This is a genomic window from Sinorhizobium fredii USDA 205, from assembly GCF_001461695.1.
Lineage (GTDB): Bacteria > Pseudomonadota > Alphaproteobacteria > Rhizobiales > Rhizobiaceae > Sinorhizobium > Sinorhizobium fredii.
Genome location: NZ_AUTC01000099.1, coordinates 1 through 111,675 on the forward strand (window position 1 = coordinate 1; position 111,675 = coordinate 111,675).

At 64.1% G+C, this 111,675-nt stretch carries 108 protein-coding genes, 2 tRNA genes, 4 pseudogenes and 2 riboswitches (1 of these 116 only partly in view); of the genes and pseudogenes, 52 read left to right on the forward strand and 62 right to left on the reverse strand.

Annotation, left to right across the window (positions count from 1 at the left end; genetic code table 11):
• Positions 1-79: 79 nt before the first annotated feature.
• The gene (gene phaR / locus N181_RS10340) at positions 80-658 is read right to left on the reverse strand and encodes a polyhydroxyalkanoate synthesis repressor PhaR (RefSeq protein ID WP_014330176.1); all 579 of its coding nucleotides are present in this window, start codon (positions 656-658) and stop codon (positions 80-82) included.
• Complete coding sequence (locus N181_RS33055; protein ID WP_141322205.1) at positions 645-884, reverse strand: hypothetical protein; 240 nt, start codon at positions 882-884, stop codon at positions 645-647. Before N181_RS33055 ends, phaR begins: the two co-directional genes overlap by 14 nt.
• Here N181_RS33055 and N181_RS10345 point away from each other — a divergent pair.
• The 7 genes from N181_RS10345 (at position 883) to N181_RS10375 (ending at position 10,179) form a co-directional block, all read left to right on the forward strand.
• Positions 883-2,064 carry an acetyl-CoA C-acetyltransferase gene (locus N181_RS10345; protein WP_014330175.1) on the forward strand — a complete coding sequence of 394 codons (1,182 nt, stop codon included), beginning with the start codon at positions 883-885 and terminating at the stop codon, positions 2,062-2,064. The genes N181_RS33055 and N181_RS10345 overlap by 2 nt on opposite strands.
• A 111-nt stretch (positions 2,065-2,175) precedes the next feature.
• A complete protein-coding gene (phbB, locus tag N181_RS10350) occupies positions 2,176-2,901 on the forward strand; it encodes a beta-ketoacyl-ACP reductase (RefSeq protein ID WP_012709750.1) in 726 nt (241 codons plus the stop codon).
• Positions 2,902-3,633: 732 nt separating this feature from the next.
• Complete coding sequence (locus tag N181_RS10355) at positions 3,634-6,642, forward strand: helicase-related protein (protein WP_060563365.1); 3,009 nt, start codon at positions 3,634-3,636, stop codon at positions 6,640-6,642.
• A 7-nt stretch (positions 6,643-6,649) separates the two neighbouring features.
• Positions 6,650-7,060: an RNA-binding S4 domain-containing protein gene (locus tag N181_RS10360; RefSeq protein ID WP_014330173.1), complete on the forward strand. Its 411-nt coding sequence runs from the start codon at positions 6,650-6,652 to the stop codon at positions 7,058-7,060.
• Positions 7,061-7,476: 416 nt separating this feature from the next.
• Positions 7,477-7,815 carry a ferredoxin FdxA gene (gene fdxA, locus N181_RS10365; protein ID WP_012709747.1) on the forward strand — a complete coding sequence of 113 codons (339 nt, stop codon included), beginning with the start codon at positions 7,477-7,479 and terminating at the stop codon, positions 7,813-7,815.
• A gap of 407 nt (positions 7,816-8,222) precedes the next feature.
• The gene (locus tag N181_RS10370) at positions 8,223-8,792 is read left to right on the forward strand and encodes a CarD family transcriptional regulator (protein WP_012709746.1); all 570 of its coding nucleotides are present in this window, start codon (positions 8,223-8,225) and stop codon (positions 8,790-8,792) included.
• Between the two features lie 520 nt (positions 8,793-9,312).
• A complete protein-coding gene (locus N181_RS10375; RefSeq protein ID WP_014330172.1) occupies positions 9,313-10,179 on the forward strand; it encodes an RNA polymerase factor sigma-32 in 867 nt (288 codons plus the stop codon).
• Between the two features lie 25 nt (positions 10,180-10,204).
• Here the strand turns inward: N181_RS10375 and ampC are convergent, their stop codons facing one another.
• From ampC to thiB, 5 genes are all read right to left on the reverse strand, one after another.
• Positions 10,205-11,389 (reverse strand): class C beta-lactamase, encoded by a 1,185-nt coding sequence (gene ampC, locus N181_RS10380; protein WP_037435860.1) that lies wholly within the window; start codon positions 11,387-11,389, stop codon positions 10,205-10,207.
• A 202-nt stretch (positions 11,390-11,591) separates the two neighbouring features.
• Entirely contained in the window at positions 11,592-13,103 is a 1,512-nt protein-coding gene (locus N181_RS10385; RefSeq protein ID WP_014330170.1) for a M48 family metalloprotease, read from the reverse strand.
• A 334-nt stretch (positions 13,104-13,437) separates the two neighbouring features.
• On the reverse strand, positions 13,438-14,160 hold the full coding sequence (gene thiQ, locus N181_RS10390; protein ID WP_037393967.1) for a thiamine ABC transporter ATP-binding protein: 723 nt from the start codon (positions 14,158-14,160) through the stop codon (positions 13,438-13,440).
• Positions 14,157-15,779 carry a thiamine/thiamine pyrophosphate ABC transporter permease ThiP gene (gene thiP / locus N181_RS10395; protein ID WP_080577399.1) on the reverse strand — a complete coding sequence of 541 codons (1,623 nt, stop codon included), beginning with the start codon at positions 15,777-15,779 and terminating at the stop codon, positions 14,157-14,159. Before thiP ends, thiQ begins: the two co-directional genes overlap by 4 nt.
• A 7-nt stretch (positions 15,780-15,786) precedes the next feature.
• On the reverse strand, positions 15,787-16,815 hold the full coding sequence (gene thiB / locus N181_RS10400; protein ID WP_037393959.1) for a thiamine ABC transporter substrate binding subunit: 1,029 nt from the start codon (positions 16,813-16,815) through the stop codon (positions 15,787-15,789).
• Between the two features lie 49 nt (positions 16,816-16,864).
• Positions 16,865-16,979: riboswitch (TPP riboswitch) on the reverse strand.
• Between the two features lie 167 nt (positions 16,980-17,146).
• Here thiB and N181_RS10405 point away from each other — a divergent pair.
• From N181_RS10405 to N181_RS10425, 5 genes are all read left to right on the forward strand, one after another.
• On the forward strand, positions 17,147-17,626 hold the full coding sequence (locus tag N181_RS10405) for a GNAT family N-acetyltransferase (RefSeq protein ID WP_037393956.1): 480 nt from the start codon (positions 17,147-17,149) through the stop codon (positions 17,624-17,626).
• Between the two features lie 83 nt (positions 17,627-17,709).
• Complete coding sequence (locus N181_RS10410) at positions 17,710-18,360, forward strand: thiamine diphosphokinase (RefSeq protein ID WP_037393953.1); 651 nt, start codon at positions 17,710-17,712, stop codon at positions 18,358-18,360.
• A gap of 4 nt (positions 18,361-18,364) precedes the next feature.
• Positions 18,365-20,191: an ABC-F family ATP-binding cassette domain-containing protein gene (locus tag N181_RS10415; RefSeq protein ID WP_037393984.1), complete on the forward strand. Its 1,827-nt coding sequence runs from the start codon at positions 18,365-18,367 to the stop codon at positions 20,189-20,191.
• 248 nt (positions 20,192-20,439) lie between these two features.
• Positions 20,440-20,913: a MarR family winged helix-turn-helix transcriptional regulator gene (locus N181_RS10420; protein ID WP_037393950.1), complete on the forward strand. Its 474-nt coding sequence runs from the start codon at positions 20,440-20,442 to the stop codon at positions 20,911-20,913.
• A complete protein-coding gene (locus N181_RS10425) occupies positions 20,910-22,148 on the forward strand; it encodes a multidrug effflux MFS transporter (RefSeq protein WP_037393947.1) in 1,239 nt (412 codons plus the stop codon). Before N181_RS10420 ends, N181_RS10425 begins: the two co-directional genes overlap by 4 nt.
• Before the next feature lie 59 nt (positions 22,149-22,207).
• Here N181_RS10425 and N181_RS10430 read toward each other — a convergent pair whose 3' ends face one another.
• Positions 22,208-23,425, reverse strand: a complete 1,218-nt coding sequence (locus N181_RS10430; RefSeq protein ID WP_014330161.1) for an argininosuccinate synthase — start codon at positions 23,423-23,425, stop codon at positions 22,208-22,210.
• Positions 23,426-23,675: 250 nt separating this feature from the next.
• Here N181_RS10430 and N181_RS10435 point away from each other — a divergent pair, with 250 nt between their 5' ends.
• Positions 23,676-24,317 carry a LysE family translocator gene (locus N181_RS10435; RefSeq protein ID WP_037393944.1) on the forward strand — a complete coding sequence of 214 codons (642 nt, stop codon included), beginning with the start codon at positions 23,676-23,678 and terminating at the stop codon, positions 24,315-24,317.
• A gap of 212 nt (positions 24,318-24,529) precedes the next feature.
• Here N181_RS10435 and rlmN read toward each other — a convergent pair whose 3' ends face one another.
• The 4 genes from rlmN to N181_RS10455 all read right to left on the reverse strand — a co-directional run bounded on the left by rlmN (position 24,530) and on the right by N181_RS10455 (position 27,654).
• A complete protein-coding gene (gene rlmN / locus N181_RS10440; RefSeq protein WP_037393982.1) occupies positions 24,530-25,765 on the reverse strand; it encodes a dual-specificity RNA methyltransferase RlmN in 1,236 nt (411 codons plus the stop codon).
• Between the two features lie 233 nt (positions 25,766-25,998).
• Positions 25,999-26,502, reverse strand: a complete 504-nt coding sequence (locus N181_RS10445; protein WP_014330158.1) for an invasion associated locus B family protein — start codon at positions 26,500-26,502, stop codon at positions 25,999-26,001.
• A gap of 392 nt (positions 26,503-26,894) precedes the next feature.
• Positions 26,895-27,272, reverse strand: a complete 378-nt coding sequence (locus tag N181_RS10450; RefSeq protein ID WP_037393941.1) for a YkvA family protein — start codon at positions 27,270-27,272, stop codon at positions 26,895-26,897.
• Between the two features lie 64 nt (positions 27,273-27,336).
• Entirely contained in the window at positions 27,337-27,654 is a 318-nt protein-coding gene (locus tag N181_RS10455; protein WP_012709729.1) for a 4a-hydroxytetrahydrobiopterin dehydratase, read from the reverse strand.
• Between the two features lie 68 nt (positions 27,655-27,722).
• On the opposite strand from N181_RS10455, the gene N181_RS10460 reads away from it, so the two are divergent.
• On the forward strand, positions 27,723-28,196 hold the full coding sequence (locus tag N181_RS10460; RefSeq protein WP_037393979.1) for a low molecular weight protein-tyrosine-phosphatase: 474 nt from the start codon (positions 27,723-27,725) through the stop codon (positions 28,194-28,196).
• Here the strand turns inward: N181_RS10460 and thpR are convergent.
• On the reverse strand, positions 28,136-28,723 hold the full coding sequence (gene thpR / locus N181_RS10465; protein ID WP_037393938.1) for an RNA 2',3'-cyclic phosphodiesterase: 588 nt from the start codon (positions 28,721-28,723) through the stop codon (positions 28,136-28,138). The two genes, N181_RS10460 and thpR, sit on opposite strands and share 61 nt — an antisense overlap.
• Positions 28,724-28,837: 114 nt before the next feature.
• A complete protein-coding gene (locus N181_RS10470; RefSeq protein WP_037393935.1) occupies positions 28,838-29,479 on the reverse strand; it encodes an arylesterase in 642 nt (213 codons plus the stop codon).
• A gap of 85 nt (positions 29,480-29,564) precedes the next feature.
• Between N181_RS10470 and N181_RS10475 the strand changes: the two genes are divergently transcribed.
• From N181_RS10475 to N181_RS10490, 4 genes and pseudogenes are all read left to right on the forward strand, one after another.
• A complete protein-coding gene (locus N181_RS10475) occupies positions 29,565-30,290 on the forward strand; it encodes an ABC transporter ATP-binding protein (RefSeq protein ID WP_014330154.1) in 726 nt (241 codons plus the stop codon).
• Positions 30,287-32,841 (forward strand): annotated as a pseudogene (locus N181_RS10480) (ABC transporter permease). The gene N181_RS10475 and the pseudogene N181_RS10480 overlap by 4 nt, the downstream one beginning before the upstream one ends.
• 210 nt (positions 32,842-33,051) lie before the next feature.
• Positions 33,052-33,789, forward strand: a complete 738-nt coding sequence (locus tag N181_RS10485; protein ID WP_014330152.1) for a Bax inhibitor-1/YccA family protein — start codon at positions 33,052-33,054, stop codon at positions 33,787-33,789.
• A 115-nt stretch (positions 33,790-33,904) separates the two neighbouring features.
• Positions 33,905-34,462: a GNAT family N-acetyltransferase gene (locus N181_RS10490; RefSeq protein WP_037393929.1), complete on the forward strand. Its 558-nt coding sequence runs from the start codon at positions 33,905-33,907 to the stop codon at positions 34,460-34,462.
• A 102-nt stretch (positions 34,463-34,564) separates the two neighbouring features.
• Here N181_RS10490 and N181_RS10495 read toward each other — a convergent pair whose 3' ends face one another.
• From N181_RS10495 to acnA, 3 genes are all read right to left on the reverse strand, one after another.
• Positions 34,565-34,972: a DUF2794 domain-containing protein gene (locus N181_RS10495; protein WP_080577395.1), complete on the reverse strand. Its 408-nt coding sequence runs from the start codon at positions 34,970-34,972 to the stop codon at positions 34,565-34,567.
• A gap of 445 nt (positions 34,973-35,417) precedes the next feature.
• Complete coding sequence (locus N181_RS10500; protein WP_037393976.1) at positions 35,418-36,191, reverse strand: DUF1223 domain-containing protein; 774 nt, start codon at positions 36,189-36,191, stop codon at positions 35,418-35,420.
• Positions 36,192-36,439: 248 nt separating this feature from the next.
• On the reverse strand, positions 36,440-39,130 hold the full coding sequence (acnA, locus tag N181_RS10505; RefSeq protein ID WP_037393923.1) for an aconitate hydratase AcnA: 2,691 nt from the start codon (positions 39,128-39,130) through the stop codon (positions 36,440-36,442).
• 269 nt (positions 39,131-39,399) lie between these two features.
• On the opposite strand from acnA, the gene ccmA reads away from it, so the two are divergent.
• The 5 genes from ccmA (at position 39,400) to N181_RS10530 (ending at position 42,373) form a co-directional block, all read left to right on the forward strand.
• Positions 39,400-40,023, forward strand: coding sequence for a heme ABC exporter ATP-binding protein CcmA (gene ccmA / locus N181_RS10510; protein ID WP_037435864.1), 624 nt, complete (start codon positions 39,400-39,402; stop codon positions 40,021-40,023).
• The gene (ccmB, locus tag N181_RS10515) at positions 40,020-40,679 is read left to right on the forward strand and encodes a heme exporter protein CcmB (RefSeq protein WP_060563366.1); all 660 of its coding nucleotides are present in this window, start codon (positions 40,020-40,022) and stop codon (positions 40,677-40,679) included. The genes ccmA and ccmB overlap by 4 nt, the downstream gene beginning before the upstream one ends.
• Positions 40,680-40,821: 142 nt before the next feature.
• Positions 40,822-41,592, forward strand: coding sequence for a heme ABC transporter permease (locus tag N181_RS10520; protein ID WP_037393897.1), 771 nt, complete (start codon positions 40,822-40,824; stop codon positions 41,590-41,592).
• Positions 41,589-41,765: a heme exporter protein CcmD gene (gene ccmD / locus N181_RS10525; RefSeq protein ID WP_080577392.1), complete on the forward strand. Its 177-nt coding sequence runs from the start codon at positions 41,589-41,591 to the stop codon at positions 41,763-41,765. Before N181_RS10520 ends, ccmD begins: the two co-directional genes overlap by 4 nt.
• A complete protein-coding gene (locus tag N181_RS10530; protein ID WP_037393894.1) occupies positions 41,762-42,373 on the forward strand; it encodes a DsbE family thiol:disulfide interchange protein in 612 nt (203 codons plus the stop codon). The genes ccmD and N181_RS10530 overlap by 4 nt, the downstream gene beginning before the upstream one ends.
• 197 nt (positions 42,374-42,570) lie before the next feature.
• Here the strand turns inward: N181_RS10530 and N181_RS10535 are convergent, their stop codons facing one another.
• The 6 genes from N181_RS10535 to N181_RS10560 form a co-directional block, all read right to left on the reverse strand.
• Positions 42,571-43,161, reverse strand: a complete 591-nt coding sequence (locus tag N181_RS10535; protein ID WP_037393891.1) for a DUF2585 domain-containing protein — start codon at positions 43,159-43,161, stop codon at positions 42,571-42,573.
• Positions 43,158-43,790: a septation protein A gene (locus N181_RS10540; protein WP_014330142.1), complete on the reverse strand. Its 633-nt coding sequence runs from the start codon at positions 43,788-43,790 to the stop codon at positions 43,158-43,160. The genes N181_RS10535 and N181_RS10540 overlap by 4 nt, the downstream gene beginning before the upstream one ends.
• A gap of 222 nt (positions 43,791-44,012) precedes the next feature.
• Positions 44,013-45,809 (reverse strand): signal recognition particle-docking protein FtsY, encoded by a 1,797-nt coding sequence (ftsY, locus tag N181_RS10545; RefSeq protein ID WP_037435871.1) that lies wholly within the window; start codon positions 45,807-45,809, stop codon positions 44,013-44,015.
• Positions 45,810-45,824: 15 nt separating this feature from the next.
• Positions 45,825-47,099, reverse strand: coding sequence for a tRNA (N(6)-L-threonylcarbamoyladenosine(37)-C(2))-methylthiotransferase MtaB (gene mtaB, locus N181_RS10550; protein ID WP_037393886.1), 1,275 nt, complete (start codon positions 47,097-47,099; stop codon positions 45,825-45,827).
• Positions 47,096-48,001, reverse strand: a complete 906-nt coding sequence (dapF, locus tag N181_RS10555) for a diaminopimelate epimerase (protein ID WP_037393901.1) — start codon at positions 47,999-48,001, stop codon at positions 47,096-47,098. The genes mtaB and dapF overlap by 4 nt, the downstream gene beginning before the upstream one ends.
• 102 nt (positions 48,002-48,103) lie before the next feature.
• The gene (locus N181_RS10560) at positions 48,104-49,102 is read right to left on the reverse strand and encodes an MBL fold metallo-hydrolase (RefSeq protein WP_014330138.1); all 999 of its coding nucleotides are present in this window, start codon (positions 49,100-49,102) and stop codon (positions 48,104-48,106) included.
• Between the two features lie 129 nt (positions 49,103-49,231).
• On the opposite strand from N181_RS10560, the gene N181_RS10565 reads away from it, so the two are divergent.
• The 6 genes from N181_RS10565 (at position 49,232) to trmD (ending at position 53,729) form a co-directional block, all read left to right on the forward strand.
• Positions 49,232-49,708 (forward strand): MarR family winged helix-turn-helix transcriptional regulator, encoded by a 477-nt coding sequence (locus tag N181_RS10565; RefSeq protein ID WP_014330137.1) that lies wholly within the window; start codon positions 49,232-49,234, stop codon positions 49,706-49,708.
• Positions 49,709-49,991: 283 nt separating this feature from the next.
• Positions 49,992-51,548, forward strand: coding sequence for a signal recognition particle protein (gene ffh, locus N181_RS10570; protein WP_037393883.1), 1,557 nt, complete (start codon positions 49,992-49,994; stop codon positions 51,546-51,548).
• A gap of 12 nt (positions 51,549-51,560) precedes the next feature.
• Positions 51,561-51,896, forward strand: coding sequence for a chorismate mutase (locus N181_RS10575; protein WP_014330135.1), 336 nt, complete (start codon positions 51,561-51,563; stop codon positions 51,894-51,896).
• A gap of 37 nt (positions 51,897-51,933) precedes the next feature.
• The gene (gene rpsP, locus N181_RS10580; RefSeq protein WP_037455907.1) at positions 51,934-52,308 is read left to right on the forward strand and encodes a 30S ribosomal protein S16; all 375 of its coding nucleotides are present in this window, start codon (positions 51,934-51,936) and stop codon (positions 52,306-52,308) included.
• A 124-nt stretch (positions 52,309-52,432) separates the two neighbouring features.
• The gene (gene rimM / locus N181_RS10585; protein WP_037393867.1) at positions 52,433-52,996 is read left to right on the forward strand and encodes a ribosome maturation factor RimM; all 564 of its coding nucleotides are present in this window, start codon (positions 52,433-52,435) and stop codon (positions 52,994-52,996) included.
• A gap of 10 nt (positions 52,997-53,006) precedes the next feature.
• The gene (trmD, locus tag N181_RS10590) at positions 53,007-53,729 is read left to right on the forward strand and encodes a tRNA (guanosine(37)-N1)-methyltransferase TrmD (RefSeq protein ID WP_037393864.1); all 723 of its coding nucleotides are present in this window, start codon (positions 53,007-53,009) and stop codon (positions 53,727-53,729) included.
• On the opposite strand, the gene N181_RS10595 is transcribed toward trmD, so the two are convergent.
• The 9 genes and pseudogenes from N181_RS10595 to tsaD all read right to left on the reverse strand — a co-directional run bounded on the left by N181_RS10595 (position 53,711) and on the right by tsaD (position 60,896).
• Entirely contained in the window at positions 53,711-54,457 is a 747-nt protein-coding gene (locus N181_RS10595) for a sulfite exporter TauE/SafE family protein (RefSeq protein WP_014330132.1), read from the reverse strand. The genes trmD and N181_RS10595 overlap by 19 nt on opposite strands.
• Positions 54,458-54,708: 251 nt before the next feature.
• Positions 54,709-55,530 (reverse strand): amino acid ABC transporter permease, encoded by an 822-nt coding sequence (locus tag N181_RS10600; protein WP_014330131.1) that lies wholly within the window; start codon positions 55,528-55,530, stop codon positions 54,709-54,711.
• A gap of 21 nt (positions 55,531-55,551) precedes the next feature.
• Positions 55,552-56,361 (reverse strand): basic amino acid ABC transporter substrate-binding protein, encoded by an 810-nt coding sequence (locus N181_RS10605; RefSeq protein ID WP_014330130.1) that lies wholly within the window; start codon positions 56,359-56,361, stop codon positions 55,552-55,554.
• 127 nt (positions 56,362-56,488) lie between these two features.
• Positions 56,489-57,019, reverse strand: coding sequence for a 50S ribosomal protein L19 (gene rplS, locus N181_RS10610; RefSeq protein ID WP_014330129.1), 531 nt, complete (start codon positions 57,017-57,019; stop codon positions 56,489-56,491).
• A gap of 319 nt (positions 57,020-57,338) precedes the next feature.
• Positions 57,339-57,992 (reverse strand): annotated as a pseudogene (locus tag N181_RS10615) (class I SAM-dependent methyltransferase); the annotation flags it as partial.
• A gap of 30 nt (positions 57,993-58,022) precedes the next feature.
• Positions 58,023-58,454: an EVE domain-containing protein gene (locus N181_RS10620; protein WP_014330127.1), complete on the reverse strand. Its 432-nt coding sequence runs from the start codon at positions 58,452-58,454 to the stop codon at positions 58,023-58,025.
• 7 nt (positions 58,455-58,461) lie between these two features.
• Positions 58,462-58,755: a YciI-like protein gene (locus N181_RS10625; protein WP_014330126.1), complete on the reverse strand. Its 294-nt coding sequence runs from the start codon at positions 58,753-58,755 to the stop codon at positions 58,462-58,464.
• 34 nt (positions 58,756-58,789) lie between these two features.
• Positions 58,790-59,791, reverse strand: coding sequence for an NAD(P)H-dependent glycerol-3-phosphate dehydrogenase (locus N181_RS10630; protein ID WP_060563368.1), 1,002 nt, complete (start codon positions 59,789-59,791; stop codon positions 58,790-58,792).
• A gap of 10 nt (positions 59,792-59,801) precedes the next feature.
• The gene (gene tsaD, locus N181_RS10635; protein WP_037393860.1) at positions 59,802-60,896 is read right to left on the reverse strand and encodes a tRNA (adenosine(37)-N6)-threonylcarbamoyltransferase complex transferase subunit TsaD; all 1,095 of its coding nucleotides are present in this window, start codon (positions 60,894-60,896) and stop codon (positions 59,802-59,804) included.
• A 175-nt stretch (positions 60,897-61,071) separates the two neighbouring features.
• Between tsaD and hemC the strand changes: the two genes are divergently transcribed.
• The 6 genes and pseudogenes from hemC to N181_RS10665 all read left to right on the forward strand — a co-directional run bounded on the left by hemC (position 61,072) and on the right by N181_RS10665 (position 67,056).
• On the forward strand, positions 61,072-62,001 hold the full coding sequence (hemC, locus tag N181_RS10640) for a hydroxymethylbilane synthase (protein ID WP_037393857.1): 930 nt from the start codon (positions 61,072-61,074) through the stop codon (positions 61,999-62,001).
• A gap of 3 nt (positions 62,002-62,004) precedes the next feature.
• Positions 62,005-62,715 (forward strand): uroporphyrinogen-III synthase, encoded by a 711-nt coding sequence (locus N181_RS10645; RefSeq protein WP_037393854.1) that lies wholly within the window; start codon positions 62,005-62,007, stop codon positions 62,713-62,715.
• 162 nt (positions 62,716-62,877) lie between these two features.
• Positions 62,878-64,173, forward strand: coding sequence for a COG4223 family protein (locus N181_RS10650; RefSeq protein WP_014330121.1), 1,296 nt, complete (start codon positions 62,878-62,880; stop codon positions 64,171-64,173).
• A gap of 18 nt (positions 64,174-64,191) precedes the next feature.
• A pseudogene (locus tag N181_RS10655) lies at positions 64,192-65,816 on the forward strand (heme biosynthesis HemY N-terminal domain-containing protein).
• 32 nt (positions 65,817-65,848) lie between these two features.
• The gene (locus N181_RS10660; RefSeq protein ID WP_014330119.1) at positions 65,849-66,334 is read left to right on the forward strand and encodes a tellurite resistance TerB family protein; all 486 of its coding nucleotides are present in this window, start codon (positions 65,849-65,851) and stop codon (positions 66,332-66,334) included.
• 2 nt (positions 66,335-66,336) lie between these two features.
• Positions 66,337-67,056 (forward strand): glutamine amidotransferase, encoded by a 720-nt coding sequence (locus tag N181_RS10665; RefSeq protein WP_014330118.1) that lies wholly within the window; start codon positions 66,337-66,339, stop codon positions 67,054-67,056.
• A 150-nt stretch (positions 67,057-67,206) separates the two neighbouring features.
• Here N181_RS10665 and N181_RS10670 read toward each other — a convergent pair whose 3' ends face one another.
• The gene (locus N181_RS10670; protein ID WP_060563370.1) at positions 67,207-68,448 is read right to left on the reverse strand and encodes an MFS transporter; all 1,242 of its coding nucleotides are present in this window, start codon (positions 68,446-68,448) and stop codon (positions 67,207-67,209) included.
• Between the two features lie 128 nt (positions 68,449-68,576).
• Between N181_RS10670 and N181_RS10675 the strand changes: the two genes are divergently transcribed.
• The gene (locus tag N181_RS10675; protein WP_012709685.1) at positions 68,577-68,870 is read left to right on the forward strand and encodes a YggT family protein; all 294 of its coding nucleotides are present in this window, start codon (positions 68,577-68,579) and stop codon (positions 68,868-68,870) included.
• Between the two features lie 4 nt (positions 68,871-68,874).
• Positions 68,875-69,189: a DUF167 family protein gene (locus N181_RS10680; protein ID WP_037393837.1), complete on the forward strand. Its 315-nt coding sequence runs from the start codon at positions 68,875-68,877 to the stop codon at positions 69,187-69,189.
• Between the two features lie 4 nt (positions 69,190-69,193).
• Here N181_RS10680 and ppa read toward each other — a convergent pair whose 3' ends face one another.
• The 4 genes from ppa to N181_RS10700 all read right to left on the reverse strand — a co-directional run bounded on the left by ppa (position 69,194) and on the right by N181_RS10700 (position 74,155).
• The gene (gene ppa / locus N181_RS10685; protein ID WP_014330115.1) at positions 69,194-69,727 is read right to left on the reverse strand and encodes an inorganic diphosphatase; all 534 of its coding nucleotides are present in this window, start codon (positions 69,725-69,727) and stop codon (positions 69,194-69,196) included.
• A gap of 197 nt (positions 69,728-69,924) precedes the next feature.
• The gene (locus tag N181_RS10690) at positions 69,925-70,431 is read right to left on the reverse strand and encodes a GNAT family N-acetyltransferase (RefSeq protein ID WP_014330114.1); all 507 of its coding nucleotides are present in this window, start codon (positions 70,429-70,431) and stop codon (positions 69,925-69,927) included.
• Between the two features lie 203 nt (positions 70,432-70,634).
• A complete protein-coding gene (typA, locus tag N181_RS10695; protein ID WP_014330113.1) occupies positions 70,635-72,461 on the reverse strand; it encodes a translational GTPase TypA in 1,827 nt (608 codons plus the stop codon).
• 134 nt (positions 72,462-72,595) lie between these two features.
• Positions 72,596-74,155, reverse strand: a complete 1,560-nt coding sequence (locus N181_RS10700; RefSeq protein WP_037393834.1) for an alkaline phosphatase D family protein — start codon at positions 74,153-74,155, stop codon at positions 72,596-72,598.
• A gap of 277 nt (positions 74,156-74,432) precedes the next feature.
• Between N181_RS10700 and N181_RS10705 the strand changes: the two genes are divergently transcribed.
• The gene (locus N181_RS10705) at positions 74,433-75,740 is read left to right on the forward strand and encodes an amidase (protein WP_014330111.1); all 1,308 of its coding nucleotides are present in this window, start codon (positions 74,433-74,435) and stop codon (positions 75,738-75,740) included.
• A gap of 15 nt (positions 75,741-75,755) precedes the next feature.
• Here N181_RS10705 and N181_RS34015 read toward each other — a convergent pair whose 3' ends face one another.
• Positions 75,756-75,917, reverse strand: a complete 162-nt coding sequence (locus N181_RS34015; protein ID WP_014330110.1) for a hypothetical protein — start codon at positions 75,915-75,917, stop codon at positions 75,756-75,758.
• Between the two features lie 214 nt (positions 75,918-76,131).
• Here N181_RS34015 and N181_RS10710 point away from each other — a divergent pair, with 214 nt between their 5' ends.
• A complete protein-coding gene (locus N181_RS10710) occupies positions 76,132-76,653 on the forward strand; it encodes a hypothetical protein (protein WP_014330109.1) in 522 nt (173 codons plus the stop codon).
• A 237-nt stretch (positions 76,654-76,890) separates the two neighbouring features.
• Here the strand turns inward: N181_RS10710 and N181_RS10720 are convergent.
• Positions 76,891-76,965: transfer RNA gene (locus N181_RS10720), tRNA-Gly, on the reverse strand.
• A 245-nt stretch (positions 76,966-77,210) separates the two neighbouring features.
• Between N181_RS10720 and N181_RS10725 the strand changes: the two genes are divergently transcribed.
• The 4 genes from N181_RS10725 to N181_RS10740 all read left to right on the forward strand — a co-directional run bounded on the left by N181_RS10725 (position 77,211) and on the right by N181_RS10740 (position 79,782).
• Positions 77,211-77,720: a prolyl-tRNA synthetase associated domain-containing protein gene (locus N181_RS10725; RefSeq protein WP_014330108.1), complete on the forward strand. Its 510-nt coding sequence runs from the start codon at positions 77,211-77,213 to the stop codon at positions 77,718-77,720.
• 59 nt (positions 77,721-77,779) lie between these two features.
• Positions 77,780-78,757 (forward strand): thioredoxin, encoded by a 978-nt coding sequence (gene trxA, locus N181_RS10730; protein WP_014330107.1) that lies wholly within the window; start codon positions 77,780-77,782, stop codon positions 78,755-78,757.
• A 145-nt stretch (positions 78,758-78,902) separates the two neighbouring features.
• Positions 78,903-79,583: an LON peptidase substrate-binding domain-containing protein gene (locus N181_RS10735; protein WP_060563372.1), complete on the forward strand. Its 681-nt coding sequence runs from the start codon at positions 78,903-78,905 to the stop codon at positions 79,581-79,583.
• 10 nt (positions 79,584-79,593) lie between these two features.
• On the forward strand, positions 79,594-79,782 hold the full coding sequence (locus tag N181_RS10740) for a Trm112 family protein (RefSeq protein WP_014330105.1): 189 nt from the start codon (positions 79,594-79,596) through the stop codon (positions 79,780-79,782).
• 82 nt (positions 79,783-79,864) lie between these two features.
• On the opposite strand, the gene N181_RS10745 is transcribed toward N181_RS10740, so the two are convergent.
• A complete protein-coding gene (locus tag N181_RS10745) occupies positions 79,865-80,299 on the reverse strand; it encodes a metallopeptidase family protein (protein WP_014330104.1) in 435 nt (144 codons plus the stop codon).
• Between the two features lie 168 nt (positions 80,300-80,467).
• On the opposite strand from N181_RS10745, the gene N181_RS34745 reads away from it, so the two are divergent.
• The 5 genes from N181_RS34745 to bfr all read left to right on the forward strand — a co-directional run bounded on the left by N181_RS34745 (position 80,468) and on the right by bfr (position 87,283).
• Complete coding sequence (locus N181_RS34745; RefSeq protein ID WP_234818598.1) at positions 80,468-81,421, forward strand: ImuA family protein; 954 nt, start codon at positions 80,468-80,470, stop codon at positions 81,419-81,421.
• Positions 81,357-82,877 carry a Y-family DNA polymerase gene (locus tag N181_RS10750; RefSeq protein ID WP_272949676.1) on the forward strand — a complete coding sequence of 507 codons (1,521 nt, stop codon included), beginning with the start codon at positions 81,357-81,359 and terminating at the stop codon, positions 82,875-82,877. Before N181_RS34745 ends, N181_RS10750 begins: the two co-directional genes overlap by 65 nt.
• Complete coding sequence (locus N181_RS10755; RefSeq protein ID WP_014330102.1) at positions 82,874-86,227, forward strand: error-prone DNA polymerase; 3,354 nt, start codon at positions 82,874-82,876, stop codon at positions 86,225-86,227. The genes N181_RS10750 and N181_RS10755 overlap by 4 nt, the downstream gene beginning before the upstream one ends.
• A 293-nt stretch (positions 86,228-86,520) precedes the next feature.
• On the forward strand, positions 86,521-86,832 hold the full coding sequence (locus N181_RS10760) for a (2Fe-2S)-binding protein (protein WP_037393809.1): 312 nt from the start codon (positions 86,521-86,523) through the stop codon (positions 86,830-86,832).
• On the forward strand, positions 86,798-87,283 hold the full coding sequence (gene bfr / locus N181_RS10765; protein ID WP_014330100.1) for a bacterioferritin: 486 nt from the start codon (positions 86,798-86,800) through the stop codon (positions 87,281-87,283). The genes N181_RS10760 and bfr overlap by 35 nt, the downstream gene beginning before the upstream one ends.
• 187 nt (positions 87,284-87,470) lie before the next feature.
• Here the strand turns inward: bfr and N181_RS10770 are convergent, their stop codons facing one another.
• The 14 genes and pseudogenes from N181_RS10770 to rplU form a co-directional block, all read right to left on the reverse strand.
• Positions 87,471-87,998: an RNA pyrophosphohydrolase gene (locus tag N181_RS10770; protein WP_014330099.1), complete on the reverse strand. Its 528-nt coding sequence runs from the start codon at positions 87,996-87,998 to the stop codon at positions 87,471-87,473.
• Positions 87,999-88,051: 53 nt separating this feature from the next.
• A complete protein-coding gene (locus tag N181_RS10775; protein ID WP_014330098.1) occupies positions 88,052-89,257 on the reverse strand; it encodes a divergent polysaccharide deacetylase family protein in 1,206 nt (401 codons plus the stop codon).
• 187 nt (positions 89,258-89,444) lie between these two features.
• Entirely contained in the window at positions 89,445-90,767 is a 1,323-nt protein-coding gene (locus N181_RS10780; protein WP_014330097.1) for a S41 family peptidase, read from the reverse strand.
• Positions 90,757-92,187, reverse strand: coding sequence for a murein hydrolase activator EnvC family protein (locus N181_RS10785; protein ID WP_050984021.1), 1,431 nt, complete (start codon positions 92,185-92,187; stop codon positions 90,757-90,759). Before N181_RS10785 ends, N181_RS10780 begins: the two co-directional genes overlap by 11 nt.
• 330 nt (positions 92,188-92,517) lie before the next feature.
• On the reverse strand, positions 92,518-93,000 hold the full coding sequence (rlmH, locus tag N181_RS10790; protein ID WP_014330095.1) for a 23S rRNA (pseudouridine(1915)-N(3))-methyltransferase RlmH: 483 nt from the start codon (positions 92,998-93,000) through the stop codon (positions 92,518-92,520).
• 261 nt (positions 93,001-93,261) lie between these two features.
• Positions 93,262-93,744, reverse strand: a complete 483-nt coding sequence (gene rsfS / locus N181_RS10795) for a ribosome silencing factor (protein ID WP_014330094.1) — start codon at positions 93,742-93,744, stop codon at positions 93,262-93,264.
• Positions 93,745-93,798: 54 nt separating this feature from the next.
• Complete coding sequence (locus N181_RS10800; protein WP_037393806.1) at positions 93,799-94,407, reverse strand: nicotinate-nucleotide adenylyltransferase; 609 nt, start codon at positions 94,405-94,407, stop codon at positions 93,799-93,801.
• Positions 94,408-94,421: 14 nt separating this feature from the next.
• Entirely contained in the window at positions 94,422-95,705 is a 1,284-nt protein-coding gene (locus tag N181_RS10805) for a glutamate-5-semialdehyde dehydrogenase (protein ID WP_037393804.1), read from the reverse strand.
• Positions 95,698-96,879 (reverse strand): glutamate 5-kinase, encoded by a 1,182-nt coding sequence (gene proB / locus N181_RS10810; protein WP_014330090.1) that lies wholly within the window; start codon positions 96,877-96,879, stop codon positions 95,698-95,700. Before proB ends, N181_RS10805 begins: the two co-directional genes overlap by 8 nt.
• A gap of 1 nt (position 96,880) precedes the next feature.
• Positions 96,881-97,891 (reverse strand): GTPase ObgE, encoded by a 1,011-nt coding sequence (obgE, locus tag N181_RS10815; protein WP_037393802.1) that lies wholly within the window; start codon positions 97,889-97,891, stop codon positions 96,881-96,883.
• A gap of 175 nt (positions 97,892-98,066) precedes the next feature.
• Positions 98,067-98,650 (reverse strand): annotated as a pseudogene (locus N181_RS10820) (GNAT family N-acetyltransferase).
• Positions 98,647-99,279 carry a GNAT family N-acetyltransferase gene (locus N181_RS10825; protein WP_037393799.1) on the reverse strand — a complete coding sequence of 211 codons (633 nt, stop codon included), beginning with the start codon at positions 99,277-99,279 and terminating at the stop codon, positions 98,647-98,649. Before N181_RS10825 ends, N181_RS10820 begins: the two are co-directional and overlap by 4 nt.
• Before the next feature lie 131 nt (positions 99,280-99,410).
• On the reverse strand, positions 99,411-99,680 hold the full coding sequence (gene rpmA, locus N181_RS10830) for a 50S ribosomal protein L27 (protein WP_014330086.1): 270 nt from the start codon (positions 99,678-99,680) through the stop codon (positions 99,411-99,413).
• Positions 99,681-99,712: 32 nt separating this feature from the next.
• Positions 99,713-100,084, reverse strand: coding sequence for a 50S ribosomal protein L21 (rplU, locus tag N181_RS10835; protein WP_012709651.1), 372 nt, complete (start codon positions 100,082-100,084; stop codon positions 99,713-99,715).
• A 305-nt stretch (positions 100,085-100,389) separates the two neighbouring features.
• On the opposite strand from rplU, the gene N181_RS10840 reads away from it, so the two are divergent.
• Together N181_RS10840 and N181_RS10845 are read left to right on the forward strand one after the other, a co-directional pair.
• Positions 100,390-100,479 (forward strand) — tRNA-Ser (locus tag N181_RS10840).
• 178 nt (positions 100,480-100,657) lie between these two features.
• Positions 100,658-103,507, forward strand: a complete 2,850-nt coding sequence (locus N181_RS10845; RefSeq protein WP_234885879.1) for a phospholipase D-like domain-containing protein — start codon at positions 100,658-100,660, stop codon at positions 103,505-103,507.
• A 47-nt stretch (positions 103,508-103,554) separates the two neighbouring features.
• Here N181_RS10845 and N181_RS10850 read toward each other — a convergent pair whose 3' ends face one another.
• From N181_RS10850 to N181_RS10880, 7 genes are all read right to left on the reverse strand, one after another.
• Positions 103,555-104,571 carry an aldose epimerase family protein gene (locus tag N181_RS10850; RefSeq protein WP_014330084.1) on the reverse strand — a complete coding sequence of 339 codons (1,017 nt, stop codon included), beginning with the start codon at positions 104,569-104,571 and terminating at the stop codon, positions 103,555-103,557.
• Positions 104,572-104,652: 81 nt separating this feature from the next.
• Positions 104,653-105,837 (reverse strand): vWA domain-containing protein, encoded by a 1,185-nt coding sequence (locus N181_RS10855; RefSeq protein ID WP_037393795.1) that lies wholly within the window; start codon positions 105,835-105,837, stop codon positions 104,653-104,655.
• Positions 105,837-106,760, reverse strand: coding sequence for a homoserine O-acetyltransferase MetA (gene metA / locus N181_RS10860; protein ID WP_037393793.1), 924 nt, complete (start codon positions 106,758-106,760; stop codon positions 105,837-105,839). The genes N181_RS10855 and metA overlap by 1 nt, the downstream gene beginning before the upstream one ends.
• A 61-nt stretch (positions 106,761-106,821) precedes the next feature.
• A riboswitch (SAM riboswitch) is annotated at positions 106,822-106,899 on the reverse strand.
• A gap of 154 nt (positions 106,900-107,053) precedes the next feature.
• Complete coding sequence (locus tag N181_RS10865) at positions 107,054-107,893, reverse strand: AAA family ATPase (RefSeq protein WP_014330081.1); 840 nt, start codon at positions 107,891-107,893, stop codon at positions 107,054-107,056.
• A 71-nt stretch (positions 107,894-107,964) separates the two neighbouring features.
• Entirely contained in the window at positions 107,965-108,345 is a 381-nt protein-coding gene (locus tag N181_RS10870; protein ID WP_037393790.1) for a RidA family protein, read from the reverse strand.
• An 11-nt stretch (positions 108,346-108,356) separates the two neighbouring features.
• The gene (gene leuD, locus N181_RS10875; RefSeq protein ID WP_014330079.1) at positions 108,357-108,962 is read right to left on the reverse strand and encodes a 3-isopropylmalate dehydratase small subunit; all 606 of its coding nucleotides are present in this window, start codon (positions 108,960-108,962) and stop codon (positions 108,357-108,359) included.
• 204 nt (positions 108,963-109,166) lie between these two features.
• The gene (locus N181_RS10880; RefSeq protein ID WP_014330078.1) at positions 109,167-109,409 is read right to left on the reverse strand and encodes a hypothetical protein; all 243 of its coding nucleotides are present in this window, start codon (positions 109,407-109,409) and stop codon (positions 109,167-109,169) included.
• A gap of 101 nt (positions 109,410-109,510) precedes the next feature.
• Between N181_RS10880 and N181_RS10885 the strand changes: the two genes are divergently transcribed.
• Both N181_RS10885 and N181_RS10890 read left to right on the forward strand, forming a co-directional pair.
• Positions 109,511-110,416, forward strand: coding sequence for an HpcH/HpaI aldolase/citrate lyase family protein (locus N181_RS10885; protein ID WP_037393785.1), 906 nt, complete (start codon positions 109,511-109,513; stop codon positions 110,414-110,416).
• Positions 110,413-110,619 carry a DUF1737 domain-containing protein gene (locus N181_RS10890; protein WP_037393782.1) on the forward strand — a complete coding sequence of 69 codons (207 nt, stop codon included), beginning with the start codon at positions 110,413-110,415 and terminating at the stop codon, positions 110,617-110,619. Before N181_RS10885 ends, N181_RS10890 begins: the two co-directional genes overlap by 4 nt.
• A 187-nt stretch (positions 110,620-110,806) precedes the next feature.
• On the opposite strand, the gene N181_RS10895 is transcribed toward N181_RS10890, so the two are convergent.
• Positions 110,807-111,675 carry the 3' portion of a ubiquinone biosynthesis hydroxylase gene (locus N181_RS10895; RefSeq protein ID WP_037393779.1) on the reverse strand. It continues 346 nt past the right edge of the window, so the window shows 869 of its 1,215 coding nt (coding positions 347-1,215); its start codon lies beyond the right edge, outside the window; its stop codon occupies positions 110,807-110,809.

The window sequence follows — 111,675 nt, forward strand, 5'->3', positions numbered from 1 at the left end:
CCAGATGGCTTTCGTCTATGGCTGAACTTTCCCCGGACAGCCCTGCCCTTGTGGGGAGGGGTTGGGGAGGGGAATTTTGCTAGCCGAGATTGTCGAGCTTAGTCTGGAGCGCGCGTAGCTGCTCCTTGAGCTCGTCGATGTCCTTCGCTTCGGCCTTCTTGGTCTCCTTGGCCGGAGGAGCGGCCATGAAGGGCGAGAACATCTGCATGGCCTGATGGAACAGCTCGGTGTTGCGCTTGACCTGCTCCTCGACCAGTTGCAACGGTACCTGCAGGTTCTTGCCGAGCGGCGTGTCGCCGAAGGCCTTGTTGATCTGTTCGCGCATCTGCACCTGCTGCTCGGTGAAGGCCTGCATCGAATGTTCGAGGTAGCTCGGCACGACCATCTGCATCTGGTCGCCGTAGAAGGAGATCAGCTGGCGCAGGAAGGAAATCGGCAGGAGCGTGTTGCCGGTCTTTGATTCCTGTTCGAAGATGATCTGCGTCAGCACGGAATGGGTGATGTCTTCGCCCGACTTGGCATCCTGCACGATGAAGTCCTCGCCCCTCTTCACCATCACGGCCAGATCGTCGAGGGTCACATAGGTGCTCGTGCCGGTATTGTAGAGCCGCCGATTTGCGTATTTTTTGATAACGATCTGGCCTTCATGCTTCGCCATCAGGGTCTCCTCTTACCCATCGTCCCGTCTTTATTGTGTTTTTTAAGAGTATCCGCAAAAGAGCACCGCTGACAATCTCTTTGTGCGTTGCGGCGACGCAGGTGCAAAACGTGATGAACGGCGCCCCGTGAAGCTTTTGTTGCAGGGCATCAAAGGCGTTTGACTTGCGCTCTTGGCTTTGCCAGTCTGCTTCTCCAGGCAAAGGAAACAAGAGGAAACGTCCCATGAGCAATCCCTCCATCGTGATCGCCAGCGCCGCTCGTACCGCCGTCGGGTCCTTCAACGGCGCCTTCGGCAACACAGCCGCTCATGAACTGGGTGCAACGGTCATCAAGGCGGTCCTCGAACGGGCCGGTGTCGATGCGGCAGAGGTCGACGAGGTGATCCTCGGCCAGGTGCTGCCGGCCGGCGAAGGGCAGAACCCGGCCCGCCAGGCGGCGATCAAGGCCGGCGTCCCGCAGGAAAAGACCGCCTGGGGCATGAACCAGCTCTGCGGCTCGGGCTTGCGCGCCGTCGCCCTCGGCATGCAGCAGATCGCCACCGGCGATGCGAACATCATCGTCGCCGGCGGCATGGAGTCGATGTCGATGGCGCCGCATTGCGCGCATCTGCGCGGCGGCGTGAAGATGGGCGACTACAAGATGATCGACACGATGATCAAGGACGGCCTGACCGACGCCTTCTACGGCTACCACATGGGCACCACCGCCGAGAACGTCGCGCGCAAGTGGCAGCTGACCCGCGAGGAGCAGGACGAGTTCGCGCTCCGCTCGCAGAACAAGGCGGAAGCGGCGCAGAAGGCCGGCCGCTTCGCCGACGAGATCGTCCCGTTCATCGTCAAGACCCGCAAGGGCGACGTCACCGTCGACCAGGACGAATATATTCGTCACGGCGCCACGCTCGATTCGCTCGCCAAGCTCAGGCCGGCCTTCGACAAGGAGGGCACGGTGACGGCCGGCAATGCCTCCGGGCTCAATGACGGCGGCGCCGCGACGCTGTTGATGACCGAGGCCGAGGCCGCCCGGCGCGGCATCCAGCCGCTCGCCCGCATCGTCTCCTGGGCGACGGCCGGCGTCGACCCGCAGATCATGGGCACCGGGCCGATTCCCGCTTCCCGCAAGGCGCTCGAGAAGGCCGGCTGGTCGATCGGCGACGTCGAACTCGTCGAGGCCAACGAGGCCTTCGCGGCGCAGGCCTGCGCGGTCAACAAGGATCTCGGCTGGGATCCGTCGATCGTCAACGTCAACGGCGGCGCGATCGCCATCGGCCATCCGATCGGCGCTTCCGGCGCCCGCGTCCTCAACACGCTGCTTTTCGAGATGAAGCGGCGCGGCGTCTCCAAGGGCCTTGCAACGCTGTGCATCGGCGGCGGCATGGGCGTCGCCATGTGCGTCGAGCGCCTGTAACCGGTCAGCGGCATGCAAGGGCTTCCGCCCTATCGATCGAGCGCGCGTGGCCCGGGATTCCGGGCCGCGGAAGGACAGTTTTGACAGATTTAACCCAAATGGGAGGCGAACATGAGCAGGGTAGCATTGGTTACGGGTGGGTCCCGCGGTATCGGCGCTGCGATTTCGGTGGCGCTGAAGGCGGCTGGCTACAAGGTGGCCGCGAACTATGCCGGCAATGACGAGAAGGCCCAGGCCTTCAAGCAGGAAACCGGCATCCCGGTCTACAAATGGGATGTCTCCAGCTATCAGGCCTGCGTCGACGGCATCGCCAAGGTCGAGGCGGATCTCGGGCCGGTCGACATTCTCGTCAACAATGCCGGCATCACCCGCGACGCGATGTTCCACAAGATGACGCCGGAACAGTGGGGCGAGGTCATCAACACCAACCTCACCGGCCTCTTCAACATGACGCATCCGGTCTGGTCGGGCATGCGCGACCGCGGCTTCGGCCGCGTCATCAACATCTCGTCGATCAACGGCCAGAAGGGCCAGATGGGCCAGGCCAACTATTCCGCCGCCAAGGCCGGCGATCTCGGCTTCACCAAGGCGCTGGCGCAGGAAGGCGCGGCCAAGGGCGTCACCGTCAATGCGATATGCCCCGGCTATATCGGCACGGAGATGGTGCGGGCGGTGCCAGAAAAGGTCCTGAACGAAAGGATCATCCCGCAGATCCCCGTCGGCCGCCTCGGCGAGCCGGAGGAAATCGCCCGCTGCGTCGTGTTCCTGGCCTCGGACGAGTCCGGCTTCATCACCGGGTCGACGATCTCGGCCAATGGCGGGCAGTATTTCGCCTGACATTCTCGATCGTTCGGTCGCTGCGCGGCGCTCTTCGGGGCGCCGCTTTTCATTTTGCGCTGTCGGATTCCCTGCATCAACCAAGCACGTGACCACTATATGTTGTAGCAGGCAGAAGCAGAGATCACGCGCTCCGCGAGTCCGACCGGAGTCGCCTCGATTCATCCGCGCCCGGGAAATGGCGATTCGTATTCCCGGAATCGGAGTGCCGAAAAACGAATCTTGGTCAAAATTTTCCAGCCATTCCAGACTCTTGGATTCGGAATCCTTTGCGCTGATTCCGTCGTCGGCGGCCGCCATGCGCGCCCTCATTCATGGCGCGGGGCATGGGGCGACGGAAGATTCAGCATCTGGTGCGAGTCCAGTGGTTGAAAGCTATATATAGTCGTGAACATACAGTGAATCGACGCGAGTCAGCGATTCGTCTCCGATTCGTTCCACCGCTGTTCCAGAAGGCAAAGTCTGGAGGTGAAGTGAGCCCCAAGATATGGCCGGTGGCAGCCCTGATCTCTTTAATTGCTCGCGCCCTCTTGCGTTCGGGCCTCCGCATGGGCATCTGTTCCGCGCCGAGGTGCGTCAGCGCTCCGGCTCCTACTGCATGTTTCCTTAAATCGGAGCCGATTTCAGGATAAAAGCATGCAGCAATCAAAGTGCTGCAGCGACCTTTGTGCGCCTGAAAAACGCGCGGCGCTGTAAAGACTGCCCGGGATCGATGACGTGTCCTTTCAATCCATGATCCTGAGCGGCCGCGGGGTGACCGCGGTGCTCGGACCCACCAATACCGGCAAGACGCATTATGCCATCGAGCGCATGGTCGCGCATGACAGCGGCGTCATCGGGCTGCCGCTGAGATTGCTTGCTCGCGAGGTCTATACGCGTCTCGTCGAGAAGGTCGGGCACCACAATGTCGCGCTGATCACCGGCGAGGAGAAGATCACGCCGCACCGCGCCCGCTACTCGGTCTGCACGGTGGAGGCGATGCCGCGCGAGACGACGGCTTCCTTCGTCGCGATCGACGAGGTGCAGCTCGCAGGTGATCTCGAGCGCGGCCATATCTTCACCGACAGGCTCTTGCATCTGCGCGGCAGGGGAGAGACGCTGCTGCTCGGCGCCGCGACCATGCGTCCGATCCTCGAGCACCTCTTGCCCGGTATCACCGCGGTCGAACGGCCGCGCATGTCGCAGCTTCTCTATGCGGGCTCGAAGAAGATCACCCGGCTGCCGCATCGCTCGGCGATCGTCGCCTTCTCGGCCGACGAGGTCTATGCCATCGCCGAGCTCATCCGGCGGCAACGCGGCGGTGCCGCGGTCGTGCTCGGGGCGCTTTCGCCGCGCACCCGCAATGCCCAGGTGGCGCTCTATCAGGAAGGCGACGTCGACTATCTGGTGGCGACCGACGCGATCGGCATGGGACTCAATCTCGACGTCGATCACGTCGCCTTCGCCCAGGACCGCAAGTTCGACGGCTACCAGTACCGCAATCTCAATCCGGCTGAGCTTGCCCAGGTCGCCGGACGTGCCGGCCGGCATATCCGCGACGGCACGTTCGGCGTCACCGGTCGCGTCGATCCCTTCGAGGACGAGCTCGTGCACCGGATCGAGTCGCATGAGTTCGATCCGGTCCGGGTGCTGCAATGGCGCTCCAAGGCTTTCGACTATTCCTCGCTGAAGGCGCTGAAGCACAGCCTCGAGGCGGCACCTGCGGTGTCCGGCCTGACGCGCGCCCTTCCGGCCGTCGACCAGCAGGCGCTGGAGCATCTGGCGCGCTATCCGGAGGTCGTGGACGTGGCCACGACTTCGGAACGCGTCGAGAAGCTCTGGGAAGCCTGCGCGCTGCCCGACTACCGTCGCATCACGCCGGCGCAGCACGCCGACCTGATTGCGAGCATCTATGCCGATCTCGTTCGCCAGGGTACGGTCAACGAGGACTTCATGGCCGAGCAGGTCCGCCGCGCCGATCATACGGATGGCGAGATTGACACACTTTCGGCGCGAATTGCGCAGATCAGGACCTGGACCTATGTGTCCAACCGGCCCGGATGGCTTGCCGATCCGACACACTGGCAAGAAAAGACGCGGGAAATCGAAGATCGATTGTCCGACGCGTTACATGAAAGGTTGACGAAACGCTTCGTTGACCGCAGGACATCTGTGCTCATGAAGCGCCTGAGAGAGAATGCGATGCTGGAAGCAGAAATCAGTGTGAATGGTGATGTCTTCGTCGAAGGGCACCACGTGGGTCAGCTAACCGGTTTCCGGTTCACGCTTGTCGCCGGCAGCGAGGGAACGGACGCGAAGGCCGTTCAGGGTGCCGCCCAGAAGGCGCTTGCGCTGGAATTCGAGGCGCGCGCCGCCCGTCTGCATGCGGCCGGCAACAACGACCTGGCGCTTTCGTCGGACGGTCTCGTGCGCTGGCTCGGCGATCCCGTGGCGCGGCTTGCGGCGAGTGATCATGTCATGCGCCCCCGCGTCATCCTGCTGGCCGACGAACAGCTCACGGCCAATGCCCGCGACCATGTCGTCGCGCGGATCGAGCGCTACGTGAACCATCACATCAGCACGGTGCTGAAACCGCTCGACGATATTTCGCGCGCCGAGGATCTCGAGGGCCTGGCCAAGGGACTGGCCTTCCAGCTCGTCGAGAATCTCGGCGTGCTCTTCCGTCGCGACGTCGCCGACGAGGTGAAGTCGCTCGACCAGGAAAGCCGCGCGTCGATCCGCAAGTATGGCGTTCGTTTCGGCGCCTACCACATCTTCCTCCCGGCCCTCTTGAAGCCGGCGCCGGCGGAACTGATTACGCTTCTCTGGGCGCTGAAGAACGACGGCCTGGACAAGCCCGGCTACGGCGAACTCATCCCGATGCTTGCCGCCGGCCGGACCTCGGTCGTCACCGACCCGTCCTTCGAGCGGACCTTCTACAAGCTCGCCGGATTCCGCTATCTCGGCAAGAGGGCGGTGCGGATCGACATCCTGGAACGGCTCGCGGACCTGATCCGCCCGCTCCTCCAATGGAAGCCCGGCACGACCCAGCGACCCGAGGGTGCCTATGACGGCCGTCGCTTCACGGCGACGACGTCGATGCTGTCGATCCTCGGCGCGACGCCGGACGACATGGAGGAGATCCTGAAGGGCCTCGGCTATCGCGCCGACAGCGTGACCGCGGAGGAAGCGGCGGCCTTCCTTGCGAAGCAGGACGGCACGCCGGCCGAGGCGAGTGCAGCGCCGGAAGCGCCTGCCGAGCACGTCGAGGCGGATGCGGATGACGCGGCGGAGCCTTCCGATGCGGATGCGGCACCGGTGGAAACGGCTTCGGCAGAAGCCGACCCGGCAGAGGCTGCTTCGACGGAAGCCGCGCCGGCTGAGGCGAGTGGCGAGGAGGCTCCCGCAGCGGCGCAGCCCGAAGAGCCAGCCGAGCCGAAGCCCGTGCTCCTGTGGCGTCCCGGCACCCGCCAGGACAACCAGCGCGGCGGACGCCATCAGCAGGGCGACCAGCGCCGCGGCGGACAGCGGCACGGCCAGGGGGAAGCCAGGGAGGGCGGCCGCAAGGGGGGCGGCGCCCCGGGGCGCGCCAAGCCTCAGGATGGCAAGCCGGGCGGTCAGCGCAAGGAGCGTCAGGACCGTCACGAGCGCCACGATCGGGCCGTCAAGTTCGACAATCGCCCGCCGCGCAAGGAGAAGCCGATCGATCCGGATTCGCCCTTCGCGAAGCTCGCCGCGCTCAAGGAGCAACTGAAGAAGTAGGCGGACCATGGAGAAACAGCCACCGTCCTCGCCCGCGGCACGCCAGCGGCTCGACAAGTGGCTGTTCTTCGCCCGACTGATCAAGTCACGTTCGCTCGCCCAGAAGGCGATCGAGGCGGGCCATGTGGCGGTCAACGGAGCCCGGGCGACGCAGTCGTCCACGCCGGTCAAGGCGGGCGACACGCTGGAGCTTTCGCTCGAGCGCCGCGACCTCGTTGTGCGGGTCTTGCTGCCCGGAGCCCGGCGCGGCCCCTATGAAGAGGCACGGCTGCTTTACGAGGACCTGACGCCGGAAGCACCCGCCGAGCGTCGCACGCCTTTCGAACAGGCAACCCGCGAGCGCGGCGCGGGACGGCCGACGAAGCGGGAGCGGCGCGAGACCGAGCGCCTCAGGCCTGGCTTCGAAGATAACGACTAGGGCCTTGTTCAAGTGCGATCGGCGTGCTCATTGCGAGCCGTCGTGGGTGTTGGAAACGGGGTGTCCGGCAATTTTGGATGCTTCGATCCGATCCCGTGGCGATGCTGGAAAACTCTGCCCTTTTCGCGACAAATCGCGCGTGGATTATTCTTGCAAAGGCCGCCCAAAGCCTTTACGTCACAAGCCACGTTGCGGCGCAGTGTGCCTGTTCAGGCGCACGAAGGTCGCTGCAACAATTTAACTGCTGCATGGGTTTTTCCTTAAAGCGGTGCCTATCCAAGGAACCATGCAGAAGGTGGCAGTCGTGGTTTGCTTCGGGCAGCTATGCGCGCCGGGCATTCCTAGCATGCGCGGACGATCGAGCATCACCGTGATTTGCCGTCTGCCGTCAAACGTGAGCTTGGCTGGAGTACCTCATGACGTATGTCGTGACCGACAATTGCATTCGCTGCAAGTACACGGACTGTGTGGAAGTCTGCCCGGTGGATTGCTTCTACGAAGGCGAGAATTTCCTCGTCATCCATCCGGATGAGTGCATCGATTGCGGCGTGTGCGAACCGGAATGTCCTGCCGGGGCGATCAAGCCGGATACCGAGCCGGGTCTCGATATGTGGTTGAAGTTGAACGCTGATTTTGCGACCCAGTGGCCGAATATCACCGTCAAGCGGGACCCACTGCCGGAGGCCAAGGAGATGGATGGAGTCGAAGGGAAGTACGAGCAGTATTTCTCCGAGAAGCCTGGACAGGGCGACTGAAGCCTCGGTCGCTCGGTTCGCCGCGGCTGACGCAAGTCAGAAAAAGCGTCAGGCGGGAAATCTGGGGAAATCCCGCCAGTGCCTCGCAGGTGCGAGCATGGTGGCTTGATCGTTGCCATGCAGCAAATTATTGATTTCCGCTCTTTTTTGTGTTACGTTTCATACACTGATCCACAGAGGGTGCCTTTGCGCGCCCGAAAACCAGCACGAAAGCAAATCGATTTCCACGGCGCGGCACTTTCAAAATAGGCAACGTTCCGTTGCTCGTGACTGCGACGCAGGACGCCATTTGCATTTCGTTGGACGGAGCAGGATTGACCCCACCCGGCGGTATCCCCGTCTATCCGGGCCTCACGACCCGGCCCGGCCGATTGAGGCCGGTGCGCACTAGGGAGTGTTTGAAACGAATGACGACCCAGCAGAAAAAATCTTCAACGCGCCAAGGCTTCAAGACCGGTGAATCGATCGTTTATCCGGCTCATGGCGTTGGTCAGATCGTGGCGATTGAGGAGCAGGAAGTCGCCGGCATGAAGCTCGAGCTTTTTGTCATCGATTTCGACAAGGACAAGATGCGTCTCAAAGTGCCGGTGGCCAAGGCCGTCAGCATCGGCATGCGCAAGCTGTCCGAAACCGATTTCGTCGATCGCGCATTGAAGGTTGTGCAGGGCAAGGCACGCGTGAAGCGGACCATGTGGTCGCGTCGCGCCCAGGAATATGATGCCAAGATCAACTCCGGCGATCTCATTTCCATCGCGGAAGTGGTGCGCGACCTCTATCGCGCTGAAAATCAGCCGGAACAGTCCTATTCCGAGCGCCAGCTCTATGAAGCCGCTCTCGACCGCATGGCGCGCGAAATCGCTGCCGTGAACAAGATGTCGGAAACGGAAGCCGTGCGCCTCGTCGAAGCCAATCTGAACAAGGGGCCGAAGCGCGGCAAGGCCATCGAAGAAGACGATACGCAGGACGAAGCCGCCTAACGTCGGCTGGCGGCGCGCTCGCGACGCGAGGCAACGTCCGCACATTCACCATTTGAAGAAGGCCCGGTCTTGACGCCGGGCCTTTTTTTCTTGGCGGCGCACGCCAGCGCCGTGCGTCTTTTTCAGACGCACGAAGGTCGCTGTAGCGCTTTGAATAGCTGCATGTTTTGTCCCTAAATCGACTAGGATTTAGGACACATGCAGTAGACGCGTTTCGCCGCCGCCGGATCAGGACCGCGCCGGTGGCATCGCACGCGGCCTGCAATCTAAAATCGTCATCACCGAAGGGAACTTTTCGACCCCGCGCACGTTTCTCGTTCACGGGGGCAGGCTTGCGCCTGTTTTCCCGCGCGATCTTGGTGCTGTGAGTCCTCACCGTCTCAGGTTCGTATTCTTCGATTTAGGGCACTGCATGCGTTCGTCAAGCAGTGCCGGCCGCCCTCCAACCGATCGCTGCGACACGCGCTCGGCTCTTCAAGATCAACATTGTGGCGTTCAGCGCCAGCCAGGGAGCAGATCGATGAAGACCCTCACAGCAGACAGGCGTTTGATCAAGATCGCGATGGATGCCCCCTATCTCGAGCGCGACGAGGAGCATGCGCTGGCCGAGGCCTGGCGGAACAACCACGACCAGGAAGCCCGCAACAAGATCGCCATGTCGCATATGCGGTTGGTGATCGCGATGGCGGCCAAGTTCCGCAGTTTCGGCCTGCCGATGGGCGATCTCGTCCAGGAGGGGCATATCGGGCTGCTGGAAGCGGCGGCGCGCTTCGAGCCGAGCCGCGAGGTCCGCTTTTCGACCTACGCGACCTGGTGGATCCGTGCATCGATGCAGGACTTCGTGCTGCGCAACTGGTCGATCGTGCGGGGCGGCACCAGTTCGGCGCAAAAGGCGCTGTTCTTCAATTTGCGCCGGTTGCGGGCGCGCCTCGCCCAGGGCGATCGGCAACTTACATCGCTGGCGATGCATGAGGAAATTGCCGCCGCCCTCGGCGTCAGTCTCGCCGATGTGCAGACCATGGATGCCCGCCTTTCCGGCAACGATGCGTCCTTGCAGGCGCCGGTCGGCCATGGCGATTCCGACGGCGGTGCGCGGCTCGATTTTCTCCCCAGCGATGCGCCGCTTCCCGACGAGCAGGTGAGCGACATGATCGACGGAGAGCGGGCCCGCCGCTGGCTGCAGGTGGCCCTGACGCAGCTCACGGAGCGGGAGATGAAGATCATACGGGCGCGCCGCCTGTCGGAGGACGGCGCCACCCTCGAGGAGCTCGGCCTGGCGCTCGGTATCTCGAAGGAGCGGGTTCGGCAGATCGAAACGCGGGCGCTCGAGAAGCTGCGGACGGCGCTGGCATCAAAGGCGCCGGCATTGACTGCCGCCATGCATTGAATCGACCGCTCCCATTTCCGACGCGTTACGGGGCGCTCGCCGCTGCGCGTTGGAGCTCGGTCAGGATCTGGTAGGCGGCCTTCACCCGGGCCGGGATGGGATAGTTCCTGTTGGCGAGGATGACGATGCCAATGTGCTCGGCTGGAACAAAGGCGGCATAGGCGCCGAACCCGTTCGTCGAACCGGTCTTGTTGATCAGCGCATCGTCCCGCGGCGGCAGTGGCGGATCAAGTCTTGTCACCCTGTTCGGCTTGAAGCTGACCTCGGGCGAATTTCCCCCCAGCAATTGCTTGAGATCGACCGGATAGGGATACATCTCCCATCCGAGGCCCTGCGTCATATCGCCGACCTTGAAGTAACCGGTGTGCGTTGCGGCGATGGCGCGCTGGAGCGTGTCGTCCAGCGCCACGCCGTCTATGTTTGCCTCGACAAAACGGATCAGATCGGCGGCAGTCGTCTTCACGCCATAGGCCTCCGAATCGAGCACGCCGGGGTTTACGCGGACCGGTTTGCCGGCTTTCGAGTATCCGTGGGCGTAGTCGCCCATGCGTTGCTCGGGAACGCTGATATGGGTCCGCGCCAGGCCAAGTCCCGGGAAGAGCGTCTTCTCCATCAGATCGTCGAACGGCTCCGCCATGCGCTTGGCGGCGAGGTAGCCGAACAGTCCGATGCTGGGGTTCGAATAGAGCCGATGGGTGCCCGGGGCGTAGCTCGGCCGCCAGCCCTTGAAATAGGCGATCATCTCGTTCTGGTCGGTGACGGAAGCCGGAAACTGCAAAGGCAGGCCGCCTGCCGTATAGGTGGCGAGATCGAGGAGACTGATCCCGTCGAAGCTGGTGCCGGCGAGCGCCGGCATATGCTGGCTGGCCATATCGGAGAGAGACAAGTCCCCACGCGCTTGCGCATAGGACGCGAGGGTCGCCGTGAAGGTCTTGCTGATCGAGCCGATCTCGAAAAGCGTCTCATCGCCGACCTTCTGTCCGCTTTCCTTCGAGGCGACGCCATAGTTGAAGACGTATCGTCGCCCCTCAACCGCGACTGCGACAGCCATGCCGGGGACGTCGTACTGCTTCATGAGCGGGCGGATCGCCTCGTCAACGACGCGTTCGATATGTTCTGGGCTATCGCTGGCGATGGCCTGGCTCGAGGCGCCGCAGAACAGAGAGGCGGCTGCGAGAGCTCCAAGCGTTTGAAGGCGAATATTTCTCATGACTGGATCATCCCCTCGCGTAACCGTGTCTACAGCATCTTTCTTCGAATCGAAGCCGATATAAGGAAAAACATGCGGCAATTCGAAGTGCGAGATTTTGTCCCTCTGAAAAAGACGCACGGCGCTGCAGCAAGACGGCCGGTGAGACGCGTTGCATGGAGGACGAGGAAGAGCGCCGGCCGATCCGATGGAGGCGGATCACCTATTCGGAGATGATCTTCACCTTGTCACCCGGCCTGACGGTGGAGGTGACCTGCATCGCGTTGATGAGCCGGAAGAGGTCGAGCTTCCGGTCCGTTCCCATCATGCGTGCCGCCAGAGTGGCGCTCGTGTCGCCCGACCGTACCGTGACCACACGGATGCGCAGCGGCTTCAAGGCCTGGACCTCGGTCGGCGACATGCGACGGAAGGAACTGCGCAGCTGGCTCGCCGTCGCTTCGAGCGCCGTCGACCCCTTGGGAACGGCGGTCAGGAACCGGTAGATGCGGTCGCCCATGCGGATGACGGTGACGTCGAAATCCCAACGATCGGCTGAGGCCCGCGCCGTCGCGGCTTCCAGGCCGTTGACGGCAACCGGCCGAATTGTGTCCGGCTGCAGACCGGTCACCCAGCCGCTGGCGATGTAGTCGGTTAGATTGCGGCGCCCATTGTCGGCGACGCCGTCGAAGCGGATGGCGACTTCGCCCGGCCCCGTGGCGAGCACGGCTTCCGCCTTGTTGTCGATCTGGAAGCCCTGGGGCACGTCGAAGCGTATGCCGAGCTGGCCGTGCAGGAAGGTCTGGCCGCGGACATAGCCTTCTTCCGGGCTGTCGCCATAGAGCAGCCCGTCGATGCCGGCGAGATAATAATCGCGGCCGCGGTCGCCGCTCGTTCCTTCGGGGCCGAAGGCGCGGGCATGGCGGCGGGCGAGTTCGACGCGCTGCGGCGCGTTGGGGTGGCTCGAAAGGAAGTCGAGGCTCTGGTCTGCTTCGGGGTCGACGGCGCTGAAACGGCTATAGGCAGCCATGGAATCGAGGAAGCGTGCGGCGGCATAGGGATCGTAGCCGGCTTCGCCGAGCATGCGGACGCCGATCACGTCGGCCTGCAGTTCCTGGTTGCGCGAAAAGGCGGCCAGCCGCAGCTTGCCGCGGGCGAGCGCCTGCTTGCCGGCAAGGTTGGAGGACAGCACCTCGGAGACGACGCGGCTGGCGATCACCTCGGCCTCCTCGCGCTGCTGGCGCTGGATGCCGTGATTGGCGGTCACATGGGCCATTTCGTGCGAAAGCACGGCGGCCACTTCCGAGGCGTCGTTGGCCAGCGCCAGCAGGCCGCGCGTGACGTAGAGGTAGCCGCCCGGCAGCGCAAAGGCGTTGATCGCCGGGGAATTGAGGATGGTGATGCGGTAGGACTGCTGCGGATTCTCCGAGACCGCCGTCAGCGCGCCGGTGATGCGGGCGACGAGCCGTTCCGTCCTGGCGTCCTTGTATTCGCCGCCGTAGCTCGCGACGATGCGCGGATGCTCGCGCGCGCCGAGCTGGGCGCGCGGATCGTTCTTCTGCACCTCCTCGACGATCTGCGGATTGGACGAGGGGGAGACGGCGGGCTCGTAGGTCTGCTCGATGATCGACTGGCAGGCGGAAAGAAGGCTCAACGAAGACAGCGCAACCACAGCGCGCGCCGCGATGCCGCCCCGCCGCGTCGGAAACCAGCCTTTCGTGACTGTCTGCCTTGCCATTCCTCAGCCCGTTCCATCCGCCGATGCGCCCTGCGCAAACAGTCGCCAGCGTCGAAAAATCCTACTTTTTCAGCCGCATAAGGGCTCCGGCGCAGGTTTTTCAGCCATAACCATGCTGTATCGATTTAAGCGCCGCCTGCCTAGCTGATCCCAGTAGAAATAGTTGCCCCGTGGTAACACAGCAACGGATGCGCGAGTAACGCGCCCATCCGGCCGGACGTTCCGCGCGTCGCACAGCGGGGCGGTCAAATTGTGGCGAACCGCCCATTGTCCAAAAATACTGCCGGCCTGCCCCGATCGATTGCCACCACCGGCTCGAAGGACGCTCATTGTCTCACCTGATCTCCTCGTTGCCGAGAAACCGGTTGACCGCATCAAGATCGCGCCGCGCAAGAAAGCGATCCAGGGCGTCATGGGCGACGATACGCCCCTGATCGAGGAAAAGCACGCTGTCGGCGAGACGCCTCACGTCATCGGGATGATGCGTGATCAGCAGGATGGTGTTGCCTTCCTCGGCGTGGAGGTCGCTGAGCAGCGCGCGCATCTCGGCGCGCATGCCCGGATCGAGGGCAGCGAAGGGCTCGTCGAGCAGCAACAGCGGACGGTGCCGCACGAGGGTGCGGGCAAGCGCCACCCGCTGGCGCTCGCCGCCGGAAAGCCTCGGCGGCAAGCGCTTGCCAAAACCGGCGAGCCCGACCCGCGCCAGCGCTTCCTCGATCCTTTCCCGATCGGACGGGGCGAGGCTGAGTGACGGGCTGATTCCGAGGCCGACATTGGTCGCGACATCGAGATGGGCGAAGAGGTTGTTTTCCTGGAAAATGACGGACACCGGCCGATCGGCCGGCATGCGCCCGGCCATGTCTTCGCCGAGGACCTCCACTTTGCCCGCCTCGGGTGTCTCGAAACCGGCGATGACGTTGAAAAGCGTCGATTTTCCCGAGCCGGAGGGGCCAATGACGGCGACGATCTGGCCGGCCGGAACGGCGCAATCGAACGTCAGCGCGTTGGTTTCGAAGCGCACCTTGACGTCCTTGAGCGACAGGGCGACTGAACTCATGCGCGTCGTCCTTCCGCTTTCTCTCCCGCGGTGCCGAGCATGGTCAGGACGAGGCAGATGAGCCCCAGCAGCAGGGCAAGCCCGGCCGCATCCGCGGTGCGATAGCTGCCCATCCGGCTATAGAGCAGCCAGGGCAGGGTCGCGAGATCCTGCGAGCCGAAGAGGGCGACGGCGCCGAGATCGCCGAGCGACAGCGCCAGCGCGAAGGAGAACGCCATCAACAGCGGTTTGCGCAGCCCCGGCCAATCGATCCATCGCAAGCGATGGAAGCCGCCGACGCCGAGACTGGCGGCGAGGCGCCCGGTGCGCGCTGCATGGGTTGCCATGGCCGGGGCAAGGACGCGGTGGACGAAAGGCAGAGCCATCAGAGCATTGATGGCGATGACGACGAATGGGGCGAAGCGGGCGACGTCGCCGAAGGGCCGCAACAGCAGGAACCAGCCGGCGCCGAGCACGACCGGCGGGGCGAGCAGGATGAAGGAGGTGCTGGCGCCGATCGCGCCGGCGAACAGGCGGTCCGGCATTCCGCGCCGCCGCCGGGCGAGCAGCAGGCGTTGCGTACGGATCATCAGCGCGGCCATGGCAACCGAGATGATCGCGGAGGGGAGGGCAATGGCGATGCTGGAGGCGAGCGCCCGATGGACCGCCGGTTCGCCGACGAGGCGGGCGAGATCCGCCTGCATTCCGGACACGGCGATGGCGGCGAAGGGCAGGCCGACGAAGAGGAGTGCAAGGACAAGCCAAGCGCCATCCACAAGGCGCGACACGCTGCTGAGGCCATCGAAACGTCGGGTCGCTCTGCCGCTCGTCGCGCCTTCCTCCGGGGGCGGGGCGAGATATTTGAGCGCGAGAAGCAGCGTGCCGGTCAGCACGACCTGGAGGCTGGAAAGGGCGATTGCCCTGGGCGGGTCGAAATCGAAGCGCAGCGCCTGGTAGATCGCCACCTCGATCGTGCTCGCCGCCGGGCCGCCGCCAAGCGTCAGCACCAGCGTGAAACTGGTGGCACAGAGCATGAAGACGAGGCCGGCAATGCCCGGCAGCAGCCCCCTGATCGCCGGCCATTCGACGAAGCGGAAGATCGCCAGCGAGCCCATGCCGAGATTGGCGGAGCTGCGCCAATATTCCGGCGGAATGCGCTCGAGGCCGGCAAGCATCAACCGCGCCGCAAGAGGCATGTTGAAGAAGACATGGGCAACCAGGATGCCGAACAGACCGTAGATACTGATCGGCTGCTGCAGGCCCAAGGCGGCGAGCCCCTTGTTCAAAAGGCCTTGGCGACCCCAGACCTCGATCAGGCCGAGCGCGGCGACAAGAGCCGGCAGGCCGAGCGGCAGGGCCATCAGCCGCAACATCCAGATCCGGCCGGGGAAGGATGCCTGGCGCGCCAGCGCGCGTGACACGGGTATGGAGAAGAGGATCGACAGGACTGTCGAGAGGCTTGCCTGCAGCAGCGTGAAGCGGGTGACGCGCCAGATATAGTCGTCGAACAGGCCGTTGGCGCCGCCCTCGCCGGACTGGGCGAGCAGCGCGGCGGCTGCCAGGCCGACGAAAAGCAGGATGCCGCCGAGGCAGGCAGCCGCGGCGGCGATCGTCATCCTGTTTTCGCGAGACGCGAACAAGCTTGCCTCAGTTCTTGCTCATCGCCGCCAGCCATTCGTCGATCCAGGCCTTGCGGTTGGCGGCAACCTCGTCGGACGGCATGAGGAAGGTCTTTTCCGGATTGACGAGCTTGCCGAAGGCGTCGGGCAGCGGCTCCTTGGTGGCGCCGACCGGCATCATCCAGTTGGTGGTGGGGATGATCGACTGGAATTCCGGGCCGGTCATGAAGGCGAGGAACGTGCGGGCGAGTTCTGGCTCCTTGGCGTTCTTCGTCAGGCCCGCCACTTCGATCTGGATGTAGTGGCCTTCGGCAAAGGGCGCCGCCTGGTAACGGTCGGTTCCTTCCGCCACCATATGATAGGCGGGCGAGGTGGTATAGGAGAGCACCATCGGCGCCTCGCCCTTGGTGAACAGGCCATAGGCTTCCGACCAGCCGGGGGTTACCGTCAGCACGCGCTCCTTGAGCTTGGCCCAGGCCTCGCCGGCCTTGTCGCCATAGACCGATTTCACCCAGAGAAGCAGCCCAAGGCCGGGCGTCGAGGTGCGCGGGTCCTCGATGACGATCTTCTGCGCAGGATCGCCCTCGACCAGCTCCTTGAGGCTCTTCGGCGGGTTCTTCAGGGTTTCGGTGTCGTAGATCACGGCGAAATGGCCATAGTCATAGGGAAGGAAGGTGTCGTCGGAAAAGTCGCCGGGGACCTTCACGTCCTTGGCATCAACGCCATGCGGGGCAAAATAACCGGTGGCCTTGGCTTCCGCGACGAGGTTGGTATCGAGGCCGAGGACGATGTCGGCTTTCGACCCCTCGCCTTCGAGCTTCAGGCGTGTCAGCAGCTCGACGCCGTCGGCAACGCCGACATAGTTGACCTTGCAGTCGCAGGTCTTCTCGAAGGCTTCGGCGACCTTGGCGCCCGGACCCCATTCGGTGATGAAGCTCTCATAGGTGTAGATCGTCAGCGTCTTGTCGGCGGCGACGGCGTTCGCCGAAAATGCGGACGCAGCCAGCGTTGCGATGGCGAGCCGGCTAAGGATCTTGCGATGGCGTGAATTGGACATGATGGGCACCTCTCCCTGTTGTTGCTGTTGCATGGGAAAAGCGCGTATCGGTCCGATCGCTTCTAATCCCTCCGCCGGTACGATCCGGATCAGGTTCCGCGGGTTGGCTCGAAGCCTCTCAGCCGTCGGACCGCAAGCGGCCTCAGGCACCCCGTTAGAGCAGCCAAGATTTAGCTTCCGGCGGCAGCCAAGGCAAGCGGAGTTTCGGCCAATGCATTGGCCCGCGGCGCCGCCTGCGCTATCAAGAGTTTCCGAAGAGCCGGAACGGTTGCCGGGGCTTCCCAGATCAAACCACGACAGCGGCTTTTTGTTCGCCAAGCGAGGTCATTTCATGCCGGACATGCTCGTTCGTCTCTATGCCCTGCCCGAAGGCCGCGCCTCCCGACCTGGCCCCGACGTTACCATCCGGCGCGCCCTGGCGGCCGAACGCAGGACCGTCGTCGCCTGGATCGAGGAAAGGTTCGGCGCCCTCTGGGCCGGCGAAGCGGAAGCGGCCTTTTCCTCGACGCCGACGCGGATCCATATCGCGCTATGCAAGGGAGAACTTGCCGGCTTTGCCTGCCACGACGTGACGGCGCTTGGCTTCTTCGGCCCGACGGGTGTCGACGAAGTGATGCGCGGCCGCGGCATCGGCGAGGCTCTGCTTTTCGAAAGCCTGTTCGCCATGCGCGCCGCCGGCTATGCCTATGCGATCATCGGCGGCGTCGGCCCGGCTGAATTCTATGCGCGGGCCGTCGGGGCGGTGGAGATCCCGGATTCGACGCCCGGTATCTATGCGGACATGTTGTCGCCGGACGAAACTGCAAGCTGATCCAGGCGTCGCCTTGGCCAAAAGGGCAGAAAAGGCGTTCTGCCCTTTTCCTTGCGAGCCGCTTTGCGCTATGGGCTTCTGCCATGACGGGATCGACCTACACCATTCTTCTCGGCGGCGCGCTCACCCTCACGGAGCGGCTGGCGGCGCAGCTTACCGGCAGCCGGTTCATCGCGGCCGACGGCGGCATGCGGCATGCGAAGACGTTGGGCGTCGTGCCCGATCTCTGGGTCGGCGATTTCGACTCGACCGACGAAGCGCTGCTGGCGGCGTTCGCCCACGTCCCGCGGGAAAATTATCCGGCCGCCAAGAACGCCACCGATGGCGAGCTTGCCGTCGAGGCGGCGCTTGCACGCGGCGCGACCGCGTTGATCTTCGCCGGTGCGCTCGGCGGGACCCGCAGCGACCATGCCTTCCTGCATCTCCTGCGGCTCGCGGCGCTCGCGGAAGAGGGGCATGCCGCGTTCATGACCTCCGGCGAGGAGGAAGCCTATGCGCTGATGCCGGGCGCCCATGAGATCGACCTGCCGAAGGGCAGTCTGTTCTCGATCCTCGGCTTCACCGACCTTTCCGGCCTGTCGATCGAAAACGCCCGCTACCCGCTCGACGACTTCGCGTTGCCTTTCGGCTCCTCCCGGACGATTTCCAATGTCGCGGAAGGTCCGGTTCGCCTTTCCCTGAAATCCGGCCGGGCAGTGGTTCTCGCCCGGCCCTATGATCTTTCCGGAGCCTGACGCCTTGGCGCCCCCCATCCTGAAGCTTGACGACATCTTCCTGACCTTCGGCGGTACGCCGCTTCTGGCCGGCGCCAATCTGCAGGTCGAGCCCGGCGACCGCATCTGCCTTGTCGGCCGCAACGGCTCGGGCAAGTCGACGCTGATGAAGATCGCCGCGGGCCTTGCCGAGCCGCAGTCCGGCGAGATCTTCCGGCACCCCTCGGTGACCATCCGCTATTTGCACCAGGCCCCGGATTTCGACGGGTACGACACGGTGCAGGCCTATGCCGAGGCAGGCCTCGGCCCCGGCGACGATCACTACCGCGTCACCTACCTGCTGCAGCATCTGGGTCTGACCGGCGAGGAGGATCCGATGCGGCTTTCCGGCGGCGAGGCGCGGCGCGCCGCACTCGCCCGCGTGATGGCGCCGGAGCCGGATATCCTGCTTCTCGACGAGCCGACCAACCATCTCGACCTGCCGACGATCGAATGGCTGGAAGACGAGCTGACCCGCAGTCGCTCCGCCCTCGTGCTGATCTCTCACGACCGGCGCTTTCTCGAGAAGGTCTCGACCGCCACGGTCTGGCTCGATCGCGGCCAGTCGCGCCGGCTCGAGCGGGGCTTCGCCCATTTCGAGGCCTGGCGCGACGAGGTGCTGGAGGCGGAGGAACTCGAACAGCACAAGCTCGGCAAGGCGATCGAGCGCGAGGAGCACTGGCTGCGCTACGGCGTCACGGCGCGGCGCAAGCGCAACATGCGCCGCCTCGGCGAGCTGCAGGACATGCGGGTGCGTTATCGCGGCCACAAGGGTCCGCAGGGGACGATCCAGGCAACGGTGGCCGACGCCAGGGAATCCGGCAAGCTGGTCATCGAGGCCGAAAAGGTCACTAAGGCCTATGGCGAGCGGACGATCGTCGCGCCCTTCTCTATCCGCGTCCATCGCGGCGACCGGATCGGCCTCGTCGGGCCGAACGGCGCCGGCAAGACGACGCTGCTCAAGCTGCTGACCGGCCAGCTCGAGCCGGATTCGGGGACGGTGAAGCTCGGCACAAACCTGGAGATGGCGACGCTCGACCAGAAGCGCGAGGATCTGAACCTCGACGAGACGCTCGCACATTATCTCACCGACGGGCGCGGCGAGACGCTGCTCGTCAATGGCGAACAGCGCCACGTCACCGGCTACATGAAGGAATTCCTCTTCCAGCCGGAGCAGGCCCGCACGCCGATCAGCGAACTTTCCGGCGGCGAGCGGGCCCGGCTGATCCTTGCCCGCATCCTGGCGCGCTCCACCAACCTCCTGATCCTCGACGAGCCGACCAACGATCTCGACATCGAGACGCTCGACCTGCTGCAGGAGATCGTCGCCGGCTTTGCCGGAACGGTCATCCTCGTCAGCCATGACCGCGATTTCCTCGACCGCACCGTGACCTCGACCATCGCGCCGGCCAATCCGGAGGCTCCCGATGGCCGCTGGATCGAATATGCGGGCGGCTATTCCGACATGATGGCGCAGCGCCGTGGGGCGATCGAGGAGCGACGCAAGGCTGAAAAGTCCGAGCGGGCCAAGGCGAACGATGCGCCCGGCGAAGCAGCCGAGCCGCAGAAGGCCAAGGCCAAGCTCTCCTTCAAGCAGAAATTTGCGCTCGAAAACCTGCCGAAGGAGATCGCCAAGGCCGAGGCCGAGATCGCCAAGCGTGAAGAGAAGATGCACGATCCGGCGCTCTTTGCCCGCGATCCCAATGCTTTCGCCAAACTCGCTACGGAGCTCGAAAAGCTGAAAGAGGGACTGGCCCGCATGGAGGAGGAGTGGCTGGAGCTCGAAATGCTGCGCGAGGAGCTCGAGGGCTGAGGCCGACGACTGGTTGTTAAATACCCCTCCCCACAACGGGGAGGGGCTCGGAGCCCGTTGCGATCGCCTGCCGTCATGGGAAATAATCCGAGCTCGCAGAACCGTTCGAATGGAGTGAGCCGGAGCGGCATCGCAAGTCCCTCCCCTTGTGGGGAGGGGTTGGGGAGGGGAATGGCGCGATGGGCAGCATTGAACGGACCAGGAAAATATGATAAGGAAACCTTATTATATTCCTGGAACAACCCCCGATGCCCATAAAACTCGAATCCGACACGATCGGATTGCTGCTCACCGATGTCTCGCGCCTCCTGCGCGGTGCCTTTGACCGCAAGGTCAATGCGATGGCGCTCGGAATCACACCGGGCGAGGCACGCGCCCTGATGCAGGTCGCCATGACCGAGGGCATCAAGCAGGCGGAGATCGCCACCCGCATGGGGATCGAGCCGATGACGCTTTCGGCCTATCTCGATCGCCTCGAGGCGCTCGGGCTCGTCGCGCGTCTGCCCGACCCGGTCGACCGACGCGCCAAGAATGTCGTGATTACCGACAAGGCCGATCCGCTGCTCTCCGAACTGATGGCCGGCTTACGCGGCATGATGAACGCCTATACGGAAGGCCTGGGCGACGAGGGCAGGGAGCTGCTGCGCGCCAATCTTCGCATCCTGCGCGACAATCTTCGCCGCCTCGATCCATGTCTCGCCGGCAAGGAGAAAGCAGAATGACACTGCGGATGAGCGAACGGCGCACGAGCATCATCGGCGCCTTCCTGGTGGCGCTCGGCCCCGTCTCCATGGCGCTCTATACGCCGGCGATGCCGGAACTCGTCCGCGCCTTTGCCTCCAGCGAAGCGGCGATCAAGATGACGCTGTCGCTCTATTTCGGCGGCTTCGCCTTCGCCCAGCTCGTCTCCGGCACGCTCTCCGATGTGATCGGCCGGCGACCGGCGACGCTGATCTTCATGGCGATCTATCTCGCCGGCAGCCTGATGGCGGCTTTTGCGCCCTCGATCGCCGTGCTGCTTGCCGGCCGGCTCGTGCAGGGGATCGGCGCCTCCGTCGGCATGACCGTCGCCCGCGCCATCGTCCGCGACCAGTTCACCGGGACGACGGCGGCCCGGATCATGAACATGATCGGCATGATGCTGGCGCTCGGCCCGGCCGTCTCGCCGACGCTCGGCGGCCTCGCACTCGGCCTTTTCGGCTGGCAGTCGATCTTCTTCCTGATGGTCGGCTTCGCGGCTATGGCCTGTTTCACCGTGCAGTTCTTCATGGCCGAGACGGTGACGCCGGATCGCAGCAAGGGGCATTTGCGGCCGATCCTCGCTGCCTATCGCGAGCTGCTGACGGACAGCCGCTTCGTATCGACAACGCTGGTGATCGCCGGGGCGGTCGGCGCCCTCTATGCCTGGGCGACAATGCTGCCCTTCGTGCTGATCAGCGAGGTTGGCCTGACGCCAACGGAGTTCGGCGTCGGCATGCTGATGCAGTCGGGCCTGTTCTTTTCTGGCACGGTGACCGTGCGGCTGCTGATGCGGCGCTTTACGCCGCAGGCGCTGGTACCCGCCGGACTCACTTTCATCGGCATGGCAAGTCTCATTCTTGCCTTCACCATGCATGCCCTTGAGCCGAGCTTTCTCGCGGTGATGATCCCGATCGGCCTCTACGCTTTCGGCATCGCCTTCGTCATGCCCTATATGATGACGGCGGCGATGGCGCCCTTCCCGCATATCGCCGGCACCGCATCGGCGATGATGGGCTTCATCCAGATGGGCTCCGGCCTCCTCGGCGGCGCGCTGGCCGCGCTCGTCGGCGCCCCGGCTCTGGCGCTCGGAACGATCATCCCGGGCTTCGGCCTGATCTCCATAGCAAGCTATTTCTGGTACCGTCGAACCGTTCGCCTGCGCCCCTTGACGGTGCCGGCCTCCGCCGAGGAGCCGCTGCGCGAAGCGGCGGAATAGCCGCAACAAAAAACCGCGGCAGATTGCTCCGCCGCGGCTTCTGTTCGAACAGGCGACTTTTAGCGGTTGCGCGCGGCGAGCGTGCGCAGGCGCAGCGCATTGAGCTTGATGAAGCCGGCGGCATCCTTCTGGTCGTAGGCGCCCTGGTCGTCCTCGAAGGTGACCAGCTTGTCCGAATAGAGCGACTTGTCGCTCTCGCGGCCGATGACCATGACGTTGCCCTTGTAGAGCTTCAGCGTCACTTCGCCTTCGACATGCTCCTGGCTCTTGTCGATCGCCGCCTGCAGCATCTCGCGCTCCGGCGAGAACCAGAAGCCGTAATAGATGAGCTCCGCATAGCGCGGCATGAGCTCGTCCTTGAGGTGCGCAGCGCCGCGGTCAAGGGTGATGCTCTCGATCGCCCGGTGGGCGGCCAGCAGGATCGTGCCGCCGGGGGTCTCGTAGACGCCGCGCGACTTCATGCCGACGAAACGGTTCTCGACCAGGTCGAGGCGGCCGATGCCGTTGTCGCGGCCGTAGTCGTTGAGCTTGGCAAGCAGCGTCGCCGGCGAAAGGCGCACGCCGTTGATCGACACCGCATCGCCGCGCTCGAAGCCGACCTTGATGACGGTCGCCTGATCGGGGGCCGCTTCCGGCGAAATGGTGCGCATGTGCACGTATTCCGGCGCTTCCTGGGCCGGGTCCTCCAGAACCTTGCCTTCCGATGAGGAGTGCAGCAGGTTGGCGTCGACCGAGAAGGGCGCCTCGCCCTTCTTGTCCTTGGCGACCGGGATCTGGTGCTTCTCGGCGAATTCGAGCAGGTCGGTGCGGCTCTTGAACGACCAGTCGCGCCAGGGGGCGATGATCTTGATGTCGGGGTTGAGCGCGTAAGCCGAGAGCTCGAAGCGAACCTGGTCGTTGCCCTTGCCGGTCGCGCCATGGGCGATCGCGTCGGCGCCGGTCTTCCGGGCGATGTCGATCAGGTGCTTGGAGATCAGCGGGCGGGCGATCGAGGTGCCGAGCAGGTAGACGCCTTCATAGACCGCATTGGCGCGGAACATCGGGAAGACGAAGTCACGCACGAACTCCTCGCGGACGTCCTCGATATAGATCTCCTTGATGCCGAGCATCTCGGCCTTCTTGCGGGCGGGCTCCAGTTCCTCGCCCTGGCCGAGATCGGCGGTGAAGGTCACCACTTCGGCGCCCAGTTCCGTCTGCAGCCATTTCAGGATGATCGAGGTGTCGAGACCGCCGGAATAGGCGAGAACGACCTTCTTCACGTCTTTGTGCGATGCCATGGTGTCTGTCCGTGCTTTTCGGGGGCGGCGATGCCGCCGTGCAAAATCTGCGGCACTTTAGCCAGAACTCGAAGCGATACAAGCGGAACTAAGCCGGGATAGGCGAATCCGCTGGCAAAAGCGTGTGCCCAGCGGTATCAGCAAGGATCACCGACCAAAGCGCGTCGCGCGCTTTCGGTCCCTATTTTTATGCATGTCGTCATCCCAAGACCGCTGCACACTTTGGGCGACATGCATCGGGGAATGCGCCATGGACTTCGTGCCCAGCCTGCCGACACTCTTCGCCTTTGCCGCCGCAAGCCTGCTTCTGGCCGCGACACCGGGGCCGGACATGACGCTCTCGATCAGCCGGGCGCTGGCGCAGGGCAAGAAGGCCGCACTCTTCGTGGTCGTCGGCACCGGGCTCGGCATCGTCGTCCATACGCTGCTCGTCGCCTTCGGCATCTCGGCGCTGATCACCGCTTCGCCGACCGCCTTCCTGGTCCTGAAGACCGGTGGTGCCGCCTATCTGCTGTGGCTGGCGATCCAGGCGATCCGCTACGGGTCGAGCCTGTCGGTGACGAAGGTCACCGAGGCGAAGGGCACGGCACTGTCGAACATCGCCACCGGCTTCTCGGTGAACATCCTCAACCCGAAGGTGGTGATCTTCTTCATGACCTTCCTGCCGCAATTCGTCAGCGCCGACGATCCGGCGGTGACCGGCAAGCTCCTGTTCCTCGGCTTCTTCTTCATCGCAATCGGCATGCCGGTCAACGCGCTGGTGGTGCTCGCCGCCGACTGGCTGGCGGCATGGCTGCAGCGCAACAGGCGGGTGATGCGGGCGATCGACTACAGCTTCGCCGGCGTGTTTTCGGTGTTTGCGGTGAAGATTTTCCTGACGCAGGCGCGGTAGCGCAAGTCCGGGCGGCGTTTGCCCCTCATCTGCCTGCCGGCATTTTCTCCCCGCTTGCGGGGAGAAGAGACAAGTGGGACGCCCACCGTTCTCTCATCTTTACGGCAGGCTGTACTTTGGGACGCATATTGGAGCGCTGTCATTGCAGCATACCCCTTCTCTCCCCTTGCGGGGAGAAGGTCGCGGCAGCGGGATGAGCGGCAAAGTCCCCTTCAATCCTCGCCGTGATTGGCGATCATCATTGCCTCGAAGGCGAGGCGGTCGACCTTGCGCATGCGCTCCGATTCCGACTTCAGCTGGCCGCAGGCGGCCAGGATGTCGCGGCCGCGCGGCGTGCGGATCGGCGAGGCATAGCCAGCCTGGTTGATGAAATCGGCGAAGGCCTCGATCTGCTCCCAGTCCGAGCACTGGTAGTTGGTGCCCGGCCAGGGATTGAAGGGGATGAGGTTGATCTTCGCCGGAATGCCCTTCAGGAGCTTCACCAATTCCTTGGCGTCTTGCAGGCTGTCGTTGACGTCCTTCAGCATCACATATTCGAAGGTGATGCGGCGCGCATTGGAAAGCCCCGGATAGGCGCGGCAGGCCTCCATCAGCTCCTTCAGCGGGTATTTCTTGTTGATCGGCACGAGCATGTCGCGCAGCTCGTCATTCACGGCATGCAGCGAGATCGCCAGCATGACGCCGATCTCCTCGCCGGTGCGATAGATCTCCGGGACGATCCCCGAGGTCGAGAGCGTGATGCGCCGCTTCGACAGCGACAGGCCGTCGCCGTCCGAGGCGATCAGGAGCGCCGTCTTGACGTTCTCGAAATTGTAGAGCGGCTCGCCCATGCCCATCATGACGATGTTGGTGATCTTGCGGCCCTCGGCCGGCACGATCGCGCCTTGCGGCGTATCGCGCTCCGGGAAGTCGCCGAGCCGGTCGCGCGCGAGCAGAAGCTGCGAGAGGATTTCCTCGGCCGTCAGGTTGCGCACCAGCTTCTGCGTGCCGGTGTGACAGAAGGAACAGGTGAGCGTGCAGCCGACCTGGCTCGAGATGCAGAGCGTGCCGCGGCCTTCCTCGGGAATATAGACGGTCTCGATCTCCACCGGCCGGCCGGCGCCGCGCGGCGGGAAGCGCAGCAGCCACTTGCGCGTGCCGTCGCCCGAAACCTGCTCCTCGACGATTTCCGGCCGGGCGACAGTGAAATGCTCCTTGAGCATCTCGCGCATGTCCTTGGAGACATTCGACATCTGGTCGAAATCCGAGACGCCGCGCACATAGAGCCAGTGCCAGAGCTGGCTGACGCGCATCTTCACCTGCCGCTCCGGCACGCCTTTTTCGACCAAGAGCTTGGCCATGTCCTCGCGCAAGAGGCCGATCAGCGACGGCTTTTCCGTCTGCGGTTGGAGCCGCGCCTGCGGTGCCTTGACGATCTCCGCCCTGTTCAAGATCTCAGTGGCTGGCATGCTCATGGTCCTGTCATGGAGCGGGGGCTGTCCGGAGTGCGTCTCCGGATCATCTTCCGATGCTCGAATTGAAATACGGCGAGCCTCGGTGCACGCTCGAAGGGGGCGCAGGGCTCTGAATTTGCCGGCGCTTTAGCATTCTTTCGGCTGCGAGTCACCATGAGCGCTTCACCGGAATGCAAAAAGGCCGGCGTAGAGGCCGGCCTTTGCGATCAACAACGCGCTGCCGCGGCTTACTTGCAGGCCTCGATCTGTTTCAAGGCAGCGGAGATGCCGGAGAGCGAATAGGAGTAGGACGTTGCCGTGCCCTTGCGGGACTTGGCGTTGACCGACATGTCCTTGCCCGATTTCATCGCCGCGACCAGCGCCGGCTCTTCCGCGGCGTTTTCCACCCAGGCGGAATTGCCCTTGGTGAACATGACGAAGGTACGTCCGTCGATGACGACGTTGACCTTCGAATTGTCCTGCAGCGCATAGCCCATCATCGCCTGCGGCTCATAGCTGATGTTCTGTCCTGGGCGCTGCGAGACGAGGAAGAAGATATCGCCGTGGTCGACACCGGCTGGGCTCTTCTCCTTCGGGATCGACAGAACATAGCAGACCTTGCCGCCGCCGGACTGGTAGGCGTAGGCGCCCCAGGCATTGAACTGCTGGAGCCGGGTCGGCGATTGCGCGGAAGCCACGCCGGCTGCCGCCATTACGAGTGCGATTGCAGTTGCGATCTTTCTAGCAAACATGAGTTCCTGCCGATTTCCTAGCTTGCGGTCGCCCGTACCAGGCTTACACGGGCAACGCATAGTCACGATTTGAATTCATTTTGACTTAATTCAGGTTACCAAACCGTCAACGACCGCCGCAATCGTCCCTGCTTTCGCCCCGCCGAGGCAGCCGCAGACGACCTGTGCCGTTCTCTCGGGCGTGCGGTTTCCCGTGTGCGGATCTGCCGAACGTCGGTGTACTGGAATGCTGCGGCCGGTGGTTTTCCTGTCTCAAATCTTGTCGGACGCGCCGTTCTGCTGCCGTCTTTGCCCACAGCCGTCACGTTTCCGGAATCTATGTCACAAAGAATTGGGCAAGAGTTTGTCGTTGCGGGCGACAATGCGGCGACCTCGACACGGGGCGGCGGCCGCTATTCGTCGGACCGGTCGCCGATGGTCTCGTCGGCCTTGCGATAGTGCGTCTCCTTGATCTGACCGCTGATCGCCGCAAAGGCCGCAGTCAGCACGGCGACGTCGTCAGAGAAGCCGACGGCGGCGAGCACGTCGGGCACGAAATCGAGCGGCAGGACGAAATAGGCGAGTGCGGCGAGCAATATGCCGCGGGTGCGCGTCGGCGTCTGCGGATCCACCGCGCAATAATAGGCGGCGACGAGGTCGCGGCTGAAGGGGATCTGGCGCACGGCCCGGCGGAAGGTCGGCCAGAAGCCGCGGCGCACCTTGCGTTCACGGCGCTCCTGCTCGGATTCCTCGCCGGGAAGAAGAATCTCACCGATCTTGATATCGTCCATCGCGTCCGTTCCGCCTTTCGCCGAAGCTCGATATGGGATGGGCGGGGCGCTATTTCAAATGGCGCTATTTCAAATGATCCGGCATCCGGCCGGCGGCCGCCTGATCCATTTTCGCTGCCAGCTTGAAGTCGAGCTCCGTCAGCCCGCTGGCGTCGTGCGTCGAAAGCGTGACATCCACCTTGTTGTAGACATTGAACCATTCCGGGTGATGGTTGAGCTTCTCCGCCGCAAGGGCGCATTGCGTCATGAAGCTGAAGGCTTCGGCAAAATTCCGGAAGCGAAACGCCTTCCAGATCGAGGCGCCGTCCTCGGCGAGAACCCAGCCTTCCATCCTGTGCAGCTGTTCGGCGATGGCTTCGGCATCGAGCTTTTCGGGCCGCATGGTGTTTTCTCCCTGCCAATTTCAGTCTAACCATGCCGCGGTGGCTTCCCTGAACGCCTATGGATAACATGAAACCCGTCAGAATTCTCTTCGTTTGTCTCGGCAATATCTGCCGGTCGCCTCTGGCCGAGGGGGTGATGCGCGAGCTGGCGAGCCGCGCCGGTTGTGGCGATGTGGTCTCGGTCGATTCCGTCGGGATCGGCGCATGGCATATCGGCCATCCGCCCGACCGGCGCTCGATCGCGGTCGCCAAGGCCCACGGCATCGACATCACGGATCAGCGCGGTCGGCAGATCGACGCGGCCGATTTTGTCGCCTTCGACCTGATCCTCTGCATGGACCGCCACAACACCAGCGAGCTGTTGAGGCTCGCCTCGCCGGAGACGGCACATAAGGTGCATCTGTTCATGAAATTCGCAGCGGGCCGGAACGATGACGTTCCGGACCCCTACTACGAGACGGCGGATGCCTTCGAGGCGCTTTACCAGACGTTGGAAGCCGGCTGTTCCTCGCTGCTCGCGAAGCTCGAACGCCCTTCGTGAAGCGGGAACACCTCTTCCGTCAGATAGGGCCCGCCGCCGACCGAGTCGCGTGAAGACAGCAGGACGAAGCGCGGAACGATAAAGGGCGCGGTCATGAAGTTGCCGCGCCCTGATAGATATTCGACGACATCGTCGACACGTGAGGCGCGTAGTCGCGCCAACGTCACGTGCGGCGTGAACTTGCGCGGGTCCGGCGGCAGGCCGAGACGCTGGCAGATGCGTTCTATTTCCGCCTGCAGCGCGAACATGTCCGGGTTGTTGCTGACACCGGCCCAGACCGAATGCGGCTTCTTCGAGCCGAAGGCGCCGGTGCCGGTCAGTTGAAGCTGGAATTCGGGCCGTTCGATGCGATCGAGCCCGTCGATGATTTCATTGGCGGTGCGCCAGTCGACGTCGCCGATGAAACGCAGGGTGATGTGGTAGTTCTCCACATCGATCCATCGAGCTCCGGGAAGACCTCCGCGCAGCAGTGAAAGGCTCATTGCTGCATTACGCGGAATTTCGAGGGCGGTGAATAGTCTCGGCATGGCGAGCTCCCCGAATCTCTTGCAGATGTCTTAGCGAATCACGCATCGACTCTGCACGCAACTATTATTTGACGGGTTCAGATATTAACGTCCGCTTAATTTGTGGATGTTGTGTCACTCTCCTTTCTGAAGCGACCCGACGAATTGCTCGGCGGTCGGAAGAAAGCGCTCCACCATTATGGCAATTCCATCGCCGTTCGGATGCATGCCGTCTTCGAGTTGCAGCCCCGACTTGGTCACGACGCCGTCGAGGAAGAAAGGGTAGAAGACGAGGTTGTGTTGCCTCGCAAGGTCGGAGTAAATCGAATTGAAGCGCGCGCCGTAGTCGGCACCCATGTTCGGCGGCGCCATCATGCCGGCGAGCAGAACGGCGATACCGCGCTCCTTGAGCCGCAGGATCATCGCTTCCAGGTTCTTGGCTGTTTCCTCGGGCGGGATGCCGCGCAGCGCGTCATTGGCGCCGAGCTCCAGGATCACGCCCTTCGTGCCGTCCGGTACCGACCAGTCTATGCGGGCGAGACCGCCCGACGTCGTATCGCCCGAAACCCCCGCATTGGCGATCGTGATATCGAGGCCCTTGTTCTTGAGCGCCTTTTCGAGCCGGGCGGGAAAGGCATGCTCCGGCGGAAGCTGGTAGCCGGCCATCAGGCTGTCGCCGAAGCCGACAAGACTCAGAGTCTCGGCGCGGGCCGTCGCCGATAACGCGATTGTCATTGCCAGGCAGAAGAAAAAGGGCAGAAAATCTTTCAATCGCATAAGTTCGTTCCTAGGTTTCTGGACCTAAAACTTCGTTGGGCAATCTTTTCGTCATTCCATCCATCCTCATATAGGGTCGTTTCGCTTGGCAAGAACCATCATCGAACTGAAAAATGCGGACCTGACCCTCGGAGAGGCGGCAGCCTCGGTGCATGTGCTGAAGGGCGTGAGCCTGACCGTCAATGCCGGCGAATCCGTCGGCATCGTCGGGCCGTCCGGTTCGGGGAAGTCGACGCTGCTGATGGTCATGGCCGGCCTGGAGCAGCTCGACGGCGGCGAGATCGTCATCGACGGCACGGCACTCCACCGCATGAGCGAGGACGAGATCGCCGATTTCCGCGGCCGCAATATCGGCATCGTCTTCCAGTCCTTTCATCTGATCCCCAACATGACGGCGCTTGAAAACGTCGCGGTGCCGCTGGAGCTTGCCAATGTCCGCGACGCCTTCGACATCGCCCGCCGGGAGCTTGTCGCCGTCGGGCTCGGTGAACGGCTGACGCACTATCCGGGGCAGCTTTCCGGTGGCGAGCAGCAGCGCGTCGCGATCGCCAGGGCGCTGGCGCCGTCGCCGAAACTCTTGATCGCCGACGAGCCGACGGGCAATCTCGACGCCGAGACCGGCCGGCAGATCGCCGATCTGCTCTTTGCCGAGCAGCGCGAGCGCGGCATGACGCTCATTCTCGTCACCCACGATGCGGCACTCGCCGGGCGCTGCTCGCGGCAGGTGCGGGTCCGTTCGGGCGAGATCGTCTCCGGCGCCGAGGCCGCGCCGCTGGCCGAACCGGCGCGCTCCGAGGCCGCATCTGCATGAGCGCGGCGACAGCGATCCGCAGCCTTCGGCCGTTCCTCGCCCTTCGCCTGGCGCTGCGGGAGATGCGCGGCGGCCTCAAGGGCTTCTATATCTTTCTCGCCTGCATCGCGCTCGGCACGGCGGCGATCGCCGGCGTCAATTCGCTGTCGCAGTCGATCAGCGCGACGATCGCCTCGCGGGGGCAGGAGATCCTTGCCGGCGACATCCGCTTCGAGCTCAACAACCGCGTCGCGACGCCCGAGGAGCGCGCCTTCCTCGACGGGCTTGGCGATGTTTCGGCGTCCGCCGGGCTGCGCTCCATGGCGCGCCTTCCGGACGGATCGAACCAGGCACTGGTGGAACTGAAGGCGGTCGACAGCGCCTATCCGCTCTATGGCGTGCTCGAAAGCGAGCCCGTAAGGCCGCTCTCCGACCTGTTGTCGAAACAGGGTGATGTGTATGGTGCCGTTGCCGCACCGTTGCTCCTCGAGCGGCTCGGCATTGCTCCAGGCACCGAGGTCCTCGTCGGCAACGCGCGGATCCGCATCAATGCCACGCTCATCCGCGAGTCCGATACGCTCTCCGACGGTTTCGGCTTCGCGCCGCGGCTGATGGTGTCGGCCGAGGCGCTCGCCACTTCCGGCCTTGTGCAGACCGGCAGCCTCGTCGAACACAGCTACAAGATCAGGCTCGCCGACCCGTCGCGCGTTGCTTCGATCCGGACGGAAGCGCAGTCCCGTTTCCCGGCGGCCGGCTGGTCGATCCGCACCAGCAGCAATGCCGCCCCGTCGCTCAACGCCAACATCACCCGCTTCTCGCAGTTCCTGACGCTCGTCGGGCTGACGGCGCTGATCGTCGGCGGCGTCGGCGTCGGCAATGCGGTGCGGTCCTATCTCGACGGCAAGCGCGGCGTCATCGCCACCTTCAAGTGCCTCGGCGCGCCCGCCTCGCTGGTGGCGACGATCTACCTCGCGCAGATCCTGATGATCGCGTCGATCGGCATCGCCATAGGCCTCGTCATCGGCGCCTTGATCCCATTCGTAGCGGCCCAGTTCCTGGCCGATGTGCTGCCGGTTTCGACGTCCTTCGAGCTCTATCCCTCGGCACTCGGCCTTGCGGCGCTCTTCGGTTTCCTGACGGCGCTTGCCTTTGCGGTGCTGCCGCTCGGCCGGGCCCGCCGGGTCCCGGCCACGGCGCTTTTCCGCCAGCAGGGTTTCGAGCCAAGCGATTTTCCCGCCTGGCCTTATCTCGCGGGCGCGCTCATCTGCCTGGCAGCGCTCGCCGGTCTCGCCGTCTGGACGGCCTATGACCGCTATATATCGCTGATCTTCCTCGGCGCGATCGCCTTCGCCTTCATCGTCCTGCGCGCCGTGGCATTCCTGATCGGCTGGCTGGCGCGGCGAAGCCCGCGCGTCCACTCGCCGGCCCTCCGACTGGCGATCGGCAATATCCACCGCCCGGGTGCCCTGACGCCGTCGGTCGTCCTGTCGCTCGGGCTGGGCCTGGCGCTTCTGGTCACGCTGGCGCTGATCGACGGCAATCTGCGGCGCGAACTGACCGGCAACATGTCGGAGCGCGCGCCCAATTTCTTCTTCGTCGATATCCAGGGTCACGAGATCGATGGCTTCCGGTCGCTGCTCGGCGACGCCATGCCGAAGGGCAAGATCATCGAGGTGCCGATGCTGCGCGGCAGGATCGTCGCCCTCAACGGCGAGGATGTGAACAGCCGCACCGTGCCGCCCGGCGGGCAATGGGTGCTGCGCGGCGACCGCGGCATCACCTATGCGAAGAACAAGCCGGAGAATTCGACCCTCACCGAGGGCGCCTGGTGGCCGGCGGATTACAGCGGCGAGCTGCTGGTCTCCTTCTCGGCGGAGGAAGCCGGCGAACTTGGCCTGAAGATCGGCGACACGGTCACGGTCAACGTGCTCGGCCGCAACATCACCGCCCGGATCGCCAATTTCCGCAATGTCGAATGGGAATCGCTGTCGATCAATTTCGTCATGGTCTTCTCGCCGAACAGCTTCGCCGGAGCGCCGCATGCCTGGCTGGCTACGATCATCGATCCGAATGCGACGGCCGCCGAGGAGGCGGCGGTGCTGAAATCCATCACCAATGCCTATCCGACGATCACCAGCGTCCGCGTCAAGGACGCGCTCGATATCGTCAACACGCTGCTCGGCCAGCTCGCGACGGCCATCCGCGCCGCCGCCGCCGTGGCGCTCGTCGCATCGGTGCTGGTTCTCGCCGGGGCGCTCGCTGCCGGGAACCGGGCGCGCATCCACGACGCGGTGGTGCTGAAGACCCTCGGCGCGACGCGGGGAACGCTGATCCGCGCCTTCAGCTACGAATACTTCATTCTCGGCCTGGCCACCGCCGTTTTCGCGCTGCTGGCCGGCGGTGTTGCCGCCTGGTTCGTGGTCAGCCGGATCATGACGCTGCCCTCGAACTTCCTGCCGGACGTCGCCGTCGCGACGGTCGCCGTCGCCCCGTCGTGACGGTCGGTATCGGTCTTGCCGGAACCTGGCGCATCCTCGGGCAGAAGGCCGCTCCGGTCCTGCGCGAGCTGTAGCGGCGCGATTAACCGTAAATCACCCTTGTTTGATCGCTCAAACGCCCGGCTTTGCGCGATTCCGGCCCCGTCAGGTCTTGTGCGGCGCGGTTTTCATCATCATATTTGTCCACAGGCATGCTGGAGCCCCGCAGCGGCGCCTGGGCGTGAGCTGATACAGACACTTGCCGCCCGACACCGTAGTTCCAACCGGGGCTTAAAGAGGAAACAATGGCTGATCTGAGAAACTACCAAACCCGAATGTCGCCCGCCGGCGCTCAGGCGGGTGCCGTGATCGATGAAGGCCTTCGCGCTTACATGCTGAAGGTCTACAACCTTATGGCCCTCGGCCTGGCGATTACCGGCGTGGCAGCTTACGGAACCTATGCGCTTGCCGCCTCCAATCCGGCATTCGCCCAGCTCATCTACGCCTCGCCGCTGAAGTGGGTCGTGATGCTGGCACCTCTGGCGCTGGTCTTCTTCATGAGCTTCCGCATCAACTCCATGAGCGTTTCCGCCGCCCAGACGACGTTCTGGATCTACGCCGCGCTGATGGGCCTTTCGTTGTCCTCGATCTTCCTGGTCTTCACCGGGCAGAGCATCGTGCAGACGTTCTTCGTGACGGCCGCCTCGTTCGGGGCGCTCTCGCTTTACGGCTACACGACGAAAAAGGATCTGTCGGGCTTCGGCACGTTCCTGATCATGGGCCTGTTCGGCCTGATCATCGCGTCGATCGTCAATATCTTCCTTGCCTCGTCGGCGCTCGGCTTCGCGATCTCCGTCATCGGTGTTCTGGTCTTCGCCGGTCTGACCGCCTACGACACGCAGAAGATCAAGGAAATGTACTTTGAAGCCGATGATGTCGCGGTTGCCGGTCGAAAGGCCATCATGGGCGCGCTGACGCTCTACCTCGACTTCATCAACCTGTTCATGTTCATGCTGCAGTTCCTGGGCAACAAGAACGAGTAGTCGGGACCGAATTGACGAAGAAGGCGGCTCCGGCCGCCTTTTTTGTTGTGGCGAATCTTGATCGATCGCGTCGCTTCATGCGAAGGCTGTGGTAATCGCAACGACGAAACCCGCCATGACTTTCACGCTTCGCGACGCCGTCGCCGCCGACCTTGCCGCAATCACCGAGATCTATCGCGAATCCGTCCTGAACGGCGTGGCGACCTATGAGGTGACGCCGCCTTCCGAGGCGGAGATGGCGCTGCGCTTTTCGACCATCACCGGCAACGGCTATCCCTATGTCGCCGCCGTGGATGAGCGAGGCATCGTGCTCGGCTACGCCTATGCCTCCGCATTCCGCACCCGGGCCGCCTATCGCTTCCTGGTGGAGGATTCGATCTATCTGGCGCCGGAAGCGCGCGGCCAAGGCATCGGCAGGGCGCTGCTCGAGGAACTGGTCAGGCGATGCACGGCACTCGGTTTCCGCCAGATGGTGGCGGTGATCGGCGGCGCCCATCCCGCCTCGATAGCCGTTCATCGGGCGGTCGGGTTCGAATACCAGGGAACGATGAGGGCGACCGGCTACAAGCACGGGCGCTGGCTTGACACGGCGATCATGCAGCTTCCGCTCGGCGAGGGAACGGCCAGCCTGCCCGCCGAGGGCGCCTATCCGGATACGCTCTATCGCAGTTGAGCGGATGGTCCGGTCCGCTGCTCCTCATCCGCCTGCCGGCGCCTTCCCCCTCTCCTCGAGTTTAACCCGAGGAGAGGGGCAATTTTCGAGGCAGATCGTTGGTCACGTTTCGACGAGCTTCAGCACCTTGTCGAAGACCTTGAGGACCTGTGTCAGCTCGTGGCCGCGCTTCAAGATCGTGCCCTGGGCGTTCAGCACGCTGTAGGCGCCCTGCTTGGCGGCAAGCTTCGGGTTCTTCTCGATCCGGTAGAGCGGGACCTCCCCGGCGCGCTTGAACACCGAAAAAACGGCGCGATCCTTCAAATGGTCGATCGCATAGTCGCGCCATTCGCCTTCGCCGACCATGCGGCCGTAGAGCCTCAGAATCATGTCCAGTTCGCGCCGTTGGAAGGTTATCGGCGGTGGGTTCTTGGCTTGCTTGTATTCGTGAAAATCGACGACCACATTCGTGGTCTGGCCCTGATGATGCGCTTCGCCCTCCGGCAAATCCGATTGATCAGTCATCGGCATTTCGGCCTTCTGATGTGACAGGACGATGACAGTGTGCCTGACGAGAGACGAAAAGCAAGCCGGAAGCTGTTGGTAAGGCGGGCAATTCTTGCCCTTGCCGCAATTCAGTCAAATCGCCGCCCCAATTGATCGCAAAACTCCGACCCGCTGCCGGACAGAGTCGTTGCCACCGTATGTCCGGACAGGTTGTCATGCTGCGGGAGGTTTCCGAACGCGGACATGGCCGGTTCGGTCCGGTAACTTCGAACCCTCAGCCCCAGCCCCTCGATGCTGCCGGGCCGAACCATCCCTCTACAGCGCCGCGCGTCCGATCGGACGTGCCAAGGTCGCTGTAGCACCTTGAAATGCTGCATGATTTTGTCCTTAAATCGATTACGATTTAAGGAATCATGCAGTAGCCAGTAGTCGGCTGCAATTCCGAATCAAAGCGCCGTCGTCGGAGCGCCTAGAGCTTGCCTTGCGGGCCGGCGAGCAGGGTTGCGGCGCCGATGATCGGGCCCGGTGTTTCCGCATCCTTCATCGATTGCAACAGGATGGCGCAGCCGCTGTTGCCGCGCCCCTCGATCAGCACCGAGGCGGGCAGCGTGAATTGGGCGGGCTTGCCGTCCCACATGCCGATAGTCTGAATATCCTTGACCGCGTGCCAGTAGGCGATCTCTTTGCCCTTGTTTTCACCTCTTTCGACTTTGACTTCCCGGGCCCGGTCGAAATAGACGACGACGACATTCGCCTTGCCCTCGCCGGCGCCGACCTTGATGGAGATTTCCTCGCCGCCCATCGAGGCATCGACCGGCACGGCGAGTCCGCCGCCGCTGGCGCTCATCGTCGTCAGGCGGGTCTTGATCGCCTGCAGGTCGGAGCCGTTCGTGTGGTCACGGCCGTTCAGGACCACCTGGGGCGTGTAGACGCCGCTTCGGCCAAGCATCCGGGCATAGGCATATTGCCGCTCGGTGTTCTCCTTGGTCGCCAGCGTGTCGGTCCAGCCGAGATAGTTCCAGTAATCGACGTGATAGGCGAGCGCCACGACGTCGCCCTCATCGATGAGCTTTTTCAATGCGGCGTCGGCCGGCGGACAGGACGAACAGCCCTGGCTGGTGAAGAGCTCGACGACACCCTTGAACGCCTTGCCGTTGTCTGCCGCCGCCGTGCCGCCGACGGCACCGAGAAGCCCTATCGTCAGGGCCAGGCGGCGGATCATCGGCGTCGAGGCGAAAGTCATGGCTTCCCTTGCGTTTGTCGGGCGGGCGTCTTTCATCAGGGGAGTACATTACATACGACGGCCGGGTTTCAACAGAAAGTCACGTTGGAGTGACCTGCCGTTCCGTTGGGGAAAACGGCGAGGACGCCCGGGCAGCGGCGGACAGCAAAAGGCCGGGGCATCGGCTGATGCCCCGGCCAGATACCAGATCGAGTGATGCGCGAACTGCGACGGATAGCCTTTTTTCCCGCTGCAGTCAGGCGACCGGATCAGGCCGCGAGGTCGCGCAGAACCGTCTGCAGGATGCCGCCATTGTTGACGTAGGTCACCTCGTCCAGCGTGTCGATGCGGCAGATGAGCGGCACTTCCTTCACCGAACCGTCGCCATAGGTGATCCTGGCGACGCGTTTTTCGCGCGGCTGGACGTTGGCGAGACCGTCGATCGTCACGACCTCGTCGCCCTTCAAGCCGAGCGATTCCCAGGTCATGCCCTCTTCGAAGACGAAGGGGATGACGCCCATGCCGACAAGGTTCGAGCGGTGAATGCGCTCGAAGGACTGGGCGATGACCGCCTTGACGCCGAGCAGGTTGGTGCCCTTGGCCGCCCAGTCGCGCGACGAACCGTTGCCGTATTCGACGCCGGCGAAGATGACCAGCGGAACGCCCTCTTCCTTGTACGTCATGGCCGCATCGTAGATCGAGATCTCTTCCTTGGACGGATAGTGGATGGTGTAGCCACCTTCCTTGCCGTTCGGGCCGAGCATGTGGTTGCGGATGCGGATATTGGCGAAAGTGCCGCGCATCATCACTTCATGGTTGCCGCGGCGGGTGCCGTACTGGTTGAAGTCGGCAACCGTCACGCCATGGCCGAGCAGGTAGGAGCCTGCCGGCGACGCGGCCTTGATCGAACCGGCCGGAGAAATATGGTCGGTGGTGATCTTGTCGCCGAAGAGGCCGAGGACGCGGGCGCCCTTGATGTCGGAAATCCCGGCGCCCTTCTTGCCCATGCCGACGAAATAGGGTGGGTTCTGGACATAGGTGGAGGCTTCGTCCCAGGCATAGGTCTGCCCGGCCGGAACCTGGACCGCCTGCCAGTTTTCGTCGCCCTTGAAGACGTCCGCATATTTGGACGCGTAGAGCTCGCGGGTCACATACTTGAAGATGAACTCCTGGATCTCCTGCGAGGTCGGCCAGATGTCCTTCAGGTAGACGGGCTTGCCATCCTTGTCGTCGCCGATCGGCTCCTTGGTCAGATCCTTCTGGACCGTGCCGGCGAGCGCATAGGCGACGACGAGCGGCGGCGAGGCGAGGTAGTTCGCCTGGACGTCCGGCGAGATGCGGCCTTCGAAGTTGCGGTTGCCGGAGAGAACGCCGGCGGCGATCAGGCCCTTGTCGTTGATCGCCTTCGAGATCGGCGCCGGCAGCGGGCCGGAGTTGCCGATGCAGGTGGTGCAGCCGAAGCCGACGAGGTTGAAGCCGAGGGCGTCGAGATCGGTCTGCAGGCCGGACTTGGCCAGATATTCACCGACGACCTGCGATCCCGGCGCCAGCGAGGTCTTGACCCAGGGCTTGGTCTTCAGGCCCTTGGCGACGGCGTTGCGGGCCAGCAAACCGGCGGCGATCAGCACCGACGGGTTCGAGGTGTTGGTGCAGGAGGTGATCGCGGCGATCGCGACGTCACCATGGCCAAGGTCGAAATCCGTGCCTTCGACGGCATAGCGGTTCGCAAGCTGGCCGGGCTTCTTGTAGTCGTTTTCGAGTGCGGTGGCGAAGCCCGAGGCGATGTTTTCCAGCGAGATGCGGCCTTCCGGACGCTTCGGGCCGGCCATCGACGGCACGACATCGCCGAGGTCGAGTTCCAGCGTGTCGGTGAAGACGAGCTCGGAGCCGTCGCCGTCGCGCCACATGCCCTGTGCCTTCGAATAGGCCTCGACCAGCGCGATGCGCTGTTCTTCACGGCCCGACATCGTCAGGTAGTTGATCGTTTCGGCATCGACCGGGAAGAAGCCGCAGGTCGCGCCGTATTCCGGACCCATGTTGCCGATCGTGGCGCGGTCGGCGAGCGTCATGTTGTCGAGGCCCGGGCCGAAGAATTCGACGAACTTCGAGACGACGCCCTTCTTGCGCAGCATCTGCACGACGGTCAGCACCAGGTCGGTCGCGGTGACGCCTTCCTTCAGCTTGCCCGTCAGCTTGAAGCCGATGACTTCCGGCAGGAGCATCGAGACCGGCTGGCCGAGCATGGCGGCTTCGGCTTCGATGCCGCCGACGCCCCAGCCCAGCACGCCGAGGCCGTTGATCATCGTGGTGTGGCTGTCGGTGCCGACGCAGGTATCCGGGTAGGCGGTGATTTCGCCGTTCTCTTCGCGGGTCCAGACCGTCTGGCCGAGATATTCCAGATTGACCTGGTGACAGATGCCGGTGCCGGGCGGCACGACGCGGAAGTTCTTGAAGGCCTGCTGGCCCCATTTCAGGAAGCGGTAGCGCTCACCGTTGCGCTGGTACTCAAGTTCGACGTTGCGGGCAAAGGCCTGCGGCGTGCCGAATTCGTCGACGATCACCGAGTGGTCGATGACGAGATCGACGGGCACGAGCGGATTGATCTTTTCCGGGTCGCCGCCGAGCGACACCATGGCGTCGCGCATCGCGGCGAGGTCGACGACGGCCGGAACGCCGGTGAAGTCCTGCATCAGCACGCGGGCCGGACGGTAGGCGATTTCGTTTTCCGCAGTGCCCTTGTCGCTGAGCCATGCGGCGACGTTTTCGATGTCCTTCTTGGTGACCGAGCGGTCATCCTCGTTGCGCAGGAGGTTTTCCAGCAGCACCTTCATCGAATAGGGAAGCTTCGACACACCGGCGAGGCCGTTCGCTTCCGCTTTCGGCAGGCTGTAATAGACATAATCCACGCCATTGACCGTGAGCGTGGAGCGACAATTGAAGCTGTCTAGGGACTTGGACACTGGAAATACCCCGTTCCGTCTGATCGCCAAAAACTGACGTACGAACGCCCGAGCGCCTGTGAGGCGCGAAATGGGATGCGGGTGCGGCCATTTCCGCTGTCCGTACGTGGAATGTCATTCCAGGTTCGGCGCTTGGATGAAATTCACGCCGACCGCTGGCGTGTTGGCCGCCTTATAGATAATTTCTTGAAATCGTGCCAGACCAACCAAGGGTCAATCGGAACTTTTTTTGCTCTGCAGAAGAGAACATCAGGGAAAGCTTAAAATTGATGCGCCTGCTGGTAGAGAGTTTGAGCGCGAGGCGCGGCGAAGACTTGATTTTCCACGATATTTCCTTTGTTCTTGCAACCGGCGAAGCACTGGTTGTGACCGGTCCGAACGGCTCGGGAAAGTCGACTCTGCTGCGCGTTCTGGCCGGCCTTCTTCAGGCCGAATCGGGGCGGGTATCGCTCAAGGACGGGCCTTCCGGCGTCGAGCACCCGCGCGAGCTCAGCCACTATCTCGGCCACCGCAATGCGATGAAGCGCGAGTTGACCGTCGCGGAAAATCTTTCTTTCTGGCGACGCTTCCTCGGCAATTCGCCGGGCGGCTCCGGCATCGATCTTGCAGCGGCCGCCGCGGCCGTCGGCCTTGCCGGCATCATCCATCTGCCCTTCGGCTATCTTTCCGCCGGGCAACAGCGGCGCATGGCCATGGCGAAGCTGCTCGTCGCCTATCGGCCGATATGGATTCTCGACGAGCCGACGGCCGCGCTCGATGCCGGGGCGGACAGGCTCTTTGCCGGGCTGGTCGCAGGCCACCTCGAGCGCGGCGGCATGGTCATCGCCGCCACCCACCAGTCGCTGGGGATCGGCCAGGCGAAGACGTTGCAGATGACGGGGTTCGCGCATTGATCGCTCTCTTCTTCCGTGACCTGAAGCTTTCGGTGCGGGCCGGCGGCGGCGCGATGATCGGCGTGCTCTTCTTCATGACGGTCGTCTCGGTGATCCCCTTCGGCGTCGGGCCGGATCTCAATCTGCTCGCCCGGATCGGCGCGGCGATCCTCTGGATCGGCGCGCTGCTCGCTTCGCTGCTCGGCCTCGACCGGCTTTTCCAGGGGGAGCGCGAAGACGGCTCGCTCGATCTCATGCTGATGCACGAGACGCCGCTCGTTCTCACCGTCTTCGTCAAATGCGCCGCCCATTGGGCGGCCACCGGCCTGCCGCTGGTGGTCGCCTCGCCGTTTCTCGGCCTCTTCATGAACATGGACGAGCTTGCCATCGGCGCGACCATGCTCACGCTCCTTGCCGGGACGCCGGCGATCACCTTCATCGGGGCGGTCGGCGCGGCCGTTGCCGTGGCCCTGCCGCGCGGCGGGCTGCTGGTCTCGATCCTCGTACTGCCGCTCGCCATCCCGGTGCTGATCTTCGGGGTCAGTGCGGTCTATGCGGCGATCGAAGATCCCGCCCCCTTCCTGCCGCCTTTCATGATATTGATGGCGATAACCCTGTTCTTCGCGGTGATCGGACCAGTGGCGGCGGCCGCCGCTCTCAGGCATTCGGCCGACTGAAGGCTGCTGCGCTCCGACGGGACAGACGGCAGCCTTCACGTCCTTGTTTTGTGCATGCCGTGTCTCAAAACCGCTATATTGACGCAATCGTGATTGACCAGGGTCAATTGCGGAAGGAGGTCTTCCGCGTTAAAGAGCCGTCATGAACGAAATCAGCCTGGCCATCCGCAAATTCAGCGATCTCGCCAACCCGACCCGGTTCCTGGCGCTGGCCGATCGCGTCTTGCCGTGGTTTGCCGCTCTGACCGTGCTGTTCTTCGCCGCCGGCCTCTGGCTCTCCTTCACCACCGAGGGCGACTACCAGCAGGGCGAGACGGTGCGCATCATGTATGTGCATGTGCCATCCGCGTGGCTCTCGATGATGTGCTACACGGTGATGGCGATCTCGGCGCTCGGCACGCTGGTCTGGCGCCATCCGCTCGCCGACGTCTCGGCCAGGGCGGCGGCGCCGATTGGCGCCTCCTTCACCTTCCTGGCGCTCGTCACCGGCTCGCTCTGGGGCAAACCGATGTGGGGAACCTGGTGGGTATGGGATGCGCGGCTGACCTCCGTCTTCGTGCTCTTCCTCATGTATCTCGGGCTGATGGCGTTGAACCGCGCCATGGACGATCCGGCCCGTTCGGCCCGCGTCTCGGCGGTGCTGGTGCTGGTCGGCTTCGTCAATATCCCGATCATCAAATTCTCGGTCGAATGGTGGAACACGCTGCACCAGCCGGCCAGCGTCATGCGCCTCGACGGTCCGACCATCGATCCGGAGTTCCTGTGGCCGCTCATCGTCATGGCGGTCGGCTTCACGCTCCTGTTCTTCACGCTGCACATCGCGGCGATGCGCAACGAGATCTGGCGCCGCCGGGTGACGTCGCTGAGGCGGCAGGCGGCCCGCAATGCCGGACGGGAGAGCTTGGCGCCATGATGAGCCATGCAGCCTATGTGATTGCCAGCTATGTCGTCGCCTTCGCGGTCGCTGTGGGGCTCGTCCTCTGGGTCGTCGGCGATGGCCGCGCCCGGCAGCGCGAATTGAAGGCGCTCGAAGCCGCCGGCATTCGCCGTCGTTCGGCGGAAGCGCCGGGCGGAGAAGCCCAATGACGAGCACCCAGGCGCCGCAGCCGGACGAACGCAGGCCCGGGGCTTTGGGCTATCTGCTGGCGGCCCTGCCGCTTTTGATCTTCGTGGCCCTTGCACTGATCTTCTGGAGCCAGTTGAACTCCGGCCGGGACATCAGCGAGATCCCCTCGGCGCTGATCGGCACCAAGGCACCGCAACTCGATCTGCCGCCGCTCGAGGGCGCCACGACGCCCGCCGGCGAGCCGATGCCGGCGCTCGCCGATGCAGCCGTCAAGGGCAAGCTGACGCTCGTCAATGTCTGGGCCTCCTGGTGCGTGCCCTGCCGGCAGGAACATCCGATCATCCTCGAACTCTCCAAGGACCCGCGCCTCACTGTCGTCGGCATCAACTACAAGGATCGCAACGACAACGCGCTCCGGTTCCTCGGCGAGCTTGGAAATCCTTTCTCGGCGATCGGCACCGATCCGAACGGCAAGGCAGCGATCGACTGGGGCGTGTATGGGATTCCCGAGTCGTTTCTGGTCGGCGCGGATGGCACGATCCTCTATAAGCGCGCCGGTCCTTTCGATGAAAGAACCTTGAAGGACGGGCTGCTGCCAGCGATCGAGAAGGCGCTAGCGGGGTCGTAAGCGGCATTTGCCCCTCATCCGGCCTGCCGGCCACCTTCTCCCCGCAGGCGGGGAGAAGGGGACGTGTGGCGCCCCCTCAAGCGACCTCGCCGGCCCTTCTCGCGTTGCGAGGGGCGAGCGGGTGCGGCAGGTCCCTTCGCCCCGCTTGCGGGGAGAAGGTCGCGGCAGCGGGATGAGGGGGAAATCCGCGGAAGACTTTAAAGCCCCGCCTGCCACGCCTTGACCGCATCGAGCGGCCAGACGAGCATCAGCACGTTGAGCGTCAGATTGTCGCGGATCAGCCAGCCTGTGAAGAGCTCGAGCACGATGGCGATCGTGACCGTCACCGCCACCGGCAGCCGCGACGCCAGCAGGAAGCCGGCCGCCATGGCGAGCGTGTCCATGGTGGAATTCAGGATGCTGTCGCCGAAATAGTCGAGCGAGATCGTCGCCGAGCGATAGCGGTTGATCACCATCGGGGTGTTCTCGGCAATCTCCCAGGCGGACTCGATCACGGTCGCCAGAAGCAGGCGGGCGCTCAGCGGCTTGCCGCGCAGCAGCAGATAGCCGAGACCGTAGAAGAGAAAGCCGTGGATGATGTGCGACGGCGTATACCAGTCGGAGATGTGCTGCGAGTTGCCGCTCGAATTGACGACGCCCTCCCAGAGCTTCACGTAGCCGCATTCGCAGATCCACAGCCGCCCCATCAGGTGCTGCGTGAGGATCTGGATGGCGACGACGCCGAGGCAGGCGATCAGCCAGATCCAGGCGCGCTGTCTGTTATCCTCGGTACCGGCGGCGATCGTCACTCGGCACCTTCCTGTTCCAGCGAGTGCTTCATGATCAGGGGCATCTGGGCGAGGGTGAAAAGAATGGTGATCGGCATCGTGCCCCAGACCTTGAAGGCGACCCAGAAATCGGTCGAGAAGGAGCGCCAGACGATCTCGTTCAGGACCGCGAGGAACAGGAAGAACACCCCCCAGCGGATCGTCAGCTTGCGCCAGCCATCGTCGTCCAGCTTGAAGGCGGCATGGAAGACATAGCCGAGCAGCGACTTGCCGAACAGCAGCCCGCCGAGCAGGATCGCGCCGAAGAGCGTGTTGACGATGGTCGGCTTCATCTTGATGAAGGTGTCGTTCTGCAGCCAGAGCGTCAGCGCGCCGAAGACGAAGACCACGATGCCCGAGATGAGCGGCATCATCGGCAGGGTGCGCGTCATGATCCAGGAGACGATGAGCGCAGCGGCCGTCGCCACCATGAACAGGCCGGTGGCGATGAAGATCGGTCCGCCAAGCTCGGCAAGCACGGGAAAGCGGCTTGCCAGCCAGTCGCCGCGCGAATTGGCGAAAAAGAAGACCATGAGCGGCCCGAGCTCCAGCACGAGCTTCAGGAGAGGGCTTACCTCTGTCTTCGGCTTGGTGGCCTCGATTGTCGACATGTGCGGATCCTGTTCTCTCATATCGCCTTGCTGGAGCGGGACGCGGGCGGAAAACCGCTTCACACTTTTCCTCGTCCCGCTCTCTGGCTGCTCATAACACCAGCATTGCGGCAAAACCATATCACTACAGCGCCGCGCGTCTTAATGAGACGCGCAAAGGTCGCTGTAGCAGCTTAAATTGCGCAAGCAGCCGCTTCCGGCTACAAGCTTCCCGTCCCTTGATCAGGCCGCGCCGACCCCGGCGATCGCCTCGGCAAAATCCTTAGCCTCGAAGGGTTCGAGATCGTCGATCCCCTCGCCGACGCCGATGAAATAGACCGGCAGCTTGTGCTTGGCGGAGATTGCCACCAGGATGCCGCCGCGCGCCGTGCCGTCGAGCTTGGTCATGATCAGGCCGCTGACTCCCGCGACATTGCGGAAGATCTCCACCTGCTGAAGGGCATTCTGCCCGGTCGTCGCATCAAGCGTCTGCAGGACCGTATGCGGCGCATCCGGGTCGAGCTTGCCGAGGACGCGGACGATCTTTTCGAGCTCGGCCATCAGCTCGGCCTTGTTCTGAAGCCGCCCGGCCGTGTCGATGATCAGCACGTCCGACTTCTTCTCGCGCGCAAGCTGGAACGCCTCATAGGCAAGGCCGGCCGCGTCGGCGCCGAGCTTCGAGGCGACGATGTCGGACTTCGTCCGCTCGGCCCAGATCTTCAGCTGCTCGATCGCCGCGGCGCGGAACGTGTCGCCCGCCGCCACCATGACTTTCAGACCCGCGCCGGAAAGTTTTGCCGCGAGCTTGCCGATCGTCGTCGTCTTGCCGGTGCCGTTGACGCCGACGACGAGGATCACATGCGGCTTGTGGCTGAGATCGAGCTCGAGCGGCTTGGCGACCGGCGCCAGCACCTTGGTGATCTCGCCGGCCATGATGCGCGAGACGTCTTCGCCGGTCACATCCTTGCCGTAACGCTCCGAGGCGAGCGTGTCGGTGATGCGCATCGCCGTCTCGACCCCGAGGTCGGCCTGGATCAGCAGGTCTTCGAGATCCTGCAGCGTCGCCTCGTCGAGCTTGCGCTTGGTGAACAGGCTGGCGATCTGGCCGGTCAGTTGCGAGGAGGTGCGGGCAAGGCCGCGACGCAGCCGCTGGTACCAGGAAAGCTTCGGCTGCGAGGCGGGGGCGGTCTCCTTTGGACGCTTGTCCGAGGCGGCGAAGCCCTTGGGGAGGGCGGGGGCAGCGGCGAGACCTTCAGGCGGCTCTACCCCCTCTGCCCTGGCGGGCATCTCCCCCACAAGGGGGGAGAGGGGTGGGGCGCTCTCCTTGCCCGTCTCGATGCTTTCTACAGCGGCGATGTCGGAGCCTGCTTCGGGGTCTTCACGCGTGATTTCAGTCTCTGGCGCAGTTGTCTCCGGAGCGTCTTCCTTGGTCACCTCGGGCGTATCGGTGCGATCGTCCGTGTCCGTTTCTGCCTCCGCGGCGGCTCTGTTATCCGCGGTGGTCGCCCCAGTCTCCATCTGTTCTCCCCCCTTGTGGGGGAGATGTCCCGAAGGGACAGAGGGGGGTGTCGCGGGCTCAGTCTCGTCGTCAAACGCCGCCGCATGATCGGAAGGGGCCTCACCCCCCTCTGCCCTGCCGGGCATCTCCCTCACAAGGGGGGAGATCGCAGGTGGCGCGCTTTCGTCCTCCGCTGGAACGGTCTCATCTACGGCAGGACCAGCGCTCTCCGGGCTTTCTTCGCTTGCAATTTCAGGCGTTGGCGTGGCTGGCTCAGGGGGAATAGCAAGACCCTGAGCGCCGGGTCTGGCCTCCTCCGTCGCGGCCCTGTCCTCGTTCGAGGCCGCGCGGTCATCCTCGGCGGGTGCCGCGCCCACCCCCTCTCCCCCCTCGTGGGGGAGATGTCCCGCAGGGACAGAGGGGGTTTTCGCGGTCTCATCGGCAACCGGCGTTTCCGCCACCACCTCCGGCGGCGGCACGGGTTTCTCTTCGACGGTGTCCTTGCCGAAGGAGAAGATCTTCTTGATGAAACCAATCGCCATGGGGAATGTCCGGTATCAGGCCGCAGCCATCTGTTGTCTGTGCATCGTCAGATGCTTGCCGTTGTGGCCGGTGATCGTGACCGTAACGAGCGAGCGCGGCGCAAGGCCGGCCGCATCGACGAGTGTGAAGTTTTCCGTGTGCGCCAGGCCGTTCATCTCGACAAGGATCGTCTGCTCGCTGCCGACCATGCGGTCGAGATGGGCGGCGTGAAGCGCGGCGCCTTTGGCGCGCAGTCGCGCGGCTCGCTCCTTGACGAGCGCCCGGTCGAGCTGCGGCATGCGGGCCGCCGGCGTGCCGGGGCGCGGACTATAGGGAAAGACGTGCAGATGGGCGATGCCGCAATCCTCGGCAAGCCGCGCGGCGTTCTCGAACATCTCTTCCGTTTCCGTCGGAAAGCCGGCGATCATGTCGGCGCCGAAGCTGATCTCGGGTCGCAGGCTGCGCACCTCGTCGCAGAAGGCGCGGGCGTCGGCGCTCGAATGGCGACGCTTCATCCGCTTCAGCATCAGGTCGTCGCCATGCTGCAGCGACAGATGCAGATGCGGCATGAAGCGCGGCTCGTCGGCGATCAGGTCGAGGAGATGCCGGTCCGCCTCGATGCTGTCGATCGACGAAAGGCGCAGGCGCAGGATGTCCGGAACCTGCTTCAGAAGGGTCCTGGCGAGAAGCCCGAGCGTCGGGGCTCCGGCCAGGTCGGCGCCGTAGCTTGTCGCATCGACGCCGGTCAGGACGATCTCGCGATAGCCGCTTTCAGTGAGCCGGCGTGCCTGGTCGACGACGGCGCCCATCGGCACGGAGCGGGAATTGCCGCGGCCATAGGGAATGATGCAGAAGGTGCAGCGATGGTCGCAGCCGTTCTGCACCTGGATGAAGGCGCGCACGTGCCCGTCGATGTGCTTGATCATCTGCGGCGCGGTGGCGCGCACGCTCATGATGTCGTTGACGCGCAGCTTCTCCTCGGCCGAGACGCCGAAGTCCGGCAGCGACCGATAGGAGGCGCTTTTCAGCTTCTCCTCGTTGCCAAGGACCGCGTCAACCTCGGCCATTTCGGCGAAAGTTTCCTTCTCGGTCTGGGCGGCGCAGCCGGTGACGATGATGCGGGCATGCGGATTGTCGCGCCGCGCGCGGCGGATCGCCTGGCGCGCCTGGCGCACGGCCTCGGCAGTGACGGCACAGGTGTTGACGAGGATGGCGTTGTTCAGCCCCGCCTTCTCGGCCTCCGCCCGCATCACTTCCGATTCATAAGTGTTGAGGCGGCAGCCGAAGGTGATGACCTCGACGCCGCTCAAAGCGCCCGCGCTCCGCTTTCGCCGGCGGTGACCTCGTCGCGTTGAAACGTGCCGGTGGCGGGATCGACGGTGCCCGACCATTCCCATTGCGCCGGTCCCGTCATGATGACGTGGTTGTCCCGTTCCCGCCATTCGATCGAGAGCGGCCCGCCCGGGACGTTGACGGTGACAGTGCGATCCGTCTGACCCGTCCGGACACCACTGACGGCGGCGGCACAGGCGGCCGAACCGCAGGCCAGCGTCAGCCCCGCGCCGCGCTCCCAGGTCCTCAGGTCCATCTCGTGGCGGGAGCGGACGCGGGCGATCGAAATGTTGGCGCGCTCGGGGAAGATCGGGTGGTTTTCGAGGAGTGGCCCGAAGCGATCGAGCTCGTGGCTCCACACGTCGTTCTCCACCCAGAAGATCGCATGCGGATTGCCCATCGAGGCAACCGAAGGCGAATGCAGCACCGGGTCGTCGATCGGACCGATCTGCAACTCGATGCGGCGCGTATCGTGGAATTCCTCGGCGAGCGGGATTTCGTTCCAATCGAAGCGCGGCAGCCCCATGTCGACCGAAATGGTGCCGTCGTCGTGCTCCTTGGCTTCGAGCAGGCCGGCGACCGTATGGAAGAGAAAGGTCTTTTTGCCGGTCTCCGCGGCAAGCGCCTGGACGACGCAGCGCGTGCCGTTGCCGCAGGCCTGGGCCATCGAGCCGTCGGAGTTGACGATGTCGATCCAGGCATCGGTGCCGGAGGCCTGCGGATCGTGGATCGCCATGATCTGGTCGAACTCGGTCGCCGGATCGGCATTGAGCGCGATCGCCGCTTCGGGCGTGACACGATCCTTCCGGCCGCGCATGTCGACGACCAGGATCTTGTTTCCAAGCCCGTTCATCCTGGCAAATTGCACGTGGTCGGTCATGTCGCGATTGTCCAAACCCGGCCCCCGAGCCGGGAGGCACCTTTCATTCGGGCTGTATATGGCGGAAAAGCCCGGAAATTACCAGTGCCGGTGTCGTTCCGCTCAGGAGGGGACGTCGAATACCTCGCCCGGCCGCAGCGGCCGGAATCGCTTTCGTTCGATGCCTGCCTCGTCCAATGCGGCCTCCAAGGCTCTAAGCGGCTCCTCAATGCCCTCGTCGGTCAGGCGGAAGGTTCCCCAATGGTGCCCCGCCACATGGTCGGCGCCGCAGGCGATCATGCCCATCACTGCCTCTTCTGGATTTTGGTGCTGGCTTTCCATGAACCAGCGCGGCTCGTAGCAGCCGAAGGGCAGGTTGGCGAGGCGGAAGGGGCCGTGCTTGTCGCGGGCGGCGCGATAGTTGATGCCGCCGTGGAAGCCGGTGTCGCCGATATGATAGATCCTGCCGGCCGGCGTCTCGATGACGAAGGCCGCCCAGAGCGCCATGCGACGGTCTCGCGTGCCCCGGGCCGACCAATGGTGACAGGGCTCCGCATGGATGACGATCCCGTCGCCCAATTCGATTCGATCGCCCCAATCGACCACGGATATCTCTGCGTTCGCTGCGGCGCGGCGGATGATCGTGTCGTTGCCGAGCGGCGTCACGACATGCGGCGCATGTTCGGCATTGAGCGTGCTCAGCGTGTCGAGATCGAGATGGTCGTAGTGATTATGGGTGACGAGCACGACGTCGATTGGCGGCAGGTCGTCCATGTGGATACCGGGTGCGTTGCGGCGTTGCGGTCCGGCGAAGGCGAAGGGACTCGCCCGGTGCGACCAGACCGGGTCCGTGAGGATGTTGATGCCCGCCACCTGAATCAGAAGCGTTGCGTGACCGACCATGGTCACCCGCAGACGGTCTCCGTCGACGCTGAGTTCAGGCCGTACCTCGAGGAAGGGGCTGTCGTAGCGCCCGGGCCATCGCACGCGTTTGCCGCCGAACTGCCAGCGCAGCAGGTGCGCGAGGCCGCGCGGTGCCATGCCGCCGGGATTGAAAAAGCGAACGCCGTCGAAATGGTCCGAAACGGGTCCGTTGTAATAGCGGTTGCCGCCTTTGCTCATCGTCGCCCCAAGCCGTCGAACGCCTCTCTTGTGCGAGAAAGATAGGCACTGCCACGCCCGATCACAGGGTCAGGTCGATATCGGTTAAGAATTTCTTGAGAATGGCAACTCGATTGCTATCATGCCCGGATGCTGGTCCGATTCGACAAACAGGAGCGCCTCTACAAGGCAATCAAGCTCGTCCGTCCGGTGCATCTCAACGTCAGCAGGACGATCGAGAAGATGCTCGAGGGCGCCGGGATCACCATTGCCGAGCGCGCCGTGCTGGAACTCATCTGCGAGGCGCCGTTGACGGTGCCGGAGGCCGCCAGGCGGCTGTCGATGAAGCGCCAGTTCGTGCAGCGCATCGCCGCCGGCCTGATCGGCAAGGGCTTGATCGAGAAAAAGCCCAATCCGGAGCACCGGCGGGCCTATTTCTGCGCGCCGAGCCCAGCCGGCCGGGATCTCTTCGATGCCGTCCATCGGCGCGAACTCGAAATGCTGCATGCGGTGCTCGGCGATATCAACCAGACCGAGGTGGTCGTGGCGCTGCGAGTCTTGGCGCGGATCGATACCGCCTTCGCGGTGCTTGCCCGGCAGGCGGGCGAGGCGCAGGATGGCCCGTGACGCGGGTCGCCAAGGCTCCTAAGCCGGGCCATTGCCCCAGGTGCTGCCTCCTAACTTGACTTTTCGGTCGCTTTCCTGTTTATCGCGGCAAATTCCTTCGCAAGTGATGACTTCGAAGCCGCCGACCAGGCCCCGCAAAGGTATAAAGAGAGCCCGGAGGTCAACACCCGACAGCGCGTTGCGCCCTCGGGTGGTTTTTGGCTTTGCGCCTTGTTTTCCGCGCGAAGGAACCCACGTTTCCGGCTGAGCCATTGGCGCAACCGGAAACCAGAAGGAAGAGCGAATGTTCGAGAGCCTCCAGGACCGTCTTGGTTCCATATTGAATGGACTGACCGGCCGCGGCGCCCTGTCGGAAGCTGACGTTTCCGCGGCGCTTCGGGAGGTCCGCCGTGCGCTGCTCGAAGCCGACGTCGCGCTCGACGTCGTGCGCTCCTTCACCGAAAAGGTTCGCGAGAAGGCGGTCGGCGCCGAAATCCTGAAATCGATCAAGCCCGGCCAGATGGTCGTCAAGATCGTCCACGACGAGCTTATCGCCATGCTCGGCTCCGAGGGCGTGACGATCGATCTCAATGCCCCGGCTCCCGTCGTCGTGATGATGGTCGGCCTGCAGGGCTCGGGCAAGACGACGACCACCGGCAAGATCGCCAAGCGGCTGACGACCAGGGACAAGAAAAAGGTCCTGATGGCCTCGCTCGACACACGTCGGCCGGCCGCGCAGGAGCAATTGCGCCAGCTTGGCGTCCAGACCGGTGTCGACACTCTGCCGATCATCGCCGGCCAGTCGCCGACCGACATTGCCGCGCGCGCCGTGCAGGCGGCGAAGCTCGGCGGCCATGACGTCGTCATCCTCGACACCGCCGGCCGCACCCATATCGACGAGCCGCTGATGATCGAGATGGCGGAGATCAAGCGGAAGTCCAATCCGCACGAGATCCTGCTCGTCGCCGATGCGCTGACCGGCCAGGACGCCGTCAACCTCGCCCGCAGCTTCGACGATCGCGTCGGCATTACCGGTCTGGTGCTGACCCGCATGGACGGCGACGGCCGTGGCGGTGCGGCGCTGTCGATGCGCGCCGTTACCGGCAAGCCGATCAAGCTGATCGGCGTCGGCGAAAAGATGGACGAGCTCGAGGAGTTCCATCCGCGCCGCGTCGCCGACCGCATCCTCGGCATGGGCGATATCATCTCGCTGGTCGAGAAGGCGGCGGAGAACATCGACGCCGAAAAGGCGGCCGCCATGGCCGCCAAGATGGCGAAGGGCAAGTTCGACCTGAACGACCTCGCCGACCAGTTGGGCCAGATGCAGAAGATGGGCGGCATGGGCGGCATCATGGGACTGATGCCGGGCATGGCCGGCATGAAGGACAAGATGGCCGCCGCCGGCCTCGACGACAGGCTGTTCAAGCGGCAGCTCGCCATCATCTCGTCGATGACCAAGGCGGAGCGCGCCAATCCGGATCTGCTCAAGCATTCGCGCAAGAAGCGCATCGCCAGCGGCTCCGGCACCGACGCGGCCGACATCAACAAGCTGCTGAAGATGCACCGCCAGATGGCCGACATGATGAAGATGATGGGCGGCAAGGGCAAAGGCGGCATGATGAAGCAGATGATGGGCGGCCTGGCCAACAAGATGGGCCTCGGGGGAATGGGCGGCGGCATGCCGGACTTGTCGAAGATGGACCCGAAACAGCTCGAAGCGCTGCAGAAGCAGGCGGAAGCCGCCGGTCTCGGCAAGCCGGGCGGCCTTCCGGGCCTCGGCGGTGGCGGTTTGCCTGGAGGCGGTCTGCCCGGCCTCGGTGGCGGTTTCCCGGGCCTTCCCGGCCTCCCCAAGAAGAAGTGAGGATCGCGACGAATGCTTGATCCCGAGATCAAAGAAGAATTGGCGGGCTATCGGCAGTCGATCGACAACATCGATGCCGCGCTCGTCCACATGCTGGCCGAACGGTTCCGCTGCACCCAGGCGGTCGGCGTTCTCAAAGCCAAGCACAAGCTGCCGCCGGCCGATCCGGCGCGCGAAGAATACCAGATCGAACGCCTTCGCCACCTGGCCAAGGATGCCAATCTGGATCCGGATTTCGCCGAGAAGTTCCTGAACTTCATCATCAAGGAAGTCATCCGGCATCATGAAGCCATCGCCGCCGATCGCTCGCAGCCCGCGGGCAGCGCCGGCACCACCCGTTCCGCTTGAACGAAGCGGTCAAGAAAGCCTGCAAGGAGTAACTGAAATGGCACTGAAAATTCGTCTCGCCCGTGGCGGTTCCAAGAAGCGTCCCTACTACCAGATCGTCGTTGCCGATGCGCGCAGCCCGCGTGACGGCCGCTTCCTCGAGAAGATCGGTTCCTGGAACCCGATGCTCGGCAAGGACGACGAGAAGCGCATCGAGCTGAATGCCGAGCGCGTCAGCCACTGGATCGCCCAGGGCGCCCAGCCGACCGACCGCGTCCTGCGCTTCCTCGACCAGGCCGGCCTTGCCAAGCGCCCGGCTCGCAGCAACCCGACCAAGGCACAGCCCGGCAAGAAGGCACAGGAACGTGCCGCTGAAGCCAAGCAGAAGGCTGAAGACGCAGCCGCTGCCGCGGCGGAAACTGCCGCGGAATAAGAACCGTCAAAACGGTGTGGCAAACGGGTGGCATTTTCATGCCGCCCGTTTTGCTTTATGTGCACCTTCAAAGAATTGGAGCAGGATCGGGCGCGCGGAAGCACCCGCTCAGCTGGATGCCGAAATGACGAAGCTCGAAAACCCTATCCTGATGGCGACGATCGGCGCGGCGCAAGGCCTGCGCGGCGAAGTGCGGGTAAAATCCTTTACGGACGATCCGACAGCGCTCGGCGATTACGGCAATCTGCACAGCGACGACGGCCGCGTCTTCGAGGTGCTGGAAATCCGTGAGGCGAAGAACGTCGTCATCGTCCGTTTTCGCGGCATCAACGACCGCACGGCGGCCGAAGCGCTGAACGGCCTCGAGCTGTTCATCGAGCGCGACAACCTCCCCGACGACGATCTCGACGAGGAGGAATTCTTCTATGCGGATCTCGAAGGCCTCGAAGCGGTCGACGGCACGGGCAAGAGCTACGGCTCAGTGACGGGCGTGTTCGACTTCGGCGCGGGGGATCTCCTCGAGCTGAAGGGGCCTGGCCGCCGGCCGGTGCTGATCCCGTTCACCGAATGGTCGGTGCTGGAAATCGATCTCGAGGCCGGCAAGCTGCTGGTCGATCCGGTCGCCGCAGGCCTCGTCGACGACAAGGACGAGAGCCTGGACAAGCAATTCCCGACGAAGCGCAAGTGAGCCGCAGGCGATGCCCTTTCGCGCGACGGTCCTGACGCTTTACCCGGAGATGTTCCCGGGCCATCTCGGCGTGTCGCTGGCCGGCAAGGCGCTGGAGCGCGGCCAATGGTCGATCGAGGCCGTGCAGATCCGCGATTTCGCCGAGGACAAGCACCGCACCGTCGACGATACGCCGGCCGGCGGCGGTGCCGGCATGGTGCTGAAGCCGGATGTGCTCGCCCGTGCTATCGACCACGTCTCGGCAAATGAGGACCGGCCCCGCCTGCTGATGAGCCCGCGCGGCCGGCCGCTGACGCAGGCCCGCGTGCGCGAGCTCGCCGCCGGCCCCGGCATCGTCATCGTCTGCGGGCGCTTCGAAGGCGTCGACCAGCGGGTGATCGACACACGTAATCTCGAAGAGGTCTCGATCGGCGACTACATCCTTTCCGGCGGCGAGCCGGCGGCGCTCGTCGTGCTCGACGCGATTGTCCGTATCCTGCCGGGTGTGATGGGCAACGAATTGTCCGGCCTGCACGAGAGCTTCGAGGGCGGGCTGCTCGAACACCCGCATTACACGCGGCCGCAGCTCTTCGAGGGCCAAGAGATCCCGGCGGTATTGACCTCCGGCAATCACGGTGCCGTCGCCAAATGGCGCGAGGCCGAAGCGCGGCGGCTGACGGCGGAGCGCCGCCCCGATCTGCTGGAGCATAATCAGGATTTGAAGCGTGATCCGGCTCAGCCGGTGAAGAAGTAATAGGCGGCGAGCAGCAGGCCGACGGCGACGACGATCGAGCGAATGACCGCCTGCGGAACGCGTCGCGCGGCCCAGACGCCGCAATAGCCGCCAAGTGCCGCACCCGGCACCATGATCGTCGCATGCAGCCAGGAAACGACGCCGCCCGCCGCGAAGACGAGAATGGCGATCAGCGCGATGACGATCGAGATGAAGTTCTTCAGCGCATTCAAGCGGTGGTAGCTGCCGCCGGTCGCAAGCCCGAGCACCGCCAGCATCATGATGCCCATGCCGGCGCCGAAGAAGCCGCCGTAGACGGAGGTCGCCATCTGGCTCGCGGCGCCGAGCGGGCCGATCCGGTGCTCGTCGCTGCGAGCCTTCGGCTTCAGGAGAGGGCCCGCGGCGAAGATCGCCGTCGCGGCGATCAGCAGCCAGGGCACCATGGCGCGGAACGACGGGTTGGAGAGCGAAAGCAGGAGAAGCGCGCCCGCGAGCCCGCCGATCGCCGATATGACGCCGAGGAGGATGGCGTTCCTGCGGTCGGCGCGGATCTCCTTGGCATAGGCGAGCGCCGAGGTGATGTAGCCGGGAAACTGGACGATCGAGGACGTGGCGTTGGCGACGATCGGCGGCACGCCGCCAAGCGTCATCGCCCCGAAGGTGAGAAACGTGCCGCCGCCGGCAATGGCATTGACGGCGCCGGACAGGAATCCCGCAACAAAAAGCAACAACGCCTGGAAAATAGTCATGGCCGTCCTCGTATCCGCGTGGCTTCGGGATAACGGCTGGAGCAATCGTCCGCAAGCCCGCGGCAGGTTGGACCCCTCCCAACCTCTTCCCGCTACAGCGCCGCGCGTCTTATCAGACGCGCAAAGGACGCTGTAGCACTTTGAATTGCTGCATGTTTTTGTCCCTAAATCGGCTACGATTTAGGGAAACATGCAGTAGCCGCCACAAGGCGAAGGGGTTGGGGAGGGGGTTTACGAGGGGAATACGGAATCTACCGCCTCTCAGCCCTTCTCAGCCGCCGCTCGAGTCCCCGGAGCGCCAGCGACAGGCCGATCGTCAGGATCAGATAGACATAGGCGACGATCGAATAGGTCTCGAAGAAGCGAAACGAGCCGGAGGCGTAGACCTTGCCCATCTGCGTGATATCGGCGACGCCGAGCACCGAGACGAGCGAGGAATCCTTGACCATCGCCACGAAGTCGTTGCCGAGCGGCGGCAGGATGACGCGGATCGCCTGCGGAAAAACGACGAGGCGAAAGCGCTGGTAGCGCGTCAGCCCCAGCGCCTTGGCGGCCTCCACCTGCCCCTTGTCTACCGACTGGATGCCGGCGCGGAACACCTCGGCGATGAAGGCGGAATATCCGATCATCAGGGCAATGATCGCCCGCCACATCAGCGAGATGTCACGCACGACGAGCGGCTCCATAAAGCCCCAGGTAATCAGCGGCGTCGCCAGGAAGTTCACGGTCACGACCAGCGCCGGCGCACCGACGAAGGCAATGTAGAAGAGCAGCACGAGGATCGGCACGCCGCGGATGACCTCGGTGTAGAAGCGCGCCACCTGGCGCAGTGCCGCGCGCTCCGAAAGCGCCATCAGCGCGACGCCAAGGCCGAGCACGGTGGCCAGCGCGAAGCCGACCAGCGTCACGAAGACGGTGACGCCGAGGCCCTTGAGGACAACGGTGAAGACCTGGGTGAAGATTTCGTTGGTGACGATGACCGCGGCGAGCGCCACGGCGATGACGAGAAGGGCGACCAGCCACCAGGGATAGTCGCCCTTCTCGGAAGTGTCGGATGATTGCACCGGCGCCATTGTAGGGTCAGGACCTGGCGATCAGCCGCCCATCTTGTAGTCGAGGAACCATTTCTTGTTGAGCGCGTCGAAGGTGCCGTCGTCCTTCAGCGCCTTGATGGCGGCGTTGACCGGCGCCACGAGGTCGGATCCCTTCGGGAAGATGAAGCCGAAGTCCTCGGTGCCGAGCGGCTCGCCGACGACCTTGAGCTTGCCTTCGGAGGCATCGACATAGCCCTTGGCGGCGACGCTGTCGGTCAGCACCAGATCGACGTCGCCGGCCTTCAGCGCCTGCACCGTGGCTCCGAAGGTCTCGAACAGCTTGATGCGCGGGTTCTGCTCGTTGCCGTCGAGGATTTCGTAGACTGCCGTGTAGAAGGGCGAGGTGCCGGGCTGAGCGCCGACAAGCCCGTCTTCGACCGCCGCGAAGCTCTTGGCATCCTTGAAACGCGTCTCGTCGGCCCGCACCAGCATGAACTGCTGCGAGCGCATATAGGGATCGGAGAAGTCGACCTTCTCCTTGCGGTCATCCTTGATCGTGATGCCGGTCATGCCGATCTGATACTGTCCATCGGAAACCGACTGGATCATCGCATCCCAGCTGGTGTTCTGGTACTCCACCTGGAAGTTCAGCCGCTTGGCGATCTCGTTCATCGCGTCATATTCCCAGCCAACCGCCTGACCGGACTTCGGGTCGACGAACTGCAGCGGCGGATAGGCATTCTCGGTGACGACGACCACCGTCTTGCCGCCGAGGTCCGGCAGGTCGCTCGCGGCTGCGGGCGCGGAAAATGCGAAGGGAACAGCGAGGGCAGCGGCGATGCCCGCGAGCACGTGGCGGCGGATTGTCATTGGAGGAGCTCCCGAAAATAGTGGCGACCGAAAATGTCACGAATTTCGTCGGGAAGACAAGCAGATAGTACTAAAAAAGAAAGGCGGCCAAGAGGCCGCCTTTCCGTAAATCCGAGGATTTGAAATCTTATTCCGCGGCGGCTTCCGCTGCCTTTGCTTCGGCGGCTGCCTTTTCGGCGGCCTCGGCGGCTGCCTTCTCGGCGGCGAGTGCCTGGGCGGCGGCAATCTTCTCAGCCTCGATGCGTGCCTTCTCCTCGGCAACGGCCTGGCGCTCGGCTTCGTTCAGCTTGCGGGCGCGCGTGCCGGTGTTCTCGACGATACGAGCCGACTTGCCGCGACGGTCGCGCAGGTAGTAGAGCTTGGCGCGACGAACCTTACCACGGCGAACCACTTCGACGCTTTCGACGAGCGGCGAGTAAACCGGGAATACGCGCTCGACGCCTTCGCCGTAGGAGATCTTGCGGACGGTGAAGCTCTCGTTGAGGCCGCCGCCGGAACGGGCGATGCAGACGCCTTCGTAAGCCTGGACGCGGGTACGGCTGCCTTCGACAACGCGGACGTTGACGCGGACGGTGTCGCCGGCGGAGAAATTGGGAAGGGTGCGCTTGGCGGCGATCTTGGCGGCCTGTTCGGCTTCCAGCTGCTCAATGATGTTCATCGGTTTAACCTTTGCTTTCTTCTGAAACAGCCAGAGCGCTCTCGGCCGGCCCGTCGGTTTCCTTCGGGCCTTGCCTTTCCAGGCAGGAGCGGTTTCACCATTCTTTGTTGGTGGTCGACGGGCAACAACCCGAACCGGGGCGGCACATACACCAAACGAGGCGGCTTGTCATCCCCGATCGCGGTTTTTCTCGACCGATCACCCGCGCCGGCGGACATTCCATTCGGAATCTCAGAATTCGCGGAACGGTATGGCGGGAGCGCGAGCGCCTTTTCAGACTCCCAAGTGCCCCTCGAATAGAAGCCCTATCTATCCAACCGCCATCACCGGCCCCGAACCGCCAGACGGTCGTCCGCTTCACTTCGCTGTCCTCAAGCGCCCTTGTGACCGGGACCTCATAGGTCGCAAGCGCCGTCAGCCGCTGGCGCGGGCAATAGGCCCGCCCCGGATCGCCGACGAGCACCGAGGCGTCGGCACGCGCGAGCGCGTCGAACCATGGCTGAAGCAGATCGGCAAAGCCCTTGTCATAGAAGACGTCACCGGCGAGATAGACGTCGGCGGCGCGCTCGCGGCCGATGATGTCCTCGCCGAGGAAGCCGACCGGAACGTCATTCAGTTCCGCATTGAGGCGCACGGCAGTTTCGGCCCACGGATCGATATCCACGGCGAGAACCTCTGCAGCGCCGGCCAGCATGGCGGCAATGGCGACGAGACCGGAGCCGGAGGCGAAATCGACGACGCGGCGGCCACGCACTGTTTCCGGATGATCGAGAACATAGCGGGCGAGGCCCTGACCGCCGGCCCAGGCGAAGGCCCAGAAGGGCGGCGGCAGGCCGATCGCCTCCAGTTCCTCCTCGGTCTTCAGCCACAGATCATGCGCCTCGCTCGCCAAGTACAGCCGGACTTCCGGCACGTGTGGCGGCGAGAGGATGCCGGTATTGGCGCGGATGAAGCTTTCCGGATCGGTTTTCAAGACTGGAGGCTCAGGGCGTGATCCGAAAGGTTACTTCGGCGGATTGTCGAGCCCGCCCATGCGGCAGACCTCGATCCACTCCTCCTCGGTCACCGGCTGGACCGAAAGGCGCATCGAGGTCACCAGCGACATCTTGGCGAGCTTGGGGTTTTCCTTGATCTCCTTCAGGGAGACCGGGCGCGGCATGTCCGTGACGGCGCGGATATCGACGCAGTCCCAGCGGGCGTCACCCTCGGCCGTCGAATCCGGATGCGACAGGGCGCAGACCTCGGTGATGCCGACGATGTCCAGGCCTTCGTTGGAATGGTAGAAGAAGCCCTTGTCGCCGATCTTCATCGCCCGCATGTTGTTGCGGGCGAGATAGTTGCGCACGCCGGTCCATTCGGTGCCCTTGGCGCCGGCGTCCTTCTGCATCTGCCAGGACCATTTATTCGGTTCGGATTTGTAGAGCCAGTGCGCCATCGCCCCCTCACGCCTCCGGATTGTTGAAGACCCAGTTGTAGGCCTTGATCTCGACATTGGCGAACAGGCCCGCCTTTGCATAGGGGTCGGCTTCGGCGATCGCCTTCGCATCGTCGATCGTCTCGGCCTTGACGATCACCAGGCTGCCGGTCGGCTTGCCGTCATCGCCGAGAAAGGGACCGGCAATCTTCAGGATGCCGTTGGCGTTGAGGTCGTTGAGATAGGCGAGGTGGTCGGGCCGCGTATCGAGCCGGAGCTGCAGGGCGCCCGGCTTGTCCGTGCAGATGAGTGCGAAGAGCATGGTTCCTCCTGAAGAATTTATTGCTGGGTGGCGATCATTCCTGGGTGATCGGCCGCGACATCAGCTGTTCGAGAGCGGTGCGGACGTCGAGCTTGCCGTCGATGATGGCGGCGACGGCCTCGGTGATCGGCATCTCGATGCCGAGATCCCCGGCCACCCGCGCCGCCACCGACGCGGCGAAGGCGCCTTCGACAAGCTCGCCGCCGCGCCCGTCGGCGCGGCCGTTCTTTCCAAGCGCAATGCCGAAGCGCAGGTTGCGAGACTGGTGGCTGGTCGCCGTCAGCACTAGGTCGCCGAGCCCCGACAGGCCGCGCACCGTATCGGCTTCGCCGCCTCTCGCGGCGATGAAACGCGACATTTCCGCAAGCCCGCGCGAGATCAGCGCTGCACGGGCCGAGTCGCCGAGACCCGCGCCTTCAACGATGCCGCAGGCGATCGCCAGCACATTCTTCAGTGCGCCGCCGAGCTGAACGCCGATGCGGTCAGTCGACGGGTAGAGGCGGAAGGTCGGTCCGGAGAGCGCCTCGGCCAGTTGCGTTGCAACGGCCATGTCGGGCGCGGCGACGACCATCGCGGTCGGCAGGCCCTTGGCGATGTCGGCGGCAAAACCAGGTCCGGAGAGAACGCCGATCCGGTGGCCAGGCAATTCCTCCCCAAGCAGTTCGGTCAGGAGCCGGCCGGTCGATTGTTCCATCCCCTTGGCGCAGGTGACGATCGTCGCATCGGCGCCGATCGCTGCGCCGTATTGCTGCGCCGCCGCCCGGTGCTCCTGCGACGGCATGGCGAAAAGCACGATATCGGCTCCGCCGAGCGCGGCGGGCTCGGAGGAAAAGGCAAGACCGGCCGGAAGCGCGATGCCGGGCAAGGCCCTTTCGTTGCGGCCGGTCAGGCGGCATTCTGCCGCCACTTCCTCGCGCCGCGACAGCAGCGTCACATTCGCACTGGCACTTGCCGCCGCCACCGCCGCAAGCGCCGTTCCGAAGGCGCCCGCACCGACGACGACGATCTTGGGGGCGATCGTTGGATTATCACTCATCTTCTGTCCGTCATGCCTTGGCGCCGCGCTTGCCGGAGCCGATCAATGCCTGTGCCCGGGTGTCGAGCGGCCAGCGGGAACGCGGTGGGACATCGAGCCCGTCGGCCGGCAGGCCTGCCGCCAGCCGTTCGGCGCCTGCCCAGGCGATCATTGCCGCATTGTCGGTGCAAAGCTCAAGCGGCGGTGCAATGAACCGGAAACCGTGCGCGTCGCAGAGCGCCTGCAGCGTCGCCCGCAGCGTCTGGTTGGCGGCTACGCCTCCGGCAACGACAAGCGCCGGCTGATCGACCGACGCATAGTCCGCCTTGAACCGCTTCAGCCCGCGGCCGACGCGATCCTTCAGCGTCCGCGCGATGGCGCGCTGGAACGAGGCGCAGATGTCGGCGATATCCTGTTCCTTGACCGGTTCCAGCGATTGCGCCGCCTGCCGCACCGCCGTCTTCAGCCCGGAGAAGGAGAAGTCGAGCCGGGCATCGCCGACGAGCGGCCGCGGGAAGTCGAAGCGTTCGGGATTGCCCGTTCGGGCCGCTCGCTCCACGGCCGGACCGCCCGGATAGGGCAGGCCGAGCAACTTCGCCGTCTTGTCGAAGGCCTCGCCGAGCGCGTCGTCGATCGTCGTGCCCCAGCGCTCGTAGTCGCCGACGCCCTTGACCAGGATCAGCTGCGTGTGGCCGCCCGAGACGAGCAGCATCAGATAGGGAAAGGAGAGCCCGTCGGTCAGCCGCGCCGTCAGCGCATGGCCTTCGAGATGGTTGACCGCATAGAGCGGCTTGCCGGTCGCCCGGGCGATCGCCTTGCCGGTCATCAGGCCGACGATCAGTCCGCCGATCAGCCCGGGACCGCTCGTCGCGGCGATCGCGTCGATCTCCTCAAGCGTGACACCGGCGCGCAGCAGCGCTTCCTCGATCAGCGTATCGAGCGCCTCGACATGGGCGCGCGCGGCAATCTCGGGCACGACGCCGCCGTAGGCGCTGTGCTCTTCGAGCTGGCTCAGTACCACGTCGCCGAGGATCCGACCGGCCCCTTCTTCATCGCGCAGCACGACGGAAGCCGCGGTTTCATCGCAGCTTGTCTCAATGCCGAGGATGCGCAAAGGCGGGGACATGACGTGGTATACTCAAAGATTGCGGACACCCAGAAAGCTGGGTACACGGAACTTGTACAGCGCCGCGCGTCTCTCAGACGCACAAAGGACGCTGTAACGCTTTGAAGTGCTGCATGGTTTTTCCTTAAACCCGTTCCGATTTAAGGAACCATGCAGTAACAACGGATGGTCAAGGATGCAAACAAAACCTTTCCGCATCGGCACGCGCGGCAGCCCGCTGGCGCTCGCCCAGGCCCATGAGACGCGCGACCGCCTGGCCGCCGCCCATGGGCTGTCGCCGGAAATGTTCGAGGTCGTCGTGCTCTCGACGAAGGGCGACCGGATCACCGACCGGCCGCTCGCGGAGATCGGCGGCAAGGGCCTGTTCACCGAAGAGCTCGAGCAGCAGCTTCTTTCGGGCGGCCTCGACTTCGCCGTCCACTCTTCGAAGGACATGCCGACCAAGCTGCCCGACGGCCTGTTTCTCTCCGCCTTCCTGCCGCGCGAGGACATTCGCGACGCCTTCGTCGGCCGCACCGCACCGAGGCTCGTCGAACTGCCAGAGGGCGCCACCGTCGGCTCGTCGTCGCTGCGGCGCCAGGCGCTGATCCGCCGGCTGAGGCCCGACATCAACGTCATCACCTATCGCGGCCAGGTCGAAACACGGCTGCGCAAGCTCGCCGAAGGCCAAGTCGACGGCACGCTGCTTGCCTTTGCCGGGCTGAAACGGCTCGGCATGACCGACGTGCCGACCGAACTGCTCGACCCCAAGGAATTTCCGCCGGCGCCGGCCCAGGGTGCGATCTGCATCGAAAGCCGCGTCGGCGACGAACGCGTCAACGCACTGCTCGCCGCCATCGACGACCCGCGCACCCATGAGGCGGTCGCCTGCGAGCGCGGCTTCCTGGCAACGCTCGACGGCTCCTGCCGCACGCCGATTGCCGGCTATGCCCAGTCGGACGGCACGCATATCCGCTTCTCGGGGATGATCCTGACGCCCGACGGCACCACCTCGCATCGTGTCGAAATCGACGGCAAGGCGGCGGATGCGACGGAGCTTGGGCGCAGGGCCGGTGAGGAGATCCGCGTCAAGGCCGGACCGGGGTTCTTTTCGAGCTGGACCTGAGCGATGCACGTGCTCGTCACCCGCCCGCAACCGGCAGCCGACAGAACGGCGCTGAAGCTTGAAGCGATGGGGCACCAGCCGGTCGTCCTGCCTTTGATGCAGGCGCAGCATTTTGTCGCCGCAGTGCGCGCCGGCTTCGAGCGGCCTCATGACGCGATTGCCGTGACCAGCGCCGAGGCCGTCCGTGTTCTGGCCGGGCTCGGTCCCGATCTTCAGGCGCATCTCGCGACACCGCTTTTCGCCGTCGGCGCTGCGACGGCGCGCGTCGCCGCCGATCTCGGCTTCAAGGATATCCGCGTCGGGGCCGGAACGGGCGAAGCGCTTGCGGAGACAGTTGCGGGCTTCCTCGAACCGGAGACGGGATCACTGCTTTATTTCGCCGGCTTACCGCGCGCCGACGGTTTCGAGCACGCGCTCCGTGAGCGGGCGATCGATCACGTCACCGTCGAGTGCTACCGGATGGTCGCGATCGACCACGCGCCGGAAACGCTGCCCGCTCTCGTTCAGTCCGGCCCGTTCGACGCGGTGCTGCTCTATTCGCGCGAGACGGCTCGGCGTCTTGTCGCGCTCATCGGCGAAAGCGGCCTTGATTGCGCCGGCTTTTCCGCACGTTACCTTTGCCTGAGCGCGTCCGTCAAAGACGTGCTGCCCACCAGCGCTGCAGCCGACGTTGCAGCGGCACCCGACGAGGATCGCCTGTTGGGCCTCCTTTGAGACGGGATCAGCAAAGACGACGCCGATTTTCCGCTGACGTCCGGGGCATCGGCGAGGTCATCTAAGGCAAATGCCTCAAAAACGAGGTGCAGGGACTTTCCCTGTCGAGCTTCCCTGACTAGGTTTGGCTTTAAGAGCCCGACGAACGTTAAAGAGGTCAACATGGTATCGGAAAAGCGGCCGCGCCGCTCGCAACCGGAAAAGGAACCGCTGACGATCGACCTCGAGGCGGAAAGAACCGTCACCGAAGAGGCGGAGGCGATCGCCAGTCAGGAGCCGGTGACCGATGAGCCGGCGGAGATTTCAGCGACAGCAGTGCCGGACACCACGGACGCGGTCGCGAGCGACGCCGAAATGGATGGCGCCAAGCCGGACACGGCCGACAAGGACGGCGGCGAGAAAGCGGAGACGGAAGACGAGCGCGCCGACGCCGCCGCCGCCGCTTTCGACGAGGAGCCTCCACATCTGGGCAACGCGACACCCGAGCCCAAGGCTAAGAAGGCGACGAGCGCCGGGGCACTTGCCGCCGGCATCCTCGGCGGTCTCATCGCGCTTCTCGGCGCCGGCGTGCTGCAATATGCCGGCTACGTCCCGGCACCCGGGCCGGATCGCGCCAACGGATCGGTCGAACAGAACCTGGCGAGCGAAATCGAGGCGATCAAGGCCGAGCTTCAATCGCGCCCGACTGGCCCGGCAGCGGCGGTCGATATCGCTCCGTTGGAAGGCCGCCTTGCCGCACTGGAACAGGCGGCACAAGCGCCCGCTGGTGCGAACGCACCCGACGTCACGGCCCTCCAGGCCGAGGTCGCCAACCTGACCAAGGAAATTGCGGCATTGAAAACCGACCTCGCCGATGCCCGGCAGTCGGCGGATGCGGCCAAGGCCGAGCTTGCCGGCCGTATCGACCAGGCAGAGCAGAAGCTCAACGAGCCGGTCAACGACATCGAAATGGCCAAGGCCGTCGCCGTAACCGCATTGAAGACCGCAATCGATCGCGGCGGACCGTTCCTCGCCGAACTCGATGCGCTGCGCAGCATCGCCCCCGAGGACGCGGCGGTGAAGGAACTGGCCGAGGACGCTAAAACCGGCGTCGCGACGCGTACGGATCTGCGCAGCGCATTTCCGGCCACCGCCACGGCGATGCTGGACGCCCTTAATCAACCCGACCCGAATGAGGGCATCTTCGCCCGGCTCTATTCGAGCGCCATGTCCGGTATTCGCGTCCGCCCGGTCGGCAGTGTCGAGGGCGACACGCCGGAGGCGATGGTCGCCCGCATCGAGGACAAGCTCAACAACGGCGACCTCAAGGGCGCTTCGCTCGAATGGGAAAGCCTTCCCGACGTGGCAAAGGCCGCCGGCCAGGATTTCAAGGCGAAGCTCGACCGGCGCCTGCGCGTCGAGACCGCCATCGACGCGGCCGTGGCGGCGACCATGACGCGAAGCGGCACGCAAGGCTAAGAAAAGGAAGAAGACGACATGGTCCGGATACTGTTCTTCATCCTGCTCGTTCTCGCGCTCGCGCTCGGCTTTGCCTGGCTTGCGGATCGACCGGGAGAGCTGTCGCTGATCTGGCAGGGCCAGCTGATCGAGATGAGCCTGATGCGCGCCGCCACGATCCTGATTTCGCTCGTCGCCGCGATCCTGATCGTCGTCTGGCTGATCCGCACGCTCTGGCTGTCGCCGCACACCGTGACGCGCTACTTCCGCGCCCGCAAGCGCGACCGCGGCTATCAGGCGCTCTCGACCGGCCTGATCGCTGCCGGGGCCGGCGACGCAGTGCAGGCGCGCAAGATGGCGGCCCGGACCCGCGGCCTCATCAGCGCCGATCAGGAACCGCTCATCCATCTGCTCGAGGCCCAGACGGCGCTGATCGAAGGCAAGTATGACGACGCGCGCAAGAAATTCGAGGTGATGGCGGATGACCCGGAGACCCGCGAGCTCGGCTTGCGCGGGCTCTATCTCGAAGCCAAGCGGCTGGGCGCCAACGAGGCCGCCCGTCAATATGCCGAACGCGCTGCCGAAAAGGCGCCGCACCTGTCCTGGGCAACCTTGGCGACCCTCGACCAGCGCAGCCAGGCGGGTCAATGGGACGAAGCGATCCGTCTTCTCGACCAGAGCCGCACCGCCAACGTTCTCGACAAGAAGGAAGCGAACCGGAAGAAGGCCGTGCTGCTGACCGCCCGGGCGACGGGCAAGCTGGAGGCCGATCCGAAAGCCGCCCGGGATGACGCGCTCGCCGCCTTGAAGCTCGACGATCGGTTGGTGCCGGCAGCCCTCGCCGCCGCCAAGGCGCTGTTTCGCGAGGACAACCTGCGCAAGGGCGCTTCGATTCTCGAAAAGATGTGGAAGCACGATCCCCACCCGGAACTGGCTCGGCTCTATGTCCGCGCCCGCGGCGGCGATTCCGCCGTCGACCGACTGAAGCGCGCCAAGAGGCTCGAAACGCTGCGCGGCAACAATGCCGTCAGCTTGGCAACCGTCGCCGAGGCAGCGCTCGAGGCGCGCGAGTTGGCACTCGCCCGAACCAAGGCGGAAGCCGCCGCGCGGCTGGCGCCGAGCGAGAGCATCTTCCTGCTCATCGCCGACATCGAGGAGGCCGATACCGGCGACGAGGGCCGCATCCGCCATTGGATGGCGCAGGCGCTCAGAAGCCCGCGCGATCCGGCCTGGACGGCCGATGGCGTCACCTCGCCAACCTGGCTGCCGGTGTCGCCGGTCAGCGGCAGGCTCGATGCCTTCGAATGGAAGGAGCCACCCTCGCCGCTTGCCGGCGCTACCGAAGAGGGTCGCGTCAGTGTCGACGGGCGATCCGCAGCCTGCCGCCGGTCGCGCCGGAGCAGCAGGTGTTGGTCCGGGAAGCGCCAGTGACGCCCAGAGCCGAAGAAAGCCGGCCCGTGCTGGAAGCGGAACGCCCAATCCCGACACCCACTCCGATAACCGTGCCGGAGCGGAAGGAAAGCGCCGCCCCGCCGCCCAAGAGCGAGGAGACCGTCGCAGAGGAAGAAGAGGCAGCGCCCTTCTTCGGGCGGCCACCGGACGATCCGGGTGTTCGCGACCGGGCGGTTGAGGACGGCAACAAGGCCAGCTTCCGGCTGTTCTGAATTCTGGTTTCACGGGGCTGTGGGCACAAGGCATGTTTGAACGGTTTCGAACGTTTCTCGAAGAACTGAAAGGTCCGGCGGCGCGGATCGACAAGGACGATCCGCGCATCGCCGTCATCGGGCTCTGCTTCCAGGTCATGGAGGCGGATGGCGCCATCCGTAGCTCGGAACGCCGCAAGATGCGCAAGCTCATCAAGGAGCACTACAAGCTCGACGATGCCGCCCTCAATGCGCTGGTCGCGGCCGGCGAAACCGCCGAGAGCGAGGCGATCGATTTCTATCGCTTCACCGCCGAGATCAAGCGCCGCCTCTCCGAAGAGCAGCGCGTCGAACTCGTCGGCATGCTGTGGGACATCGTCTATGCCGACGGCGCGCGCAGCGAAATGGAAGATCACGCAATCTGGCGGATTGCCGATCTCCTCGGCGTATCCGGACGCGACCGGGTCTTGAAACGACGGGAGGCAGCCGCCAAGATCGACATGGTTGAGGAGGAGAACGAGGCACAACAGGAAGGCTGACGATGCCGCCAGACGCCCGCGACGCCAAGAGACCGATCCTTATCGTCCTCCACCAGGAGCGGTCGAGCGCTGGTCGCGTCGGCCATATTCTCGAGCAGAAGGGCTTTTCACTCGATATCCGCCGCCCGGCGCTCGGCGACGAGTTGCCGTCGACGCTCGAGGGCCATTCGGGAACGATCGTCTTCGGCGGGCCGATGAGCGCCAACGACGAGGAGGAATTCGTCCGTCGCGAGATCGATTGGCTGTCAGTGCCGCTTCTCGAAAACAAGCCATATCTCGGCATCTGCCTCGGGGCCCAGATGCTCGCCCGCAATCTCGGCGGCAAGGTCGCCCCCCACCACGAGGGCATGACCGAAATCGGCTGGTACCCGCTTGAGGCCACCGAAGCCGGCAAGGCGCTGCTCGACTGGCCGGCTATGGTCTACCACTTCCACCGCGAAGGCTTCGATCTTCCGAAAGGCGCCGAGCTGCTGGCGACCGGCGACACCTATCCGAACCAGGCCTTCCGCTATGGCGAGAACGCCTGGGGCATCCAGTTTCACGGCGAACTGACGCGGGCGATGATGCATCGCTGGGTGGTGCACGGCGCCCACCGCTTCGTGCTGCCCGGCGCCCAGCTGGGCAAGGCGCATCTCGAGGGCCGGATGGTTCACGATCACCCGCTGCGGACCTGGATGGAGAGTTTTCTCGAACTGATCTTCTTGCGCGGCGGAGCGGCATGAACGTGAAAATGCCCCTCACCCTAACCCTCTCCCCGTTTTGACGGGGAGAGGGGACTGAGAGCGGCGCGGCATCGCCCCTTCTCCCCGTCAGAACGGGGAGAAGGTCGCGGCAGCGGGATGAGGGGCAATCTCTTCTCTATCCCGCCAAAATCACGCCGCCCGCTTCCCTTCCGGCACATCCAGTCTGTCGATCCGCCGCAATTGCGGAAAACCCGCCGCCCAGAGCAGCGATACCAGCAGCGTGCCGAGCCCGCCGAAGACGACGGCGAAGACGGCGCCGAAGCCGGATGCCATCGTGCCGGCGCGAAACTCGCCGAGCTCGTTGGAGGCGCCGACAAACACCGCGTTGACGGCATTCACCCGGCCGCGCAGCTCGTCCGGCGTCCAGAGCGCGATCAGGCTCTCGCGCACATAGACCGAGATCATGTCCGCCGCCCCCATGACGACGAGCGCCGCGATCGAAACCCAGGTGGTCGTCGAGATGCCAAAGACGATCGTCGCGAGACCGAACAGCGCGACGCCGATGAACATGTAGAGGCCTGCGCGGTTGCGGATCGGGTGGGCGGCGAGCCAGACGGCCATGCCGACGGCGCCGACACCCGGCGCGGCGCGCAACAGGCCCAGTCCCCACGGGCCGAGCACCAGTATGTCGCGCGCAAAGACCGGCATCAACGCAACCGCGCCGCCGAGCAGCACCGCGAAAAGGTCGAGCGAGATTGCCCCGACCTTCTCGGCCTTGATGTAGCGGAAACCGGCGGTGATTGTATGCCAGCTCTGCGCCGAGGCGGGCGAGCGCTGGGCAGGTTTCGGCACGGCGAGCACCATCAGTGCCGCTGCGGCGAAGAAACAGAGGCTCACCGTATAGGGCACCATCGGGCCGAAGCCGTAGATCAGCCCGCCCACCACCGGCCCGACGATCGTCGCCGTCTGCCAGGAGCTCGAGTTCCAGGCGATCGCATTCGGCAGATCCTCGGCCGGTACCAGATTGGGCGCCAGCGATTGCGCGGCCGGCGTCAGAAAGGCCCGCTCGATGCCGAAGACGACGAGGATGGCGTAGACCGGCCAGGGCGCGAACAAGCCGGTCACGGTGAGGATCAGCAGTGCCGCGGCGCAGAGCGTGCCGACGAGCATGCACACCCCCATGATGACGCGGCGGTTATAGCGATCCGCCACGCTGCCGGTGACGAGGATGAGGACAAGCGACGGCAGGAACTGGAAAAGGCCGATCAGGCCGAGTGCGAAAGGATCCCGCGTCAGGTCGTAGATCTGCCAGCCGACCGAGACCGACAGGATCTGCACGGCGAAATAGGCGAGGAAGCGCGAGAAGAAATAACGCCGATAACCCACATGCCGAAAAGCGGCAAAGCGATGTGCATTGTGGACGGCCGGCATGGCGGAAGCACTCTCCAAGGTAATAGCGGCCCCGCATCGTTAAACATGATGGCGCGGCGGTGAGCGTCGTACTTGCTCGTTTGGTTCGCAATGTCTACATGTCTGGCGACAAAGATTTGGAGACGGGCATGATTGCTGTCATCGGTACCTTGAATTTCATCATCAACATCGCGTGGTTCCTGATCATCGCGTCGGCGATCTTCTCCTGGCTCTATGCCTTCAACGTGATCAACGTGAACAACCAGGCGATCAACATGATCGGACGCTCGCTCTACCAGTTGACCGAGCCGCTCTACCGGCCGATTCGCCGTTTCCTGCCCGACATGGGCGGCGTCGATCTTTCGCCGCTGGTCGTCCTGGTGATCCTCTATTTCATCCAGCTCTTCCTGAACACGACGATCGCGCCGGCGCTGATCCGCTGAGGTCGTGCGCGCCGCGCTGACCAGCTTCGGCGACCACGCGCGCCTGACGGTGCGGCTGACGCCGAACGGCGGCCGTGACGCGATCGACGGTTTCGAAACCGCGGCGGACGGAGAAGAGCACCTGAAGGTCAGAGTGCGCGCCGTGCCGGAAAAGGGCAAAGCGAACGAGGCTTTGATCGCCCTCCTCGCCAAAGCGCTCGGCCTTGCAAGGAACCGTATAACCCTCGTTTCCGGCGATACGCAGCGCAAAAAAATCCTCCGGATCGACGCCGATCCGGAGGCTGTTCACAAGCGCCTCAGCGAACTCGTCGCCAAGTAGCTAGTTACTTCTTCGCCTTGGCGCGTTCGACCGCTTCGCGGATCAGCTGCTTGGCGACGCTCGCATCTTTCCAGCCGAAGATCTTCACCCATTTGCCGGGCTCCAGATCCTTGTAGTGCTCGAAGAAATGCTCGATCTGCTTCAAGGTGATTTCCGGCAGGTCGGTGTAATCGTGAACCTTGTCGTAGCGCTGGGTGAGGTGAGCCGACGGGACCGCAATGATCTTCTCGTCGTGGCCGGAGTTATCTTCCATCATCATCACGCCGATCGGGCGGACGTTGATGACGCAGCCCGGCACCAGCGGCCGGGTATTGCAGATCAGCACGTCGATCGGATCGCCGTCATCGGAAAGCGTGTGCGGGACGAAGCCGTAATTGCCCGGATAGGTCATCGGCGTGTAGAGGAAGCGGTCGACCACCAGCGTGCCGGCTTCCTTGTCCATCTCGTACTTGATCGGATGCCCGCCGACCGGGACTTCCACAATCACATTGACGTCTTCCGGTGGGTTTTTTCCGATGGAAATCGCGTCGATCCGCATGAGCACCTCCAGGGCCGTTGAAAAGTCGCCCGTCGGATAAAGGGAAACATGCCGCGATGCAACATGACTTTCGTCCGGTGGGCCGAAATGCTGTAGGCAGGCGGCACGGCCAAATATGGGCAGACCGGATTTTTGTCCCGGAGAAAGGCAATGGGTCTATTGTCGCCCGCCTTTGCCAATGACGAAGCGAGGAGCGCCTATTTCCAGACGAGGCCAACCTTCTTCAGGTATTTTTCGCCGAAATCTTCCATGCCCTCGGCAACGTCGCGCCCACCGGCCGACAGGAAGAAATTATAGGCGAGCTCGCTGTCTTCGAGGCACCAGACGACCATTCCCTCGCAGCCGAGCGATTTCAGCAGGCTTTTCGCCTCGCCGAACAGGATGCGCCCGAGACCGAGGCCCTGATATTCCGGGCGAAGATAGATCTCGTAGATCTCGCCTTCCTGCGGCAGCGCCCGCGCGCGGCTCAAGCCCAGCGTCGCATAGCCGGCTATCGTTCCCGCCACGTCGACGACAAGCAAGGTCGCCGGCCCGCGCGTCGCCTTCCTCCACCAGGTCTCGTCGCGTCGGTTGACCATCCGGACCAAGGGGCGGTGCGGAATGAGACCGCCATAGGCCTGCAGCCAGGAAATGCGGTGCACATCGGCAATCGCCGCCGCCTCATGCGGCTCTCCGGGCCTGACCTCGATCGAAACAGTCTTCATGACCTGACTCTAAACACACGACACGGCGAACCGGAATCCCGCCAGAGTGCCGCGCCACGTTAACCCACAGGCAACTTTAACGGCGCCTGTTCGAAGGTTAACGTGTTTTTAACTTTATCCGCAAGCCGCCCGCGAAAGGCACACACAGCAAAAAACCCCGGATCGCTCCGGGGTTCTCATGCATCTGTCGATTTTCTCGAAATTTATGCGGCGCCGGCGGTGCGGGACTTTTCGAAGCGCTTGCGCTCATTCGGATCGAGATACATCTTGCGGAGCCGGATCGATTTCGGCGTGACTTCTACAAGCTCGTCGTCCTGGATCCAGGAGAGCGCCCGCTCGAGTGTCATTTTGATCGGCGGCGTCAGGCGAACGGCTTCGTCCTTGCCGGCGGCACGCATGTTGGTGAGTTTCTTGCCCTTCAGAACGTTGACTTCCAGGTCGTTGTCACGGGTGTGAATGCCAATGATCATCCCGGCATAGACCTTTTCGCCCGCCTCGATGATCATCGGGCCGCGATCCTCAAGATTGAACATGGCGTAAGCCACGGATTCGCCGGCATCGTTGGAGAGCAGAACGCCGTTGACGCGGCCGCCGATCTCGCCCTTGTAGGGCTGATAGTCGTGGAACAGTCGGTTCATGATCGCCGTGCCGCGCGTGTCGGTCAGAAGCTCCGACTGGTAGCCGATGAGGCCGCGGGTCGGCGCGAAGAAGACGAGGCGGACGCGATTGCCGCCGGAGGGACGCAGCTCGACCATCTCGGCCTTGCGCTCCGACATCTTCTGCACGACGACGCCGGAATGCTCGTCATCGACGTCGATGACGACTTCCTCGATCGGCTCCAGAAGCTGGCCGTTCTCGTCCTTGTGCATGACGACGCGCGGACGGGAAACGGCAAGCTCGAAGCCCTCGCGGCGCATCGTTTCGATCAGGACGGCGAGCTGCAATTCACCGCGACCGGAGACGAAGAAGGAGTCCTTCTCGGACGATTCCTCGATCTTCAGCGCAACGTTGCCTTCGGCTTCCTTGAACAGGCGGTCACGGATGACGCGCGAGGTCACCTTGTCGCCCTCGGTGCCGGCAAGCGGCGAATCGTTGACGATGAAGGACATGGTGACGGTCGGCGGATCGATCGGCTGGGCTGTCAGTGCCTCGGCCACCGAAGGATCACAGAAGGTGTCGGCGACGGTGCCCTTGGTGAGCCCGGCGATTGCGACGATGTCGCCGGCATGGGCCTCCTCGATCGGCTGACGCTCGATGCCGCGGAAGGCAAGGATCTTCGAAATGCGGCCGGATTCCAGCAGTTTGCCATCCTGCCCCAGTACCTTCACGGCCTGGTTCGGCTTGACGGAACCGGAGTGGATGCGGCCGGTGATGATGCGACCGAGGAAGGGATTTGCCTCAAGGATCGTACCGATCATCCGGAACGGACCCTCGGCCACCGTCGGCTCGGGAACGTGGTTCAGAACCAGATCGAGCAGCGGTCCCATTCCCTGGTCCTTCGGACCTTCGGGATTGACGTTCATCCAGCCGTCACGACCCGAACCGTAGAGGATCGGGAAGTCGAGCTGCTCGTCGGTCGCGTCCAGCGCGGCAAAGAGGTCGAAGACTTCGTTGATGACCTCCTCGTGGCGGCCGTCCGGCCGATCGATCTTGTTGATCGCGACGATCGGCCTCAGGCCGACCTTCAGCGCCTTGCCGACCACGAACTTGGTCTGCGGCATCGGGCCCTCGGAGGCATCGACCAGCACGATCGCGCCGTCCACCATCGACAGGATGCGTTCGACCTCGCCGCCGAAATCGGCGTGGCCGGGGGTGTCGACGATATTGATGCGCGTCCCCTTCCACTCGACCGAGGTCGCCTTGGCGAGAATGGTGATGCCGCGTTCCTTTTCCAGATCGTTGGAATCCATGACGCGTTCGGCAACGCGCTGGTTTTCGCGGAACGAGCCCGACTGCTTCAGAAGTTCGTCAACGAGCGTGGTCTTCCCATGGTCGACGTGCGCGATGATCGCGATGTTACGAATGCTCATTTTTTGTCTCGGAAAGCTCTGGGCACGCGCGACAGGGCGGGTACCGCTTTTCAGTTGCCGCGCTCATACAGGTTTTTTTGCGATTGCGAAAGGGGGCCGGCGTGCACAGCAGGGCTGCATGGGACGCTGCGATCTCAAACGACCGCTGCCGGATCGAGCGTCACCCGCCAAAGCTCCTTGTCCTGCCGGTCCATGAGCCGCACGGTCATCTGCCGCGTCTGGCCGCTGATATCGACGATACCGAAGAATTGCAGCCCCGCCGAGGGCGGCAGGTTGCTGTCGATGCCGCCGCCCGACGCCTTGATGAAACGCACCTCCGGGCCGAAGGTCATATCGAGTTCCTTCGGGCCATAGGTCCCGGAATGCAGCGGACCGGAGACGAATTCCCAGAAGGGCAGGAAATCCTTGAAGGCGGCGCGCGACGGGTCGTAGTGATGCGCGGCCGTATAGTGCACGTCCGCCGTCAGCCAGACGATGTTGTCGATCGCATTGTCGCGGATGAAGCGCAGGAGATCGGCAAATTCCGTCTCGCGGCCCTGTGGAGCGCCATTGTCGCCATTGGCGATCGCGTCCGCTCCGCGCTTCTTCGAATAATCGTCCCAGACGACGAGGCCGACCGGCATGTCGCAGGCGATCACCTTCCAGGTGGCGCGCGAGGCGGCGAGTTCGCGTTTCAGCCAGTCCGCCTGCCGCCAGCCGAAGAGCCCGGCCTCGCCGCCCTGGTTCGGGCCGCGATAGGAACGCAGGTCGACGAAGAACACGTCGAGCAGCGGTCCATAGGCGATCTTGCGGAAGATCCGCCCCGGCTGGGTCGGCAGCGTGCGGATCGGCGTCATCTCGTGGAAGGCACGCGCCGCACGGGATGCGTAGACCGCCACGTCCTTCTCCGGATAGCGCGAATCGTCGCGAAGGTCGGTGGAGGCCGACCAGTTGTTCAAGACTTCATGATCGTCCCATTGATAGAAGGTCGGGCAGACGGCGTTCAAGCCCCGCACATGCTCATCGAGGAGATTGTATTTCCACTGGCCGCGATATTCCTCGAGCGTGCGGGCGACGTCGCGCTTTTCCGGCGTCACGATCCAGTTCTTCCACATGCCGCCGTCACGAAGCTTGATCTCGTCGGGGATCGGATTGTCGGCATAGATCGTGTCGCCGGAGTGAATGAAGAAGTCCGGCTCGTGCTGGCGCATGGTCGAATAGGTTTTCATGCCGACCTCGTCGATGCCCCAGCCCTGGCCGGCCGTGTCGCCGGACCAGACGAAGCGCACCGACCGGCGGCGCAAGGGCGCGGTGCGAAAACGCCCGACGATCGGCTCCGAGACGCGATTGGCGTCGTAAAGATCGGTCGCGGTGAAGCGGTAGAAGATGTCCTGGTCCGGCAGCAGGTTGTCGAGGCTGCATTTGACCGCGCAATCGGTCTGCGGCGTCACGTCGATGTCGGCAAGCCGGACGGCGTTCGAGAAACTCTCGGTGGTCGAATATTCGACCGCAACGCGGGCCGGACGATCCACGCGCGTCCAGATCATCCCCGATTGCGGATCGACATCGCCGGACTGCACCCCGTGCAGGAATTCCGGCCGACCGTAGCCGCGCGCATAGAAAGGTGTCGCAAGGCCGGAAGAAGCCATGAGACCGGCGCCGCCGGCGGAGAAGAGGAAGGAACGCCTGGTGAGCGTGCTTCGAATGTCAGCCAAATTCCGCCTCCGGTGCCGGCTTCGCGAATCATCGTTCTCGCGAGCGGACCTTTGGCGAACCGCATGTCAGCGGCGTTACAATCGGATGAAACTATTTGAACGGATTGGCGACAGTTCTGTGAAACGCTGTGCAGCGAGCAACGTCATCCCCGGCCCGCGAGCCGGACGAGGACAAATGCGCTCGGTGCGCGCTGATTTCGAGGAAGTCAGCCCTATCTGTATCAATCGTGCGGTCCTATAGAAATGCCGACCGCCGCAGTTAACGAGGTCCTTCGCCTTGGTCCGATCGAACACTCCCTCTCGCGACCGGCTCGAAACCATTCTCGCGCGCCTGGAGCGGCGGCGCGGCGACGAGCGCGTCTTCATGAAGCTCTATGCCGAATCCGCCCGCGCCGAAGCGGCAGCGGCCGACCGCAGGCGGCAGGAAGGAAAGAGTCTCGGCCCGCTCGACGGCCTCATCGTCTCGATCAAGGACCTGTTCGACGTCGCCGGAGAGCCGACCCTTGCCGGCTCGATCCTCCGCCGCACGGCGCCGCCGGCGTCGGCCGATGCCACGGTCGTGCGGCGCTTGCGCGCCGCCGGCGCCGTCATCATCGGCAAGACCCACATGACGGAATTTGCCTTCACCGCCGTCGGCCTCAATCCGCATTACCCGGTGCCCGGCAACGCTGTCGATCCGATGCTCGTTCCTGGCGGTTCCTCCTCGGGGGCGGGAGTCTCGGTGGCGGAAGGCACCAGCGAGATCGCCATCGGCTCCGATACCGGCGGCTCGGTGCGGATCCCGGCCGCGCTGCATGGCCTCGTCGGCTTCAAGCCGACCGCCCGCCGCGTGCCGCTCGACGGCGCCTTCCCCCTCTCACCCAGCCTCGATTCGATCGGCCCGCTTGCCCTCAGCGTCGCCGATTGCGCGGCGGCCGATGCGATCATGGCCGGTGAGACGCCGGAGCCGCTGACGCCGCTGCCGGTCGGCGGCCTGACGCTCGGCATTCCGAAAGGCATTCTGCTCAAAGAGCTCGCCCCGGACATCGCCAAAGCCTTTGAGGCAAGCCTGCAAAGGCTGTCGCGTGCCGGCGCAAGCCTCGCCGAATTTGAGATTGACGATCTTCTCGCGCGCTTTGCCGAAGCAACCGCAATCGGCTCCCTCGCCAGTCTCGAAGCAAGCCGCATCCATGCGGACTGGCTGGTGGACGACACGGCGCCGGTCGACCCCCGCGTCAAATCCCCGCTCCGCCGCCGCCTCGCCGTCCCCGACGCCGCGCTCGAAACCCTGCTGCAGACCCGGCGGGCGCTTGCCCGCGCCATGGACGAGCGCCTGGCGCGCTTCGACCTCGTCCTCCTGCCGACAACACCGATTCCCGCCGTTCGCATTGCCTCCGTGGAACAGGACAAACAGCAGTATCGTCGTGTCGAAGACCTGCTGTTGCGCAACACTGAGGTTGCCAACCAGTTCGACCTGACGGCAATCACCCTGCCGATGCCCGGGACCGCCTTGCCGGCAGGCTTGATGCTGATGGGACGGAACGGCGCCGACAGGGCGCTGTTGCGGGTGGCCGCTTCCGTCGAGTGTCTGTTGCAGAACGGTTAGCGTCCACCGCCGGCGTCAATGCATCGTTTGCGACGCCCAATCCTCGCCGAGGATCCGAAAGGCATCTTCGAGGGCGGCGACCAGAAGATCGGTGAGTTCGTCGCCGTCATTGTCCATCAGGTAGAGGCCCAGCCGCGCCTCCTGCGGGTCGCTATGGTGCTCAACAGTGTCAGACATTCATCGTCCTTCCTTCGCCACGTTACATTCCGGCTGTTGGCGTGATGATAGGAAGGCCGGCTTGTGCCGAGCTGACATGCGCGAGCCCGCCACCCACGGGGTCTCTTGCAATCGCGGCAGCCGGGCCATTCAAAGGGCGTGGTTGGCGCTCATATTTTTTCTCGCCCTCGCGGTTCACGCAGGATAGAGGACCACGGAAGTCGAGAGGTTGATGATGTCGAAGAAGACGCGGCGCGATGACGTCCAGCTGCAGCGGCTGAGGACCGAGTTTCCGGATATCTACCGCGCCTTACTCGCCGGTGAGATCGCCTCGGCGCGCAAAGCCTGCGCCGCCGCCGGCATCAAGCCGGAGCGCAGCCGCCTCGATAAGCTCAAGAACTCCTGGGCGAAAGCCACGGATGCCGAGCGCGACGCCTTCCTGAGTTGGCTTGCTGCGAGGGGCGCAAGGCGGTCCAGCCCGACGCTCGCCTCTTCACCCTCCCTGGCCCCGTCGCCTTCCAGTCCAAGGCAGGCCGAAACGCCGATCGCGAGCGGCCGCTACCTGCTCCCTTCCACCATCGCCGAGATCGAGGTGATCATGGCCCAGCGCCGACTGACGCCTCAGGATGTGATGCACGAGATGGGATTTGCGGCCGAGGACCGCGCGCTTGCCGGCGCGCTGGCCCGTGGCGCCAGCCTCCGGTTGTCGGTGATTGCCGCCCTGGAGGGATGGCTGCGCATCAACGCACAGCGCTGAGCCGACCGATGCCTTCGGACATCGGCGCGACTTGTTGACTTGGACTTTGATGCCATGGCCCTGGCGAAGACTTCGCCGGGAGCGCCGGACAAGGCGCTGGATGCCGCTGCGTCGCTCGCGGACATACAAACCTTCGGCCGCTCGATCCTTCGGAGTCAAACCTGCCGCTCCGCATTTCAACAGAACCGGAAAACACAAAAGCCCCGGAAAACCGAGGCTTCGAAGGTCTTGGAAGAATGGAGCGGGTGAAGCGATTCGAACGCTCGACCCCAACCTTGGCAAGGTTGTGCTCTACCCCTGAGCTACACCCGCTCATCAGACCCAGGCCCGGGGTAATCTGTGGACCGTGGGTTGTCGCCCCGTCTTGCGGCGACCGGCGCTATATGGCCTAACGATTTTTCAAATGCAACAGGGAAATGATGCGGAAGGCAAGAATTTTTTCGGGCTAATCCCAAAACGCCGCGATCCCGGTCGTTGGCCGCCGCCCCTGAGATTGCGCAAGCCGGTCCTTCCTCGTAAAGCAAGCTGACACCCCAGACGGCAGAAGGACAAGACGCATGAGCGAGGCACAGCCGAAGACCGCGGAAGATCTGTTCCGCTTTCTCGACGAGCTCGGTATCGAACACCAGACGAAGCGGCATCAGCCGGTGTTCACCGTCGCCGAATCGGTGGCGCTGCGCGACGAAATTCCTGGCGGACATACAAAAAACCTGTTCCTGAAGGACAAAAAGGACAATTATTTCCTCCTGACCGTCGAGGAGCATGCGACGGTGGACCTGAAGATCATTCATCAGACCATCGGCGCGGCAAGCAAGGTCTCCTTCGGCAAACCGGAGAAGCTGATGGAATATCTGGGCGTGATCCCCGGCGCCGTGACCGCTTTCGGCGCGATCAACGACACCTCGGGCAAGGTGAAGTTCATTCTCGACGAGGGGCTGATGGAATTCGACACGATCAACTGCCATCCGCTGTCGAACGACCAGACCACCTCGATCGCCGCCAAGGATATGCTGCGTTTCATGGAGGCGACCGGACACGAGCCGCTTGTCTTGAAAGTGACGGCCTGACATACGATCTTTGGCGCGGAAAGCATCAAGTCGGGCGACAAGCCCGCGAGGAGAGAAGAATGGGCGGTAGCGATAATCCCTATGCAGGTTCCTTCGGCAACCAGATGACGGCCTCGGCCTCGTTCGGCGGGCAGCCGGCACCGGATGCCGCCGCCGCCGGCGACCTGATCAAGGAGACGACGACCGCCACCTTCGCGCGCGACGTGCTCGAGGCCTCGCGCCAGCAGCCGGTGCTGGTCGATTTCTGGGCGCCCTGGTGCGGCCCGTGCAAACAGCTGACGCCTGTCATCGAGAAGGTGGTCAAGGAGGCCGCCGGCCGCGTCAGGCTCGTCAAGATGAATATCGACGATCATCCCTCGATCGCCGGCCAGCTCGGCATCCAGTCGATCCCGGCGGTCATCGCCTTCGTCGGCGGGCGTCCGGTCGACGGCTTCATGGGCGCCATCCCCGAGAGCCAGATCAAGCAGTTCATCGACCGGATTGCCGGCCCGGCCGTCGACGATGCCAAGGCCGAGGTCGAGGCCGTGCTTGCCGACGCCAAGGCGCTCTTCGAAGCCGGCGATGCTCAGAATGCCGCGGGCCTCTACGGTGCCGTGCTGCAGGCGGAGCCGGAAAATGCCGAGGCGGTTGCCGGCATGGTCGAATGCATGATCGCGCTCGGCCAGCTTGCCGAGGCGCGCCAGGCTCTGTCGCAACTGCCGGAAGAGCTCGGCAAGGCTGCGGCCATCGGCGCCGTTTCCAAGAAGCTCGACCAGATCGAAGAGGCACGCAAGCTCGGCGATCCGGTGCAGCTGGAGCATCAGCTGGCGCTCAACCCCGACGATCACGCGGCGCGGCTGAAGCTTGCCAAGATCCGCAATGTCGAAGGCGACAGGACCGGCGCCGCCGACCATCTGTTGCTGATCATGAAGCGCGACCGCAGCTTCGAGGACGACGCGGCGCGACGCGAACTCCTGTCGTTCTTCGAGGTCTGGGGGCCGAAGGATCCGGCGACGATTGCCGCCCGGCGCAAGCTTTCCGCACTTCTCTTCTCCTGACCGGTTGGCGGCAGGCAAGCGGAACCGCTTTTTGCGTCTCCGATCGCAGCTTTCTCCTTGAGATTTTCGAGGGATGCACCATCTCTTGAGCGTGCGGCCGGCCTTCATGCGGCGGGAACGCCGCGATCTGCAGGGGCAATCGGAAATGCATGTCGGAAATGCGCGTTATCTCAGTGCGAAGGATTTGCCGGGGATACTTCCGGTCTTCCCGCTGACGGGCGCGCTGCTGCTTCCCGGTGCACAACTTCCGCTCAATATCTTCGAGCCGCGCTACCTCGCGATGTTCGACGACGCGCTCTCCGGCGATCGGCTGATCGGCATCGTTCAACCTTCCTTCGCCGAGGGACGCAGCGATATCGATTCCGCGCCGGTGCCGGCGCTATGCCAGGTCGGCTGCATCGGTCGCATCACCTCCTTCGCCGAGACCGGCGACGGCCGCTATATCACCTCGCTCACCGGCGTCTGCCGCTACAGGCTCTTTGCCGAAATTTCCGGGGTGCGCGGCTATCGCCGTTTCCGCATCGGCCCCTTCGCAGCCGATCTCGAGGGCCCGGACGACGAAGCCCTCGTCGACCGCGAGGCGCTGCTCGCCGCCTTCCGCGCCTATCTCGACGCCAACAAGCTGGAAGCGGACTGGGAAAGCGTCGAACGGGCAAGCAATCGCACGCTCGTCAATTCGATGGCGATGATGTCGCCCTACGGGCCGGCGGAGAAGCAGGCGCTCCTCGAGGCGCCCGATCTCAGGACGCGTGCCGAAACGCTGATCGCGATCACCGAGATCGTGCTCGCCCGCAGTTTCGGCGATCTCGACAACATTCTGCAGTGAAGGCGAAGCCATGGACGCGAATGCCAGCCGGGTCGACCCGAAACTCCTCGAACTGCTCGTCTGCCCGCTGACGAAGGGTCGGCTGCGCTACGATGCCGAGGCCCACGAACTGGTCTCGGAAAGGGCGCGCCTTGCCTATCCGATCCGCGACGGCGTGCCGATCATGCTGGTCTCGGAGGCGCGCAAGATCGAGGATTAGCACGCAATTTTGCCTCACCCTGACCCGTCCCCGCTTGCGGGGAGAAGGGGGCCGGCAGGCCGGATGAGGGGCAAATCCTTGCTTAGCCGCCGACGTGCTCGACGCTGGCCTCGATCCGTTCCATGTCGTCGTCGGAAAGGCCGAAATGGTGGCCGATCTCGTGGATCAGCACATGGGTGATGATGTCGCCCAGGGTCTCCTCGTTTTCCGCCCAGTAGTCGAGGATCGGGCGGCGGTAGAGGGTGATCCGGTTGGGGAACTGGCCGGTCTCCATGGTGAAGCGTTCGCCGATGCCGCGGCCTTCGAACAGGCCGAGCAGGTCGAAAGGCGTCTCGAGCGCCATGTCTTCGAAGACGTCGTCGCTTGGAAAATCGGCAACTTCGATGATGAGGTCCGTCGTCAGCTTGCGGAATTCTTGCGGCAGGTGGCTAAAGGCTTCAAACGCAAGCTGTTCGAATGTGGTAAGCGTCGGTGCGTGGCGTTCCCGCCAATCCTCGGTCTGGTCAATGCGGGCCATAGGCACTCCTTGTTGCCCTCATATAGCGATTTCGCGTTTGTTTTTCGAGTGTTGAAATTCCCTCGGACAGGAGTGAGGAATAAATTCTTATCCTTTGCTGTTGACTCTTTCCCCAAGCTCTGGAATCCATAAGAACATAACATGAACATTTGATGGGAGCTGACCGTCATGGCCGAGAACGCCGTGCAACGGCAAACCATTCTTTCCCTTCGTGACACCATAGCACGGATTGAAAATTGCAGCTTGCCTGGAATTGTGCGGGCCGCCAAGGCGGCCGATGTCGCCGGCTTTCGGCGCGGCAGGGAAGGGAGCGTGCCTCGCAAGGTCCTGCCTTTCGGGATTGCGGCCCTTGACGATGTCCTCAAGGGCGGGCTGCCGCTCGAAGGCCTGATGGAAATCCGCAATGCCGAAACCCGCGATGCGGGTGCGGCCGCCGGCTTCGTGGCGGCGCTTGCGGTGCTTTATCAGCAAGTGAGGAAGGAGAAAGGCCATCTCGCTCCGGTGCTGTGGATCAGCCAGGCGCTCGCCTCGCGCGAGGCGGGGCAGCTCTATGCGCCCGGCCTCAAGTCCTACGGGCTAGATCCGGAGCGCTTCCTCTTCGTCTCAGTGCGCACCGTCAAGGATGCGCTGTGGATCGCCGAGACGGCGCTTTCGGTGCCGGTCTTCGCCGCGGTCGTTCTGGAAATCCGCGGCAATCCCGCCTGTCTCGCCTTGAGCGAAAGCCGGCGCCTCAATGTCCGGGCCCGGGCCGGCGGCGTGCCTGTGCTTCTCTTTCGCCAGGCGGGCGAGGAGGAGGCGAGCAGCGCCTTCTTCCGGTTCCAGATCAAGCCGGCGCCGGCCGGCGAACGCCCTCTTCCCGATGGTTCGGCGCTTTGCGGCAGCATCGACCATCCCGCCTTTCACCTCCTTGTCGAAAAAAGCAGGGCTTACGGCTCTACCGACATCTTTCTGGAATGGAACGCCCATGACCGCCGCTTCTACCCCCTCGACGAGCGCCGCAGCGCCGCTCTTCAGGCCAACGGACAGCCAGAGAATCCTGTCGATCCACTTTCCGCACCTGCCGGCCGACCGCGTCGCGCGCAGCCGCTGGGGCGCCTCCTGGCTTTCGCGCGGGCGTCCTGACCATCCGCCGGTGGTTTTTGTCGCCAAGATCGACAATGCCATGCGCCTCGTCGCGCTCGATACGCTGGCCGAGCGCATCGGCCTGAAGCGCGGCCAGGGGGCGGCGGAGGCCCGCGCCATGTGCCCGGCGCTCGACGTGATCGCCGCCGATCCGGCGGCCGACCAGACCTTTCTGGAAGGGCTCGCCGACTGGTGCGACCGCTACACGCCGCTCGTCGCGCTCGACGGAAAGGACGGCCTGTTCCTCGACATCACCGGCTGCGCCCATCTGCATGGCGGCGAGAAGGCGCTTATCAGCGACCTCCTGTCCCGGCTTTTCTCGCTCGGCGTCGAGGCGCGGGCTACCGTCTCCTCCTCTGCCGGTCTATCCTGGGCCGCCACCCGTTACGGCAATGTCGCCGTCATCGAACCGGGAGAGGCCGGCCGGGTTCTGGCACCCATGCCGGTCGCTGCGCTGCGCCTGCCGGCGGAAACCGCCACAGCACTCGAACGCGTCGGGCTGAAACAGATCGGCGATCTTCTCGAAGCGCCGCGCGCACCGCTCGCCCGCCGCTTCGGTTCCCTCCTTCTCCTCAGGCTCGACCAGGCGAGAGGCGAGGCGGACGAACCTCTATCGCCGCGCCTGCCGGTGCCGAGCTTTTGCGCCGAGCGCCGGCTCGCCGAGCCGCTGATGGACGAGGAATACATTCTCGAACTGACGCGGCACCTTGCCAAGGACGTCCGCGCCTCGCTGGAGCGGCATGGCGAAGGCGGGCGGCTGTTCGAGCTCCTGCTGTTTCGCGTCGACGGCCGGGTGTTCCGCGTCCGGGCGCATGCGGCCATGCCGTTGAACGATGCCGACCGCATCGCGGCGCTCTTTCGCGAACGGCTGCAGGCCGTCCATGACGATCTCGATGCCGGATACGGTTTCGAAATCCTCAGGCTGGCCGTTTTGCGCAGCGAAAGGCTTGATCCGGCGCAGCAGGATTTTTCCGGAGTCCCCGAGGAAAGTCAGCCGCTTGCCGCCTTCATCGACAAGGTCGCAGCCCGTTTCGGCCCCGATTGCCTGACGCAGGCGAGCCTTGCCGAAAGCCACCTGCCGGAACGGGCAGGCGGCTTTGCCGCCGTCAGGGATGTCGCGGCGGTGATGGGGTCGCCTGCCTCTGAAAACAAGCTTTTTCCTGAAAACCGCCCGCTTCGGATTTTCACCCATCCCGAACTGGTGGAGGCGACGGCCGAGGTGCCGGACGGCGCGCCGCGCAGCTTCAACTGGCGCAGGACCCAGTATCGCGTCGCCCGCGCCGAGGGGCCGGAGCGGATCGCCGCCGAATGGTGGATCGACGGGGAGGGGCATCCGACCCGTGACTATTTCCGGATCGAGGATCAGGAGGGCCGCCGCTTCTGGCTGTTCCGCGAAGGCCTTTACGGAAGGGAGGTGGCCGCGGCCCGCTGGTTCATGCACGGAGTTTTCGCATGAGCGGGGAACCGGTCTTCTACGAGCTTGGGGCGCGCACGAATTTCTCCTTCCTCGAGGGGGCGGCGCCGGCCGAGGAGATGATCGTCTTTGCCAGGAAGGTCGGGCTTTCGGGCCTTGGCGTCGCCGACCGCAACAGCGTGGCCGGCGTCGTGCGCGCCCATGCCAAGGCGAAAGTGGAGGGTTACCCCTTCCAGCCGGGAGCCCGCCTGGTCTTTGCCGACGGCACGCCGGATATTCTCGCCTATCCCAGGAACAGGCGGGGCTGGGGGCATCTTTGCCGCCTGCTCAGCGCCGGCAACCTGCGCTCGAAGAAGGGCGACTGCACGCTTTATCTTGCCGATCTCCTCGAATGGCAGGAGGATCTGCTCCTGATCGTCATGCCGGGCGAAGGCCGGCCGCAGCCGGAAACCTTGGACACGCTCCTCAGAAAATTGCAGGAGCATGCCGGCGACCGGCTCTATCTCGGCCTGGCGCCGCATTATGACGGTTTCGACCGGCATGACTTCGCCGTGCTCGCCGCAGTCGCCAGAAGCCTGGATGTCCGGCTTCTGGCCACCAATGACGCGCTCTATCACGATCCGCACTACAGGCCGCTTGCGGATGTCGTCACCGCCATTCGCGAGCATGTGACGATCGCCAGCGCCGGCTTCCTCCTCCAGAAAAATGCCGAAAGGCACCTGAAGGGGCCGAAGGAGATGGCACGGCGCTTCCGCGACTATCCCGAAGCGATCGTCAATGCGGGAAAATTCTTCAAGCGGCTTTCCTTCAGCCTCGACGAACTCAGCCACCAATATCCGGACGAGAATGCCGAGGGCGAGACGCCGGCCGAAAGCTTGCGGCGGCTCGTCGCCGAAGGCGCGCTCGAGCGTTACCCTTCCGGGGTGCCGGAAAAGGTCCAGCGGCAGATCGAATACGAGCTCGAACTCATCCACGACAAGAAATACGAACCCTATTTCCTGACCGTCCACAAGCTGGTGAAATTTGCCCGCAGCGTGAACATTCTCTGCCAGGGACGGGGGTCTGCGGCCAATTCCTCGGTCTGCTTCTGTCTCCGCATCACCGATGTCGATCCGCAGAAGTTCACGCTACTGTTCGACCGCTTCCTGTCGCGCGATCGCGACGAGCCGCCCGATATCGATGTCGACTTCGAGCACGAGCGGCGCGAAGAGGTCATCCAATATATCTACAGGACCTATGGCAGGGAGCATGCCGGGCTCACCGCCGCGGTGATCAGCTATCGTTCGCGCTCGGCCGGACGCGAGGTCGCCAAGGCCTTCGGTCTGTCGGAGGATGTCCAGTCGGCTCTCGTCAGTTCGGTCTGGGGCTGGGGAACCTCGCCCTTCACCGAGGAGCAGGCGAAGGGGGCGGGCCTCGACATGGCGGATCCGCTGACCAGGCGCGTCCTTGCCTATGCCAGCCTGCTCATGAACTTCCCGCGGCATCTCTCTCAGCATGTCGGCGGCTTCGTCATCACCCGCGACAGGCTCGACGAGGTCGTGCCGATCATGAATACGGCCATGCCCGACCGCTACATGATCGAATGGGACAAGGACGATCTCGACCAGTTGAAGATCCTCAAGGTCGACGTGCTGGCCCTCGGCATGCTGACCTGCCTCGCCAGGGCCTTCAGGTTTCTGGAAGCCCATTACGGCAAGCCGAAAACGCTCGCCGAACTCTACGAGGACCAGCAGGCGGCCGTTTACGACATGATCTGCCGCGCCGATACGGTCGGGGTGTTCCAGATCGAAAGCCGTGCCCAGATGAGCATGCTGCCGCGCCTACGCCCACGCGAAATGTACGATCTGGTGATCGAGGTGGCGATCGTCCGTCCGGGGCCGATCCAGGGCAACATGGTGCATCCCTATCTGAAGCGACGCGAGGCGCAGCGTCGGGGAGAGGCGGTCGACTATCCGAGCCAGGAGTTGAAGGCGGTGCTGGAAAGGACGCTCGGCGTGCCGCTGTTTCAGGAACAGGCGATGCAGATCGCCATCACCGCCGCCGGCTTTTCGCCGAGCGAGGCCGATCGCCTGCGCCGCGCCATGGCGACCTTCAAGCGGACCGGCACGATCCATACGTTCGAACGCAAGATGATCGATGGCATGGTCAGGAACGGCTATGACAGGGAATTCGCCGAACGCTGCTTCAACCAGATCAAGGGTTTCGGCGAATATGGCTTTCCCGAAAGCCATGCCGCCTCCTTCGCCTCGCTCGTCTATGCCTCGTCCTGGTTCAAGGCCTACTATCCGGACATCTTCTGCGCCGCGCTTCTGAATTCACAGCCGATGGGCTTCTATGCGCCCGCCCAGCTCGTGCGCGATGCCCGCGAACACGGGGTCAGGATGCTGCCGGTCGACGTCAACCATTCGGACTGGGATGCCCTGCTCGAAGGCGAGGCGATGTTCCGTAAGGAGGCGATCGATTCGCGCCATGGCGACATGCGCAATGTCATCCGCTCCGAAAAGGCGGTGCGGCTCGGCTTCCGGCTGGTCAAGGGCCTCAAGCAAACGGATATGGAGGCGCTGGTTGCGCGCCGCGGCGAGGGATACTGCTCCGTCCACGATCTCTGGGTCCGCTCCGGCCTGAGCCGGGCGGTGCTGGAGCGACTTGCGGATGCGGACGCCTTCCGCTCGATCGGGTTCGATAGGCGAAGAGCCCTTTGGGCGGTGAAGGCACTCAACGAGCAATCGGCGGTCGAGCGCCTGCCGCTTTTCGACGGGGCGGGTTCCACGGACCTGCAGGTCGAAGCCGCCGTCACCCTGCCGGACATGCCCGCGGGCGAGCATGTCATCCATGACTATCGCTATCTGACGCTTTCCCTGAAAGCCCATCCGGTTTCCTTCATGCGCGAGGATTTCGCGCGCATGGGTATTCTTTCCAGCCGTGACCTAGCGAAGACCCCGGCCGGCAGGCGGGTGACGGTGGCGGGCCTTGTGCTCGTTCGCCAGCGGCCGGGTTCCGCCAACGGCGTCATCTTCATGACGATCGAGGACGAAACCGGCGTCGCCAACATCATCGTCTGGGAAAAGACGTTCCAGAAATATCGGCCCCAGGTGATGGGATCCCGGCTCATAAAGGTGCGCGGCCGCTTACAGAGCGAAAGCGGCGTCATCCATGTGGTCGCCGAATATATGGAAGACATGACGCCGATGCTCGGCCTCCTGCGCAAGGAGGCACGGCGGTTCGGAGCCAATGATCGGGCCGATGAGGCGCTCCGCCCGACGGCGGATGCCCGCGACAAGAAAGCGCTCCGGCAATTGCGCCCGACGCCGCCTGCACAGCGGGGACCGGAAGCTTCCGAGGCGGGAAGCGAGGTGGCCGAGGTCATGCCGAAGGGGCGCAATTTCCATTGAGGCCCGCTCAGACCGCCGCCGACGATCGTTGCATCGTCGGTTTGCCCAGGTTTTCGCCTCCGGACATGCCTGTGTAAAAATGTCGCAGGACGTCCTCCCCGCTTTGCAAGTCCTGAGAGAAAAATCGTCGTCTTAGAATCACCTAATCTGATGAAAACACGAAATTTTTCCTCAAGATTAGAACGACTCTAATATACTCCTCAACTTTATGGAGAGGAGTTTTTTGTTGACGGCAAATGTCCTCTTTTGCTTTATCGCAAAATCAGGATGTTGCGTTTGACAGGCAAGACGAAATGCTGGTTTGCAGCTGCAATTTCATCAGTGAAAAAGAAATCGAGGACACCATCATCGGCCTCCTCGATGAGGACTGTTGGCAGTTGATCGTGCCGGCAAAAGTCTATCACGCGATGGAAAAGCGCGGCCGCTGCTGCGGCTGTTTCCCCAATGTCGTCGACATCATCATCCGCACCACCGAGCAATATCACGCCCGTCGCGACTCGACGGAAGCCGAGATATTTGATTTCATGACCCGCCTAAAACAATTTCACGAAGAAAACCGGAGGGCGGATCTTGAAAGGCGACGCAAAGGTCATAGAGCAGCTTAACGAAGCGCTCTTTCTCGAACTCGGTGCCGTAAACCAGTACTGGGTGCATTACCGCCTTCTCGAAGACTGGGGCTACACGCTTCTCGCAAAGAAGGAGCGTGCCGAATCCATCGAGGAAATGCACCACGCCGACAAACTCATCGCACGCATCATCTTCCTCGAAGGCCATCCGAACCTTCAGACGGTCGCCCCGCTGCGCATCGGTCAGAATGTCAAGGAAGTGCTGAAGGCCGACCTTGCAGGCGAATACGACGCCCGCACGGCCTACAAGAATTCCCGCGACATCTGTCACGCGGCCGGCGACTATGTCTCGATGAAACTCTTCGAGGAACTGCTCGCCGACGAGGAGGGCCACATCGACTTCCTCGAGTCGCAGCTGCAGCTGCTTGACACGATCGGCGAGGAAAAATACGGGCAGCTCAACGCCGCCCCGGCCAACGAAGCCGAGTAGTACCGATTCGATCTCGATCAAGTGCCGCGCGTCTCGCACCGCGGCACTTTCTCGTGGGTAGGAACGGACCGCTACAGCGCCGCGCGTCCAATCGGACGCGCTGAGGTCGCTGTAGGCGGCGCGGCATACCCCTTCGCCCGCTTGCGGAAAGAAGGTGCCGGCATGCGGATGAGCAAAGATTTCCTCTTTACCCCGCCAGATGCGCAAATGCGGCGACGACCTCTTCATAGGTCTTGCGCTTGAACGGTACGATCAGCTTCGGCAGCTCCTGCATGGGCTTCCATTCCCAGGCGTCGAATTCGGGGTCGTGGCCGCCCGGCGGCGGGTTGATGGCGATTTCGCTTTCGTCGCCCTCGAAGCGGAAGGCGTACCAGCGCTGCGTCTGGCCGCGATACTTGCCCTTCAGGCCGATGCCGATCAGGTGCTCCGGCAGGTCGTAATTGATCCAGCCGGGCGCCTCGGCAAGCAGCGAGACGCTGCGCATGCCGGTTTCCTCGTAGAGTTCGCGATAGGCAGCTTCGAGCGGATCTTCGCCCTCGTCGATGCCGCCCTGCGGCATCTGCCAGAGTTGCGGCGAGCCGTCATATTCCGAGTTGCCGACGGCGAGCCGATGTCCGGCCCAGACGAGGCCCTGATGATTGAGGACCATGACGCCGACGCACGGCCGATAGGGCAGGTCCTCCGCCTTCAAAACCTTGCGCTTGTCCTTACCCATGTCGCCATTCCCTTGCATGTGCTACCAGTTATTCAGCCGATTGCCTGCTTAGATCAGTTTTGTTGCGGATCGTTGACGAGGGCCGAAATACCGACGAATTCGATGCCGCGCCCGCCCGCCTCCTCCATCCATCCGGCGATTGTCGCCACGCTTTCGTCGAAGGCGGAAGCGACGCCGATCGCCGTGCCGTTGCGCCGTGCGACGCGTTCGAGCTCGTCGAGCTTGCGCAGGATCGCATTGCGGCTGAGTTCGCTGTCGAGGACCAGATCGGCGAAGCCGTGCGGCACGCCGACGGCACCGGAAAGCGTTCCGGAAAGCGATTGCGCCGAGGTGCCGTCGTCGAGAAAAAGCAATCCGCGCTTGCCGAGGTCGCGCATCACCGGCTCGAGCGCATCCGCGTCGGAGAGAAACCGTCCGCCGAGATAGTTCATGATGCCGGTGTAGTTGGTGATCTGGCCCATGCTGCGGTGCAACTCGGCAAGGTTCTTGGTGGCGCCGCGGGAAAGGAGAAGAGCGTGCGGACCCGGGTCGTTGTCCGGGTAGTCGAAGGGCTCCATCGGAATCTGCAACAGCAACTCGTGGCCGTCGCGCCGCGCATCCTGCATCCAGCGCTGCAGGCTGTTGCCGGCAGCGGCGAAGGCGAGCGTCACCTCCGGCGGCAGGTCGTGGATGGCGCGCTGCGTTCCCGTCTGGCTGAGGCCGAGGCCGCCGACGACCAGGCCGATGCGCGTGCCGCGCGCGCCTGACCAGGGACGGGCATATTGGTCCATCGGTCGCAATCCGTCCGGACCGACGATCGGCAACCGGCCTTGCGGCGTGTCCTCGATGAGGTCCTCGTTCGGAAGCGCCGCCATGCGCGGATCCTGGCCGCGCATCGGACCGGCACTGATCAGCGCCGGGCCGTCGCCGTCGCGCGACCTCGGCGTGTATTTCGTAACCGTCGCGCCGTCGTCCGTCAGGATTTCCTCGACATGGGCTCCCGAGCGGGCTCCGCTCTGGCGAAGCGAGCCGGCTGCTCCTCCGGGCTTGACGGAAGGCGCGGTTACCTCGGCGGCCGCCTTGATCGCTTCAGCGCTTGTGGCCGGGTCGGAAGTGCGAAGCAGAGGATCGGGCCGGAAAGCGGCCCAGCCGGAGAGCCCGGCGACGGCAAGCGTGAAGATGCCAAGAAACGCATAGCCGAACATCCGGCGCGGATCGCGCTTGCGCGTCGGCCTCTTCTTCGGGCCTTGGCCAAGGGGAGCATTGAGATCAGTTCCCAAACGGAGCCTCGACCTTAGGAAGTTGCCGGTGAGGAGTGTGCCGCCCGTGAAGAATCATCGGCAGTCGGCTGCATCGCCGATGCATAATATAAAGGCGCCGGGTTGAACAGCCCGGCGCCTTAGTGTCTCGCTTCGAATGGCCGAGTGGCGCTGGATCCGACCGATCCACAAGCCAGCTACAGTAGGCTCACTTCTTGAGTTCGGCCTGATCGGGATTGGCCGGGAAGGCCGGATCCGTCTTCTTGCCGCGCAAGAGGTCGAGCGCGTAGTTGAGCTGAATGTCGTCCTTGGCTTCCGGCGGCACGTAGGCGACAGAGCCGGAGCCCTCGTCGTTCTCGCTCTGGCCCTTGATGTGGCCGCGCAGATCGGACTCGCCCTGAGCCTCGACCTTGCCGAGGAGTTCCGGCGGCAGCGGCTGCTCGACCTTGATGTCCGGCGTGATGCCCGTGCCCTGGATCGACTTGCCCGACGGCGTGTAGTAGAGCGCCGTCGTCAGGCGCAATGCGCCGGCGTCGCCGAGCGGAATGATCGTCTGAACCGAGCCCTTGCCGAAGGAGCGCGTGCCGAGCACGGTGGCGCGTTTCATATCCTGGAGCGCGCCCGCGACAATCTCCGATGCCGACGCCGAGCCGCCGTTGACGAGCACGACGACGGGCTTGCCGTCCGTCAGGTCACCCGGCGTCGCATTGAAACGGCGCGTCTCGTCCGGGTTGCGGCCGCGGGTCGAGACGACCTCGCCGCGCTCCATGAAGGCATCCGAAACATTGATGGCCTGGTCGAGCAGGCCGCCCGGATTGAGGCGCAGGTCGAGGACATAGCCCTTGAGCTTGTCCGCCGGGACGTCCGCCTTGACCTTCTCGATGCCCTTCTTCAGGTCGTCGAAGGTCTTCTCGGTGAAGGAGATCACCCGGAGATAGCCGACATCGCCTTCGACGCGGTACTTGACGGCGCGCACGGCGATCACGTCACGAACGATCGTCAGCTCGATCGGCTTTTCCGCACCCTTGCGCAGGATGGTGAGCTTGATCGGCGTGCCGACGGCACCGCGCATCTTCTCGACGGCTTCCTCGAGCTTCAGGCCGCGGACGTCCTGGCCGTCGATCTTCGAGATCAGGTCGCCGGCAAGCACGCCGGCGCGGGCGGCAGGAGTGTCGTCGATCGGGCTTGTCACCTTGACCAGGTCTTCTTCCATCGTCACCTCGATGCCGAGGCCGCCGAATTCGCCGCGCGTCTGGGTCCGCATATCCTCGGCATCGGCCGAGTTCATGTAGCTAGAATGCGGGTCGAGGGAGGAGAGCATGCCATTGATGGCATTCTCGATGAGCTTGTCGTCCTGCGGCGGCGTCACGTATTGCGCGCGCACACGCTCGAACACATCGCCGAAAATCGCCAGCTCGCGGTACGTGGACGAATTGGCCGCCACGGCCGGGATCGTTGCCGAATAGACGACGCCCATCGCCGTCGCCCCCATCAGCGCCCCGACCAGAACAAGTGAAGCTCTACGTATCATTTCGCGCCTTTCCAACCTCTGTTGCGGTCCACCACGGTCGGGAATCAACCGGCTTTCCGTCTTTTCGGAATTCAATGTAAATCGTTGGCCTGTCCGTTTCCAGCGTCAAGGCCGTCGCACTCGCCACTCTTTTTGCACCCATCGTCGCGATCGGCTCGCCTGCCACGACGAATTGCCCGGGGCGGACGCCCACACCTTCCATTCCGGCCAGCACGATATGGTAGCCGTCGCCGGGATTGAGGATGATCATCTGGCCGTAACTGCGGAAGCTGCCGGCATAGACGATCCAGCCGTCCGCCGGCGTAGTCACCAGCGCGCCTGCATTGGTTTCCAGCATGATCCCCTGCAGCGAGTGCCCGGTGCCGTCCGCGTCGCCGAATTGCCGCAGGATCGAGCCTGCGGCCGGATAGCTGAGCCTCTGTTGCAATTCCGAAAACACGTATGCGGGCGCAATGCGGTTTTTGTCGGGCACCGCGCTCTTGGCCAATTCCCGTGCCGCCTCGCGCTCGGCTTCGTTCATCCGCAGCCGTTCCTCCTCCTGGGCGCGCGCCGCCGCGGCCGCCTCTCGCACCGAGGATATCTCGTTTTCGATCGAGGAGATCAGCCCCTCGAGATTGGTCGCCTGCAGGGCGAGTTCCTCTGCCTTGCGCTGTTCGGAGGCGAGTTCCATCGCGTTCCGCTGCCGCAGCTTGTCCTTCTCGGCGGCGAGCATCGACATGCGCCGCTCTTCCTCGAGATTGGCGGTCATCGTCGCCGTCAGATCGTCCCGCTGCCTGGCGATGCCGGCGCGGATGTCGGCAAGCGCCTTGAGGTCGGCAACGAGACTGTCGGTCTGCTCGCGTATCTCCGGAACGACCGCACCGAGCAGGATGGCGCTGCGGACCGAACCAAGTGCGTCTTCCGGCGTCACCAGGATCGCCGGCGGCGGGTTGCGGCCCATGCGCTGCAGTGCAGCGAGCACTTCGGCAAGCACGCCGCGCCGGGCCCGGAGCGAACGCTTGACCACGTCCTCCTTGGCGCGCAACTCGTTGAGCTTCGTCTCTCCCTCGGAAATCTGTCGCTCGAGCTCCTGGCGCTTCGCGGCCGAATCGACGATCGCCGAGCGCAGCGCCGCATTGCTCTTGTCGATCTCGGCAATCGTCTGCTCGAGAGCCCCGGCGCGCTCGCGCGAAAGGCTGATCGTCTTCGACAGCGCGTCCAGTTCGCTGCGCGTGCTGTCACGTCTCGAGGCGAGGCCGGCAGCGGGATCCGGGGGGCCCTGCTTCGCGTCGGCCGGGGCGGAAGCGTCCACGGCGGAATCCTGCGCAACGGCCGCTCCGCAAATCGGCAGAAGAACGGCGGCGATCGCCGCAAGCCGACCGATCTGCGCCACATCAAATCTCGTCCGGGCCACCTCGGCTCTGTTCCTGGCGCGCGTCATCCTGTCTCGTGGGGCTAGTGAATAAATCAGGAGACCCTAATCCGATTTGGCGGAGGCCACCAATACATATTCTTGTTATCGCCCGGCAAGGGTTCAGGGAGGCGCTGCCCTTCGTCGAATCGTCGCCGATCCAAAACCATGCGATGAAGGACAAGTAGCCATGGAGTGCCCCTCATCCCGCTGCCGCGACCTTCTCCCCGCAGCGCGGGGAGAAGGGACAAGCCGCGCCTGCAATTCCCAACGAGCCGGCGAGCGGGGCGGGGCGCCGCCGCGAATCCCCTTCGCCCCGCTCGCGGGGAGAAGGTGGCCGGCAGGCCGGATGAGGGGCGACTATGCTCGGTGATAGGGGTGGCCGGCGAGAATGGTCACGGCACGATAGAGCTGTTCGGCGATGAGGATGCGCACGAGCTGATGCGGCCAGGTCATCTTGCCGAGGCACAGAACCGCATCGGCGCGGGCATGAAGGGCCGGATCAAGCCCGTCGGCACCGCCGATGGCGATCATCAGATCGCGCTTGCCGCCGTCCCGGAAGGTGCCGAGCAGCGTGGCGAAACTTTCCGAATCGAGCGCCTTGCCGCGTTCGTCGAGCAACAGGAGCAGGCTGCCGTCGGCAAGCGCCTTGTCGAGCTGGGTCGCTTCGTCGCGCTTGCGCGTCTCCGCATTCGCAGCGCGGCTCTCGTTGATTTCGACGACGCGCGCCAGCTCCAGGCCGACGGCCGGCCCCGCCTTGGCGAACCGATCGAGATAACGGGCCGCCAAGTCCTTTTCCGGCCCCGCCTTCAGGCGGCCGACTGCGAAAAGTCCGATACGCATTGACCCGCTCCGTCCCCACCGGCATCCGATCGACGACTGCGTACTTCCTTAGACCATCGCCGGGCTTAAGGACAAGACACGCAGCAATTCAAAGTGCTACAGCGGTCTTTGTGCGTCTGAAGGACGCACGGCGCTGTAGGTTTCGATCGGCAAAAACCCTCTTGCTGCCATCCACCCGATCGGGTGATGACAGCCCTATCTCAAATCGGCACCGGTTGTCGCTCCGTCCTGAGGCTATGGGTCAGGGACGGGCGGCGCGTCTCAGTGCAGGGTGCTGTCCTCGATCTCCGGAGCCGCCCACATCTTTTCGATGTTGTAGAACTCCCGGATCTCGGGCCGGAAGATGTGAACGATCACATCGCCGGTGTCGATCAGCACCCAGTCGCCACCCTCGAGACCCTCGACGCGGGGATTGCCAAGGCCCTCGTCCTTCAGGTCCGTCACCAGGTGGTCGGCAATGGCCATCACATGCCTGTTCGAACGCCCGGAGACGACGACCATGAAGTCTCCCAGCGCCGACTTTCCGGCAATGTTGATGCTGATAATGTCTTCTGCCTTTGAGTCCTCTAGGCTTTCGAGGACCAGCTTAAGCGCACGGACAGCGGCTTCGTCGCTCGATCCCGTGCTGCGCGGGAATGCGGAGACCGCATATCCCTTGGCGTGTGCTGTTGTCAGGGTCTTTCCTTTCCGAATGAACAGAACAAGCACTTCCGGTTCGTGATCTGAGGTCGAACCGTGTGTCAAATGTAGGCACCAAACCGGTGCGGTTTCAAGACGCGAGAAATAAATGACGGGAATTCACCCGGATTTGGCGGAACGAAGCGCCGTCGAACTCAAGGACGAGCGGGGGCCGTGGATGAAGGTCCAGGCCGGCGCCCTTCGAAACGCCAGCGTCGGCGCGTCGTCCTCGTCGATTCGCGCATGGTGGAAAGTCATCGCCATGCGCGACGACAGATAGGCGAGCGTCGCGCCCGGCCGGTCGATCACCGCGATCGGGAAGGTGCCGACGATCCGGCGCCAGTTCTGCCAGCGGTGGAAGCTGCGGAGATTGTCCGCCCCCATGACCCAGACGAAGCGGACGCCGCGATTGCGCCGCCGGACGAATTCCAAGGTGCGCGCCGTATAGCTCTGGCCGAGCGCCTCTTCGAAGGCGGTGACCTTGATGCGCGGGTTGCGGGCGATCTTCTCGCTCATTGCGATGCGCTCGGCGAGCGGTGCGAGATTGTTGTGGTCCTTCAGCGGATTGCCGGGCGTCACCATCCACCAGAGCTGGTCGAGCCCGAGCTTCTGCAGCGCCGTCTCGGCGACCAGCACATGGCCGGCATGGGGCGGGTTGAAGGACCCGCCGAACAGGCCGACCGCCATGCCGCCTTCGACATGCGGCATGCGCAGATATCTTGGCTTCACATCGGCAGGGGTCGTCAGGGCCGCACCTGTCCCGTGCCGCGCACGCGATATTTGAACGAGGTGAGCTGTTCGACGCCAACGGGGCCGCGGGCATGCATCTTGCCCGTGGCAATGCCGATCTCGCCCCCCATGCCGAACTCGCCGCCATCGGCAAATTGCGTCGAGGCGTTGTGCAGGAGGATCGCCGAGTCGATTTCCGTGAAGAAGCGCTCGACGACGGCCGGATCCTCGGCAATCACCGCCTCGGTATGGGCCGAGGACCACGTGTTGATGTGCTCGATGGCGCCGGAAATGCCATCGACGAGCTTTGCCGAGATGATCGCGTCCAGATATTCGGTTGCCCAGTCTTCGTCGCCCGCCACTTTCAGGCCGGGAAGCAGGCCTTGCAACTCTTCCGAGACGCGTACTTCGCAGCCGGCGTCGAGGAGCCCCCGGAGCAGCGGTCTTGCCAACCGGTCGGTGGCGTTGCTGTCGATCAACAGGGTTTCGGCGGCGCCGCAAATGCCGGTGCGGCGCATCTTGGCATTGACGACGATTCTTGCCGCCATGTCGAGATCGGCCGACGCGTCGACATAGACATGGCAGAGGCCCTCGAGATGCGCGAAAACCGGTACGCGGGCCTCGTTCTGGACGCGGGCGACGAGGCTCTTTCCGCCGCGCGGCACGATCACGTCGATCGCGCCATTGAGGCCCGAAAGCATGGCGCCGACGGCCGCGCGGTCGGCGACCGGAACCATCTGGATCGCATCCTCAGGCAGGCCCGCCGCCTTCAGCCCCTCGACGAGGCAGGCATGGATCGCCCGTGACGAATGGAAGCTGTCGGAGCCGCCGCGCAGGATCACGGCATTGCCGGCCTTGAGGCAAAGCGCGCCGGCATCGGCCGTGACATTGGGGCGGCTCTCATAGATCACCCCGATGACGCCGAGCGGCGTTCGGACCCGCTCGATATGCAGCCCGTTCGGCCGGTCCCATTCGGCGATGATATCGCCGACCGGATCCTTGAACGCGGCGATCGCCCGGATGCCGTCGGCCATGTCGCGGATACGGCCTTCCGTCAGCGTCAGCCGGTCGATGAAGGCCTTGGCGACGCCACTTTCCCGCGCGTTTTCGAGATCGACCGCGTTGGCGGCGAGGATCTCGCCGCTCTTCGCGATGATCGCCTCCGCCATGGCGACAAGCGCCGCATGTTTGCGCTCGGCGCTGGCAATGGCGAGCGGCCGGGCCGCTGCCTTGGCACGCCGGCCGATCTCCAACATGATTGCGTCGACGTCTGCGCCGTTCCTGGCCGCCTCAAGCATGGAGCTTGCCCCTCTTCTCATTCCCTCCCTCCTCGGACCGCGCGCCGGAGGGAGCCGTCATGACCATATCGTCGCGGTGCACCATGGCGGTGCGGCCGGCATAGCCGAGGATCGCAGCGATCTCGGCCGATTTCTTGCCGGCGATCTGGCGCGCGTCGTCGGCGTCATAGCCGGCAAGGCCGCGGGCGATCTCGCGGCCGGAATGGTTAAGGATCGCAATGGTGTCGCCGCGGCTGAACGTTCCCGACACCTGCCGGACACCGGCCGGCAGCAGGCTCTTGCCGGAACGCAGTGCCGTCTCCGCCCCGGCGTCGATCGTCAACGAACCGGCCGGCAGGAGCTGCCCGGCGATCCAGGTCTTGCGGGCCGTCACCGGCGAACCGGAAGGCGCGAACCAGGAGGAGCGGGCGCCGGCCTCGATCGCCTTCAGCGGGTGCTCCGGCTTCCCGGAGGCGATGATCATCGCGCAGCCGGCGGTGGTGGCGATCTTGCCGGCATCGATCTTGGTGCGCATGCCGCCGCGCGACAGCTCGGAGGCCGCGCCGCCTGCCATCGCCTCGATCTCCGGGGTGATCTCGGCAATCGACTCGAGGAAGCGGGCCTCCGGATCGAGATGCGGCGGAGCCGTATAGAGGCCGTCGATATCGGACAGCAGGACGAGCAGGTCGGCGCCGACCATCGTCGCGACCCGGGCGGCTAGCCGGTCGTTGTCGCCGTAGCGGATCTCGGTGGTGGCGACCGTGTCGTTCTCGTTGATGATCGGCACGGAGCCGAGCTTCAGCAACTGGTTGATCGTGGCGCGCGCATTCAAGTAGCGGCGGCGCTCCTCCGTATCGCCGAGCGTCAACAGGATCTGCCCGGCGATGATCTGATCGGTCGAAAGGCTTTCCGACCAGGCGCGCGCCAGGGCGATCTGGCCGACGGCGGCCGCCGCCTGGCTTTCCTCGAGCTTTAGGGCGCCGGCCGGCAGGTTCAGCACGGTGCGGCCGAGCGCGATGGCACCCGAGGAGACGACCAGCACCTCGACGCCCTTCGCCTTCAGCGCGGCGATATCGGCGCACATGGCGTCGAGCCAGCTCTTCTTCAGCCCGCTCTTGCGGTCGACGAGGAGCGCCGAGCCGATCTTGATGACGATCCGACGGTATTTTTCGAGCGGTCTGCGGGTCGCGGCCATCTCAAACCTGCTCCTCGCCGGCCTTCGCCGCGGAAATGACGTCGCGCAACGCCCTCAGCGCCTCGGTCATGCCCCGGTTGGTGACGGCCGAGATGAGCAGCGGCGGCGCGCCGCAGGCCTTGGCGAGCGCCTTGGATTTCGCCTTGAGTTCCTCGTCGTCAAGCACGTCGATCTGGGCCAGCGCGACGATCTGCGGCTTGTCTTCGAGCCCGCCGCCATAGGCATCGAGCTCGTGCCGCACCGTCGTATAGGCCTTGGCGACATCCTCCTCCTGCGCCGAAACCAGATGCAGAAGCACGCGGGTGCGCTCGACATGGCCGAGGAAACGGTCGCCGATGCCGACGCCTTCATGGGCGCCCTCGATCAGCCCCGGGATGTCGGCGATGATGAATTCCTGCCCGTCGATGGTGGCAACGCCGAGATTGGGATGGAGCGTCGTGAAGGGGTAGTTGGCGATCTTCGGCCGGGCGCGGGTGCAGGCGGCGAGAAACGTCGACTTGCCGGCATTCGGCAGGCCGACGAGGCCGGCATCGGCGATCAGCTTCAATCTCAGCCAGATGGTCTTTTCCTCGCCTTCGAGGCCGGGATTGGCCCAGTTCGGCGCCTGGTTTGTCGAGGACTTGAAATGCGCATTGCCGAAGCCGCCATTGCCGCCGGCGGCGAGCCGATAGCGCTGGCCTTCCGCGACCATGTCGACGATCAGCGTCTCGTTGTCCTCTTCGAAGATCTGCGTGCCGACCGGCACCTTCAGCGTCACGTCGGCGCCCTTCGCGCCGGTGCGGTTGCGGCCCATGCCGTGGATGCCGGTCTTGCCCTTGAAGTGCTGCTGGAAGCGAAAGTCGATCAGGGTATTGAGGCCGTTGACCGCCTCCACCCAGACATCGCCGCCGCGGCCGCCGTCGCCGCCATCTGGCCCGCCGAACTCGATGAATTTCTCGCGGTGGAAGGAGACGGCGCCCGCGCCGCCATCCCCGGACCGGATATAGACTTTTGCTTCATCGAGGAATTTCATGGGCTGGCCATTTCTTGTTCGGCTTAATTGAAGTTGGAGCGGGATGCTGGCGGAAAACCGCGCACCCACTGCTCGCCCTAGCACTCGCCGCCATCGATATAGGCGGTTCCGGCACAGGTCAAAGACTATCGCAAAAGAAACCCGCCGAGACACGTCCCGGCGGGTTTCGATCTCTTTAGGCCGGCCGGCGCAGGTCCTCGGCCGTCAGGCGCGTTTCGATATGCGCCACCATGGCGTTGCGGGCGAACGCATAGATCTGGCTGCAGCCGGTGATCTTGAAGCCAAGCTTCTCCTGCACCTTGAGCGAGGCCGGGTTGTCCGCGAAGACCCCGGAACGCAGCACGGCGTCCGGCATCCGCCGGAAGAACCGGTCGACGGCGGCATGGCCGCCTCGCTTGCCAGCCCCTTGCCCCAGTAGAAGCGGTTCAGCCAGTAGCCGACATGCCACTCGCCGCGCAGGAACTCGATGCCGACGCAGCCGATATGGACGTCGTCTCCCATGGTGACGGCCAGCGTCCAGTCGGGCAGGACGTTCGCGGCCTGGCGGTTCAGCCAGTCGAGCGCGTCCTGCTGGTGATAGGGCGCCGGCACGCGCGCCAACATACGCGCCACCCGGAAATCGGCGAGCGATTCGGCGATCGCCCCAGCATCCGACAGCCGATGCGGGCGCAGCCTCAGCCGCTTCGCTTCGATGACCGGGCAGGGGCCGGGATCGGGGCGGGCGACGATCCGCGCCCGTTCGGTGACGAGCGCGTTCATCGCATGCCTCCCCAGCTCTTGAGCGAAACCCAGGTCTTGCGGTCGAGCCTGTACCATTCGACGGCGACGGTGCCGCCGAGCGCCAGGCTGTCGACCATGCCGGAGCCCTGGAACTGAAAGCCGCACTTCTGGACGACCCGGCGCGAGGCCATGTTCATGACCCGGCAGCGCGCATCGATCTGGTCGATGTCGCGGGTGCGGAAGGCCATGTCGGTCAGCGCCTGCACCGCTTCGGTGGCATAGCCCTGGTTCCAGTAAGGCTCGCCCAGCCAGTAGCCGAGCTCGACCGTCCTGCCGTCGGCATGCGGCTCGATCCCGCAGCAGCCGAGGAATGCGCCATTGTCCGCTTTGGTGATCGCGTAGACGCACTTGCCAATCGTGCCGGCTTTTGTGCGTCGCACGAAATCGGCCGCATCCACCGTGGTGTACGGGTGCGGCATGCGCGAGACCATGGTGGCGATATTGGCGTTGTTGGCAAGATGGGCAAGGGCGTCGATATCGTCTTCGTGGGGCGTGCGCAAAACGAGCCGGGGCGATAACAATATCGGGCAGTCGGTCCTTGACCGTTGAGGCCTCAGCCTTTGTTCGGGAGACCGGGATTGGTCTTCCCTGACGAGCTCGGTTTGCATGGTTCTTCCTCCAGACATGCGAAAAGGGGAGTTGGGTATTGCCCCATCTCCCCTTTGAAGTCTGGCTTCGGAACCTTGCGGGTGCGTCAGCCGGGTCGATGAGACGCCGGCTGTTTTAGAGCGCTACCGGCTTATTCCGCTGCTTCGGCTTTCGGCATTACAGACACGTAGACTCGGCCGTTGGCCTTCGTACGGAAGTCCACGTTGCCGGCCGCAAGCGCAAAAATCGTATGGTCCTTGCCGAGGCCGACATTGGCGCCGGCATGCCACTTGGTGCCGCGCTGGCGCACGATGATGTTGCCTGCAATGACGGCTTCGCCGCCGAACTTCTTCACGCCAAGGCGCTTGGACTCAGAATCGCGACCGTTGCGCGACGAACCGCCAGCTTTTTTGTGTGCCATTGGTGTTCTCCTTTAAACCTTCGATCCCGGACTCAGTTTGCAGCTTCAGCGGCGGCTTCGGTCTTCTTCGAAGCCTTCTTCGCCTTGCCGCCGGCGGCAGCGATGTCCAGGATGCGGACGACCGTCTGATGCTGGCGATGGCCGCGCGAACGCTTGGAGTTCTGGCGGCGGCGCTTCTTGAAGGCGATGACCTTCTTGGCGCGGCCCTGGTCCACAACTTCGGCGCTGACGACGGCACCTTCGACAAACGGAGCACCGATGGTTGCATCGGCGCCGACGCCGACCATCAGGATCTCGGTGAATTCGATCTTGTCGCCTGCAACGCCTTCCAGCTTTTCGATGGTGATGACGTCGTCGGCTGCCACGCGGTACTGCTTACCGCCGGTCTTGATGACTGCGAACATATTTTATCCTTTCATGTTCGGTCCGGCTCTTTGCCTGGAAAAGCAAGGCCGTCTTTTTGTCAGTCGTTCATATTGAGCGGAGCGCCGCAGGGAAACCCTCGACCTCCACCAGTGAACGGGCACAAACCATGACCCGGCGCGGTGCGGGCAGGCCACACCACTTCATGGCGCGGATTAAGGGAGTCGCCCTTCCTTGTCAAGGCGAAAGGCACTGAGTTGAAGATATTCTTCCTTCTGCCCCCTTGTCAGCGGCGGAAACTGTCGCTATGAACCGGCCGCGCTCAGATAGCGCCAACCGGCCCCGCGGAGAGGTGGCAGAGTGGTTGAATGCACCGCACTCGAAATGCGGCATGGGTGCAAGCCCATCGGGGGTTCGAATCCCCCCCTCTCCGCCATCTTCGTCAGAAATTCAAAGCATTATCACGGACCCGGCTCGTGCTCGCAGTCGGGTGTTTTGCCGGAGGACGGCTCAAATCGCGCGTCTTGCCTCTGACGCACCTACCGAGCCGCCCCGAATCGGTAGTGTCGCGTCACTATTCTTTCGCAAAAGTTGCACAATAATGATAGTTGGACATGTCGGCCCCGGGGGACGAAATGGCGATCAGCGATTCAACGCGAGTGAGTGCCGTTGCTCAGCAGATCAAAGAGGCGAGCAATCCTGATGTTCAGGCGGACATCGAGGCGCTGCTGAAGCAACCCAGGGAGCGGCCTGCCTGGCTCCGGGAGGCACAGCAGGCGATGAAGCGACGCCTGCGCAACGAGCCTGCAATAGAAGCCGGCATCAGACCCGCGGCAGTCGACGAGGGCGCGGCGCCATCGGACGAAGTCGGCGTGCGCGAGACTATCGTCTTCGCGGTCGGCACCCCCGTCTATGTCGTTCGCGATGGCCGTATCGACCTCGACAGCGCGCGTGCCGAGGCGAAGGGGTGGCGCAAACTCCTTGCCCAGCACGACGCCTCCATGGCCAATGTCCTGATGTCCGTCGGCCGGATCGATGTCGACAATTTCGTCGACGACAGCCCCTATGTCGGCACGGCTTGGGTCATCGACGACGGCCTCGTCGTCACAAACCGCCATGTCGCCAATCTGTTTGCCGAGGCAAGCGGCGTCGGCTTCAAATTCCGCCTCGGATTCGATGCGCGAACACCAATCGGGGTCAAGGTCGACTTTCTCGAGGAACTCGGCAATGACAGGTCTGCAGAAGTCCGCGTCGAACGGATCGTCTGGGTGGCGCCGGAGACCGGACCCGATGTCGCTTTCTTGAAGCTTGCGCCAGCATCGACGCTGGTCGGGCGAAAGGCATTGGTTCGCGCCACCGAGACGCCGCGGCCGAAATTGCCGGTGGCTGTCATCGGCTATCCGGCACGCGACAGCCGGTTCTCCGATCGGGCGCTCGCCGAGAAGATCTTCGGTGGCGTCTTCGACAAGAAAAGGGTCGCTGTCGGCCAGATCCTCGGCGCGGGTGCCGACGAAATCACCCATGGATGCTCGACGCTCGGCGGTAATTCCGGCTCGCCGGTGATCGACATCGGAAGCGGCGAGGTGGTGGGTCTGCACTATCGCGGCATCGAATTCGTCGAGAACGACGCCGTTTCCGTGCCGATGTTGAACCGCTGTCTCGAACGGGCGCGCGCGATACAGGGGGTGGGAGGGCTAGCCGTGTCGAAGGATGAGAGCCAAGACGCGCGTGGGCGCGACGGCGTCGTTCAGGTCGGATCAACACCGGGGAGTGTAACCTTCACGATACCGCTCAGAATCACGGTGGAACTCGGCGGTATAGCTGCCTCGCCGTTCACCGCGGCAGCTTTGCCGACGATTGCGAGTGGCGCACTGCCCGCATCCGAGGTCGGAGGCCCCGTCGACAAGCAAAGGCTGGCGCAGGCCGTCGTCAACGCCCGCGCCCTTCTGGCGAACCGCGCAGATGTGGTGGCGATCAAGCCCGGCTACCGCTTCGCCGACGGAGCGATCACCGACGAGAAAGCGGTGGTGGTCTCCGTGCGCCGCAAGATCGAAAGGTCCTCGCTCGAATCGCGCGGCGTGCTTGCCTTGCCCACGCAGATCGACGGCGTGCGGGTCGATGTGGCGGTCGCCACAACGGCCGACCTTTGCGGCGAAGGCACCGGGATCGGCGAGGAAGCGCGGGTGCCGAGTTGGCATACAGCCTATGAGAAACGGCCCGACCTGCCGATGACGCGCCGCAGCGCACAGATGCGTTTCGTCATCCATTCGGGTCCCGATTCCGGCTGGCCGCAACTGTCGAAATTCCTGAAGGCGACGCGCAAGTCGCTTGCGGTTGCGATGTATGAATTTGGGGCTCCCCACATTGTCGATGGCGTGATTGCAGGCGTGAAGGGAGCCAAGGAAACGATCGGCCTCGTTCTGCAACTCGGCGGCCACGTCGGGAGCGGCACGAAAAAGGACGACTTCACCGATGCGGAAACGGTGGATCGGATTCGCGAGGCGAAGAAATCGAAATTTGACTTCGCCGCCGCCAGTGTCGGCAAGGCCGGCATTTTCGATTCCGCCTATCACATCAAGGTCGCCGTTCGCGACAGCCGCTCGCTATGGCTCTCGAGCGGCTCCTGGCAAACCTCCAACCAGCCCAATGTCGATCCCTTGACGGAAGACAGCACCCCTGCGGCGCTCAGGCAGTTCAACCGCGAATGGCATGTGATCCTCGACAATGCCGAACTCGCGGAGCTTTTCGCGAACCATATCGAACGCGACCTCAAGGAGGCGCGGGAGACCGAGGAAGCTCCGGCTCCGGCAGAACCGCTTGTCTTCGTGCCGGCCGGCATGTTGGCCGACCTGGAAGCGGCGGCAAAGCCCCGCTATTTCCCGCCGCTCGAGGGTCGCCGCATGCTCGATGTGCATCCGATCCTGACGCCGGACAATTACATCGAGACCGTGCTGCCCTTCATCCAGGCGGCAAGACGCTCGGTATTGTTTCAGAACCAGAGCTTCAACACGAAGACGGTCGGCGGCGACTACGGCAAGTTGCTTGATGCGCTTCTCGCCAAGCAGCAGGACGGGCTCGACGTTCGCGTCATCTTCCGCAGCTTCGGTCCCGACGATCGGGACACGATCTCTTTCGCCAAGGATTATGGCTTCGACACCGGGCGGATCCGCATCCAGAAAAACTGCCATACGAAGGGCATCATCGTGGACGGCGAGGCGGCGCTGGTCGGGAGCCACAATTGGACGACCGCCGGAACCGGCTTCAACCGGGATGCCAGCCTGATCTTCTACGACCGGGAGATCGCCGAGTTCTATCGCGCCCTGTTCGAATACGATTGGGAGCGCATCGGGCCGGCCAGGATCGACGAGACGCTTCCGCCGCCAATTCTCGTATCGCCGGGGGAAGAGACCGTGCCGCCACCGGGATATGTCGCGGTCCCGCGATCGGTCTTGCTGGGACGCTGATCACCGCAATCGGGTCGGCGACGGCGTGTTGACGGGTGGCGCGCCGGTCAGTTCTTCGCAAAAACGTAATCCGTCTCCTGCCGGAGCGTCTCGCCGGGCCTCAGCACCGCCTTCGGAAAACCTGCGTGGTTCACCGCGTCGGGCCAAATCTGCGTTTCGAGGCAGAAGCCGGCGAAGGGGCCGTAGCGACGGCCCCCGAGGCCCGGGACCGGGACGTTCAGCTTGCTGCCGGTATAGAGCTGGACGCCGGGCTCCGTCGTCAGCACCTCCAGCGACACGCCGGAATTGATGCTGCGCACCAGCGCCACCGAGCGCTTCTGCATGCGCTCGGGCGAGAGGCAGAAATTGTGGTCATAGGCGATCTTGTCGCCCTCCATCTGGCGCCTGAGCGAGGTCATTTCGCGGAGATCGAAAGGGGTGCCGGCAACCGGGCGGATTTCGCCGGTCGGGATCAGCCGCTCGTCCGTCGGCAGGTAATGGTCGGCGGCGATCATGATGTCATGGCCGCGCGCATCCTCGCCGCCGTCGAGGTTGAAATAGCTGTGCTGACAGACATTGGCGAGCGTCGGCGCATCCGTTTCGGTTTCGTAGAGGACGTTCAACGTGCCGCCGGGCTTCAGCGTATAGGTGCAGGTGACCGTGCAATTGCCGGGATAGCCGGCGCGGCCGTCGGGGTCGGTGATCCGGAGCGTGACGCGGTCCTCGGCCCGCTCGACGATCGACCAGTTGCGCTTGGCGATATTGTCGCTGCCGCCATGCAGATGCGTGACACCCTTTTCGTTGACCTCGAGCTGGTAGGCGTTGCCTTCGAGCGTGAAGCGACCGTCGCCGATACGGTTGGCGTTGCGGCCGGGCGTGGCACCGAAATAGGAGGAATGGGATGGATAACTGTCGAAATCCTCGAAACCGAGGACGAGCGGGGCCGCATGGCCTTCGAGCCTGAGGTCCTGGATGACCGAGCCCCAGGTCAACACCTTGGCGATCAGCCCGCCGCCCTCAAGCGTCACCCGATAGACCGGTTCACCAGAGGGTAGGTGGCCGAAGATTTCCGTGTCGGTGCTCATCTTGTGTCCCTTGCTGCGTCATCCAGGCGGGCGACAAACTGCGTCATTTCCGGCGGTGCGGCAACCGGAAAGTCGCATTTTTCAGCGGGACAATTCCTTCGTCGCCGCCTGCAGGCCGGCGAGCGTCAAGGGAAACATCCGCCCGCCAAAAAGAGCGCGGACCATGCCGATCGAATGGGTGTGGCGCCAGTCGCTTTCCGGCACCGGGTTGAGCCAGATCGAATGCGGGAAATGCGTCGTCAGGCGTTCGAGCCAGAGCGCCCCCGACTCGTCGTTCCAGTGTTCGACCGAGCCGCCCGGATGGCTGATCTCATAGGGGCTCATCGACGCGTCGCCGACGAAGATGGCGCGATAGTCGCCGTGATAGGTCCGCAGCAGCTCCGCGGTGCGGGTGATGTCGGCGCGGCGGCGGCGGTTGTCCTTCCAGACGCCCTCGTAGATACAGTTGTGGAAGTAGAAATAGTCCATGTGGCGGAACTCGGCGCGCGCCGCCGAGAACAGTTCCTCGACGACGCGGATGTGATCGTCCATCGATCCGCCGACATCGAAGAACATCAGGAGCTTGACGGCATTGCGCCGCTCCGGCCGGGTCACCACGTCCAGATAGCCGTGCTCCGCGGTGGAGCGGATCGTGCCGGAAAGGTCGAGCTCTTCGGCTGCCCCCTCGCGCACCCAGCGCCTGAGCCGTTTCAAGGCGACCTTGATGTTGCGGGTGCCGAGCTCGACTGTGTCGTCGTAGTCCTTGAACTCGCGGCGGTCCCAGACCTTGACGGCGCGCCGGTGGCGCGAGCCCTCCTGGCCGATCCGGACACCCTCGGGGTTGTAGCCATAGGCGCCGAAGGGCGACGTGCCGGCCGTGCCGATCCATTTCGAGCCGCCCTGGTGGCGGCCGGCCTGCTCGGCGAGCCGCTGGCGCAGCGTCTCCATCAGCTTGTCGAAGCCCCCAAGCGCCTCGACGAGCCTCTTTTCCTCCTCGGTCAGGTATTTCTCGGCGAGCTTCCTCAGCCATTCCTCGGGGATGGCGGTTTCGACAAGGCCCTCCGGCTGCGGGGCCGCCTCGAGCCCGGCAAAGGAGCGCTGGAAGACCCGGTCGAAGCGGTCGAGGTAGCGCTCGTCCTTGATGAGCGCCGTGCGCGCCAGGAAATAGAAGGCTTCAACGTCGAAGGCGGCGATCCCCTTCTCCATTCCCTCGATCAGCGACAGGAACTCCCGGAGCGTCACCGGGACCTTCTCGGCCTTCAATTCGAGGAAGAAGGGGATGAACATCACTCTCCCGTGCCGATCTTCTCGAGCTCGTAGGGTGTCGTCTGGTACATCTCGTTGATCCAGTTGCCGAAGAAGAGATGCGCATGGCTGCGCCAGCGGTTCTGCGGCGGCAGGGAGGAATCGTTGTGCGGGAAATAGTCATGCGGCAGCTTGATCGGCACGCCGGCATCGACGTCGCGGAAATATTCGTCCGACAACGAGGTCGAATCATATTCGACGTGGTTGAACATATAGAGCCGGTTGCCCTTCTTTTCGTGCACCAGGCAGACGCCCATCTCCTTCGATTCCATCAGGATCTCGAGGCCGGGCACCCGGTCGATATCGGCGCGGCGCACCTCGGTCCAACGCGACACGGGCACGGCGAAATCATCCGAAAAGCCGTTCAGATAGACGGAGGAGGACCTGAGGTTCTGGTGGCGATAGACGCCGAAGGCCTTTTCCTTGAGCGCATATTTCGGCACACCGTGGAAGTGGTAGATCGCCGCCATCGCCCCCCAACAGACGTTCAGCGTCGAGTGCACATGCGTCGTCGTCCAGTCGTAGATGCTCTGCAGTTCCCGCCAATAGGTGACCTCTTCATAGTCGAGCATCTCGACCGGCGCGCCGGTGATGATGAAGCCGTCGAACTTGCGCCCCTTTACCTCCTCCCAGGTCTCGTAGAAGGCGAAGAGATGCTCCTCGGGCGTGTTCTTCGGCCGGTAGCCGCCGATGCGCACCAGCGTCAGTTCCACCTGCAGCGGCGTCGCGCCGATCAGCCGGGCGATCTGGATCTCCGTCTTGATCTTGTTCGGCATCAGGTTCAAGAGCCCGATCTGCAGCGGGCGGATGTCCTGGCGGACCGCCGCGGTCTCCGTCATCACCCGCACACCCTCGTTGACGAGCGTTTCGAAGGCGGGCAGCGTATCGGGTATCTTGATGGGCATGGGCGTCACTCGATCAATACAAAAAAACCGGCGGCGAAATGATCGCGACCGGTCCTCGGAAATCCGTTCTTCCTCGGCCCTTTAGCGATTTCTTTAACGTGGCTGCAAGCCGGCCGGCCAAATCACCACAGGATCGCTTGATAGCGCGACGAAGGCCGCGCGGTCAATGAAAAAGGAGTCTCGGGTAGGGAAGGCGGCGCGGCAAACTCCGGTCCGCTCGCCCGCTTGCGGGGAGAGGGTCAGGGTGAGGGGCATTTTCCGCACTGCGCGGGATCAGGCTTCTGAACGCGGCCTCATCCGTCGCGGCGCGCCATGAAGGCCAGCCGCTCGAAGAGGTGCACGTCCTGCTCGTTCTTCAGAAGCGCGCCATGGAGCTTCGGCAGCATCGATTTCGGATCGGCGCGCAAGTCTGCCGGATCGATCTCGTCGGCGACCAGCAGGCGGATCCAATCGAGCGCCTCGGAGGTCGAGGGCTTCTTCTTCAGGCCCGGCACCTCGCGGACGCCATAGAAGGCGGCAAGCGCCGCCGACAGCAGGTTCTTGCGGATGCCCGGATAGTGAACCTCGACAATGCGGGTTAGCGTCTCGGCATCCGGAAAGCGGATATAGTGGAAGAAGCAGCGGCGCAGGAAGGCGTCCGGCAGTTCCTTCTCGTTGTTGGAGGTGATGATGACGATCGGCCGGTGCAGGGCACGGACCGTCTCGCCGGTCTCGTAGACGTGGAAGTCCATCCGGTCGAGTTCCTGCAGCAGGTCGTTCGGGAACTCGATATCCGCCTTGTCGATCTCGTCGATCAACAGCACCACCTTCCGAGGCGCCTCGAAGGCCTGCCAGAGCTTGCCCCTGCGGATATAGTTCTTCACATCGTTGACCCGGGCGTCGCCGAGCTGGCTGTCGCGCAGCCGCGAAACGGCATCGTATTCGTAGAGCCCCTGCTGCGCCTTGGTCGTCGACTTGACGCTCCACTCGATGAGGTCGAGGCCGAGTGCTGCGGCAATCTGGCGGGCAAGTTCGGTCTTGCCGGTGCCGGGCTCGCCCTTGACGAGCAGCGGCCGCTCCAGCCGGATCGCCGCGTTGACGGCGACCATCAGGTCCTTGTCGGCAATATAGTCGGCGGTGCCTTCGAACTGCATCGGCTGCCTTCGGTTCTAAGTGAAAACGCGGGATGCGGGCGGAAAACCGCTTACACTTTTCCTCATCCCGCTTACCCTCGAAACGCCGTGACTTCGATTTCGATCAGCATTTCCGGGCGGATCAGATCGCAGACGACCATCGTCGCGGCCGGGAGGATCTCGCCGAAGACCTCGCCGAAGATCGGGAAGACCCGGTCGGCGAAGCTGGCGTCGGTGACGTAATAATGGTTGCGCACCACATCGGCGAGCGAGAAGCCGGCTTCCTTCAGGGCGCTTTCGATCGTCTTCAGGCAGTTGCGCGCCTGATCCTCGACCGTCTCCGGCATGGTCATGGTGGCGTAGTCGTAGCCGGTCGTGCCGGAGACGAAGCACCAGTCGCCCTTCACGACGGCGCGCGAATAGCCTGCCGTCTTCTCGAAGGGCGAACCGGTGGAGATCAGCCTGCGCGTCATCCGCGAGCCGCTCAGGCCCAGGGGCGCGATGCGGCGGTTGCCTTTTCGAAAGTGTCGATGGCACCCGCCTTTTCGAGCGTCAGGCCGATGTCGTCGAGGCCGTTCAGCAGGCAATGGCGCTTGAAGGCGTCGATCTCGAACTTGATCGAGCCGCCATCCGGGCCGGTGATCTCCTGGGTTTCCAGATCGATCGACAACACGGCGTTTGAACCGCGGTTGGCGTCGTCCATCAGCTTGTCGAGGTCGGCCTGGCTGACGACGATCGGCAGGATGCCGTTCTTGAAACAGTTATTGTAGAAGATGTCGGCGAACGAGGTGGAGATGACGCAGCGGATGCCGAAATCGAGGAGCGCCCAGGGCGCATGCTCGCGCGAGGAGCCGCAGCCGAAATTATCGCCGGCAACCAGGATCTTGGCGTTCTGATAGGCCGGCTTGTTGAGCACGAAATCCGGGTTCGGCGTGCCGTCCTCGTTGTAGCGGGCTTCGGCGAAAAGCCCCGTGCCGAGACCGGTGCGCTTGATCGTCTTCAGGTAATCCTTCGGAATGATCATGTCCGTGTCGATGTTGACGACGGGCAGGGGCGCAGCAACGCCGGTGAGCTTGACGAACTTGTCCATGGGCTAGCCTTCGATTTCAGCGGAAGTGTTGGAGAGCGTTTAGATCAGTTTCGCGCCGAAATGAAGGAGAATCTGCGTCCGCGAGGCTCCGGGAGCACGATTCTAGAGCATCCTGCTTTAGGTAGAACCACTGAAAGCAGAAAGATGCTCTAGTTTCAAAAGTGCTAGAGCGTCCTTTGCGCGTTCAACTGAACGCGCGGCGCTCTAGAGGTCGATGATCGTGCCGCGCCCGTCGTTCCAGATTCGCATTTCACGCTCATGACCGGCGGCCGGGCGGGCACGCGCCGGCATCGGCTTGGCGTTGAACCTTGCGGCGATGGCGCTGCCGATCGCGACGACGGCGGCAATGCCGGCAAGCGCCAGGGCAAGCGAGGCGGTCAGCACGAAGGCCGCAACCGTGATGGTAAGGACTGCGGCCGTGAAGAGAACAGAGCGGATGCTTTGCATATTCGTCACCTTTCTATCAAGGCATGTGGTGGCTGGCGGCACCGCTTGCAAGAGGCCCTTCGACCTTGCGCAAGGCAAGAAAGGCGGGCACAACCGGTCCTATGACAAGAGCAACCGATCATCATCCCGTGCGGCTCCGCCGTTCCGTGCTTAGCGTGCCGGCCGACAACCCCCGTGCCCTTGCCAAGATCAAGGATCTTGTCGCGGATGCGGTGATCTTCGACCTCGAGGACGCCGTGGCACCCGAGCGCAAGGCCGAGGCCCGCGACGCCCTTGTCCGCCACCTGTCCACAAATCGGCCGGACGGCGAAGCGATCATCCGCGTCAATGTGGCGGAATCGGGGTTCAGCGAAGCGGATCTTGCCGCCGCACTGTCGACGCGCCCGGACGCGATCCTTCTGCCGAAGGTCGAAAGCCCTGCCGATATCCAAACGGTTCTCGATTGGCTCTCTGAAAACGACGCGCCGGAGAGCCTGAGGCTCTGGGCGATGATCGAGACGCCGCGCGGCGTCCTCAATGCGCCGGCCATCGCCGAGATGGGCCGCACCCTCGGCGGCCGGCTCGATTGCTTCGTTGTCGGGCTCAACGACCTGCGCCACGCGACGGGCGTTCCCGCGCTCGCCGGCCGCACCTATCTCGTGCCCTGGCTGATGCAGGTGCTCATCGCGGCGCGCGGCAGCGGTCTCGACGCCATCGACGCGGTCTTCAACGATTTTCGCGACGCGGAGGGTTTTGCGGCCGAGTGCGAGCAGGGGCGCGACATGGGCTATGACGGCAAGATGCTGATCCATCCCGCCCAGATCGACGCGGCCAATCGTTGCTTCGGCGTCGACGCGGCGGCGCTCGACGAGGCGCGAGCGATCATCGGCGCCTTCGCCCGGCCGGAGCATGCAGGCAAAGGCGTGATCAACCTTGACGGCCGCATGGTCGAGCGCCTCCATCTCGACCAGGCACTGAAACTCGCCGCGAAAGCGGAGATCATCGAAAAACGAAAGGCGAAACCTTGAAACTCTACCGATTTCTGACCGGCCCCGACGACGCTTCGTTCTGCCACAAGGTGACGGCGGCATTGAACCAGGGTTGGAGCCTGCACGGCTCGCCGACCTATGCCTTCAATGCCGACACCCAGCATATGCAATGCGGTCAGGCGGTGACGAAAGAGGTGGAGGGCAAGGACTATCATCCAGACATGAAATTGTCGGAGCAGTAAGCCACGGTGTTGTCGAGTGGGTCCAAGTTGCCCCTCTCCTCGGGTTTAACCCGAGGACTAACCCTCTTCCCGCAGGCGGGGCGAGGGGACTGAGGTGGCGCCGCGCGTCTCCTTCGCCCCGCCTGCGGGGAGAAGGTGGCCGGCAGGCCGGATGCGGGGCCGAAGTTACAAAGGCCCCACACTTTCCTCAGATCGGCTGGCCCGAAAGCAATCGCGGGTCCGTTTCGCCGGCAACGCCGGCGGCCTGGCGAATGAAGAAACTCTTGAGCGACGGCAGGCGGTCGACGAGGCCGAGGCCGATGTCGCGGATGACCCTCACCGGCGTGATGTCGTTGGAGAACAGCCGGTTCAGGACGTCGGTCGTCACGCCCATGCGGAAGGTGTCGAAACGCCGCCAGGTCTGGTAGCGCTCGAGAACGGCAAGCGAGCCGATGTCGAGGCCGAGGCGGTCCGCCTCGACGACCGTTTCGGCAAGCGCCGCCACGTCCTTGAAGCCGAGATTGAGGCCCTGGCCCGAGATCGGATGGATGCCGTGCGCGGCATCGCCCGCCAGCGCGAAGCGAGGTGCTACGAAATCGCGCGCCAGCGTCAGCCCGAGCGGAAAGGCCCTGCGGCCGCCGACCACCTTGAGATGGCCGAGCTTGTGGCCGAAGCGGCGCTCCAGTTCCTCCTCGAAAATGAAATCATCCTCTTTGACCAGGCGCTCGGCGTCGGCGCTGCGCTCCGTCCAGACCAGCGACGAGCGATTGTCCTTGAGCGGCAGGGTGGCGAAGGGCCCCGCCGGCAGGAAATGCTCCTCCGCCGTGCCGCCGTGCGGCCGCTCGTGCTCGACCGTCGTCACGATGCCGGACTGGCCGTAATCGAACTCGACGACCTTGATGCCGGCGGCCTCGCGCAATTTCGAGCGCACCCCGTCGCAAGCGACGAGCAGTCGCGCCTCCACCGCCGCGCCGCCGGCGAGTGTCACGGCAACGGCGTGATCGCCGCTCTTGAAGTTTTCGACCAACGCCGCCTGGCGGATCGGCACGCCGAGTTCCCGGCAGGCCTCGCGCAATG

Excerpts from the sequence above, each read along its gene's own strand:
- phaR (WP_014330176.1), bottom strand. The coding sequence starts at position 658 with ATGGCGAAGCATGAAGGCCAGATCGTTATCAAAAAATACGCAAATCGG.
- N181_RS10345 (WP_014330175.1), top strand. The coding sequence starts at position 883 with ATGAGCAATCCCTCCATCGTGATCGCCAGCGCCGCTCGTACCGCCGTC.
- N181_RS33055 (WP_141322205.1), bottom strand. The coding sequence starts at position 884 with ATGGGACGTTTCCTCTTGTTTCCTTTGCCTGGAGAAGCAGACTGGCAA.
- phbB (WP_012709750.1), top strand. The coding sequence starts at position 2,176 with ATGAGCAGGGTAGCATTGGTTACGGGTGGGTCCCGCGGTATCGGCGCT.
- N181_RS10355 (WP_060563365.1), top strand. The coding sequence starts at position 3,634 with ATGATCCTGAGCGGCCGCGGGGTGACCGCGGTGCTCGGACCCACCAAT.
- N181_RS10360 (WP_014330173.1), top strand. The coding sequence starts at position 6,650 with ATGGAGAAACAGCCACCGTCCTCGCCCGCGGCACGCCAGCGGCTCGAC.
- fdxA (WP_012709747.1), top strand. The coding sequence starts at position 7,477 with ATGACGTATGTCGTGACCGACAATTGCATTCGCTGCAAGTACACGGAC.
- N181_RS10370 (WP_012709746.1), top strand. The coding sequence starts at position 8,223 with ATGACGACCCAGCAGAAAAAATCTTCAACGCGCCAAGGCTTCAAGACC.
- N181_RS10375 (WP_014330172.1), top strand. The coding sequence starts at position 9,313 with ATGAAGACCCTCACAGCAGACAGGCGTTTGATCAAGATCGCGATGGAT.
- ampC (WP_037435860.1), bottom strand. The coding sequence starts at position 11,389 with ATGAGAAATATTCGCCTTCAAACGCTTGGAGCTCTCGCAGCCGCCTCT.
- N181_RS10385 (WP_014330170.1), bottom strand. The coding sequence starts at position 13,103 with ATGGCAAGGCAGACAGTCACGAAAGGCTGGTTTCCGACGCGGCGGGGC.
- thiQ (WP_037393967.1), bottom strand. The coding sequence starts at position 14,160 with ATGAGTTCAGTCGCCCTGTCGCTCAAGGACGTCAAGGTGCGCTTCGAA.
- thiB (WP_037393959.1), bottom strand. The coding sequence starts at position 16,815 with ATGTCCAATTCACGCCATCGCAAGATCCTTAGCCGGCTCGCCATCGCA.
- N181_RS10405 (WP_037393956.1), top strand. The coding sequence starts at position 17,147 with ATGCCGGACATGCTCGTTCGTCTCTATGCCCTGCCCGAAGGCCGCGCC.
- N181_RS10410 (WP_037393953.1), top strand. The coding sequence starts at position 17,710 with ATGACGGGATCGACCTACACCATTCTTCTCGGCGGCGCGCTCACCCTC.
- N181_RS10420 (WP_037393950.1), top strand. The coding sequence starts at position 20,440 with ATGCCCATAAAACTCGAATCCGACACGATCGGATTGCTGCTCACCGAT.
- N181_RS10425 (WP_037393947.1), top strand. The coding sequence starts at position 20,910 with ATGACACTGCGGATGAGCGAACGGCGCACGAGCATCATCGGCGCCTTC.
- N181_RS10430 (WP_014330161.1), bottom strand. The coding sequence starts at position 23,425 with ATGGCATCGCACAAAGACGTGAAGAAGGTCGTTCTCGCCTATTCCGGC.
- N181_RS10435 (WP_037393944.1), top strand. The coding sequence starts at position 23,676 with ATGGACTTCGTGCCCAGCCTGCCGACACTCTTCGCCTTTGCCGCCGCA.
- rlmN (WP_037393982.1), bottom strand. The coding sequence starts at position 25,765 with ATGCCAGCCACTGAGATCTTGAACAGGGCGGAGATCGTCAAGGCACCG.
- N181_RS10445 (WP_014330158.1), bottom strand. The coding sequence starts at position 26,502 with ATGTTTGCTAGAAAGATCGCAACTGCAATCGCACTCGTAATGGCGGCA.
- N181_RS10450 (WP_037393941.1), bottom strand. The coding sequence starts at position 27,272 with ATGGACGATATCAAGATCGGTGAGATTCTTCTTCCCGGCGAGGAATCC.
- N181_RS10455 (WP_012709729.1), bottom strand. The coding sequence starts at position 27,654 with ATGCGGCCCGAAAAGCTCGATGCCGAAGCCATCGCCGAACAGCTGCAC.
- N181_RS10460 (WP_037393979.1), top strand. The coding sequence starts at position 27,723 with ATGAAACCCGTCAGAATTCTCTTCGTTTGTCTCGGCAATATCTGCCGG.
- thpR (WP_037393938.1), bottom strand. The coding sequence starts at position 28,723 with ATGCCGAGACTATTCACCGCCCTCGAAATTCCGCGTAATGCAGCAATG.
- N181_RS10470 (WP_037393935.1), bottom strand. The coding sequence starts at position 29,479 with ATGCGATTGAAAGATTTTCTGCCCTTTTTCTTCTGCCTGGCAATGACA.
- N181_RS10485 (WP_014330152.1), top strand. The coding sequence starts at position 33,052 with ATGGCTGATCTGAGAAACTACCAAACCCGAATGTCGCCCGCCGGCGCT.
- N181_RS10490 (WP_037393929.1), top strand. The coding sequence starts at position 33,905 with ATGACTTTCACGCTTCGCGACGCCGTCGCCGCCGACCTTGCCGCAATC.
- N181_RS10495 (WP_080577395.1), bottom strand. The coding sequence starts at position 34,972 with ATGCCGATGACTGATCAATCGGATTTGCCGGAGGGCGAAGCGCATCAT.
- N181_RS10500 (WP_037393976.1), bottom strand. The coding sequence starts at position 36,191 with ATGACTTTCGCCTCGACGCCGATGATCCGCCGCCTGGCCCTGACGATA.
- ccmA (WP_037435864.1), top strand. The coding sequence starts at position 39,400 with ATGCGCCTGCTGGTAGAGAGTTTGAGCGCGAGGCGCGGCGAAGACTTG.
- N181_RS10520 (WP_037393897.1), top strand. The coding sequence starts at position 40,822 with ATGAACGAAATCAGCCTGGCCATCCGCAAATTCAGCGATCTCGCCAAC.
- ccmD (WP_080577392.1), top strand. The coding sequence starts at position 41,589 with ATGATGAGCCATGCAGCCTATGTGATTGCCAGCTATGTCGTCGCCTTC.
- N181_RS10530 (WP_037393894.1), top strand. The coding sequence starts at position 41,762 with ATGACGAGCACCCAGGCGCCGCAGCCGGACGAACGCAGGCCCGGGGCT.
- N181_RS10540 (WP_014330142.1), bottom strand. The coding sequence starts at position 43,790 with ATGTCGACAATCGAGGCCACCAAGCCGAAGACAGAGGTAAGCCCTCTC.
- ftsY (WP_037435871.1), bottom strand. The coding sequence starts at position 45,809 with ATGGCGATTGGTTTCATCAAGAAGATCTTCTCCTTCGGCAAGGACACC.
- dapF (WP_037393901.1), bottom strand. The coding sequence starts at position 48,001 with ATGACCGACCACGTGCAATTTGCCAGGATGAACGGGCTTGGAAACAAG.
- N181_RS10560 (WP_014330138.1), bottom strand. The coding sequence starts at position 49,102 with ATGAGCAAAGGCGGCAACCGCTATTACAACGGACCCGTTTCGGACCAT.
- N181_RS10565 (WP_014330137.1), top strand. The coding sequence starts at position 49,232 with ATGCTGGTCCGATTCGACAAACAGGAGCGCCTCTACAAGGCAATCAAG.
- ffh (WP_037393883.1), top strand. The coding sequence starts at position 49,992 with ATGTTCGAGAGCCTCCAGGACCGTCTTGGTTCCATATTGAATGGACTG.
- N181_RS10575 (WP_014330135.1), top strand. The coding sequence starts at position 51,561 with ATGCTTGATCCCGAGATCAAAGAAGAATTGGCGGGCTATCGGCAGTCG.
- rpsP (WP_037455907.1), top strand. The coding sequence starts at position 51,934 with ATGGCACTGAAAATTCGTCTCGCCCGTGGCGGTTCCAAGAAGCGTCCC.
- rimM (WP_037393867.1), top strand. The coding sequence starts at position 52,433 with ATGACGAAGCTCGAAAACCCTATCCTGATGGCGACGATCGGCGCGGCG.
- trmD (WP_037393864.1), top strand. The coding sequence starts at position 53,007 with ATGCCCTTTCGCGCGACGGTCCTGACGCTTTACCCGGAGATGTTCCCG.
- N181_RS10595 (WP_014330132.1), bottom strand. The coding sequence starts at position 54,457 with ATGACTATTTTCCAGGCGTTGTTGCTTTTTGTTGCGGGATTCCTGTCC.
- N181_RS10600 (WP_014330131.1), bottom strand. The coding sequence starts at position 55,530 with ATGGCGCCGGTGCAATCATCCGACACTTCCGAGAAGGGCGACTATCCC.
- N181_RS10605 (WP_014330130.1), bottom strand. The coding sequence starts at position 56,361 with ATGACAATCCGCCGCCACGTGCTCGCGGGCATCGCCGCTGCCCTCGCT.
- rplS (WP_014330129.1), bottom strand. The coding sequence starts at position 57,019 with ATGAACATCATTGAGCAGCTGGAAGCCGAACAGGCCGCCAAGATCGCC.
- N181_RS10620 (WP_014330127.1), bottom strand. The coding sequence starts at position 58,454 with ATGGCGCACTGGCTCTACAAATCCGAACCGAATAAATGGTCCTGGCAG.
- N181_RS10625 (WP_014330126.1), bottom strand. The coding sequence starts at position 58,755 with ATGCTCTTCGCACTCATCTGCACGGACAAGCCGGGCGCCCTGCAGCTC.
- N181_RS10630 (WP_060563368.1), bottom strand. The coding sequence starts at position 59,791 with ATGAGTGATAATCCAACGATCGCCCCCAAGATCGTCGTCGTCGGTGCG.
- tsaD (WP_037393860.1), bottom strand. The coding sequence starts at position 60,896 with ATGTCCCCGCCTTTGCGCATCCTCGGCATTGAGACAAGCTGCGATGAA.
- hemC (WP_037393857.1), top strand. The coding sequence starts at position 61,072 with ATGCAAACAAAACCTTTCCGCATCGGCACGCGCGGCAGCCCGCTGGCG.
- N181_RS10645 (WP_037393854.1), top strand. The coding sequence starts at position 62,005 with ATGCACGTGCTCGTCACCCGCCCGCAACCGGCAGCCGACAGAACGGCG.
- N181_RS10650 (WP_014330121.1), top strand. The coding sequence starts at position 62,878 with ATGGTATCGGAAAAGCGGCCGCGCCGCTCGCAACCGGAAAAGGAACCG.
- N181_RS10660 (WP_014330119.1), top strand. The coding sequence starts at position 65,849 with ATGTTTGAACGGTTTCGAACGTTTCTCGAAGAACTGAAAGGTCCGGCG.
- N181_RS10665 (WP_014330118.1), top strand. The coding sequence starts at position 66,337 with ATGCCGCCAGACGCCCGCGACGCCAAGAGACCGATCCTTATCGTCCTC.
- N181_RS10670 (WP_060563370.1), bottom strand. The coding sequence starts at position 68,448 with ATGCCGGCCGTCCACAATGCACATCGCTTTGCCGCTTTTCGGCATGTG.
- N181_RS10675 (WP_012709685.1), top strand. The coding sequence starts at position 68,577 with ATGATTGCTGTCATCGGTACCTTGAATTTCATCATCAACATCGCGTGG.
- ppa (WP_014330115.1), bottom strand. The coding sequence starts at position 69,727 with ATGCGGATCGACGCGATTTCCATCGGAAAAAACCCACCGGAAGACGTC.
- N181_RS10690 (WP_014330114.1), bottom strand. The coding sequence starts at position 70,431 with ATGAAGACTGTTTCGATCGAGGTCAGGCCCGGAGAGCCGCATGAGGCG.
- typA (WP_014330113.1), bottom strand. The coding sequence starts at position 72,461 with ATGAGCATTCGTAACATCGCGATCATCGCGCACGTCGACCATGGGAAG.
- N181_RS34015 (WP_014330110.1), bottom strand. The coding sequence starts at position 75,917 with ATGTCTGACACTGTTGAGCACCATAGCGACCCGCAGGAGGCGCGGCTG.
- N181_RS10710 (WP_014330109.1), top strand. The coding sequence starts at position 76,132 with ATGTCGAAGAAGACGCGGCGCGATGACGTCCAGCTGCAGCGGCTGAGG.
- N181_RS10725 (WP_014330108.1), top strand. The coding sequence starts at position 77,211 with ATGAGCGAGGCACAGCCGAAGACCGCGGAAGATCTGTTCCGCTTTCTC.
- trxA (WP_014330107.1), top strand. The coding sequence starts at position 77,780 with ATGGGCGGTAGCGATAATCCCTATGCAGGTTCCTTCGGCAACCAGATG.
- N181_RS10735 (WP_060563372.1), top strand. The coding sequence starts at position 78,903 with ATGCATGTCGGAAATGCGCGTTATCTCAGTGCGAAGGATTTGCCGGGG.
- N181_RS10740 (WP_014330105.1), top strand. The coding sequence starts at position 79,594 with ATGGACGCGAATGCCAGCCGGGTCGACCCGAAACTCCTCGAACTGCTC.
- N181_RS10745 (WP_014330104.1), bottom strand. The coding sequence starts at position 80,299 with ATGGCCCGCATTGACCAGACCGAGGATTGGCGGGAACGCCACGCACCG.
- N181_RS34745 (WP_234818598.1), top strand. The coding sequence starts at position 80,468 with ATGGCCGAGAACGCCGTGCAACGGCAAACCATTCTTTCCCTTCGTGAC.
- N181_RS10755 (WP_014330102.1), top strand. The coding sequence starts at position 82,874 with ATGAGCGGGGAACCGGTCTTCTACGAGCTTGGGGCGCGCACGAATTTC.
- N181_RS10760 (WP_037393809.1), top strand. The coding sequence starts at position 86,521 with ATGCTGGTTTGCAGCTGCAATTTCATCAGTGAAAAAGAAATCGAGGAC.
- N181_RS10770 (WP_014330099.1), bottom strand. The coding sequence starts at position 87,998 with ATGGGTAAGGACAAGCGCAAGGTTTTGAAGGCGGAGGACCTGCCCTAT.
- N181_RS10780 (WP_014330097.1), bottom strand. The coding sequence starts at position 90,767 with ATGATACGTAGAGCTTCACTTGTTCTGGTCGGGGCGCTGATGGGGGCG.
- N181_RS10785 (WP_050984021.1), bottom strand. The coding sequence starts at position 92,187 with ATGACGCGCGCCAGGAACAGAGCCGAGGTGGCCCGGACGAGATTTGAT.
- rlmH (WP_014330095.1), bottom strand. The coding sequence starts at position 93,000 with ATGCGTATCGGACTTTTCGCAGTCGGCCGCCTGAAGGCGGGGCCGGAA.
- N181_RS10805 (WP_037393804.1), bottom strand. The coding sequence starts at position 95,705 with ATGCTTGAGGCGGCCAGGAACGGCGCAGACGTCGACGCAATCATGTTG.
- proB (WP_014330090.1), bottom strand. The coding sequence starts at position 96,879 with ATGGCCGCGACCCGCAGACCGCTCGAAAAATACCGTCGGATCGTCATC.
- obgE (WP_037393802.1), bottom strand. The coding sequence starts at position 97,891 with ATGAAATTCCTCGATGAAGCAAAAGTCTATATCCGGTCCGGGGATGGC.
- N181_RS10825 (WP_037393799.1), bottom strand. The coding sequence starts at position 99,279 with ATGCAAACCGAGCTCGTCAGGGAAGACCAATCCCGGTCTCCCGAACAA.
- rpmA (WP_014330086.1), bottom strand. The coding sequence starts at position 99,680 with ATGGCACACAAAAAAGCTGGCGGTTCGTCGCGCAACGGTCGCGATTCT.
- rplU (WP_012709651.1), bottom strand. The coding sequence starts at position 100,084 with ATGTTCGCAGTCATCAAGACCGGCGGTAAGCAGTACCGCGTGGCAGCC.
- N181_RS10845 (WP_234885879.1), top strand. The coding sequence starts at position 100,658 with ATGTCGGCCCCGGGGGACGAAATGGCGATCAGCGATTCAACGCGAGTG.
- N181_RS10850 (WP_014330084.1), bottom strand. The coding sequence starts at position 104,571 with ATGAGCACCGACACGGAAATCTTCGGCCACCTACCCTCTGGTGAACCG.
- N181_RS10855 (WP_037393795.1), bottom strand. The coding sequence starts at position 105,837 with ATGTTCATCCCCTTCTTCCTCGAATTGAAGGCCGAGAAGGTCCCGGTG.
- metA (WP_037393793.1), bottom strand. The coding sequence starts at position 106,760 with ATGCCCATCAAGATACCCGATACGCTGCCCGCCTTCGAAACGCTCGTC.
- N181_RS10865 (WP_014330081.1), bottom strand. The coding sequence starts at position 107,893 with ATGCAGTTCGAAGGCACCGCCGACTATATTGCCGACAAGGACCTGATG.
- N181_RS10870 (WP_037393790.1), bottom strand. The coding sequence starts at position 108,345 with ATGACGCGCAGGCTGATCTCCACCGGTTCGCCCTTCGAGAAGACGGCA.
- leuD (WP_014330079.1), bottom strand. The coding sequence starts at position 108,962 with ATGGACAAGTTCGTCAAGCTCACCGGCGTTGCTGCGCCCCTGCCCGTC.
- N181_RS10880 (WP_014330078.1), bottom strand. The coding sequence starts at position 109,409 with ATGCAAAGCATCCGCTCTGTTCTCTTCACGGCCGCAGTCCTTACCATC.
- N181_RS10885 (WP_037393785.1), top strand. The coding sequence starts at position 109,511 with ATGACAAGAGCAACCGATCATCATCCCGTGCGGCTCCGCCGTTCCGTG.